Source organism: Streptomyces sp. AA4 (assembly GCF_000158875.1).
Classification (GTDB): domain Bacteria; phylum Actinomycetota; class Actinomycetes; order Mycobacteriales; family Pseudonocardiaceae; genus Amycolatopsis.
The window spans coordinates 1,467,735-1,583,077 of record NZ_GG657746.1 but is presented as its reverse complement, the minus strand read 5'-3'; the positions used below and the strand labels follow the sequence as shown (position 1 = coordinate 1,583,077).

The window sequence follows — 115,343 nt, the reverse complement described above, 5'->3', positions numbered from 1 at the left end:
CGCGGCCGGCGATCCGGGCCAGCGGCGTCTTGCCGAGCCGCTCGGCCGCGGCCTCGTCGCCGAGCAGCAACGCCGACGCGCCGTCGTTCAGCGGCGACGCGTTGCCTGCCGTGACGGTGCCGTTTTCCTTGCGGAACACTGTTTTCAGCTTCGCGAGCTTTTCCGGCGAGGAGTCCGGCCGGATGCCCTCGTCCCGGGTCAGCTCGACGCCTTCGACCGGAACCACGTGGTCGTCGTAGAAGCCCTCGTCCCACGCCCGCGCGGCGTTCACGTGGCTGCGCGCGGCGAACGCGTCCTGCTCGTCCCGGCCGATGCCGTAACGCTCGGCGAGCAGTTCGGTGGACTCCCCGAGGGAAACGGTCCACTGCGACGGCATCGCCGGGTTGACCATCCGCCAGCCCAGCGCCGTGTTGTACAGCGTCTGGTTGCCGGCCGGGAAAGCCTTCTCCGGCTTCGGCATCACCAGCGGCGAGCGGCTCATCGATTCGACGCCGCCCGCGACCACCAGCGATGCGTCGCCGACCTGGATCGCCCGGCTCGCCTGCATCGTCGCCTCGACGCCGGACCCGCACAGCCGGTTCACCGTCGCGCCGGGCACCGACGTCGGCCAGCCGGCGAGGAGCGCGGCCATCCGTGCCACGTTGCGGTTGTCCTCGCCCGCCCCGTTGGCGTCGCCGAGCACTACTTCGTCCACTGTGGACGGATCGAGCCCGTTGCGTTCGGCAAGGGCGCGCAGGACGCCCGCGGCCAGGTCGTCGGGACGCACTCCGGAGAGAGCGCCGCCGTAGCGCCCGAAGGGAGTGCGGATCGCGTCGAGTACGTATGCGTCGCTCATTCGCCGGCCTTCTTCAGTTCGCGGAGCAGGGTCAGTTCGCGTTCGGTGGGCGCGGGGGTGGTCTTGAGGTCCGCGGCCGTCTTCAGTGTCCACCCCGTGGCTTCCACGACCTGGTCCAGCTCGACCCCGGGGTGCAGTTCGGTGAGCGTGAGCTCCGCGGTTTCCGGGTCGGGCCGCATCAGGCCGAGGTCGGTGACCACGAGCGTCGGCCCGGCGCCGCGCAGGCCCAGCCGTTCGCGGTCGCCGCGCCCGGAGCCGTGGCCGAACGACGTCACGAAGTCGACCTTGTCCACGAACGTCCGCTTGCTCTGCCGCAGCACGACGAAGACTTCCTTGCAGGACGCCGCGATCTCCGGCGCCCCGCCCGCACCGGGCAGGCGCACCTTCGGATCGTGGTAGTCGGAGCCGATGACCGTGGTGTTGATATTGCCGAACTTGTCGAGCTGCGCCGCACCGAGGAACCCGACGTCGATCCGGCCGGGCTGCAGCCAGTAGTTGAACACCTCGGGCACGCTGACCACGGCGTCGGCGGTGTCGGCCAGCTCGCCGTCGCCGATCGACAGCGGCAACCTGGTGGGTTTCGCGCCGAGACAACCCGATTCGTAGATCAGCGTGAGGTTCGGGGCGTGCGTGCGCCGGGCCAGGTTCGCCGCGGTGCTGGGCAATCCGATCCCGACGAAGCACGACATGCCCTCGCCGAGCGCGCGGGCCGCGGCGATGCTCATCATCTCGTCAGCGGTGTACTCGCTCATGCCTTCACCCCGGTCAGGTCGTTCAGCCACTTGGCGAATTCCTCGCGGTCCCGCCCGATCTCGTCCCACGCCTGGTAGGCCGCGTTGTCCCGCTCGTAGTAGCCGGCGGCGTACGAGGGAGCCGCGCCGCGCGGCACCTCGGCCACCGCGGTGACCGCCCAGGACGGAAGGACCAGCGCCCCCGGGCGAGGCTCCAGCTCGTCGACGACCTCTTCGACGGTGACCAGCGACCGCTTGGCCGCGAGCACCGCTTCCTTCTGCACGCCCGCGATGCCCCACAGCTGGACGTTGCCCGCCCGGTCGGCGCGCTGCGCGTGCACGATCGTGACGTCCGGGTTCAGCGCCGGCACCGCGGTCAGCTGCTCGCCGGTGAACGGGCAGGTGATCGGCTTGATCGTGTCCGTCTGCGCGGGCAGGTCGGTGCCGGTGTAGCCGCGCAAAACCGCGAACGGCAGTCCGGAAGCGCCTGCGACATAACGGTTCGCCATGCCCGCGTGGCTGTGCTCCTCGATCTCCAGCGGCGCCGGCCACGAGTGCTGCACGGCGTCGCGGAACCGGTGCAGCGAGCCGACCCCGGGGTTGCCGCCCCACGAGAAGATCAGCTTGCTCGCACAGCCCGCGCCGATGAGCTGGTCGTAGACGATGTCCGGCGTCATGCGCACGAGCGTGAGGTTCCGCCTGCCCTGACGGATGATCTCGTGCCCGGCCGCCACGGGGATGAGGTGCGTGAAGCCCTCGAGAGCGACGGTGTCTCCGTCGTGCACCAGCTCGGCGACCGCCTCGCCGAGCGACAGCACCCTTGCCATCACGAGCCCTTCCGTCTGGATCTTCCTGTTTCCGGCGTTCCGTGCTAGCTTGTTCGCATAGCGCACAGAAGTTCTACATATGAACATAGCACGGTCCGGCCGCCCGCGGGAGTGCCAAAAGGTGAAGCGGGCATCCGGAGAGACGGCACAAGGCAACGCAAGGTTTTGGGCTTCGAAGGAAGTGAGGTGATGCGATAAGACAACACGGTGCGCTAGGAGTCGGCGAACGGGTTTCGCGGCGACACAGGGCGGCACAGTCGGAGGCAGACCGGAATTTCGTTGCGTGGTACCGCAATGCGGAATTCGGGCACTGCCGAAGCGAGTGGCGTTCTGTCGCGGTTGGACGCTCCGTCGCAGCTCAGGCGGGTGTCCGGCGGTGAGCGCGCCGCGAACCTCGCTCGGGCGGCACGGTCGGCATTAGGCTGCTCAGCATGCCGAAGATCGCTGTCACCCGCTGGATCCCGGACGAGGCCGTGCAGGTTCTCGGCGAGGCAGGCGAAGTCGAAATCTCGCCCGAGGACCGGCCGCTCACGCCCGAGGAACTGCGGAAGTTCGTCGCCGGATCGGCCGCGGTGGTGTCGATGCTGCACGACCGGATCGACGGCTCAGTCGCGGACGCGGCGGGTCCCGGACTGAAGGTCGTCGCGAACGTCGCGGTGGGCTACGACAACGTGGAGGTCAGTGCACTGGCCGAACGCGGGGTCGTCGTCGCCAACACGCCAGGCGTGCTCACCGACGCCACCGCGGATCTCGCGTTCGGGTTGCTGCTGGCCGTTTCGCGGCGGCTCGGCGAAGGCGAGCGGTTGCTGCGCGCACGGCAGCCGTGGTCGTTCCACCTCGGCTTCCTGCTCGGCTCCGGACTGCAGGGCAAGACGCTCGGCATCGTCGGGCTCGGGCAGATCGGCCGCGCGGTGGCGAAGCGGGCGGCGGCGTTCGGGATGCGGGTCGTCTACTCCGGACGGTCGGCGAAACCGGACTTCGCCGGCGAGTTCGTGTCGTTCGGCGAACTGCTGCGGCGTTCGGACTTCGTGTCGCTGCACTGTCCGCTGACTCCCGAGACCCGGCACCTCGTCGGCGCGGACGCGCTGCGGGCGATGAAACCGAGTGCGTACCTGGTGAACACCACGCGTGGTCCGGTGGTCGACGAGTCGGCGCTGGCCGACGCGCTCGAAGCCGGTGAGATCGCGGGCGCGGCGCTGGACGTGTTCGAGAACGAGCCGGAGGTCGAGCCTCGGTTGCTGGACCGCGACGACGTGGTGCTGACGCCGCACCTCGGATCGGCGACGGTGGAAACGCGGACGGCCATGGCGGTGCTAGCCGCACGCAATGTCGTCTCGGTGCTCGCAGGCGGCGAACCGCTCACGGAGGTGAGCCGATGACCCGGGTCGTGATCGCACCGGACAAGTTCAAAGGAAGCCTGACCGCGGTCGAGGCGACCGAAGCGATCGCGCACGGCGTGCGCGATGCGTTGCCGGACGCCGAGATCTCCGCGTGCCCTGTCGCCGACGGCGGCGAAGGAACGCTGGAGGTGCTCGAGAACGCGGGCGGATCCATGGTGCGGTTGTCAGTGCGCGGCCCGCTCGCCGAACCGGTCGACGCGCGGTACGTGCTGCTCGACGGCACGGCGTACGTCGAATCGGCGCGAGCGTGCGGGATCGAGTTCGTGACGCCGAGCCGGGAAGTCGCGCTGGCCGCACACACGTGGGGCGTCGGCGAGTTGTTGAGCGACGCCCTCGCCCGTGGAGCGCGGCGGCTCGTGTTGACCGTCGGCGGCACCGCGAGCACCGACGGCGGTGCCGGGATGTTGGCCGCGCTCGGTGCCGAGGTCGTCGACGCGTCCGGTGCACCTGTCGGTCTCGGCGGCGGCTCGCTGTCACACGTCGCGCGGGTCGACCTCAGCCCGGTTCGGGAACGGCTGGGCGCGGTACCGGTCGCGGTCGCGACGGACGTGACCAATCCGCTGCTCGGCGCGAATGGGGCGGCGGCGGTGTTCGGCCCGCAAAAAGGTGCTGCGCCAGAAGACGTCCACGTGCTCGACGAAGCACTGTCGCACTGGGCCAAGGTGCTTGTGCAGGCTGGTGCGCGCGACGTCTCCGACGTTCCCGGAGCCGGGGCCGGCGGAGGTGTCGCAGCAGGAGCGATCGCGGCGTTCGGCGCGACCGTCGAGTCCGGCTTCGACCTGATCGCCGCGTTGACCGGCGTCGACGCCGCGTTGAGCGGTGCGGACTTGGTGATCACTGGCGAAGGCTCGCTGGACGAACAATCGCTGTCCGGCAAAGCCCCGGCAGGCATCGCGGCCCGCGCCGGGCGAACGGGCGTCCCGCTGCTGGTGCTCGCCGGACGAATCCAGCTGGACGCGGACGCGCTGGCCGGTTTGGGAGTCGTGGGCAGCAGCGCGCTGATCGACCACGCGCCGTCGCTGGACTACGCCCGCTCCCACGCAGCGGAACTGCTGCGCGAACGAGCCGGAGTCCTCGTGCAGGACTGGCTGCGCACCAGGTAGCAGAACGCCCCCGCGTTCAACTGCGGGGGCACTCGACGCAGCCATCCCGTGGTCTGGACAACCCGCGTCTTGGGCGGCAGCGCAACCCAGAATCGGCCATCAATCAACTCGCCGGGCCTGAAAGTCCGAAGGCACCAGCGAACGGCGCACGGGGTCAGCGGACGGACACCGTCGCGCGAACCCCGTGGCCGGGCGCTTGCTTGGGCAGCCCGTCAGGCGGACTGCTGCTGGGGCAGGACGGCGAAGGCGACGTCGCCGGTATCGTCCTGCTGAACGTCTAGGACCTTGTCGTCGAGCAATGCCGCAGCCTGCGGCTCGAGGAAGACCTTCGCCCCGCCGTCGGCGCCGACGATGCGGTCGCCGTCCTCCGGGGCCGGGGCTACCGACAGCGCCAGCTGGGCACCGTCGCCTTCCATGCTCTGCAGCGCGAAGCGCAGGCCGCTCTTCTCGGAGTCGCTGCCTTGTTCAGCGGTCAACGCGGTGATCGCCTCGGCGGCGGCTTCGGTAACGGTCAGCATCTTTCGGCCTTCCCTTCGTCGCAGTCGGATGCGCGCGGTCGGTTGCAGGGTGGTTTGTCACGCTAAAGGCGGCACCACGGTCGCGCAGTGTGAGCGCGCGCCCGTTTGCCGCGGCGGTGGAACCTGTCACAAATACGTTTGAGATCAGGATCTTCGGGCCATGGCCGTCCGGATCGCGTCGGCGACCGTGCAGCCGCCGTGATCGACCCGTTCGCCCTGTCCGGGCACCGGGGGCCAGTCAGCGCCAGCCGAGTCCAGCGGCCCCGGCCCGGCATCGCGTGCCAGGTCAGCCTTGGCTGTGCCCTCGCCGGACTCGCCGCTCACCGGCGGCCGGACTTCGGGCTCGTCGCCCGCCCGTTGGCTTTCCCGAACCTCGCCGGAAGCTGCGCCCCCGAAGCCGGACGCGCGGACGCGAGAACCGTCCGCATCGGGTGTTTGACTCTCGCGGAGAGTGTCGTCACCGAGATCGCTCACGGGCACCTCCCCCGAAAGTCCGGATTGTTCGTGGTGAGCTACCCGAGACGCTCTCGAGTGAAACGGGCCGAACGGCTGTCACCGGAATCACAGGCTTTCCTGCGGCCGGCCAGGGCATCAGCGGGCAAAGCGGAGTTAGCGTCGGACGTATGACCACCACCAGGTGGAAGCCGCGCGGCCGGATCGGGCTCCGTCCCCGGCGCAAAACCAGCGATTCCCTCGTCGATGACCGATTTCCGGAATCGCGCACGCTCGACGAGCCTTCGGACCGCCGCTCCCCCAGCTCCGCCGAGGCCGCCGACCACGGCCTGCCCGCACTGGCCGACGAGATCGACCCCCGCCGCGACCCCCTGGATTCCGACGCCGACCTCCGTGTGGAGAACGCCCGTCGCCACTCAGCGGCAAATCCGAACGAAGCCGGTCCTCCGGCGAAAGGCACCAACCTCCTGCCGCCCAAGTCCGCCGCCACCGCAGAAGCCAGCCGTCAGTCACGAGCGGCGACAGACCTGCCAGCCGAGCCCGCCCACGACCAGCCCGCCGCCAGCCTCACCACGCCCCCAGCGCATCAAAGCGTCGCCGATAATCGGCCAGACCACCGCGAAGACCGCGGCACCCGCCGTCGCGAGATGGGCGGTCATGCTGCCTGGTACTTGGCCGCCGGGGTCGTCACCACCGGCCTGCAGGCCGTCCTCTTCCTCGCCTTCCGCCCGGAAATCGGCGCGCAATGGGCGAACCTCGCCGCGCTCGCGATCACGACGGTCGGCAACACCGAGTTCCACCGGCGCGTCACTTTCGCCGACCGGAGCGGCCGCGCGGGCAAGCGGCACCTCCAGGACCTCGTCACGTTCGCCTTCTACGCGGGCTACGGATCGGTCGTTCTCGCAGCGCTCGATGCCCTTGTCGAAACACCCTCCGCCGGGCAGCAAACCGCCGCGCTTCTCGCGGCGAGTTTCGTCGGCGGGGTCGTCCGGTTCGCTGTTCTGCGGTGGTGGGTGTTCGCCCGGACTCGGCGAACGGACGCCCTACAAGATCACCAACAGTAGTGGAACCCGTTCTACCCGCAGTGCGACCACTCTCTGTTGCGCTACCCTTCTATCACTCTTCGTGACGAACGAAATCGGACATCCGCACATGCTGCGAGGCGGGATTCGTACTGTGCGTCGGCTGGTCTCGTTTGTGTCAAGACCACTGCTGCTAACGGGGTATTCGTAGTTGAAATGTGGACGGTCGGCCTCCGGCCGCTTAAGGTTACGGAGCGTCGCAACGATCGCAGTGCTCCCCCCGTTCGGTCGGAGTACTTGCGACCGCAACATCACAGAGTGTTGACCCCAAGACAAGCGACGGTCGCAGGGTTGCCGGGGAGACGACCATGACAGCACCGTCAAAGACGTCCCGAACCGCGGTGTCCGGCGTAGCGGGCTACGTGAGCCCTGCGACGCTGCCCCGGTCCGGCGGACGCCTGACCAAGGAAGACCTCGACCCGCTCGTACGCGCCGCGGGCCAGGGCGATCAAGCCGCGATCGCCGACCTGCTCCACGTGCTCCGGCCCGTCGTCGCCCGCTACTGCCGGGCCCGGATGGGGGGCCGCGACCTTTCCTACCTCGCCGCCGACGACGTCGCGCAGGACGTCTGCATGGCTGTCCTCAAGGCCCTTCCCGACTACCAGGACCGCGGCGGTTCCTTCCTCTACCTCGTGCACGCGATCGCGGCCAACAAGGTCGCCGACGCCTACCGGGCCGTCGCGCGCGACCGGTCCGAGCCGGTGCCCGAACTTCCGGAGCATCCGCTTTCCGGCGGCAACGAGCCGGAAACGCACGCGCTGCGCCTCGACCTCGGCAGCCGCCTGCAGGAACTGCTCACCCGCCTCGCCCCGCTCCAGCAAGAGATCCTGGCGCTGCGCATCGTCGTCGGCCTCAGCGCGAACGAGACGGCGGAAACGCTGGGCATTTCGGCCGGCAACGTCCGCGTCACGCAGCACCGGGCGCTGTCCAAGCTCCGCGAGATGGTGCAGGGCCAGGACTTCTGAGCCGTTCCGTCACTCGAACGGCTGGAAGACCGCCGCGGAACGCCAAATAGGTCGACAGGCTCCGTCACGCACGGCATTCTGGAGTTAACCCGCCGTATTTTTCAGCTCATATACCCGTGCCGTCGTGCGCTCGAAGACCTCCAGCCGTTCCGGGTCGCTCAGCACACCGGTCAGCGACACCGCCGCGTCCAGTACGACTTCGTATGCTGCCGCCAGTTCGCACACTGGCCAGTCGGAGCCGAACATGACCCTGTTCGCGCCGAACGACTCGAAAACGTGGTCTGCGTAGCGGCGCAGATGGCCCACCTGCCATTCGCGCCAGTCGGCTTCCGTCACCAAGCCGGACAGCTTGCAGTGCACGTTGTCGTGCGCGGCCAGCGACGCCACGCCGCCCGCCCACGGCTGCCATTCGCCTGCTGCGATGCCAGGTTTCGCGGCGTGGTCGAGGACCAGCCGCAGGTCCGGCAAGCGTTCGGCGACCTGCCGGGCAGCCGCGAGCTGCGCCGGTGCCACGAGCAGGTCGTAGACCAGGCCCGCGGCGCCGACCGCGGTCAGGCCGCGCAGGATTTCCGGACGCAGCAGCCAATCCGGGTCCGGTTCGTCCTCGACCTGGTGCCGGATGCCGACCAGCGGGCCCAGTTCGCGCAGCCGCGCGAGCCGGTCGGCCACGTCCGGGGCGGCGAGGTCGACCCAGCCGACGACGCCGGCCACCAGCGGTTCGGACGCGGCCGTGGCGAGGAATTCCTCGGTTTCCGCCTCGTCCGAGACGGTCTGCACCAGCACGGTGGCGTGGACGCCCGCCGCGGTGGTCACCGTGCGCAGGTCGTCGACGGTGTACGGCTTGCGGATCGGTGCCAGCGCTTCGCCGGACATCCACGGGTACTCGCGGCGCGCGGGATCCCACAAGTGGTGATGCGAATCGATCACTGGGCTCCTCCGGACACGACGGGGCGGGCGGCCGACCGCAACAGTCCGGCGTCGGCGAGGTCGTCCCACAGTACGGCCGGGATATTCGCCGCTGCCCGGCGAACGTTCAGCGACACCTGTTCGGCGTCGTGCGCACCGACGACCACCGACACCACCGCTGGATGCGTGCGCGGCAACGCGAGCGCGGCCTCGGGAAGTGAAACACCGTGTCGCGCACAGATTTCCGCGATCTTCTGCGCCTTTTCCACGAGCTCCGCGGGCGCGGCCGCGTAGTCGTAAATAGCACCGGGTTGTTCAGTGGCGAGGATTCCACCGTTGAACACCCCGCCCGCCACCACGCCGACGCCGCGTTCGACGCACAGCGGCAACAGCTCGTCCAACGCCGGCTGGTTCAGGAGGGTGTAGCGGCCGGCCATCAGGACGTGGTCGAGATCGAACCGGCGCACGAATTCCGCCAGCATCGGCGCCTGGTTCATCCCGGCTCCGATCGCCCGCACGACACCCTGCTCCCGCAACTCCAGCAACGCCGGAAACGCGCCCGAAACCGCTTCTTCGAAATGATCGTCCGGATCGTGCACGTACACGAGATCGATGCGGTCGAGACCCAGCCAGTTCAGGCTCGATTCCAGCGATCGCAACACCCCGTCGCGGCTGAAATCCCACCGGCGCCGGTAAGTCGCGGGGACGTCGAAGCCCTGGTCGTCGCGTTCTCCGGGAGCCGCCGCGCGCGGTTCCAGCACTCGGCCGACTTTTGTGGACAAGACATATTCGTCGCGTGGATACGCCGCCAGCGCAGCGCCGAGCCGACGTTCGGACAGCCCGAGCCCGTAGTGCGGCGCGGTGTCGAAATAACGGATCCCCTCGTCCCACGCCCGCCGCACGCTCGCCGCGGCGGTTTCGTCCGGCACCGCGTGGTAGAGGTTGCCCAGCTGCGCGCCGCCGAGACCCAGCGGAGGAAGGTCCACGGTCACGCCTCCGCCGGGAGTTGCCATACCAACCCGAGGCCGTGCGCGACGTCGGCATGGTCGGGATCAAGCAGTTCGTTGATCCGTTTCTGCCACGCGATGTCGGCCGGGTCGTCGGCGAGCTTCGCGCGCATTTGCTCGAAATCGTCGACCTCGACGAAGTGGAACAGGTCGAGACCGTCGCGCCAGATCCGCCACGACCGCACGCCGGCGCGGCGCAGGGCGGCGTCCAGGTCCTGCGGGATCACCGCGTGCACCTCCTCGTAGATTTTCTCCGTTCCGGGCTTGAGCCGGGTGCGCAAGGCGACCGTTTGCGGCGCCGGGCCGTGGGTCATCGTTCCTCCTGACGGGAGTCGTGGCACGCTGTAGGGGGTAAACATCCGAGGTCTCTGCAGGGAGGGCGGTCCCGATGCCCGTCACCGATGTCGCGATCGACAAGATCAAGGACATGATCATTTCGGGCGAGCTGGCCCCGGGCGACCGGCTCCCCAAGGAGGCCGAGCTCGCGCAGCGGCTGGGGCTTTCCCGCAGTTCGCTGAGGGAAGCGGTGAAGGCGCTGTGCCTGATCCGGGTGCTGGACGTCCGCCAGGGCGACGGCACGTACGTCACCAGCCTGGAACCGAACCTGCTGCTCGACGCGATGACCTTCGTCGTCGACTTCCACCGCGACGACACCGTGCTCGATTTCCTTGCCGTGCGGCGGATTCTGGAGCCAGCGGCCACCGCGATGGCGGCGCTGCACATGCGCGACGAGGACGTCGCCGAACTCGGCGCGCTGCTCGGCGAACTGGAGGAATCGCCGACCGTCGAAGCGCTCGTGGCCAACGACCTGCAGTTCCACCGCAAAATCGCGGACGGCTCGGGCAATCCGGTGCTGTGCTCGCTGCTCGATAGCCTCTCCGGCCCGACCGCGCGAGCCCGGATCTGGCGCGGCCTCACCCAGGAAGGCGCGGTGGCCCGAACCAGGGAACAACACGCCGCGATCTACGACGCGATCGCCGCGCGGGAACCAGAACTGGCCCGCTCGTGGGCGACGGTGCACGTCGCCGGAGTGGAGCAGTGGCTGCGAAGCACCCTGGTTGAAGACGACGCGCCTGGCGATGAGGCCGAACCCGCCGCCTCCTGACTGAACAACGCCGCTTCCCAAGCGGACACCGACGGCGGACCCTGACCGGACCGCGGCGGCGGCCCCACAGGGGGCAGTCGCGACGGTTGCTGAGCGGACATCGGCAGCGGACTCTGTGCGGACAGCGGCCGCGGTTCCTGAACGGGCGACCACGACCGTCCCCGAACGGATACCGGCAGCAGCCCCTGAACGGCCAACCACGACTGTCTCCGAACCGACAGCGACGGCAGCCCCTGAACGGACACCCGCGACCGTCCCCCAACAGACACCGGCAGCAGCTCCTGAGCGGACAATCACGACTGTCTCCGAACCGACAGCGACGGCAGCCCCTGAACGGACACCCGCGACCGTCCCCCAACAGACACCGGCAGCAGCTCCTGAGCGGACAATCACGACTGTCCCCGAACCGACACCGACGGCAGCCCCTGAACGGACACCCGCGACCGTCCCCCAACAGACACCGGCAGCAGCCCCCGAACGGCCAACCACGACTGTCCCCGAACCGACACCGACGGCAGCCCTGAACGGACAGCCGCGACGGTTCCTGAACTTGTTGTGGTGAGGGGTCCCCTCATTCCTTGGTGATCGGAGTGAAGGGGCCCCTCGCTGGCGCTCGATCGGCGGGACAGGGACTTTGGCGCCCGCCCGGTTGGAGCGAAGGGGCCCTTCACGTCATGACGTTCGAAGCGAAGGGACCCGCACCTCGCACATAGCTGGAGCGAGGGGGACTTTCGCGTCGATCGTGCGGAGGGGGCCGTCGAGTGCCGCGCCCGGAGAGGCGAAAGGACCCGTCGCACGCGCTCGGTGGAAGCGTAGAGCGCGCGTCCGCAGGCTGGCGGGATGACGGGGCTCTTCACGGACCTCCTCACGATGGCATCCACTGGATCGGACACCGAGCCGTCCAGACCGACCGCGCCAGCCCACAACCCACCCGGACCAACCACGCCAGCCCACCAGCCAACCACCGCACCAGCCCACGACTCACCCAAGCCGACCGCACCAGCCGATCGGCCAGCCACCGCTCCGGCCCGCGACCCACCCGGACCAACCACGCCAGCCGACGGGCCAATCACCGCACCAGCCCACGACCCACCAGGGCCACCAGGGCCAACCCATCGGCCGACCAAGCCGCCCGGAGCAACCCCGCCAGTCCACCGGCCGACCGTCAACCCGCCCGAGCCCCAGCCCGAACCCGTGCGCACAGAAGGTCGGATGATCACCGAAACTCCACCGATCAGGTCTGGGGCTTTCCGCCGGCGTACCGGCTGATGATCAAGGCGATCAAAATAATCCCCCCGTAAATCGCCTTGAGCCATTCCGCGGGGACCTGGGCGATGCGCAGCAGGCTGTCCACCGACTGCAGCAGCAGCACCCCGGTCAGCGCGCCGACCAGCGTGCCTCGTCCGCCGTCCAGGGAGACGCCGCCGATGACTGCCGCGGCGAAGACCTGCAGGATCAAGCCGTCGCCCTGGTCGGCGCCCAGGGCGCCGACGTAGCCGGTGTAGGCCAGGCCGCCGATGGCAGCCAGGACTCCGGCCACCACGAAGACCACCCACGAGATTCGGTCCACCCGGATGCCCGCGGCCCGGGCGGCTTCGCGGTTGCCGCCGATTGCGTACAGCGAGCGGCCGACTCGGTGGTAGCGCAGGCCCAGCCCGAACACCACGAAGAGCACCGCCGCGAGCCAGACTGACATCGGCAGGCCGGCGAACGTCGTTGTCGCCAAGGCGGTGAACGCGTCCAGCTGGTCGAACAGCGTCTTGCCGTTCGTCGTGCCGATCTGGGTTCCGCGCAGGACCGTCAGCATCGCGAGGGTCACGATGAACGCGTTCAGCTTCAGCTTCACGATCAGGAAGCCGTTCACGAAGCCGATCAAGGCGCCCACCACCGGGATCGCCACCAGGCCGAGCGCCGAGGGCCATTCGGTGCCGAAGCCGGAGGACGCCGCGGGGATGACCAGCATCGCGCCGATCGCGGGGGCGATGCCCATCGTGGATTCCAGCGACAGGTCGAACTTGCCGGTCAGCAGCACCAGCGATTCGCCCAGCACGACCAGCGACAGCGCGGCCGCCGCGGACAGAATGCTGATGATGTTGTCGAAGGTGAAGAACGTGTCGCTGATCAGCCCGCCGATCACGAACACCACCACGAGCGCGGGCAGCAGCGCCAGTTCGCGCAGCCACGCCGACTTCCGGCGCTTCGGGCGCACCGCGGGCAGCGCCGTCTGCGGGTCGCTCATCAGGTCAGTCATGGAGCCCGACTCCTTCGATATCCGCCACCAGGTCCCCGTCGGACCAGCCGGCCTGGTGAACGGCGGCCACCTCGCCGGCGCGCAGGACCAGCACCCGGTCGGCCAGGCGCAGGTCGTCCAGCTCGTCGCTCACGAGCAGCACCGCCTTCCCCTCGGCCCGCACCCGGTCCACGACCGCGAGCAGGGCCTCCTTCGACTTCACATCCACCCCGGCGGTGGGATTGATCAGCACCACCACGCGCGGGTCGCTCTCCAGTGCCCTCGCGAGCACGACTTTCTGCTGGTTCCCGCCGGACAGATCCGAAACCGGCTGGTCCGGGCTCGCCGCCACGATGTCGTAGTCGGTCAACGCGCGCGATCCGCGTTCGCGGCGTACCTTCGGCGACGCCAGGCCGCCGGGGCCCATCCGGTCGAGCACGGACAGGGTCGCGTTGTCCATAATGGAGTGTTCCAGCACGAGGCCCTCGTGGTGCCGGTCCCGGGGGACGCAGCCGATGCCTGCGCGCAGAGCCGCGGGAATGTCGCCGGCCGGCAGGCGTTTTCCGTCCACCGCAACGGTTCCCGAGGTGGGTTTGCGCAGGCCGTAGACCGTCTCGGCCACCTGGTGTTTGCCGCTCGCGTTGCTTCCCGCGAGCCCGACGACCTCGCCGCGGTGTACTCGCAGGGAGACGTCGTGGAAGCCGTCGCCGGACAAGTCGTCGACGGCGAGCACCTCTTCGGCGTCCACCGCGAGCGGGTCGCGGGTGGCTGCGTCACGCACAGCCAGGCCGCCCTGCTCCCCTGTCATCGCGTCAACCAGCGCCGCGCGGCTGACCTCCTCCACGGGCGCGGTGAGCACGTGCCGAGCGTCGCGCAGGACGGTAACCGCTTGGCACACCTCGTAAACCTCGTGCAGGTGATGCGAAATGAACAGGAAGGTGACGCCGTTCTCCTGCATCTGCCGCATGCGCTCGAAAAGCCGCTCGATGGCCTGGCTGTCCAGCTGCGCGGTCGGTTCGTCCAGCACGATGAACCGGGCACCGTAACTCAGCGCACGAGCGATCTCGACGAACTGCCGGTCCTCAACGGACAGATCGCCCGCCGGAGTGTCCACATCGACCTGTACGTCCCACGAGTCCAACAGTTCTCGCGCCTGGCGGCGCAGTTTCTTCCAGCCGATCGCGAAGTCGCCCTGGGCCTGCCGGTTCAGGAACAGATTCTCCGCGACCGTCAGCTGCGGCACGACCATCGCGTGCTGGTACACGCACGCGACGCGCGCCTTCCAGTCGTCCTGTTTGGACAAGGAAGGTGCCGGTACACCGCCGAAGGAAACGCTGCCGGTGTCCGTTTCGGACAGTCCAGTGAGGATGGACACCAGCGTGGACTTGCCCGCCCCGTTGCGGCCGACGAGCGCGTGCGACTCGCCGGGCCGCACGGTGAGGCTGACGTCGTGCAGCGCGACGGTGGGCCCGTACCGCTTCCCGACGCCGTCCGCCTGCACTACCGGCGCGCTCACAGGTTGTTACCCCACAACGCTTTGTCGTCCACGTTGTCCTTGGTCACGACCGGCGCGGGCAGCTGGTCTTCCAGGATGCCGGGGCTGATCTCGACGATCGTGGAGTCGTGGTCGGTCGGGCCGGGCTTGAACGTCTCGCCCGCCATCGCCTTCTTGAGCCAGTACATGCCGTACTTGGCGTAGGCGTCGGCGGGCTGCGAAACCGTCGCGTCCAGTTCGCCGTTGCGGATCGCGGCGAGTTCCTGCGGGATGCCGTCGTTGCTCACCAGCACCACGTGCTTCGGGTCGCCGACCGGGAAGAACAGGTTCTTGCGCTTGAGCGCCTGTTCGGTCGGCGCGAGGTAGACGCCGCCCGCCTGCATGTACACGCCCTTGATGTCCGGGTTCGCGGTCAGCAGGCTGTCCAAACCGGACGACGCCTTGTCCGCCTTCCACTCGGCGGCGACCTCGAGCACCTTGACGTCCGGGTACTTCTGCTTCATGCACTCGCGGAACGCCGCCGACCGGTCGCGGCCGTTGACCGACGCGAGGTCGCCCATCACCTGCACGACCTTGCCGCTCTTCACGCGCTTGCCGATTTCCTCGCACGCCTTGGTCCCGTACGCCTTGTTGTCCGCGCGCACCACCATCGCGACCTTGCCGCTTTCCGGCGCGACGTCCACCGCGACCACCGGAACGCCCTTGTTTTCGGCCTGCTTCAGCCCGGCGACGACCGCGGCCGAGTCGAGCGGCGTGACGACGAGCCCCTTCACGCCCTGGCTGAGCAGCGTGCCGATGTCGGTGATGAGCTTCGCCGGATCGCTGTCGGCGTTCACCGTGGGCAGCGCGTCGAGGCCCTGCTCCTTGGCCATCTGCGGCACGTATTTGTTGTAGGCCTGCCAGAACGGCGAGGTCAGCAGGGGCAGCGTCGCCCCCACTTTGCCGGTGCCGCCGCCGCTGGCCGCGGCCGCCGGTTTGTCCTTAGTGGACCCGCACGCACCGAGCACCAAACCGCAGGCGGCCACCGCGGCGGCCAGCCGGATCACCTTCGTACGCACCGCATCCTCCTTGATGACAGGCCTTCTTGGCTGAGCAGATCAGTTCTGCACGGGTCCGCGCGGGCGCAGGCCGTACATGCCGCCGTCCACCGCGAGCGCGGTGCCGGTAGTCGATGCCGAGAGCGGGCTGGCCAGGTACGCGATCGCGTTCGCGACCTCGTCCGCGGTGACCAGCCTCCCCATCGGCTGGCGGGCGGCGAGCGCCTTCCGCTCCGCCGAGGGGTCCGCGGCGGTGTCGAGCAGCCTGCCGACCCACGGGGTGTCCGCGGTGCCGGGGCACACGCAGTTGACGCGGATCCGGTCCGGCAGGTGATCGGTGGCCATCGCGAGGGTCAGCGACAGCACCGCGCCCTTCGTGGCCGAGTACAGCGCCCGTGCGGGCAGCCCGGCCCAGGCGGCGATCGAGCAGGTGTTCACGACCGCCGCGGCAGGCGAGTTTTTCAAGTGCGGCAAGGCAGCGCGTGCCGTGCGCACCATGCCGACGACGTTCACGTCGTACGCGCGATGCCATTCGTCGTCGTCGTTCGCGGTGACGTCGCCCTGCGCGCCGATGCCCGCGTTGTTGACCAGGATGTCGAGCCTTCCGAAGCGCTCGGCCACCGCGTCGATGGCGGCGCGGACCTCGGCGTCGGACGTCACGTCGCAGCGGAATCCGGCCAGCGGCTCGGGCACCTCGTCGGTTTTGAGGTCGAGCACGGTCACCCGCGCGCCGCGCTGGGCCAGCAGGTTCGCCGTGGCCAGGCCGATTCCCGAAGCGCCGCCGGTGACCGCGGCGACCAGGCCGTCGAATTCGCTCACTGCGCGTTCTCCGTCCATTCAGGACCGTCCGGGAAGCTGAACCGGCGCAGCGTAGCGTCATGCATGCGCGCGGAAAAGCCCGGTGCGGTCGGAGCGAGGTAGCGGCCGTCGCGCACGACAGCCGGGTCGGTGAAGTGGTCGTGCAGGTGGTCGACCCATTCGATGGAGCGGTCGCTGTCCGAACCGGACACTGCCACGAAGTCGAACATGGACAGATGCCGCACCAGCTCGCACAGTCCGACCCCGCCGGCGTGCGGACACACCGGAACACCGAATTTTGCTGCCAGCAACAGAATCGCGAGGTTCTCGTTCACGCCTCCGACGCGGGCAGCGTCCAGCTGCAGCACATCGATCGCACTGGCCTGCAGCAATTGCTTGAACACCACGCGGTTCTGCACGTGTTCGCCGGTGGCGACCTTGATCGGTGCGAGCGCCTTCGCGATGGCCGCGTGGCCGAGGACGTCATCCGGCGAGGTCGGTTCTTCAATCCAATATGGATCGAACGGGGCCAGCGCGGTCATCCACGACACTGCCGTCGCGACGTCCCAGCGCTGGTTCGCGTCGACCGCGATCCGGATGTCCGCGCCCACAGTCTCGCGAGCCAGCTTCATCCGCCGGACATCGCCCTCGAGATTCCCGCCGACCTTCAGCTTGATCATCTCGAAACCGTCCGCGACCGCCTGTTCCGCCAGCCGCACCAGTTTCGCGTCGGAGTAGCCGAGCCAGCCCGCCGACGTGCTGTACGCGCGGTAGCCCTCCGCTTCGAGCCGAGCGGTCCGCTCGGCCCGGCCGGGTTCAGCAGCGCGCAGAATGTCGAGCGCTTCCTGTTCGGTCAGCGCGTCGGAAAGGTAGCGGAAGTCCACAAGGGACACCAGCTCCTCGGGCGTCATCCGCGACGCGAACTTCCACAGCGGCAGTCCGGCGCGGCGCGCGGCGAGGTCCCACGCGGCGTTGACGATCGCGCCGATCGCCATGTGCGCCACGCCTTTTTCCGGTCCCAGCCAACGGAATTGCGAGTCGCCGACCAGAGCCCGCGAGAGCGCGCCGAGCGCTTCCGCGTCCTCGGGCACCTCGCGGCCGACGACGTGCGGCGCGAGCGCGCGGATCGCGGCGGCCTGCACGTCGTTGCCGCGGCCGATGGTGAAGGCGAGACCGTACCCGTCCGGTCCGGCGTCGGTGTGCAGCTCGACATAAGCCGCCGAATAGTCCGGGTCCGGGTTCATCGCGTCCGAACCGTCGAGGTCGCGCGACGTCGGGAAGCGGACGTCCCGGACCTCCATGGCCACGATTTTCGCCATGTCAGGCCTGCCCGAAGGTCTGGCGCTGCTTGCCGAGGCCGTCGATTTCCAGCTCGACGACGTCGCCCGCGCGCAGGTACGGTTTCGGCTCGGGCTGCCCGAGCGCGACGCCCTCGGGGGTTCCCGTGTTGATCAGGTCGCCGGGGCGCAGCACCATGAACTGGCTCAGGTAGCGGATGATCTCGGCGACGCCGAACACCATGTCCTTTGTGGACGAATCCTGCACCTTTTCGCCGTTGACCCACGTACGCAGGCCGAGCGCCTGCGGGTCCGGGATCTCGTCGGCGGTCACCAGCTCCGGGCCGAGCGGGTTGAAGGTCTCGCAGTTCTTGCCCTTGTCCCACTGGCCGCCGCGGTTCAGCTGGAAATCGCGCTCGGAGACGTCGTTGGACACGACGTACCCGGCGACGTGCGCCAGCGCTTCGTCCGCGCTTTCCAGGTAGCGCGCGGTTTTCCCGATGACGACGCCGAGTTCGACCTCCCAGTCGGTGGCCGTCGAGCCGCGCGGGACGAGCACCTCGTCGAACGGTCCGACCATCACGTCCGGGGCTTTCATGAACAGCACCGGTTCGGCCGGCACGGCCGCGCCGGTTTCCTCGGCGTGGCGGCGGTAGTTCATGCCGATGCAGACGATCTTGCCCGGCGCGGCGATCGGCGCGCCGACCCGCAGCCCGGCCCCGTCGGCGACCGGCAGTTCCCCGGCTTCGAGCGCCCGCGCGGCCTTGGCCGGTCCGTCGCCGGCGAGGAACGCGCCGTCGATGTCCGGCGTGACCCCGGAGAGGTCGTGGAGGGTGCCGTCACCGGCACGGACGAACGGACGCTCAGCCCCCGCTGCCCCGAGACGCACAAACCGCACGGACGAACCCCTCTCTCGACACCGTTCTCGCGATACATCCGATGTATAGCGCACCGGAGGGCGGCAGATCTAGAGGGAAGCGGGATTTGGTGCGGAAATTGATCCGATCACCGGGTTGGCAGGCGGATAACGGACACTCGTCGTGGCGGGGAGGTCCCGCCACGACGAAGGAGACGGTGCGGCGCGGATGGGACCAGGAGAGGCGACAGAGCCGGACGGGCGTGCGCCGTACGAAGACGGGGAAGGCAGCGCGAGCAGTGCCGTTGAGGGCACGGAGGACGAGCGGGGGCACGGCGCCGCAGGCAGACCGACCGTCGGCTTGGGTGCCGCTGATCGGGAAAGGCCGTGGGCGGCAACCCCTCCGCAGCGCTCGAATGCATCCGATCATTCCGCGCCGGATCATCCGACAACCGAGCACTTCGCACCAAACGACCCGCCAGACCAGCCTGCACCCGACTCTGCCGCGGCCAGCACGAAGCACCCCGCCGCAGAACACTCGGCCAGCCTCCCCGAGCACCCCGGCAGGGCAAGATCCGGCGGCTTCTCATTCTCGGCGGCCTCTCCGCCTTCGGGCCTCTCTCCATCGACATGTACCTCCCCGCCCTCCCCCGGATGGCGGGCGACTTCCAGGCCTCCGACACCACCGTCCAGCTGACGCTCACCGCGTTCGTCGTCGGGCTCGCGGTCGGGCAGATCGTCGCCGGGCCGTTGTCGGATTCGTTCGGGCGGCGGCGGCCGTTGCTGGTCGGCCTGGGGCTGTACATCGCCGGGTCGGTCGCGGCGGCGGCGAGTCCGGGCGTTGAGCTGCTGATCGCCGCGCGGAGTGTGCAGGCGCTCGGTGCGGCGGCGGGGATCGTGATCGCTCGCGCGACCGTTCGCGACCTTTACACCGGCACGGCGATGACGAAGTTCTTCTCGCTTCTCCTGCTCGTCAACGGTCTCGCGCCGATCCTCGCTCCGGTGCTCGGCGGTCAACTGCTCACGTTCACGTCCTGGCGAGGCGTGTTCGTCGTCCTCACCGGCTTCGGTGCCCTGCTGCTCGCCGCGGTCGCGTTCGCGCTGCCGGAGCCGTTGCCGGTCGAGCGTCGGCATCCGGCGCGGCTACGCGGGGTGCTTCGCACGTACGGACGGCTCCTCACCGACCACACGTTCCTCGGCTACGCGCTCACCGCGGGGCTGAACTTCGCCGCACTGTTCGCGTACATCTCCGGTTCGTCGTTCGCGCTGCAGGACGTTTACCGCCTGAGTCCGCAGGAATACAGCGTCGTCTTCGGGCTCAACGGGGTCGGCATCGTGCTCGCCGGGCAGCTCAACGGCTGGCTCGTCGGCCGGTTCCCCGAACGGGCGCTCCTGCGCGCCGGGGTGACGGTGTCCACACTGTCCGGCCTCGCGACGCTGGCCGCGGCGACCCTGCGACTTCCGTTGCCAGCATTGCTGATTCCGCTGCTGCTCATGGTTTCCTGCATCGGAATCATCAATCCGAACGCCAGTTCGCTCGCGCTCGCCGGGCACGCGCGCACGGCGGGGTCGGCGTCCGCGCTGCTGGGCGTGCTGCAGTTCGCGATCGGCGGGATCGCGACGCCGCTGGTCGGGCTCGGCGGGCCGGGCACGGCGGTTCCGATGACCGCCGTGATGGCCGGGTTCGGGGTGCTCGCCTTGCTGTCGTTCGCGACGCTGACGGTCAGCCCAACTCGGCGAGGTTTCCGCTCCTCAGCTGGTCGTCGGTGACCGCGATGCGTTCGTCGACCAGCTTCTGCAACGCGTCCCCGTCGTCCCACTGGTTGACGTTCATCGCCGCCGAAACCTCGTTGTCCGGGGTCACCCAGAACGCCGTGAAGTCGTAGGACTCGAGGTCGCCGCGCACCACCACGCGGTCGCGGTCCAACACAGGCAGGCCGCGGTATTCGCAGCCGATGGCCGGGCCACCGCGGTCTGGGTCGTACTGGTCGGAGAAGAAGTAAGGGCTGTTTAAGTACGGCTCGTTCGCACCAAAGAGGTTGGCCGCGACGTGCTCGCCCTGCGTACGCGCTGTCGCCCAGTGCTCGACGCGTACGCGGCGGCCGTAGCGCGGATGGAACTGCGAAGCGATGTCACCGATCGCGTACACGTCAGGTGCCGCTGTACGCAGACCTGCGTCGACATCGACACCACCGTCGTCCGCCAGTTCAAGACCGGCAGCGTGCGCCAGCTCGACGCAAGGGGCCGCGCTGACGGCGATGAGCACGACGTCGGCGTACAGCTCTTCGCCGCTCGGCAGTCGGACGCCGGTCGCTGAGGTGTCGCCGGTGATCGCTGCGACGCCTTCGCCGAGACGCCACTGCACACCGTGTTCTTCATGCAGACGGTAGAACGCTCTGGCCACTTCGTCCCCGAGGACGTTGGCGAGGGGCAGCTTCTCCGGAGCGACCACAGTCACCTCGGCACCGTGCGTACGCGCGGCAGCGGCGGCTTCGGTACCTATCCAGCCCGCGCCGACGATCAGTACGCGTTTCGCTGCTTCGAAGGCCTCACGCAGCCGCAGTGCGTCGTCGAGAGTGCGAAGCGTGTACAGGCCGGGCAGGTCACCGCCGGGCACCTTCAGCGTCCGCGGACGCGAGCCGGTCGCTAAGACCAGACGGTCGTATCGGTGTTCGCCGCCCGCGTCGTCGAGGACGAGGCGGGCGCCCAGTTCGACGCGGGTCGCAGTGGTGCCGGAGAGCAGCTTGATGTCGTTCTCGCTCCAGTAGCCCTCTTCGCGCACCCAGTCGGGCTCGTCGGCGTTGCCGAGCAGCACTGCTTTCGACAACGGCGGCAGCTCGTACGGCCGGTGCGGATCAGCACCGATCAGCAGGATTTCCCCGTCGAAACTGCGTTCCCGGACGGTGGCTGCCGCAGTGGCACCGGCCAGTCCGGATCCGACGACGACGATTTTCCGAGGTTCCGACATCCGTCCTCCCGAGTGCCCGCGGCGTGCGGTCGCCGACGCTACTCCGGTACGCGGCTGGTCACACCCCGTGGAAAACCGGCCAGTAGGCAATTCGGGTGAACCGGCGTAAGCCGCCCCGGAGCCGCCGGTCCCACCCCCGCACGAAGGACACGGGCAGTACGTGATCGGAGGGCGAGGGCCGTGACAGGGCGGGACGACAGTACGGAGCGGAACGAGTGGACGGTCGGCTGCCGGGACCTGGCGGGCAGGCGGCGGGACGTGACGGTGTTCGTGAGCAGCGACGACAAGGTCGTCCTGGTCGCGCCGCCGGGAGAGGCGGCGGTGCTGGGCCCGCTGGAGGTCGGCCGGCTGCGCGCGGCCCTGCGCGACGCCGTGGTGGCCACCGCGACGTCGGCGCGCCGGACCGGAACCGACTGACAACTACCGTTCCTACTCGTGAGTAGGTAGAGTCGGCACCCGCAGACCCCGAAAGGTGCCGGCCATGACCACCTACTTCGTCACGGGCGCGACGGGCTTCCTCGGGAAGCGCCTGGTCGCCCGGTTGCTCGCCCGGCGGGACACGACCGCCGTCCACGTGCTCGTCCGCAACACCTCGCGCGACCGCCTGGCCGCGCTCGCGCGGGACTGGCCGAACGCCGACCGCCTGGTCCCCGCCGTCGGCGACCTCACCGAACCGCTGCTCGGCCTCGACCCGGCCGGCTACGACGGGGCAGACCACGTCGTCCACCTCGGCGCGATCTACGACTTCACCGCAGACGACGCGGCGAACCGGGCCGCGAACGTCGAGGGCACCCGGAACCTGCTCGCCTTCGCCGCGGCCGCCGGAGCGGGACTGCTGCACCACGTTTCGTCCATCGCCGTCGCGGGCGATCACGCCGGCCGTTTCACCGAGGCGGACTTCGACCTCGGCCAGTCCTTCAGTTCCCCGTACCACGCCACGAAGTTCGAGGCCGAGAAGCTGGTCCGCGAACAGTCCGACGTGCCGTTCCGCGTCTACCGGCCCTCGGCGGTCGTCGGCGATTCGCGCACCGGCGAGATGGACAAGATCGACGGCCCGTACTACTTCCTGCCCGCCATCTCGCGCCTCGCCGCGCTGCCGAGGCAGCTGCCGCTCGTAGCGCCCGACTTCGGCGCGACCAACCTCGTCCCGGTCGACTACGTCGTTTCCGCGATGGAATACCTCATGCACCGCGAAGCGCCTTCGGGCAGTACGTACCACCTCGCTTCGCCGCGACCGCAGAAGCTGCACGAGGTCTACAACGCCTTCGCCCGCGTCGCCGGAGCGCCACGCGTACGCAGGACGGTGCCGTCAGGCCCGCTTCGTAACACCGCGTCCCGCCTCGCGACCGCTGTGGACCGTCTGCCGACTGGACGTGCGACGCGATCCGCAGTGTTGACCGAGCTGGGCATTCCGCTCGAAGTGCTCCCCCACCTGAACATGGAGGTGGAGTTCGACACCGCGCGCACCACTTCGGAGCTGTACGGCAGCGGCGTCCACCTTCCCGAGCTTCGCGACTACGCCGAACCGCTTTACCGCTACTGGCGCGCGCATCTCGACCCGGACCACGCTCGACGTCCAGGGATCGAAGGACGCGTTGTCCTCATTACCGGTGCGTCGTCCGGCATTGGCCGCGCGAGCGCGCTGGCTGTCGCGCGTCGCGGCGCGAAGGTGCTTCTCGTCGCGCGCCGTGCCGAAGAACTCGAAGACGTGCGTAGCGAAATCACCGCAGCGGGCGGCGAAGCAGCGACGTACCCGTGCGACCTCACTGACGGCGACGCGGTCGACAGTCTCGTGAAGGCCGTCCTCGCCGACCATGGTGCGGTGGACGTGTTGGTGAACAACGCCGGACGCTCCATCCGACGCTCGGTGCAGCTGTCGACAGAACGCTTCCACGACTACGAACGCACCATGGCCATCAACTACTTCGGTCCCGTGCGGTTGATCCTCGGACTGCTGCCGTCGATGACCGAACGCCGGTTCGGCCACATCGTCAACGTCACCACGCAAGGCCTCCAGACCGACACCCCGCGGTTTTCCGCTTACCTGGCTTCGAAAGCCGCGCTCGAGGAGTTCAGCCAGACCGCCGGGCGCGAGACGCTGTCCGACGGCGTCACGTTCTCCTCGGTCCGGATGCCGTTGGTGCGCACCGACATGATCGCGCCGACCGGGTCGTACCGCGGACTGCCCGCGAGTTCGCCGGAACGCGCCGCGGCGCTGGTGGTGAAGGCGATCGAGCGGCGGCCGCAGATCCTGAGCCTGCCCGAGGGCCGGGCCGCGGAACTGGCCACGCTGGCCGCGCCGGACCTCGCCCGCTTCGCCGCGCACCTCGTGTACCGGGTGATGCCGGAATCCGCGCCGGAAGCCAGGAAGCTGCCCCGGCAGCCCGCCCCGGCGAGTGTCGCGGCGACGCTGACGCGGCTGGTGTGGCGGCGGAAGGCTTGAGGAGGTCGTGAGTGCTCATGCCGGTTCTAACCGGCGTGAACACTCACGAGTCCACCAGCAGGTCGTCCGGCGACCCGGAAGCCAGCCCGGCCAGCACGTCCAGCGCGCTCGCCAACGTCTCCTCGGAAGGTGCGGACACCGCGATCCGCACCGCGTTCGGCGCGTGCCCCGGCACCACCGAGAACGCCGCCGCCGGGGACAACGCGATCCCCCGGCGAGCGGCGGCCGCCACGAAGGTCTCGGCCCGCCACTGGTCCGGCAGCACCCACCACCGGTGGTAAGCCGAGGCGTCGCCGCACACCTGGAAGCCCGCCAGCCGTTCGGCGACGATCCGCGCCCGCGTCCGGGCGTCCGCGCGTTTCGCCGCTTCGACCTCCGCCAGCACGCCGCCGGTGATCCATCGCCGCGCGGCTTCCACGGAGAACCGCGACGCCGACCAGCCGCCGGACCGGATCGCGCTCGCCAGCCGCGGGACCCACGGCGGCGGCACCACGAGAAACCCGGCCGTGAGCCCGGGCGCGACGCGTTTCGACAGGCTGTCCACGAAAACCGTGCGCTCCGGCATCAGCGCGGCGAGCGGTTCGGTGTCCGGGCGGAGGAACGTGTAGATGCCGTCCTCGATCACCGGCAGGTCCAGCGCGCGGACGGTCTCGGCCAGTTCGGCGCGGCGCGGCGGCGGCATCGTGGTGCCGAGCGGGTTGTGCAGGGTCGGCTGGACGTAGAGCGCGCGCACCGGGGCGCTCGCCGCGAGTGCGGCCGGGACCAGGCCGTGCGCGTCGGTTTCGATCGGCACCAGCTCGATGCCGAGCCGGGTCGCCGCGGCTTTGACCACCGGATACGTCAGGGATTCGACCGCCAGCCGCTCACCGGTCGGCACGAACGCGGCCAGCGCGGCCGCGATGCCCTGCCGCCCGTTGCCCGCGACCAGGACCTGGTCCGGATCCGGCGTCCACGACCCGCGAGCGAGCATCGCGACCGCCGCCTCGCGGACCGCTTTCGTGCCCGCCGCGCCGAGTGGGTGCAGGGCGTCGGTGAAGACGTCCGCGCGCAGGACGGGTTCGAGCGCTCGCGCCAGTTTGGCCGATTGGCTTGGCAGGACGGCGAAGTTGAGTTCGAGGTCCACGCGCGCGTCGCCGGGTTCGGACAGCGCCGGTTCGGGCCCGGGCTTCGCCGCGCGCACGAAAGTCCCCCGGCCCACCTCGCCGACCGCCAGTCCGCGGCGGACGAGTTCGCCGTACACGCGGGCCGCGGTGGACCCGGCGATGCCGCGGTCGCGCGCGAACCGGCGCTGCGGCGGCAGCCGGTCGCCCGGGCGCAGCCGGCCGGCTTCGATGTCGGCGGCGAGTTCGTCCGCGACGACGCGGTAGTCGTCCATCCCACCCTCGCTCTGCCGGGATTCTCCCGGACGCATCATGGCACCGGCCGGTCACTGGTCGCTAACGCGACCCGCGGAACTCCCCGAACGGGGGTCACTAGGTTAGCCTTACCTGTGTGACACTGACGCGCGAAGACACCCGCCTGCACGCCGAGGACCTGACGCTGGCCTACGACGGCCGCACGGTCGCCGAACGGCTCGGCGTGGTCATCCCGGACAAGTCGTTCACGGTCATCGTCGGCCCCAACGCCTGCGGAAAGACGACGCTGCTGCGCGCGCTCGCCCGGATGCTCAAGCCGCGCGCGGGCTCGGTCTACCTGGACGGCGAGGTGATCTCCAGCTACGGCGCGAAGGAGGTCGCGCGACGGCTCGGCCTGCTGCCGCAAAGCTCGATCGCGCCGGACGGGATCACCGTGTCCGACCTCGTCGCGCGCGGCCGGTACCCGCACCAGAAACTGCTGCGCCAATGGTCCCGCGAGGACGCGACCGTGGTCGCCGATGCGATGCGCGCGACCGGCGTCGACGACCTCGCCGAGCGGATGGTCGACGAACTGTCCGGCGGGCAGCGCCAGCGCGTCTGGATGGCGATGGCGCTGGCCCAGCAGACCGACCTGCTGCTGCTCGACGAACCGACGACGTACCTGGACATCGCGCACCAGCTCGACATCCTCGACCTCTGCGCGACCCTGCACAGCGAACAGGGCCGCACGCTCGTCGCGGTGCTGCACGACCTCAACCACGCGGCCCGGTACGCGACCCACCTGATCGCGATGCGCGACGGGAAGGTGCTGGCCACCGGGACGCCGGAGGAGGTCGTGACGGCGGAGAACGTCGAGCGGATCTTCGAGCTGCCGTGCCGGGTGATGGAATGCCCGGAGAGCGGGAGCCCGATGGTGATCCCGAAGGTCAGCCGCCGGGCGGCCTGATTCAGCGGGCCATGAACGACCGCCACACGTCCGCCGGGATCGACGAACCCGTCACCTTCTTGCCGTCCCCGTCGAGCAGCTTGCGGTTGTCGTCGGAGCCCAGCCATACCGCCGTCGCCAGTTGGGGCGTGTAGCCGACTGCCCAGGCGTCCTGGTTGTCGCGCGAGTTGCCGCGCTCGAACTCGCCGGTGCGCAGGGCCGCCGCGCGACCGTCCGGCAAACTCGTCCGCAACGCCGAAGTCACGTCCTGCGCGACCTGCTCCGGAACGGCGGAGACCGGCTGGTTTTCGTGCTGCCACACGACTTTCCCGGACCGGTCGAGCACCTTGTCCACCAGGTGCACCGGCGCGCGCGTGCCGTTGGCGGCGTAGGTCGCGTACGCTCCGGCCACGTCGAGCGGCCGCATCGGGTACCGGCCGACGACGATGCCCGAGCCGATCGTGACGCCGTCCTGCTCGCGCATGGTCGGCGCGCCGTCCACCTCGTCCGGGATCCCCGCCGCACGGGCCGCCGCGCTCACCTCGTCGACGCCGATCTTCTTGGAGACCGTGATGAACGGCGTGTCCGCGCCTGAGGTCAACGCGCTGCGCAAGGTGCACGATTGCGGGCACTTCGGCGGATAGTCGAATTTCTCGCCGAGGTACTGAATCTCCCGGGGAGCAGCCACTTTCTCGTCCAGCGACATCCCGTTTTTCAATCCGGCCGCCGCGGTGAACGGGTAGAACGCGGAGCCGAGCGCGTGCCCGGTTGCCGCGTAATCCCGGACGCCGTTGTTGCCGCCGTCGTACGCGCGCACCGCACCGTTCGTCGGATCGACCGCCACCAGCGCGCCGCGCAATTCCGCTGGCTCGCCCTTCAACCGGTCGCCCAGCGCGGCGTGCGCGGCGTTCTGCAGGCCGGGGTCCAGCGTGGTCTGGACAGTCAGATTTCCTTGCTGCAGCCGGGAAAGCGAGAAGCCGGCCGTCTCCAGTTCGGTGAGCACTCGCTGTTTGAGGTGGTACTGGTCGTAGCTCAGGCTCACCCGCGTCTCCGCGGGCGGTTTGATCTCCGCGCCCGGATAAGCCATGCCGTCGGCGTTCTTCACATAGCCGCGTTCGACCAGCTTGTCGCGCACGTACTGCCACCGTTTCGCCGCGTGCTCGTCGCCGGACACCGCCGGATCGTGCACCGACGGCGACTGGATCATCCCGGCCAGGAACGCCGCCTCGCTCCAGGTGAGGCTGTTGTCGAGCGGACGGCCGAAGAACGCGTTCATCGCCGCGGCAGGTCCGAAAGTGTTGCGGCCGAAGGAGATGATGTTGACGTAGCTCTCGAAGATCTGTTCCTTGCTCTGCTCCTGGGTGATCTTCGTGGCGAGCACGAGTTCCTGCATTTTCCGGGAGAGCGTCGAATCCTCGTCGCCGGTCGATTTCTTGATGTACTGCTGCGTGATCCCGGACCCGCCGCCGACGCCGGTCAGGAACGCGCGGCCGATGCCGGTCGGGTCGAAACCGGAGTTTTCCCAGAACGTCGGGTCCTCGGTGGCGACGATCGCGTCGCGCAGCTTCTGCGGGATCTGGTCGAACGGCACGTACCGGCGGTCGCCGCCCGCCGGCACGACGCGCAGCAGTTCGCTGCCGTCGGCGTACTTCAGCGTGACGGTTTTGCCGAGCGAGGCGAGGACGTCCTGCGGGCTGCGCACGTCCAGCAGCAGGTAGGCGATCCAGAACGCGATCAGCGGCACGCCGACCGCGAATCCGGTCAGGTAGTACGCACCCCTGCGGATGCGGCGCCACGTGCGGCGGACACCAACGGATTGGTCACTCTCCGGGGCTGACTCCACGAATGGAGGACGGCTGAACCAGTGGCAAGGTTCTGCCGAGTCCGTGAATTGATCACGAGAGGAAGGCGCGCAACAGCGACGCCGTGCCCTCGATGTGCTCGGCCATCGCCTGCCGCGCGGCCACCGGATCGCCGGCCAGGATCGCGTCGACGATCGCCTCGTGCTGCGCGTTCGAATGCTCCAGGTTGGGTTCGAGCAGCGGGATCCGGTCCAGCAGCTGGTTGACCCTCGTGCGCGCGTCGGCGACCGTGCTGGTCAGCGACGCGGACGCGGTGACCTCGGCGATCGCCAGGTGCAGCCGCGAATCCTTGCGCCGGTAGTCGGCGAGATCGGCCGCCGCCGCTTCCGCGAGCGTGCCGGTCAGATGCTGCCGATCGGCCGGGCTCAACGTGCGCGCCGCGGCCGCCTCCGCGGCACCGGTCTCCAGCACGTGGCGCAGGCACAGCGCGTCTTCCAGCCCGGCCGCGTCCACCTCGCCGACCGCGCGTTCCGCGGGCTCCGGCAGTTTCTCGTTCACGAACGTGCCGCCGTACCGCCCGCGCCGCGACTCGACGTAGCCCGCGTCGGCCAGCGCGCGAATCGCCTCCCGCAGCGTCACGCGGCTGACCCCGAGCCGTTCGGCCAGCTCGCGTTCCGACGGCAGCCGGTCCCCCGCGCCGACGACGCCGAGCCGGATCGCCTGCAACAGCCGCTCGACGGTCTCCTCGAAGGCGTTCCCGGCCCGCACCGGCCGGAACAGGGCCGCGTTCGCGCTCACCACCGAGGTCGACTCCACCTGTCCGATTCTATGCTGCCTGATTGCAGAGAAGTCTTTGCAAAGAGTTCTCTGCGGTCTAGAGTACGAGGCATGCCCGACGCACGCCGCACTCGCCAGATCGACGCGCAAACCCTGCGCGCGCTGGCGCATCCGCTGCGGATGGAACTGCTGGACCTGCTGACCCTCGACGGCCCGGCCACCGCGACCGGGCTGGCCAAACGCGTCGGGGAAAGCTCCGGCACCACGTCGTGGCACCTGCGGCAACTCGCCGAAACCGGGTTGGTCGTGGAGGATTCCGGCCGGGGCTCGAAGCGCGAACGCTGGTGGAAAGCGGCGCAGGATTCGACCCGGATGAGCGCGGCGGACTTCGTGCACCAGCCGGAGATGGCCGGATCGCTCATGGCTTTCCTGCACCACCACGTGGATCAGCGCTATCGCGAACAATCGCGGTTCGTCGCCGAACTGCCGCGCTGGGCCCACGAATGGCGCGACAGCTCGACGCTGAGCAGCACCATGCTGCCTCTCACGGTGGCCGAAACCCGCCAGATGATCGACGAAATCGAGGCGGTGATCGAGCGCTACCGCCGCCCGGCCCGCCCCGGCGACGAGTCGGTGATCACGCAGTGGGCGGCGTTCCCGCGCTCGTCCGCCGAAACCATGCCAGAGGGGGAATCCTGATGCACCCGTTCCTGCCCGAATACGCCGCCGCCCGGCAAGACGAATTGCTTGCCGCGGGGGTGCGCTCTACGCCGATAAGACGCGAGCCCGCCCGGCAACGACTCGGCTGGTGGCTGATGGAACTGGGCCTGCGCCTCGCCACCCCGAAACGCCGTGAAGGACTCCTTGAGGGAATCTGATTCCCTCAAGGAGTCCTTCACGGACCGAAAATCAGCACTCGATGACGTTCACGGCGAGTCCGCCGCGCGCGGTCTCCTTGTACTTCACCGACATGTCCGCGCCGGTCTCGCGCATGGTCTTGATCGCCTTGTCCAGCGTCACCACGTGGCTGCCGTCGCCGCGCATCGCCATTCGGGCCGCATGGATCGCCTTCGACGCGCCGACCGCGTTGCGCTCGATGCACGGGATCTGCACCAGCCCGCCGACCGGGTCGCACGTCAAGCCGAGGTGGTGTTCGACCCCGATCTCGGCCGCGTTCTCGACCTGAGCAGGCGACCCGCCCAGGACCTCCGTCAATCCGGCAGCAGCCATCGCCGAGGCCGAACCGACCTCGCCCTGGCAGCCGACCTCGGCGCCCGAGATCGAGCCGGTCTGCTTGAGGATCGAGCCGATCGCTCCCGCGGTGAGCAGGAAGGTGACGATGCCGTCGTCCGAAGATCCGCGCACAAACCGTTGGTAGTAGTGCAAAACCGCCGGGATGATCCCCGCCGCGCCGTTGGTCGGAGCAGTGACCACGCGACCGCCCGCGGCGTTTTCCTCGTTGACCGCGAGCGCGTACAGGCTGACCCAGTCCATCGCGTACAACGGGTCGTCCGCGCCGTCTTCAGCGAGCAGCTTGTCGTGCAACGATTTGGCCCGCCGAGGCACCTTCAGGCCGCCAGGCAGCACACCCTCGTGCGTGTACCCGTTCCGCACGCACTCGGCCATCACCTCCCAGATCTGCAGCAGTCCGTCCCGAACCTCCTCGCGGCTGCGCCAGGAAAGCTCGTTCCGCAGCATGATCTCGCTGACCGGAAGCCCGGTGTCCGCGCAATGCTTCAGCAGGTCCGCCCCGGTGCGGAACGGATACGGCACCGGCGTGGAGTCCTCCACGAACACCGGGTCGGTCTCGTACGACTCGTCCCGCACGAATCCGCCGCCGACCGAGTAGTACGTCCGTTCCCGCAGCAGCGAACCGTCGGAAGCGAACGCCCGGAACACCATCCCGTTCGGATGCGCGGGCAGGGACTTCCGCCGGTGCATCGGCAGGTCGGTGTCCTCGGCGAACGCCACCGAATGCGTCCCGCCGACCGCCAGCCGTCCGGACTCGCGGATCGCCGCCACCTTGGCGGGCACCGTGTCGGTGTCGATTTCCTCCGGCCGCTCCCCGGAAAGCCCGAGCAGCACCGCCTTGTCGCTGCCGTGCCCGAATCCGGTCGCGCCGAGGGAGCCGAACAACTCGGCCTGCACCCGCGCGACCGTTTCCAGCACGCCGTCCTCGACCAGACCGTCCACAAAGGTCTTGGCCGCCCGCATCGGGCCGACCGTGTGGGAACTCGACGGCCCGATGCCGATCGAAAACAGGTCGAAGACGCTGATCGCCATTGATCCGCCCCTTCTCTTAGTTCCTCGCCAGCACGCTGCTGGCTTCTTGGGCCGCCGGCCCTTCGGCGGTCAGGTGAGCGAGGTTCTCCGGCAGTTCCTCGCCGCGGTGTGCCTTGGTCTGGGCGTAGAGCCGTCCGGCGCGGTACGAGGACCGCACCAGGGGGCCCGCCATCACGCCCGGGAACCCGATCGCCTCGGCGGTTTTCGCGTGCTCCACGAACTCCTCCGGCTTGACCCACCGGTCCACCGGGTGATGCCGCGGCGAGGGCCGCAGGTACTGGGTGATCGTGATGATCTCGCACCCAGCGTCGAAGAGATCCTGCAACGCGACGGTGACCTCTTCCGGCGTCTCGCCCATCCCGAGGATCAGGTTCGACTTCGTCACCAACCCCGCCGCACGCGCCTGGGTGATCACGTCCAGGGAGCGGGCGTAGCGGAAGCCGGGGCGGATCCGCTTGAAGATCCGCGGCACGGTCTCCACGTTGTGCGCCAGCACCTCCGGCCGCGACCCGAACACCTCGGCCAACTGGTCGGGTTCGGCGTTGAAGTCCGGAATCAACAGCTCGACACCGGTGCCCGGGTTGAGCGCGTGGATCTGCCGCACCGTCTCCGCGTACAGCCACGCACCGCCGTCGGCCAGGTCATCGCGGGCGACACCGGTGATCGTCGAGTACCGCAGACCCATGGCCTGCACCGATTCCGCGACCTTCCGCGGCTCCGTGCGATCCAGCGCAGCGGGTTTCCCGGTGTCGATCTGACAGAAATCGCAGCGCCGCGTGCACTGGTCACCACCGATCAGGAACGTGGCCTCGCGGTCCTCCCAGCATTCGTAGATGTTGGGACACCCGGCCTCTTCACACACGGTGTGGAGGCCTTCGCGGCGAACCAGGCCCTTGAGTTCGGTGAACTCCGGCCCCATCCGCACCCGCGTCTTGATCCACGACGGCTTCTTCTCGATCGGCGTCTCGCTGTTGCGCACCTCAAGCCGCAACAACTTCCGCCCCTCGGGCTGCGCGCTCATCGGCTCAGGTCCGCGTACAGCGGGTGCTTCTTGGCCAGCAGCTCCACGCGACCCCGCAGCGCCTGCTGGGCGGCCTCGTCGAAGTCCGGTTTCAGCGTCTCGGCGATGATGTCGGCGACCTCGGTGAAGTCCTCGGCGCCGAAACCGCGGGTGGCCAGCGCCGGGGTGCCGATCCGCAGGCCGGAGGTGACCATCGGCGGACGCGGGTCGAACGGCACCGCGTTGCGGTTGACGGTGATCCCGACCGAGTGCAGCCGGTCCTCCGCCTCCTGGCCGTTGAGCTCGGAGTTCACCAGGTCGACCAGCACCAGGTGCACGTCGGTGCCGCCGGTGAGGACGCGGACGCCCGCCTCGGCGCAGTCGGTGCGCGACAGCCGGTCGGCGAGGATCTTCGCGCCTTCCAGGGTGCGCTCCTGGCGCTCGCGGAACCCGTCGGTCGCGGCGATCTTCAGCGCCACGGCCTTGGCCGCGATCACGTGCTCCAGCGGACCGCCCTGCTGGCCGGGGAACACCGCCGAGTTGATCTTCTTCGCCAGCTCCTGGCGGCACAGGATCAGGCCGCCGCGCGGGCCGCCGAGGGTCTTGTGCGTGGTGGTCGTGACGATGTCCGCGTGCGGCACCGGCGACGGGTGCAGCCCGGCGGCCACGAGACCGGCGAAGTGCGCCATGTCGACCATGAGCTTGGCGTCGACGAGGTCGGCGATCCGGCGGAACTCGGCGAAGTCGAGCTGGCGCGGGTAGGCCGACCAGCCGGCGACGATCAGCTTCGGCTTGTGCTCGACCGCCAGCCGCTCGATCTCGGCGACGTCGACGATCCCGGTCTCCTTGTCGACGTGGTAGGCGACCACGTTGTACAGCTTGCCGGAGAAGTTGATCTTCATCCCGTGCGTCAGGTGGCCGCCGTGCGCGAGGTCGAGGCCGAGGATCGTGTCGCCCGGCTTCAGCACCGCGAACATCGCCGCCGCGTTGGCCTGCGCGCCCGAGTGCGGCTGCACGTTGGCGTGCTCCGCGCCGAACAGCGCTTTGGCCCGGTCGATCGCGAGCTGCTCGACGACGTCGACGTGCTCGCAGCCGCCGTAGTAGCGGCGGCCCGGATAGCCCTCGGCGTACTTGTTGGTCAGCACCGAGCCCTGCGCCTCGAGCACGCCGACCGGGGCGAAGTTCTCCGAGGCGATCATCTCGAGCGTCGACTGCTGGCGGTCCAGCTCCGCGGCCACCGCGGCGGCGACCTCCGGGTCCGCTTCGGACAGGTGGGCGTCGAACGGGGAGGTCATCAGTTCTCCTGGGTCAGCTCGGCGTACGCGGACGCGTCGAGCAGCTCCGGGACGTCGCCCGAGAGCCGCACCTTCAGCAGCCATCCTTCGGTGTACGGGTCGGAGTTGATGACCTCGGGGGTGTCCGATGTGGTCTCGTTCACCGCCACCACCTCGCCGCTCACCGGCGAGTACAGCTCGCTGACCGATTTCGTCGACTCGACCTCGCCGAACACCTCGCCCGCGGTGACGGTGTCGCCGACGCCGGGCAGCTGCACGAACACGATGTCGCCGAGCGAACCGGCCGCGAACGCGGTGATGCCCACCGTCGCGACGCCGTCGGAGACCGACAGCCACTCGTGTTCCTTCGTGTAGGACAGGTTCTGGGGGATGCTCACAGCTGGGGGTCCTTTTCAGGCTCGGGAGTAGAAGGGCAGGGCGACGACCTCGACCGGCTCGACGCGGCCCCGGATGTCGACGGACAGCGCGGTGCCGGGCTCGGCGTGCTCCCGGTCTACATACGCCATGGCGATCGGGTAGCCCAGCGTCGGCGACAGCGCGCCGCTGGTGATCTCCCCGATAGTGGCGTCCCCGGACAGCACGGCGTACCCGTGCCGCGGGGCGCGGCGGCCGGTGCCGCGCAGGCCGACCCGCACGCGCGGGACGTCGGCCTTCTTCAGCTCCTCCAGGGCCGCGCGGCCCACGAAGTCGCCCGGCTTCTCGAACTTCACGACCCGGCCGAGACCGGCGGCGAACGGGTTCAGCTCGCGGCTGAGTTCGTTGCCGTACAACGGCATCCCGGCTTCCAGCCGCAGCGTGTCGCGGCAGGCGAGCCCACACGGGACCAGGCCGTGCTCCTGACCGGCCTCGGTCAGCAGCGCCCACAACGCCGGCGCCTCCGCCGCGGGCACGAACAGCTCGAAGCCGTCCTCGCCGGTGTAGCCGGTGCGGGCCAGCAGGACCTCGTGGCCCTTCACGACGGCGGGCATGCTCGCGTAGTACTTCAGCGCGGCGAGGTCGGCGTCGGTCACCGCGGCGAGCACGTCGACCGCCTTCGGGCCCTGCACCGCGATCAGCGCGGTGTCCGCGGACCGGTTGTCCACCACCGCGTCGAATCCGGCGACCCGCTCGGCCAGCGCGTCCGCGACCACGGTGGCGTTGCCCGCGTTGGCCACGACCAGGTACTCCTCGTCGGCGAGCCGGTAGACGACCAGGTCGTCCAGCACGCCGCCGTCGGCGTCGCAGATCATCGTGTAGCGGGCGCGGCCCGGCTTCACGCCGGTCAGGTTGCCGACCAGCGCGTAGTCGAGCACGTCGGCGGCCTGCGGCCCGCGGACGTGGATCTCGGCCATGTGCGACAGGTCGAACAGCCCGGCCGCCTCGCGCACAGCCTTGTGCTCGGCCAGTTCGCTGGCGTAGCGCACCGGCATCGACCAGCCGGCGAAATCGGTGAACAGCGCGCCGAGATCCTTATGGACCTGGTGCAGGGGGGTTTCCGTCACAGGAAGCCTTTCGTTGTCGCGAGCGGAGGTCGCGCTCACGCGTCGTACGCGTCGAGGGGCGGGCAGGAGCAGACGAGGTTGCGGTCGCCGCGCGCCCCGTCGATCCGCCGCACCGGCGGCCAGTACTTGGTCTTGCGCGCCACGCCGACCGGGTACACGGCCAGCTCGCGGTCGTAGTCGGCGGTCCACTCGCCGGCGATCGACGACGCGGTGTGCGGCGCGCCGCGCAGCGGGCTCGTCTCGGCGGTCCAGCGACCGGCGGCGACCTCGTCGATCTCGTGCCGGATGGCGATCATCGCCTCGCAGAACCGGTCGATCTCGGCCAGGTCCTCGCTCTCGGTCGGCTCGACCATGAGCGTGCCCGCGACCGGGAAGGACATGGTGGGCGCGTGGAAGCCGTAGTCGATGAGCCGCTTCGCGACGTCGTCCACGGTCACGCCGGTTTCCTTGGTGATGCCGCGCAGGTCGAGGATGCACTCGTGCGCGACCAGGCCGTCCTGGCCGGTGTAGAGCACCGGGTAGTGCGGGGCGAGCCGGGCGGCGATGTAGTTGGCCGCGAGCACCGCGACCTTGGTGGCCTCGGTGAGCCCGGGCGCGCCCATCATCCGCACGTACGCCCAGGAGATCGGCAGGATCGACGCCGAACCGTAGGGCGCGCCGCTGATCGGGCCGACGCCGGTGTCCGGTCCGGCCTGCGCGAGCAGCGGGTGGTTCGGCAGGTACGGCGCGAGGTGCTCGCGCGCCGCGACCGGGCCGACGCCGGGACCGCCGCCGCCGTGCGGGATGCAGAAGGTCTTGTGCAGGTTCAGGTGCGAGACGTCGCCGCCGAACTCGCCCGGCTTCGCCAGGCCCAGCAGCGCGTTGAGGTTCGCGCCGTCGACGTACACCTGGCCGCCGCCGTCGTGCACGATCTTGGCGAGCCGCTCGATGCCGTGCTCGTAGACGCCGTGGGTGGACGGGTAGGTGACCATGATCGCGGCGAGGTCGGCACTGTGCAGGTCCACTTTGGACTGCAGGTCTTCCAGGTCGACGTTGCCCTCGTCGGTGCACTTGACGACGACCACGCGCATGCCGGCGAGCACCGCGGACGCGGCGTTGGTGCCGTGCGCGGACGACGGGATCAGGCAGACGTCGCGCTCGGGCTGGCCGTTCGCCCGGTGGTAGGCGCGGATGGCCAGCAGCCCGGCGAGTTCGCCCTGGCTGCCCGCGTTCGGCTGCAGCGACACCTGGTCGTAGCCGGTGACCTCGGCGAGCCAGCCGGACAGCTGGCGGACCAGCTCGTGGTAGCCCTCGGCGTCCTCGGCCGGCGCGAACGGGTGGATGCCCGCGAACTCGCGCCAGCTGATCGGCTCCATTTCGGTGGTGGCGTTGAGCTTCATCGTGCACGAGCCGAGCGGGATCATCCCGCGGTCGAGCGCGAAGTCCTGGTCGGCGAGGCGGCGCAGGTAACGCAGCATCGACGTTTCGGACCGGTGGGAGTTGAACACCTCGTGCGTCAGGTAGCCGCTCTCGCGGACGAGACCGTTCGGCAGCGCCTGCGCGGCTTCCCACGCACTGTCGACGCCGAAGGCGCGAAGCACCTTCGCGAGCGTGTCGGGACGCGTGACCTCGTCGCAGGCGATGCGGACGTGGTCGGCGTCGATGTGGCCGAGGTTGATCCCCGCCTCGCGCGCAGCCACGTGCACCTCAGCCGCGCGGCCGGGCACCTTCGCGACGACAGTGTCGAAGAAGGCCTCGTGCGCGACCTCGACGCCACCGGCGCGCAGCGCGTTCGCGAGACCAGCAGCGAGTTCGTGAACCCGCGTCGCGATCGCCTTCAGCCCCTCGGGACCGTGGTAGACCGCGTACATCGCCGCGAGCACCGCGGGCAGCACCTGCGCGGTACAGATGTTGGAGGTCGCCTTCTCGCGACGGATGTGCTGCTCGCGCGTCTGCAGCGCCAGGCGGTACGCAGTGTTGCCGTCCGCGTCCACGGACACGCCCACGAGCCGGCCCGGCAGCGACCGCTCCAGGCCCGCGCGCACCGCCATGTACCCGGCGTGCGGACCGCCGTAGCCCAGCGGCACGCCGAAGCGCTGCGTCGAACCGACGGCGACGTCCGCGCCGAACTCGCCGGGCGCGGCGATCAAGGTGAGCGCGAGCAGGTCGGCAGCGACCGTGTACAGCGCGCCCGCGGCCTTCGCCGCTTCGGAAACCGCGTGGTAGAAACCGCGGCCGCGCAGCACGCCGGAGGCGCCGGGGTACTGCACGATGACGCCGAAGAGCTCCTCGGGCAGCCCGGTGAGCAGGTCGCGCACCTGCACGTCGATGCCGAGGCCGGCGGCGCGCGTCCGCACGACCTCGATGGTCTGCGGGAGGCACTCGGCGTCGAGAACGACCACATTGGACTTCGACTTCGACGCGCGGCGCATCAGCGTCATCGCCTCGGCGGCCGCGGTGGACTCGTCGAGCATCGAGGCGTTGGCGATCGCCAGCCCGGTCAGGTCGGACACCGCGGTCTGGAAGTTCAGCAGCGCTTCGAGACGGCCCTGCGAGATCTCCGGCTGGTACGGCGTGTACGCGGTGTACCAGGCCGGGTTCTCCAGCACGTTGCGGCGGATCACGCCCGGCGTGACGGTGTCGGAGTAGCCGAGGCCGATCATCTGCGTCATCGGCCGGTTGCGCGCGGCGAGCGCGCGCAGCTCGGCGGTGGCCTCTTCCTCGGACGCGGGCGCGGGAAGCGCCAGGTCACCGGCCGTGCGGATGGCGGTCGGCACCGCCGCTTCCACGAGGGCGTCCAGGCTTCCGTAGCCGCATTCGGCGAGCATCTTCGCCCGCTCGGCCTCGCCGGGACCGATGTGGCGGGTGTCGAAGGGGGTGGAGGTGATGGGAGCTCCTCGGGACGGGCACCGGGCGCGGCGGTGCACTGGGAACTCCCCCTCTGTCATGGGCACCTGAGAGTTTCACCGCGCGCTCGGCACGGCTTTCACCTTGGGTGAGGCGCGGGTGCGCCTGCTTTCCAGAGTGGCCTCGCCAAAAGCGGTAGCGGTTACCTGAGAGATTCCGGGGAGTTTGCTCCTTCGGTGTCCCACTGCTGACATGGGACTCTCCCGCTCCGGCTCGAACGGCCCTGTGTTCAATTGTGGGTGCGGCCACCTTACCTGCCGCTTCACGCGCCAGTCTACAACGTCAGGGGTACGCCACACCCCCTTGCCGAACGTGCGTGAGGGGAACCCTCATTGACTCTGATTCCGTCAGGGTTCCCCTCACGTACGGTCACAGCGGGGTCACGTAAGCGCCCGAGATGCCGCCGTCGACGAGGAACTGCGCGGCGGTGATGAAGCTGGCGTCGTCGCTCGCCAGGAAGGCCACCGCGGCGGCGATCTCCTCCGGTTCGGCGAACCGGCCGACCGGAACGTGCACCAGACGGCGAGCCGCGCGCTCCGGGTCCTTCGCGAACAGCTCCTTCAGCAACGGAGTGTTGACCGGCCCCGGGCACAGCGCGTTGACCCGGATGTTCTCGCGCGCGAACTGCACGCCCAGCTCGCGCGTCATGGCGAGCACGCCGCCTTTCGAGGCGGTGTAAGAAATCTGCGACGTCGCGGCCCCCATCACAGCCACGAACGACGCGGTGTTCACGATCGAACCGCGGCCCTGGCGCTGCATGTGCGGCAGCACCGCCTTGCAGCACAGGTACACCGACGTCAGGTTGACCCGCTGCACCTTCTCCCAGGCTTCGATGCCGGTGGTGAGGATCGAGTCGTCCTCGGGCGGCGAGATGCCCGCGTTGTTGAACGCGACGTCGACCGCGCCGAACTCGTCGACGGTCGTCTGGAAAAGGGCCTCGACCTGGTCCGCGTCGGTGACGTCGACCTGGACGAAGGCCCCGCCCACCGCGTCGGCGGCGGCCTTGCCCGGCTCCGGCGCGACGTCGCCGATCACGACCTTCGCGCCCTCGCTCGCCAGTCGTTTGGCGGTGGCGAGGCCGATGCCGCTCGCCCCGCCGGTGATCACCGCGACGCGGCCGTCAAAACGCTGCACCATCGTGGCTCATTCCTCCGTGCTCAAAAAGACGTTCTTGGTTTCGGTGAAGGCGGCCGCGGCGTCCGGGCCCAGTTCGCGGCCGAGACCGGACTGCTTGAAGCCGCCGAAGGGCGTCCAATACCGGACCGAGGAGTGCGAATTCACCGACAGGTTCCCGGATTCGACGCCGCGCGCGACCCGGAAGGCGCGGCCGACGTCGCGGGTCCAGATCGAGCCCGACAGGCCGTACTCGGTGTCGTTGGCCATCCGCACCGCCTCGGCTTCGTCGCGGAACCGGACCACCGCGACGACCGGGCCGAAGATCTCGTCGCGGGCCAGCGGATCGTCCAATCCCGGCGGGAGCACGACCGTCGGCGCGAACCAGTAGCCCGGCCCGGACGGCGCGCTGCCGCGGAAGGCGACCGGCGTCTGGTCGGTGACATAAGAGGAGACTTTGGCGTGGTGGTCCGCGGAAATCAGCGGGCCCATCTCGGTCGCCTCGTCGCCCGGATCGCCCACGACCACGCCCTGCACGGCGGGTTCCAGCAATTCGAGGAACCGGTCGTAAACGGTGTCCTGCACCAGGATCAGCGACCGCGCGCAGCAGTCCTGCCCCGCATTGTCGAACACCCCGTACGGCGCGGTCGCCGCGGCCTTCTCCAGGTCGGCGTCGGCGAACACGATGTTCGCGTTCTTGCCGCCCAGCTCCAGCGTCACCCGTTTCACCTGCGCCGCGCAGCCCGCCATGACCTGCTTGCCGACCTCGGTGGAGCCGGTGAACACGACCTTGCGCACCGCCGGATGCGTGACAAACCGTTGTCCGACAACGGATCCCTTGCCCGGCAGCACCTGGAAGACGTCCTCGGGGATGCCCGCCTCGCGAGCGAGTTCGGCCAGCCGCAGCGCGGTCAGCGGAGTCAGCTCGGCCGGTTTGAGCACGACGGTGTTGCCCGCCGCGAGCGCCGGCGCGAAGCCCCAGCCCGCGATCGGCATCGGGAAGTTCCACGGCACGATCACGCCGACCACGCCCAGCGGCTCGTGGAAGGTCACATTGACGCCGCCGTCGACCGGGATTTGCTTGCCCAGCAACCGTTCCGGCGCGCCTGCGGAGTATTCGAGCAGGTCACGCACGTTGCCCGCTTCCCAGCGGGCGTTGCCGATGGTGTGCCCGGAGTTCTCGACCTCCAGCCGGGCGAGGTGTTCGAGGTCGGCGTCGACCGCGTCCGCGAACCGGCGCAGCAGCCTCGCCCGATCGCCGGGGGCGATCGCCCGCCAGGCCGGGAACGCGGCGTGCGCGCGGGCGATGGCAGCGTCAGTCTCCGCCTCGGTGGTCAGCTCGACCTGGCGCACCACTTCCGCGGTCGCCGGATTGCGCACCTCGAACGTCGTCATTTCCCCTCCTGCGCGGCGTTGACCAGCGCGGCGAACAACCGGACGTCGGCGCCGTCCTGCTCCGGATGCCACTGCACGCCGAGCACGAACTCCCCCGGCAGCTCCGCGGCCTCGATCGTGCCGTCCGCCGCGTGGCCGGACGCGACCAAACCGGAGCCAAGCCGGTCAATCGCCTGATGGTGGTAACACTGGACTTTCGTTTCCTGGCCCAGAATCGCGGCCGCCCGCGTGCCGTCGACCAGGGTGACCGTGCTGGTGCCGAAAGTCGCCGGGGCGGGCTGATGCGTTGCGTCGCCCAGGGTTTCCGGCAGGTGCTGCGTGAGGGTGCCGCCGAGCGCGACGCTCATCACCTGCAGCCCGCGGCACACGCCCAGCACCGGCTTTCCGGCCGCGCGCGCCGCCGCGAACAGGCCGAACTCGAACGCGTCGCGCTCTTCGCGCGTGTACGTCGCGGGGTGTGGCTCCTGGCCGTAACGGCTGGGTTCGACATCCGCGCCGCCGGTGAGGACGAGACCGTCGATGCGTCGCACGAGCGCGTCGTACTGCGTGCTCACTGGCGGCAGCAGCACTGGTATCCCGCCCGCCTTGACCACACAGTCCGCGTACACCCGGTGCAGCACCGTCGCTTCGGTGTCCCAGGCCATGAACTTCGCCTGTTCCGAATAGGTGCTGAGCCCGATGACGGGTGGGTCAGAGTCGTTCGAAACCACGGATGCGCTCCCAATCGGTCACAGCTCGCTCGTACGCTTCGCGCTCGATCCGCGCGGCGTTGAGGTAATGGTTAACTACATCGGCACCGAAGGCATCTCGCGCGATACGGCTGCCTTTGAGGACTTCAGCCGCTTCGGCGAGCGTAACGGGCACAGTCGGCTTGTCGGACTCGTACGCGTTGCCTACGAACTCAGGCTCCAACGGCAGTTCGTTCTCAATCCCGTACAGCCCAGCAGCGACCATAGCGGCGACCGCGAGGTACGGGTTCACGTCTCCGCCGGGTACGCGGTTCTCGACGCGCAACCCGTCACCGTGCCCGACAACGCGCAACGCGCACGTACGGTTGTCCGTGCCCCACGCGATCGCTGTCGGCGCGAAGCTGCCAGGGACGTAACGCTTGTAGGAGTTGATGTTCGGGGCGAAGAAGTACGTCAGCTCGCGCAACGCTTCCAGCTGTCCGGCGAGGAAGTGCTGCATGAGCTTCGAGAAGCCGTGTTCGCCGTCTCCGGGAAGAACCGCTTCGCCGGACTTGCTGCGAAGGCTCAGGTGGATGTGGCAGGAGTTGCCCTCGCGTTCGTTGTACTTCGCCATGAACGTGAGGCTCTTGCCCTCCTGCGCGGCGATCTCCTTCGCGCCGTTCTTGTAGATGCCGTGGTTGTCGCAGGTCGCGAGCGCTTCGGCGTAACGGAAGGCGATCTCGTGCTGACCCGGGTTGCACTCGCCCTTCGCCGACTCCGGGTACAGGCCCGCGCCCGCCATCCCGTTGCGGATCCGGCGCAGCAGCGGCTCGATGCGCGCGGTGCCGAGCATGGAGTAGTCGACGTTGTACTGATTGGACGGTCTGAGGTCGTGGTAGCGCTTGTCCCACGCGGATTCGTAGGAGTCGTCGAACACGATGAACTCGAGTTCGGTGCCCACGTACGCCTTCAGGTCGTGCTCGGCGAGCCGGTCGAGCTGACGGCGCAGCACCTGGCGCGGCGAAACGGAAACCGGGCCGCCCTGCACGCGCTCGACGTCCGCGAGCACCAGCGCGGTGCCCTCCTGCCACGGAATCTCCCGCAGTGTCGCGAAATCCGGCCGGAGCACGAAGTCGCCGTAGCCGCTCTGCCAGGACGAGATGTCGTAGCCGTCGACGGTGTTCATGTCGACGTCCACCGCGAGCAGGTAGTTGCACGCCTCGGTCGCGTGGCCGGCCACCTCTTCGAGGAAGTACTCCGCCGAACAGCGCTTGCCCTGGAGCCGCCCCTGCATGTCGGTGAGCGCGACGAGCACCGTGTCGATCGTGCCGGCCGTCACCCGTTCGCGGAGATCTTCGAGCGTGAGCATTCCTCGCCTGGCCGCCATCGCATCGCCCCAAAGGTTCGGATCAGGTCCTTTGCGGCTCTTTCCTACCCGGCGGCCGGGGCGGGGTCAATCCACTGAAAGGTATTTTCTTAGACCTTTAACCGCCGGGTTGTCGGGTCTCCCCCGCGCGGCGCCTGCTATGTCCGGGTTGCCCGGCTGAGAAGATACTGTGAATCCGGTGCGTCCGGGACCAAATCCGCCGCCTCGTGCGTTGGACCGGGCAAGAGAGGTGAGAGGGATGACTGAAGCATTCACGCAGACCACGTTCAGCCAGCAGCAGGCGCGGCCGCAGCTCCCGACGCTGCCCACCGGGTGGCCGATCGGGTCGTACGAGTCCTACGAACAGGCCCAGCAGGCCGTCGACCACCTCGCGCACGCTGATTTCCCGGTCACCGACGTCACGATCGTCGGGGTCCAGCCGATGCTGGTGGAGCGCATCGCGGGCAAGATGAGCTGGAGCCGGATGCTCAGCAGCGCGGCCATGTCCGGCGCGGTGTTCGGCCTGTTCCTCGGCCTGGTGCTGAGCATGCTCAACCCGGCCGCCGGACTGCTGTCGATCGTGCTCGGCCTGGCCGCCGGTGTCGTGTTCAACGTGGCCTTCGGCGCACTGGGCTACGCGGCGAACCGCAACAAGCGCGGGTTCATCTCGCAAAGCCAGCTGGTCGCGCAGCGCTACGACGTGCTGTCGCAGCCGCGCAACGCCGAGAAGGGCCGCCAGCTGCTGGCGGACCTGGCCGCGCGCTCCGCGTTCAACCACTGAGTTTCGGCACTCGCCTCCCGGGCGCCCGGACCGTTCGCGGATCTGGGCGCCCGGTTTCGCGTTCAAAGGCTCAGGACCACGAGTCCGGCGAGAGACCAATCCCCCCAAAACAAGGCCCAGCTCCAGCGTTTCCAGCCCCCGATCGTCGAACAGGGTCGCGAACCTGCCGAGCGTCCAGCACTGGGCAACTCCTCGTGCGCGCCTATGCCGGTTCTAACCGGCGTTAACACTCACGACCGGCGCTACCTCGTCGGCGGAGCGGGCTTGACCGGGCTGCTCGGCGGAACCGGCGTCCCCGGAGTCCCCGAGGTCGCCGGAGCCTTCGGGATCACCGCCGCGAACGGCACGCCCGCGTCCTCTCGGCAATAGCCGCGATAACCGTTGTAGCCGTTGACATTCCCGTGGTCGTCCTGCACTCCCTCGACGACCTTCGGGCGCGGGAACTGGTTGTCCTGCCCGGTCATCTGGCTCGCGCCGCTGTCCTTCTCACAGCCGTAGCGCGTGATCGTGAGCGGGCGGCCGCGGTCGTCGTAGAGGTAGACGTTCTCGAGCGGTTTGCCGTTCGCGTCGAAGACGTACAGGTTGCTCAGTTCGTGCGAGCCGTAGCGCAGGGCCTCGTTGCCGTGGACGTCCTCGTACATCGACGAGGCGTACGTCGGGGTCGAGTTCGACGAGTAGGTGCGGTCCCGAACGAGGTTGACCGCCGCGCCGAGGCCGCCAAACGCGCTGCCCACCACGAACGCCGAGACCGGCACCGCGATCCACAGCATCCGTCCGTCGGCCTTGATCCGCGGGCCCGCCCACATCACCAGGCCCGCGCCGACGAGCAGCACCGGCAGCAGCAGGACCGCGTGCAGGTCCCGGATCATCAGCAGCAGCCCGAACGCCAGCAGCGCGAACGCGCAGACCACCCACCACGCCGGTTTCAGCGAGTTGAGATACGTGAGCGCGCGGTCGGCCGACCGGTCCTCGCGCATCGACTTCACCACCGCCCGGGCGCGGACCACCTCCGGCAGCTCCCGCAGCGCGTCGACCCCGCGGAGCAGCAGGAACGCCACGCTCACCGCGAACACCGGGGCCAGCACGAGCATCCCGGTCAGCGCCCGGGAATCGAAGCGGACGGCGGTGTAGAACGAGACCATCGCGGTCCCCGCCGCACAGAACACCAAGCCCCACAAGGCAAGCCGCGGCCCGAGCCGGCCCGGCTTCGCCGCCGGGAGGACCTCGGTCGCCGCTTCCGGGACCGCCGGAGCGGGCGGGTAGCCGCCGGACGCGCGCAGTTCGGCCGCGTAGCTCTCCGGCGTGCCGAGCCGCGCGACGAGGTCCTCGACCCGCGCCGCCGCCCCGGCTTCCGCCTCCATCTCGGCCAGCTGCGGCCGGACGTCCTCGAGCAGTTCCTCGACCTCGTTCGCGGGCAGGTCCGCGAGCGCGGTGCGCACCCTCGACAGGTACACCCGCGCGGCCGTCGGCTTGTCCGTGCTCATGCTGCCTCTCCCCGATTCGTGCCGCGTGTCCGCGCGGTCAGGCCCGCTCGTCCACCAAACTGTCCATAATGGACGCAAAGCTGCGCCACGTGCGCGCCGATCCGGCGAGCCGCGCCCGGCCCCGGTCGTTCAAGCTGTAGTACTTGCGGTGCGGGCCTTCTTCGCTCGGAACCACATACGACGTCAGCAACCCCGCCTTGTACAGCCGCCGCAGCGTGCCGTACACCGATGCGTCCCCGACCTCCTCCAGGCCGGCGGTGCGCAGTCTTCGCAGCACGTCGTAGCCGTACCCGTCGTCGTCGCGCAGCACCGCGAGGACCGCCAGGTCCAGCACTCCCTTGAGCAGCTGACTGATCTCCACGGCGTTCCTTCCCCGGTCCTGCGCGACAGAAGGTACCACGCATAGCGCAGTAGTGCGCACGGCGAGCGGTCATCCGGCGGTATCGGTGCCCCTTTTTGCCAGGTCAGCGCGAGACGAACGGTCAGGTATGGCCGCACACCCGCAACGCTCTGCAACTGAGCGTCCAAAGTGGATACTCGGGAGGGCGGGGAACCCTGTGCACGTCGGTCGTCACCGACCTCCCCGCGGGTCTTGGCCAGTCGATCTTCGCCTGGTTAAACCGCCCGAGCCCGCCGCTGGCACCTAGGACACGAAAACGACGACCGATTCATGAACGGCTCCCGCCGGATCGGCGACCCGCACCGACGGCACGGCAGTCCTTCCTGCCCGTACGCATCGAGCGATCGCTCGAAATACCCAGACTCCCCGTTCACGTTCACGTAAAGCGCATCGAACGACGTCCCGCCCGCCAGCAGCGCCGCCGACATCACGTCGCTAGCCGCGGACAGCAACGTCCGCCCCTGTGCGGCAGTGAGCTTCTCGGTCGGCCGCGACCAATGCAGCTTGGACCGCCACAACGCCTCGTCGGCATAGATGTTGCCGACCCCGGACACCAGCGTCTGGTCCAGCAACGCCCGTTTCACCTCGGTCCGCCGCGACCGCAGCGCACGCACCGCCGCCTCCGGATCGAACTTCGGATCCATCGGATCCCGCGCGATGTGCGCGATAGTCCCCGGCAGACTGTCGCCGTCCACCACGACCAGTTCGTCCAAGGCAAGGCCGCCGAACGTCCGCTGGTCGACGAACCGCAATTCCGGCCCGCCGTCGGCGAACCGCACCCGGACGCGCAGATGTTTCTCGTCCGGCGCGCCCTCCGGCTGCACCAGCATCTGGCCGCTCATGCCGAGATGCGCCAGGACCGCCTCGCCGTCGGACAGTTCCAGCCACAGGTATTTGCCGCGCCGCCGGGCCGCCTCGATCGCGACCCCGGCGAGCCGTCCGGTGAAGTCGGCGGCCCCTTGGGCATGCCGCCGGATGGCACGGTCGTGCAACACCTCGACGGCCCGGACGGTACGGCCGGCGACGTGCGCTTCGAGACCGGCGCGGACGGTCTCGACCTCGGGTAGTTCGGGCATGCCCACATTCTGCCCGGCACCACCGACAATTCCGGGCCGGGTGCGGCGCCCAGGGGCTCAGACCCCGCGAGAGCCGGTCTCGGACAGGAACTGCCCGACGGTACGGGGGCCTGCCGGATCCGCAGGTCAGCGGCACGAGAACCAGCAGACACCGTCGAAGCCGGTCCCGCCGCACAAAAACGGGGCTGATCAGCAAACCTCGCCAACCAGCCCCGGCAAAGAGCGAAACTCACGCCGCCCGCACCGAGTCCCCCAGACCACCGGAACCGACGCCAGGCCCGCCGCACAAAAACGGGGCTGATCAGCGAACCGCCAACCAGCCCCGATGAAGAATGAAACGCGTCAGCTCGCGTCGTCGCCCGTGCCGAGTTCCTCCGACAATGCCCGCCAGGCGGTCTCCGCGGCCTTCTGCTCGGCTTCCTTCTTCGTGGTGCCGTTGCCCTCGCCCAGCGCGCGGCCCGCCACCAGCACGGTGGCGGTGAATTCCTTGCGGTGGTCGGGACCGCTGTCCTCGACGCGGTACTCGGGCACGCCGAGTCCCCCGGAGGCGGTCAGCTCCTGCAGGCTGGTCTTCCAGTCGAGGCCAGCCCCGCGCAGCGGAGCCTCGGCCAGCAACCCGTCGAAGAGGTGGTGCACGAGCTTGCGCGCGACCTCGATGCCGTGCGCGAGGTACGTGGCGCCGATGACGGCTTCGAGACCGTCGGCGAGGATGCTCGCCTTGTCCCGGCCGCCGGTGAGCTCTTCGCCCTTGCCCAGCAGCAGGTGCGCCCCGAGCCCGCCCTCGCCGAGCCCGCGCGCGACGCCGGCCAGCGCGTGCATGTTGACGACGCTGGCGCGCAGCTTCGCGAGCTGGCCCTCGGGCAGGTCGGGGTGGGTGGTGTAGAGGTGGTCGGTGACGACGAGGCCGAGCACCGCGTCTCCGAGGAACTCCAGGCGCTCGTTCGGCGGCAGGCCGCCGTGCTCGTACGCGTACGAGCGATGGGTGAGCGAAAGACGGAGCAGCTCGGGGTCGAGTTCGACCCCGAGCGCCTCGAGCAACGATGCGGGATCGGCCGCGGGTCCTCCGACGGGCTTACCCCCCATGGTCGGCTGCCCGCTCAGGCGGGCTCGACGACCTGGCGGCCGTTGTGCTGGCCGCAAGCCGGGCAAGCGACGTGCTGGATTTTCGGCTGGCGGCAGGCGCGGTTGGAGCAGGGCACCAGCTGAACCGGAGCCGCCTTCCACTGGCTGCGGCGGGAGCGCGTGTTGGATCGCGACATCTTCCGCTTCGGGACGGCCACGAGTAGATCTCCTTCAAACGGTCTGCTCGCGGATGCGAGCGAACTTGCTTTCTCCCGGATCGAGCTGGACGCTCGTCAGGCTTGCTCTCCGGAGCCGTGCGCAGGCTTTTCGCCCGCGTTCTCGTCGAATCGCTCGACCAGCGCGGCCCACCGAGGGTCTATCTTCTCATGCCCGTGTCCGGGCTCGAGATCGGCCCACTTGACGCCGCATTCGATGCACAGTCCGGGGCAGTCCTCGCGGCACAGCGGGGCGAGCGGAAGCGCCAGCACCACGGCGTCGCGGACGGTCGGCTCGAGGTCGATCCGGTCGTCCACCAGGCGGGGGATCTCGTCCTCGTCGGTGGTCTCCTCGGTGGCCGAGCCCGGGTAGGCGAACAGCTCGGTCAGGTCGACCTCGACGTGCTCGGTGACCGGGTCGAGGCAGCGCGAGCACTCGCCGGTGGCCACCGCCGCGGCGGTGCCGGTGACGAGGACGCCCTCGACGACCGATTCGAGCATCAGGTCGAGCTCGACGGGCTCGCCCTCGCGGATTTCGAGCACGCCGGGGACGCCGAGCGAGGTCGGCACGGGCGCGCTGCGGCGCAGCTCCCGGCTGAGTCCCGCGCGGCGGCCGAGCTCACGGGTGTCGACGACCCACGGGCTGCGGTCGTCGAGCTGCGCGGGGCGGGGGTTCTGGGCAGGGTTTTCGGACATCGCCTACCAGCGTACGCAGGCCCCGCAACCTCGTTCGAGGCGGTCGGACCTGGCGAGCGCCGATCGCGGCCGGAACCGTGACCGGCACGCACGAGGCCGCGGTGCCCGGCGGTACCGGATGCACGCCGGTCACGCACCCCAATGCGGCATTGGGTGCATGCGACGCACCGAACGCCACATTGGGTGCGTCCGACGCACCCAATGCCACTTTGGGGCGCTCGCCCCGCCGACAGCCTCGAGCATCCGCCCCAACCGGCCGGAACACCCCGAGGCGGTAGGTCAGACCTGGTAGTCGTACAGCGTCGAACGACCGCTGCCGTGGCCGGTCGAAGGCGAGCGCAGGTGGTTGCGGCCCGAGTCGACGGTGCGCAGCGTGGTGGCCAGCAGCTCGGAGAACTCGGCCAGCTTGCCGTCCACGTACGCGTCGCAGTCAGCGCGCTGGCGGTCGGCCTCGGCGTGCGCCTCGTCGACGATGCGGGCGGATTCGGCGTGCGCGGCCTGCACGACCTCGGTCTGCGAGACGAGCCGGGCCTGTTCGGCGCGGGCGTCCTCGATCGCGCGGTCGTAGGCGTCGCGTCCGGCCTGGATCATCCGCTCGGACTCGGCGCGGGATCGTTCGGTGAGGTTCTGGTACTCGGCCTGCCCGCCGGCGACCATGCGCTCGGCCTCGTTGTGCGCGTCGCTCAGCATCTGCTCGGCGCGGGCGCGCGCGTCGGCGAGAATGCGCTCGGCCTCGGACGTGGCGTCCGACACGGTCCGCTCGGCTTCCTCGTTCGCGCCGGCGACGGTCTCCCCCGCCTCCTTGCGCGCGGCGAGCAGCAGGTCGTCGCGCTTGTCGAGCACGTCCTGCGCGTCGTCCACTTCGCCGGGAAGCGCGTCGCGAACGTCGTCGAGCAGCTCGAGGACGTCGCCGCGGGGCACCACGCAGCTGGACGTCATGGGAACCCCACGGGCCTCTTCGACGATCGTGACGAGCTCGTCGAGTGCCTCGAAAACCCGGTACACGGCCACTCCCTCAAGCAGTTTCCCCGATCACTGGCTTCCAGTCTGCCCGCTTCGCAGCCTGAACCGGTGAACGAGCACCCGACCGGGCGTGTCCTGGTGTGTGCCGGAAGGGGCGGTCTCACCCTGCCGGTGCGACCGCCCCGCCCGGCCGGGGTCAGCTGTCGAGATCGATCTTCTGGAAGGTGGCGTAGTGGTCCGGCGTGTAGACGAGCTCGCCGCCCTTGCCGGAGATCACGCGGTCGTCCGTGCCGACGTCGTAGAGCGTGTAGTAGCCGGCGTCGCACGCGGGCAGGACGCCCTCGCGGTTCTGGTAGGTGATGCCGTCGCTGAGGGTGCCGGCGCGCACCCCGTCGACGACCTGCTTGGCGTCGTCAGACAGCGTCGAGTAGCCGACCGCGCTCAGCTTCGACAGGTCGCCGCACTTCGTCGGCGTGCTGCCGCCGTCGATGTCGATGACCTGGAAGGTCGCGTAGTGGTCGCCGGTGTAGAAGTACTCGCCGCCCTGGCCGGTCACGATCCGGCGGGTGCCGCGGGTGCTCGAACCGGGCGTCGGCACGGTGTACTCGTGGTAGTAGCTCGACGCGCAGGAGGGCAGGATCCCCTCGCGGTTGGTGAAGACGACCCCGTCGTTCTTCGGGTACGGGAACGGCCCGTTCGTCTGGATCAGCTTGTAGGTGTCAGTCGCCTCCGGGGGCAGCGCCGACAGCTTGACGTGCGTGAAACCGGACAGATCCCCACAGGAGTTCTGCATCGGCTGCGCGGACGCCGGCGCCGCCGGGGAAAGCGGGACGGCCTCCGCGGCCGTGCCGAACCCCAGGAAACCGACCAGCAGTGCGAAAAGGACACCGACTATGCGGCTGCGATTGTTGGTCATTTTCGGACGGTAACCCGGTCGGGTAGTCCGCAGAATGACGCGAGGTGAACAGCTTCGGGCCGCGGCCGAAGTCCCGACGAAGGCAGTAATCCGTTCAGGCTAAATCGGCCGCTGGGCTGGCGTCGCGGGCGGACGCGCTGCTCAGTCCTGTTTGGCGTAGACCGCGAGAAGGCGTTCGTGGACCACCGGCGGCACCAGGTTCTCGATGTCGCCGCCGAGCGCCGCGATCTCCTTGACCAGCGAGCTGGACACGAAGCCGTACGCCGGATTGTTGGCCATCAGCAGCGTTTCGAGGCCGGTGAGCTCGCGGTTCATCTGGGCCATCTGCAGTTCGTAGTCGAAGTCGCTGACCGAGCGCAGGCCCTTCGCGACCGCGGCGATGTCGTTCTCGCGGCAGTAGTCCACGAGCAGGCCCTGCCACGAATCGACGCGCACGTTCGGCAGTTCCGCGGTGATCTCGCGCAGGATCTCCATGCGTTCCTCGACGCTGAAGAGGCCCTTCTTGCTCTTGTTCACCCCCACCGCGACGACGACCTCGTCGAAGAGCTTCGAAGCCCGCTCGATGATGTCGAGATGTCCGTTGGTGGCCGGATCGTAAGAACCGGGACAGACCGCACGCCGCATGGCGCGGACGCTATCAAGCCGCGCCGCCGCGCGCGCTCTCGTGACGACTGCGTCACACCTCAGATGAGCTGTCGTACTCGGCCCAGTACAGCGCCGTGTCGCCGTAACGCTTGTCGCGAAGCGGTTTGAACGTCGACGGCCAGTCTGGAGCACCGTCGCGCGCAGCCCGTTCGATCACCGTCAGCGCGCCTTCGGCAAGCCAGCCACCACTGTGCAGCGAAGCAAGCACAGAGCCCAGCGAAGCAGCATCGACCGCGTACGGCGGGTCTGCGAGCACGACGTCAAACTGCACTGGCGCAGGCGCGGCGACCACTGTCTCAACCTGACCAGCTCGCACCGTGCCGCCCAGCCGCAAATCGGCGACATTGCCGCGAAGCACGTCTGCCGCGCGACGGTCGGCTTCCACGAACCACGCGTCCGCGGCACCGCGCGAAAGCGCTTCGAGACCGAGCGCGCCCGAGCCGGCGTAGAGGTCGAGCACGCGGGCGCCGTCCAGCTCACCGGCCACTTCGAGGGCGTTGAACAGTGCTTCCCGCACCCGCTCCGACGTCGGGCGGGTGCCCTTGGGCGGCACCTTCAGCCGCCGTCCGCCCGCCTTCCCCGCCACGATCCTCGTCACCCGGCCATCTTCGCCCAAGGCCGCGATGTGGCGTTGGGCAGGACTTGCCGAACCCGCGCGCGCGGGCGCGTAGAGTCGTCCTTCGCCCTGCAGGGGCGCGTTGATGGAGTTCAAGGGAGCGTTGCGTGTCGGAACCCCGGGTGAGACGGGCTGAGATCGCCGTCGAGCAGGCACACGTCGACCGGGTCTACACGCGGCTCGCCGAGCTGCGGACCCAGGCCGAGGCGATGCGGGCCAAGGGCTACGAGCTGGGCCAGGGCGCACAGCGCGAAGCGATCTTCGAGCAGGCGTCGATGCTGTTCGAACGCGACATGATGGTCTACCACGCGAACCAGACCCTGCAGACGCTCGACGCCGAGTACGAGGGCCTGGTCTTCGGCAGGCTGGACCACCTCGACCGCGAGCACATCTACGTGGGCCGCCTCGGCATCCGCGACACCGAGTTCGACAACCTGGTCACCGACTGGCGCGCGCCGGCGGCCGCAGCCTTCTACCAGGCCACCGCCGAGGAGCCGATGGACGTCGTGCGCCGCCGGGTGATCCGCTGCTCCGGGCAGACGGTCCTGGACGTGGACGACGACGTGCTGATCGCCGACGCCGTGCCCGAGGACATGCAGATCGTCGGCGAGGGCGCGTTGATGGCCGCGCTCGGCCGTTCGCGCGGCGAGAAGATGCGCGACATCGTGGCCACGATCCAGAAGGAACAGGACGAGGTCATCCGCGCGCCGTGGCGAGGTGTCACCGAGATCACCGGCGGCCCGGGCACCGGCAAGACCGCTGTCGCGCTGCACCGCGCCGCGTACCTGCTGTACCGGCACCGCCGTCAGCTCGGCGGAGCGGGCGTGTTGGTGGTCGGTCCCTCGGGCGTCTTCACCACGTACATCTCGCGCGTGTTGCCGTCGATGGGCGAAACGAACGTAGAGCTGCGCGCGCTCGGCGAAGTCCTCGACGGTCTCGAAGCGACGCGACAGGACACTGCCGCGCTGGCCGCGATCAAGGGTTCGCTTCGGATGCGAAAGGTGCTTCTGCGCGCGTTGCGCGACACCCCGCCCGAAGCGCCGACGGAGCTGAAGATCGTCTACCGCGGCGAAGTGCTGAAGCTGACCGCGCGCGAGCTGGAGAAGGTACGGCGCAAGGCGCACACGCAAGGCGCGCCGCCGAACCGTTCGCGCGTACGCGTGGCGGAGCTGCTGCTGGCCGCGCTGGCGGACAAGGCCGAGGAGTACGCGAAGGCGGACGGCAAGGAGATCGACCGCGCGGAGCTGATCAACGATCTCGGCGAGCGCATCGACTTCCACCGCTTCCTCGTCGTGTGGTGGCCGGTGCTGTACCCGGCGCAGGTCCTCAAGTGGCTCGGCGACGAGAAGCGGATGGCCGCGGCGTCGAAGGGCATTCTGAACCGGAACGAGATCAGCCTGCTGGCAGCCGATTTCGCGGACCGTTCGCGCGGCTGGTCGGTCGCCGACGTCGCGTTGCTGGACGAACTGCGCGTGCTGGTCGGCCCGGAGCCGAAGCGCCGCCGTCGCCAGACCGTGGTCGAGGTCGCCCCGGAGCGCGGCGGTTCCGGAGGCGCGCCGCACCGTCCGGAGCACTACGACGAGTACTCGCACGTGGTCGTCGACGAATCGCAGGACCTTTCGCCGATGCAGTGGCGGATGATCGGCCGGCGCGGCAAGTACGCGAGCTGGACCGTCGTGGGCGACCCGGTGCAGAGTTCGTGGCCGGATCCGGACGAGGCAGCGCAGGCGCGCGACCAGGCGTTCGGCGTGAAGACCGCGCGGCGGCGCTTCACGCTGCGCACGAACTACCGGAACTCGGCGGAGATCTTCGACCTCGCGGCGAAGGTCGTGGCCGGCCACGCCCGGGCCGACGAACTGCCCAAGGCCGTGCGCACCACCGGAATCGAGCCGGAGGTCCGGCCGGTCGAGCAGGCGGCGCTGGCGACGGCGACGCAGACCGCGGCGAAGGAACTGCTCGGCGCGGTCGAGGGCACGGTCGGCGTGATCACCGCCATGCACCGCGTCGGAGAGGTCGAGGGCTGGCTCGCCGGGCAGACCGACGAGCGGCTGAAGGTCGTCGGGTCCCTCGATTCGAAGGGCCTCGAATACGACGCGGTCGTGCTGGTCGAGCCGATGGACCTCGTCACCGAGTCCTCGACCGGGCGGCGCGTGCTGTACGTCGCGCTCACCCGGGCGACCCAGCAGCTGATCGTGCTCGCCTCGAACCCGGATTGGCTGCCGCACGCGTAAGCCGGGAAGGGAATCGCGGCCGCGCGCGTTACTGCTGTACGTGACTTCCCTGCCTGACGTGCCGCTGTCCGTGCTCGACCTGTCCCCCGTTTCCGAAGGGAAGGGGGTCGGCGAAGCGCTGCGCAATACGCTCGATCTCGCCCGCAACGCCGAGCGGCTGGGCTATCACCGGTACTGGCTCGCCGAGCACCACAACATGCCGGGCATCGCCAGCTCGGCCACGGCGGTGCTGATCGGGCACGTCGCGGACGCCACCGAGTCCATCCGCGTCGGCTCCGGCGGCATCATGCTGCCGAACCACGCGCCGCTCGTGGTGGCCGAGCAGTTCGGCACGCTGGAGGCGTTCCACCCGGGCCGGATCGACCTGGGCATCGGCCGCGCGCCGGGCACCGACCAGCGCACCGCGCTCGCGCTGCGCGGGCCGGGCGGGCTGTCCGCGGAGAACTTCCCCGAGCACCTGATGGAGCTGATCAGCTACTTCGAGCCGGACCCGGCGCGCGGCGTCAACGCGGTCACCGCCGAGGGCAACAAGCCGCCGGTGTGGCTGCTCGGGTCTTCCGGCTTCAGCGCGCAGCTGGCCGGCCGGCTGGGGCTGCCGTTCTCCTTCGCCCACCACTTCGCGGCCGAGAACACCCTGCCGGCGGTGCGGCTGTACCGCGAGAACTTCCAGCCCTCCGAGGTGCTGTCCGAGCCGTACGTGATGCTGGGCGTGCAGGTGATCGCCGCCGAGACCGACGAGCGCGCGGAGTACCTGGCCGGGCCGAGCGGGCTGACCTTCCTCAGCCTGCGCCGCGGCCGCCCGATCGCGCTGCCGACGCCCGAGGACGCCGCCGAGTATCCGTACACCGAAATGGACCGCGCGTTCCTCGCCGAGAGGTTCGGGTCGAGCATCGTCGGCGGGCCGGAGACCGTCCGGAAGGGACTGGACCAGCTGCTGGCCGACACCGACGCGAACGAGCTGATGATCACCACGATGGTGCACGGGCACGAGGACCGGGTGCGCTCGTACGAGATCGTGGCGGACCTGAAGCGCTGATGGAGGTCTTCGACTGGCACGGACAGCAAGTGCGGTGGTCCCGGCAGGGTTCGGGGCCGCCGCTCGTGTTCTGCCACGGCACGCCGTGGTCGTCGAAGCTGTGGGAGCCGATCGCCTCGACGTTCGCGCAGGACTTCACCGTGTACCTGTGGGACATGCCGGGCTACGGCAGTTCCACGATGGTCGAGGGTCAGGACGTCTCGCTGGCCGCGCAGGGCGAGACGTTCGCCGCGCTGCTGGACCATTGGGGGCTCGAAGAGCCGGACGTGGTGGCGCACGACTACGGCGGCGCGGTCAGCCTGCGCGCGTTTCTGTTGCACGGCGCGGCTTATCGATCGCTGGCGCTGGTGGACGTCGTCGCGTTGGCGCCGTGGGGTTCGGAGTTCTTCCGTCTGGTGGCGGAGAACGCGGCCGTGTTCGCGCAGCTTCCGCCGAATTTGCACGAAGCGCTGGTGCGGGAGTACATCGCCGGTGCCGCGCATCGTCCGCTGTCCGCCGAGGCGCACGACATGCTCGTCGCGCCGTGGCTCGGTTCGACTGGGCAGGCCGCCTTCTACCGGCAGATCGCGCAGGCCGATCAGCGGTACACCGACGAAATCGAGCCGCGTTACCGCGAGATCAGCGTGCCCACGCTGGTGGTGTGGGGCACCGAGGACACCTGGATCCCGGTCGACCGCGCGCATCGGCTCGCCGGGACGATCCCGGGCGCCGGACTGGAATTGGTCCGTTCGGTCGGACACCTGATCCAGCTCGACGCACCCGAGGCGTTGACGGCTTCGCTGCACCGCTGGCTCGCCCGCTGAAATATCCGGAAACCGCCGCGCTGGTATTTATTTTCCTGCGCTGACAACCGCATTCCCGGCAGTTGTCAAAACCGCACAAGAATCCGGCGGTTGCTGCGCCGGGACCCCGCGGGGCGGGGCAAGTTCTTGTCTGCGGCCAAGGCCGTCGTTAGCGTACTGACCAGTAACGCAACCGCACGGTAATCCCGCGCACGTCGCGGTTCCGGTCCGGTCCGCCATTCGGACCAGCCCCGGAACGGACGTTCGGCGGGCATTCCGCCGTGCCCGGAAATTGCGGGGAGGTCGGGCGATGGCGTTTCCCGGCGCCGCGGCACTGCACCAGACCGGACGGCTTTACGCGCTGGGGCTCGACGTCGTCCGGCTGACGTTCCGCCGTCCGTTCCAGTTCCGCGAACTCGTGCAGCAGTTCTGGTTCATCGCGAGCGTGTCGATCCTGCCGACCGCGCTGGTGTCGATCCCGTTCGGCGCGGTGATCGCGCTGCACATCGGGTCGCTGACCACGCAGATCGGCGCGCAGTCGTTCACCGGCGCGGCGAGCGTGCTGGCGATCATCCAGCAGGCCAGCCCGATCGTGACCGCGCTGCTGATCGCGGGCGCGGGCGGCAGCGCGATGTGCGCCGATCTCGGCTCCCGCACCATCCGCGAGGAGATCGACGCGATGGAGGTGCTCGGGGTTTCGCCGATCCAGCGGCTGATCGTGCCGCGGGTGCTGGCCGCGATGGGCGTGGCGGTGTTCCTCAACGGCATGGTCAGCGTGGTCGGCGTGCTCGGCGGTTACTTTTTCAACGTGATCATGCAGGGCGGCACGCCGGGCGCATACCTGGCGAGCTTCTCCGCGCTGGCCCAGCTGCCGGATCTGTGGATCAGCGAGATCAAGGCGCTGCTGTTCGGGTTCGTCGCCGCGGTCGTCGCGTCGTATCGCGGGCTGAACCCGCGCGGCGGGCCGAAGGGCGTCGGCGACGCGGTGAACCAGTCCGTCGTGATCACGTTCCTGCTGCTGTTCGTGCTGAACCTGATCCTCACCACGGTCTACCTCCAGCTCGTGCCGCCGAAGGGAAGCTGATGGCCACCCCGACTCCGACGCGCGTGCTCGAAGCCATCGACCGCAGGCTGGGCTTCCTCGACACTCTCGGCGACCAGATCCTGTTCTTCCTGCGCGCGCTCGGCTGGGTGCCGCGCGCGGTGCGCCGGTACCTGCGCGAGATCGTCCGGCTGCTGGCCGAGGTGAGCTTCGGCAGTGGTGCGCTGGCGGTGATCGGCGGGACCATCGGCGTGATGGTCGGGATGACCGTCGCGACCGGGACTGTGGTTGGGCTGCAAGGGTATTCGGCGCTGAACCAGGTGGGCACGTCGGCGTTCGCCGGGTTCATTTCGGCGTACTTCAACACGCGTGAGATCGCGCCGTTGGTAGCCGGCCTGGCGTTGTCCGCGACGGTCGGCTGCGGGTTTACCGCACAACTGGGCGCGATGCGGATCTCGGAGGAGATCGACGCGCTCGAGGTGATGGGCATCCCGAGCGTGCCGTATCTGGTGACCACGCGGGTGATCGCCGGGTTCATCGCGGTGATTCCGCTGTACGCGGTCGGGTTGTTGTCTTCGTATCTCGCGTCGCGGCAGGTCACGGTGTGGGGCTTCGGGCAATCAGCGGGCACGTACGACCATTACTTCCTGTTGTTCCTGCCGCCGGGCGACGTGCTCTGGTCGTTCGGGAAAGTGCTGATCTTCAGCGTCGTCGTAGTGCTCGCGCATTGCTATTACGGCTTCCGCGCGAGCGGCGGTCCGGCGGGCGTCGGCGTCGCGGTGGGCCGCGCGGTGCGGACCGCGATCGTCGCGATCAGCGTGCTGGACTTCTTCCTCAGCCTCGCGATTTGGGGCGCTACAACGACGGTGCAGGTGGCCGGATGAACCGGCGCTGGCGCAAGACCGGAGTCCGCACCGCCGGGGTGCTGTTCCTGGCGGCGCTGTCGGCGTTCGTGCTGCTCACGGTGAAGATCTACCACAAGGACTTCACCACCACGATCCCGGTGACGCTGCGGGCCGATCGCGTCGGCAACCAGTTGCGCGCGGGCGGGCAGGTGAAGGCGCGCGGCGTCGTGGTCGGCGAGATCCGGGGCGTGCACGCGATCCGCGGCGGTGCGGAGATCTCGCTGGCGCTGGACCCGGAGCAGGTGAAATGGCTGCCGGTCAACGTGTCCGCGTTGCTCGTGCCCAAGACGCTGTTCGGCGAGCGGTACGTGCAACTGTCCATTCCGGACACCGACCGGAAGCGGCCGCTGCGGGCCGGAGACGTGATCGCGCAGGACCGGTCGGCGAACGCGATCGAGCTGGAGCGCGTCTTCGACAACCTGCTCCCGGTGTTGAAAGCCGTGCAGCCGCAGAAACTGGCCACCACGCTGACCGCGGTTTCCACGGCGCTGCAAGGCCGCGGCGCACAGCTGGGCCAGACGTTGGCGACCGCGTCGGACTACCTGCGGCGGTTCAACCCGAACCTGCCGCAGCTGGACGAGAACGTGCGCGACCTCGCCACCGTCACCCAGCTGTACGGCGACATCGCACCCGATCTGCTCGACGCGCTCACCGCCTCGTCGGTCACCCTCGGCACGATCACCGCGAAGCGCACTGACCTCGGCTCGCTGTATCAGCAGGTCACCACGTCGTCACAGGACCTCACGACGTTCCTGCGGCAGAATCGGAACAACCTCATCGCGTTGTCCGCGGACAGCCGCCGTCCGCTCGAAATCGGCGCTAAATACTCCCCCAGTTTCCCCTGCACTCTACAGGCACTCACCGACTTAAAACCGTCGATGGACAAGGTCCTCGGTGCGGGAACGAACGAACCTGGGCTGCACGTCGAGATCACCGTGTCCAAGTCGCGCGGGAAGTACGTGCCGGGCAAGGACGATCCGGCGTACCCCGAGAAGACCGGCCCGCGCTGTTACCCGAGCGGCGTGATGCCGACCGCCGGAACTCCGGCGCCCGTGCCGTCGACCGGCGATCTCGGGATCGCGAATTCCCCGCAGGAGCAGCAGTTCCTGGGCCCGCTGCTCGCGCCCCAGCTGGGTGTTTCGACCGCTGACGTGCCGATGTGGAGCAGCGTGCTGGTCGGCCCGCTGTACCGCGGAACGGAGGTGACGGCGAAGTGAGAAACCTGGCCGCTCCCCTGGTCAAAAGCCTGATCTTCATCCTGGTCACCGTCCTCGCGACGGTCGTTCTCGCGTTGTCGATCACCGGCGGCTCGGTCGGCGGAAGCCAGCGCTACGGGGCCACTTTCGTCGACGCCACCGCGTTGAACGTCGGCGATGACGTGCGGATTTCCGGGGTCAAAGTCGGGCAGATCGAAGGCCTCGACGTGGTCGACCAGAACCGCGCGCACGTCAGCTTCTCGCTGGAGAACGGCCGTACGGTGCCCGCCAACGTGACCGCGGTGATCAAGTACCGCAACATGGTCGGCCAGCGCTACCTCGCCCTCGAACGCCCGCGCAGCGCCGCCGGGGTATTGCCGCCGGGCGGCGAAATCCCGCTGGACCGCACGACCCCGGCACTCGACCTGACCGACCTGTTCAACGGCTTCAAACCGCTCTTCCAGGCACTCTCGCCCAAGGACGTCAACGACCTGTCCGGCGAGATTGTCCAGGTGCTGCAAGGAGAAGGCGGCACGGTGACCGAACTGCTGCAGCACACCGGGTCGCTCACCAGCACGCTCGCCAGCCGCGACCAGGTCATCGGCGAGGTCATCGGAAACCTGAACTCGGTGCTGAAAACCGTGAACGGCAAGGGAGATTCGCTCGCGACGCTGGTGTCGACCCTGCGCCAGCTCGTGTCCGGGCTCGCCGAGGACCGCACGGCGATCGGCGACGCGGTGTCCGGTCTGGCGGAGCTGACTCAGTCCACCAGCGGGTTGCTCACCGAGATCCGGCCCGGGCTCAAGGACAGCATCTCCGGTCTCGACGCGCTGACCCGGAACCTGAACAAGGGGGAGGCTGACGTGGACAAGGCACTGACCACGCTGCCGAAGAAGATGAACGGCATCGGCACGCTCGGGTCGTACGGCTCGTGGATGAACTTCTATCTGTGCAAAGCCGTCCTCGAAACGTCGCCGCCGCGCGGCGTGGCGGCGACCGCGGCGAGGTGTGGCGCATGAAGTCGTTCCGGGAGCGCAATCCGCTCGTGCTGGGGGTCGTCGGCAGCGTCGCGCTGGCCGCGGTGCTCACCGGCACGCTGAACTACCATCGCCTGCCGTTCCTCGGCGGCACCACCTACCAGGCCGAATTCACCGAGGCCGCCGGGCTGCAGGCGGACGACGAGGTGCGGATCGCCGGGATCAAGGTCGGCGAAGTGTCCGAAGTGGACCTGGCGGACGACCACGTGCTGGTCAGCTTCCGGGTCAAGCACGCGTGGATCGGCGACCGGACGTCGGCGCAGATCAAGATCAAAACGCTGCTGGGCCGGAAGTTCCTCGCCCTCGACCCGGCCGGCCGGGCCGAGCAGAACCCCGACCAGCCGATCCCGCGCGCCCGCACGGTGACCCCGTACGACGTGACCGACGCGTTCAACGGGCTCGCCGACACCGCGGGCGCGATCGACACGAAGCAGCTCGCGACCAGCTTCTCCACGATCAGCGACACCTTCCGCAACTCGCCGCAGCACGTCCGCACCGCGCTCGACGGGCTCAGCGCGCTGTCGAAAACGGTCTCGTCGCGCGACAACGAGATCGCCGAACTGCTGGCCAACGCGCGCAAACTGACCACCACCATCGCCAACTCCAACGACGACTTCGAGAAGCTCGTCAAGGACGGCGACCTGCTGCTCACCGAACTGGACCACCGCCGCGACGCGATCCACCAGCTGCTCGTCGGAACCCAGCAGCTCGCGAAGCAGCTGTCCGGGCTCGTCGCGGACAACACCGCGCAGCTCGCTCCAGCGTTGCGGCAGCTCAACCAGGTGACCGACCTGTTGCAGCGCCAGGACGCGAATCTCGCGCAGAGCCTCAAACTCGCCGGACCGTACTTCCGCGTGCTGACCAACACCGCGGGCAACGGCCGCTGGATCGACAGCTACCTGTGCGGGCTCCTCCCGGAGAACCGCGATCCGTGCACCCCGCCGAAGGGAGACGCGAAATGACCGCGCGCGCGTACCGTTTCGTCGTCTTCCTGCTGGTGCTGGCCTTGGTGCTCTGCGGCGTGATGTGGTGGGTGTTCTCCGGATCCGGCCGATACCGCGTCACGGCGTACTTTTCGCGGGCCGTCGGCGTCTACAGCGGCTCCGACGTCCGGGTGCTCGGGGTGAAGGTCGGCGAAGTCACCGCGGTGCTTCCGCAGGGCAGCCAGGTCCGGGTCGACTTATCGGTAGATCCGCACACCCCGGTCGCCGCCGACACCACCGCGCTGGTCATCGCGCCGAGCGTGGTCGCCGACCGCTATGTCCAGCTGGGCAAACTCGCCCGAGGCGGCCCGCGTTTGGCCGACGGCGCGGTGATCGGCACCGACCGGACGGGCACGCCGGTGGAGCTGGACCAGCTGTATTCGAGCCTGGACACGCTGAGCAAAGCGCTCGGCCCGAACGGCGCGAACGCGAACGGCGCGCTGTCCGATCTCCTCCGCACCGGCGCGGCGAACCTCGACGGCAACGGCAAGGCGTTCAACACTTCCGTCCGCGACTTCGCCCGCCTCGCCCGCACGCTCGCGGGCAACTCGTCAGACCTGTTCGGGACGGTCGACGAGCTGCAGAAGTTCACCACCATGCTCGCCACGAACGACCGCCAGGTCGCGGACGTGAACCAGCAGCTGGCCAAGGTGTCGGCCACCCTCGCGGCCAACCGCGGCGAACTGTCCGACGCTTTGCGCTCGCTCGGCAGCGCGCTGGCTTCGGTCCAGGGCTTCATCCGGGACAACCGGGCGGCGATCAAGTCCAATGTAGACAAACTGGCCAAGACGACGCAGACGCTGGTCGACCAGCGCGCGTCGCTGGCCGAAACGCTGGACGTCGCGCCGCTGGCCGCGCAGAACGTGCTGAACGCGATCGATCCGGAAACCGGACGGCTGCAAGGCCGGGCCGACCTGCTGGATTACCTGCCCTTCCCGGCGACGGACGCGACCGTGACGGGAGGCGGCCGATGAAGGCGCGACGGCTTTTCCTGGCCTTGGCAGTCAGCACACTGGCCGGCTGCGCGGCGCCCGGCGGCTTCCGCGGCGTCTACGACCTGCCGCTTCCCGGCGGCGCGGACCTCGGTGCGCACCCGTACGAGGTCACCGTCCAGTTCGCCGACGTCCTGGACCTGGTCCCGCAAGCCGCGGTGAAGGTCGACGACGTCCCGGTCGGCCGCGTCCAATCGATCCGGCTGGGCGCCGACGGCTGGACCGCCGAGACCGTCTTGGCGGTGAACGGCGACGTCCACCTGCCCGCGAACGCCGTCGCCCGCTTGCGGCAATCGTCGCTGCTGGGCGAGAAGTTCGTGGAACTCGCCGCGCCGGTCGCGTCCCCCTCCGGACAGCTGGGCGACAAAGCCGTCATCCCGGTGTCGCGAACCAACCGGAACCCGGAGTTCGAGGAGATCTTCGGCGCGCTGTCGCTGCTGCTCAACGGCGGCGGCATCGGCCAGCTGCAGACGATCAACCGCGAACTGGCCAAGGCCATGGACGGCAACGAGGAGGAGATCCGCGGCTTCCTGTCCGGCGTCAACCAGCTGATGACGAACCTGGACGCCCACCGCCGTGACATCACCGCCGCGCTGGACGGGCTCAACCACCTGTCGGCGTCGCTGGCCGACCGAAACCGGCAGATCGCCGACGCCCTCACCGACCTGACGCCAGGGTTGAAGACCCTCACCGACCAGCGACCACAGCTGGTGACGATGCTGCAATCCCTGGACCAACTGTCCACAGTGGCCACCGACGTCACGAACAAGAGCCGCGACGATCTGGCCGCCGACCTGCGCGCGCTCGCGCCCATCCTGCACCGCCTCGCCGATGCGGGGCAGAACCTGCCCAAGGCGCTGGAAATCCTGCCCTCGTTCCCCTTCACCGACCCGGTGCTGGACGCGATCAAGGGCGACTACCTGAACGTCTACGCCACGGTCGCTCCCGGTGCCGGGGTCCCGCTGCCTCCACCGGGTCAAGGCGTCCCGCCCGGTCTGCCGACGCTCTCGCCTCCGTCGTCCGGGGGCCGCTGATGCTCACCAGGCGGATCCGGATCCAGGTCATCGCGTTCGTGGTAGTCGCGCTGGCCGCGACTTCCTTCGTCGGCGCCAAATACGCCGGAATCGCGCGCCTTTTCGGGGCCGGGAGCTACACCGTGCACCTGGAACTCTCCGAAGGCGGTGGGATCTTCACCAACGGCGAGGTCACCTATCGAGGCGTGGCGGTCGGGCGGATCGGCCAGCTACGCCTCACCGAACACGGCATGGAAGCGGATCTGCTGCTGGACACCTCCGCGCCGCAGATCCCTGCGAACGCCCGCGCGATCGTCGCGAACCGCTCCGCCGTCGGCGAGCAATATGTCGACCTGCAACCGTCCGGCGACCAGGGTCCGTATCTGGAGGACGGAAGCGTCCTCCCGCGCAGCTCTACTGCCCTGCCGTTGCCGGTGCAGACCTTCCTGTCCGATGTCGACGCCCTGACCGCCTCGGTGCCGACCGAGGACCTGCGCACCGTGGTGAACGAACTGGACAACGCCCTGCAAGGCAGCGGCCCCGACCTGCAGTTGCTGATGGACACCGCGAGGTCCTTCACCGACTCCGCGTCCGCCCATCTGCCTCAGACCACAAAACTCCTCGACGACGGCTCGACGGTGCTGAAAACGCAAGCCGCGTCCTCGACGGCGTGGCGCGATTTCAGCCGCGACGCCCGCCTGTTCGCCTCGCAACTGGCTTCCTCGGACGGGGACCTGCGCCAGCTGATCGCCACCGCCCCACCGGCTGCTTCCCAAGTGACCGGCTTGCTGCGCGACAACAGCCCCGGCCTGCCCATCCTGATGGCCAACCTCCTGACGACGGCGGACGTCTTCAGCGCCCGCACCGACGGCCTGGAGCAACTGCTGGTCACCCTGCCGAAAACGGTGGCCGCGACGTCGTCCTCCATCACCCCCGACACCGGACGGCTGTCGCTGGCCCTGACGTTCTTCGACCCGCCGCCGTGCCGGAGAGGTTACGAGAGCACGAAAATCCGGAGCAGCGCGGAACTGCCGGTGCTCCCCTTCAACACCTCCGCGGCCTGCACCCTGCCCGCCGGAGACCCGTCCTCGGTACGCGGCTCCCAACACGCTCCGCACCCCGGGGTCCCGGAGCCCGCCCGCCCCGGCGGCCTTCCGGCGGTGGCCGGTGGGCTTCCGACTTCGACTGATCTGGAGGAGATGCTGTGGCTACGCCGGGGAAACTGAGACTTTCTCCTTCCAGCGGCGACGCGTCGCTCCCGGACGCTGCGTCTGATGCCTCGGGGGTCGCCTCCACTACTCCGCTCACTGACTCTCCGCCTGCCTCCGCCTCCCCGACCACGACCGTTTCTCGCCGCACCCTGACATGGGCAGCCGGAATCGCCCTGACCGCGGCAGCCGCTTTCGCCGCCTGGTCAGCTTGGTCGTGGCACGCCGCCGCTCTCTCCACCGCGGGCGCGACCAGAGACGAGGCCGTCACCGCAGGCCGCGCCCTGATCGCCACCGTCACCACCTTCGACCCCCAGCACCGAGACCAAGCCCTAGCCCACTGGCAATCCGCGACGACGGGCGCTCTCCAGACGTCCCTGCCCAGCGCCGTCCCACCGGACGGCTCCGCCACCACCGGCCGTGTCCTGGACGCCGGACTCTCCGACCTGGACGCCGAAGCCGGTACCGCGAAACTCCTCGCGTCGGTGGAAATCACCGTCACCGGAGAGGGGGCCACACAGCCGATCCGCCGCACCCGCTTGGCAGCGACGATGACCCGCACGTCCTCCGGCTGGAAACTCAGCACCCTGGAGCAGTTGGGGGTGGCGGGGTCGTGAAGCTCTCCCTGCGCAGGTCTCGCCCAGGCACTCAGCCCGCCGATTCCGTGGCCGCCGCGACCGGGTCCGCGCGCTCGCCCGTCCTCGCGGCCGAACCGCCAGCAACCCCGTCCCCCGCCGACCCAGCTCCACACCCGCCGACAACTTCCTCGCCCGGCAACTCAACTTCACACCCACCAACAACCACCTCCACCGCCGACACCGATCCCGCCCAAACTCCCGTCGCCCCGGACCGTGACGGCATGGAGCCAACTCCCGGCCATCCCTACCGCCTCCCCGCGCTCCTCCTCGCCCTGACCGTCCTCCTCGCCACCGTCGGCGTCTGGTGCACCGTCGAAGCCCGCTCCACCAGCGCGTCCGCCGCCGCGTCGAACCACGCGCTGACCGATCAACCCGCCACCGCCGAAGTCACCTCCGCCCTCAGCCTCACCCTCAACAAGATCTTCTCCTACACCTACGACAAAACCGACGTCACCGAGAACGCCGCGGCCACCCTGCTCCGCGGCCACGCCCGAGATTCCTACGAAAAACTCTTCGCCCAAGTCCGCACGATGGCCCCCAGCCAGCGACTGACCCTCACCTCCCGCGTCTCCGCCACCGCCGTACAGCAGCTCACCACCGACCACGCACAGTTGCTCGTATTCCTGGACCAGTCCGCCACCAGAGGGAATTCCGCCACTCCTGAGACCGCCGCGGCGCAACTGGCCGTCACTGCGGAGCGGATTGACGGAAAATGGTTCGTCACCGATCTCGCGCCCCGATGAAATTCTGTTTCCTCACCGCCGAAGGAGTACCGTCATGCCCATTTCCCGGATCGCCCGAACCGGCGCGGTCGCAGCGGCCGCCGCGACCGCGGTCAGCCTCGCCTCCGCCGTTCCCGCGTCCGCCACCGAAATACCCATTCCGATCTCCTATTCGGTCACGGGCAGCACGGTCGTCAAGAAGACCGGCAGCACCCTCGACCTCGGCCCTGGAAGTCTCGCCGGAAATCTCCTGGTCGACGATCAAACCGGAGCCGTCGGCCTCAACGCCAATCTGCAATTGCCGCCGGCTACGGCGCACATTTCACTGCTCGCCGGCGGATTCAAGATCAAGGCGAAGGTCACCGTCACCCCGACCGCACCCGCGACCGGCACCCTCGCGGGCGGCACCCTGACCACCCACGAGACCGCGAACATGGAGATCAGCGACATCTGGGCGGGCCCGATCGTGCCGATCTTCCCGGTGCCGACCGTGCCCGGCAGCTGCACGACCGTCAAGCCGATCGACCTGACCCTGAGCGCGGCGAACGTCGACATCACCAAGCCGATCACGCTCACCGGCAATTACACCATTCCCGACTTCAAGAACTGCTTCATCGCCGATCTCGCACTCGGCGCACTGGTGTCCGGACCGGACAACACGATCTCGCTGACCTTGACGTCCAAGAACTGATCAACCACGCGAAAACGGAGTGCCGGAAACTGTTCCGGCACTCCGTTTTCGCATACCTGGATTCTGGCGCATTATCAGGATCTCACGATACGCCGATACTGTTTAAGCGGGCGATGACAAAAGAATCGGTCCAGTCGCCAACCGACGAAACAGACGCGGACCAGGGTTGTTGCCGACTGAACTCGCGGGTAACCTTGGGCTCGCGGCCGGTATTGCCCACCGAGCCGATCCCCGTTCCCGAAAACCTGGTCCGGAACGGAATCCGCGGAAACCTCCGTCCCCACTGCGCAGGGTCGCCGCGAAAACTGCAGTCCGATCTAAGGAGAATGGTATGCCCCGGCTCAGCAGACTGTCCACGGGCGTGGTGACCGGCGTCGCCGTAGGCGCGATCGCGGTCCTGACCGCAGGAACGGCCTCGGCCGCCACCGCGACCTACCAGGCCGGCCCCGCGAACTACAGCTGCACGTTCCCGGCCATCCCGCCGCAGAACGTCGCGGTCACCGCTCAGTTCGACGGCCCGGACACGATCCCCGTCAACGGCACCACGACGCCGTCCAACGTTTCCGGCACCGCGACCATCACCGCGCTGGTCCACGCGCTGCTCACCGCCGCCGGGTACGACGGAATCCGCGGCACCGCCGACGTCCCGATCACCGTCGACAACGGTTCGCTCTCCCCGTCGGACGCCTCCGGCCTGCAGATCCCGGAACAGATCTACCCGGCAGGCGGCCCGATCACGGTGAACATCGCCCAGACGTCGACGTCGTCGATCCCGACCTACACCGCCCCGAGCGCCCCCGGCACGGTGACCTTCGGCCTCGACACGACGCTCACCGCGCAGCTCGAATTCCACAAGCCGTCGGACAACAGCTGGACCCCGTGGACCATGACGTGCACCGCTCCGTCGGGCACCAGCTTCAGCCCGTCGGGCACCATTTCCTGACTCCTGGCTGGCGGAGGGGCGGCTGCTTGCCGCCCCTCCGTTGTCGTGCACGAGGAACTCTCGCGTACGGCCAGGCGAAACGCCCCTGTCGACACTCACGAGCCATCGCCCGGCTACCGCGGCGAACACCGATGCCGTGACAATTCCGTTTCCCGACAAGGGAACCTCAACACCCGCATTCCGGTTCCAGCATCCCCGAATCCGGAATACGACGGGCGCGAGAACCGGCGGCAGCAAAGCCGACAGGGCACCGACCGATCAGTGACCACAGAATGAACTCATAACCCGCCGACGCTCCAGCAACCGGCCCGCACACCGGCAACATCAATGCCGACAAGGCACCGACCGATCAGTGATCACCAAATTGAACTCATAACCCGCCGACGCCCCGGTGACCGGCCCGCACACCGGCGGCCTGGGCACGGTCGCCTGACTGTAAGTATTATTGCCCCAAGCAACCAGCGACCCGTCCGCCTTGACCGCCAGATTGTGGTTCCACCCCGCGTCGATCGCGACGACCCCGCTCTTGGCCGCCGCGGGCACCTCGGTCTGGCCGTCGTTGTCGTGCCCCCAAGCGATTACCCCGCCGTTTTTCAGCGCGAGGGCGTGCTCGTATCCGGCCGAAATCGCCGTCACCCCGGACTGCGCCGCCGCAGGAACCGTCGTCTGCCCATACGTGTTGCTACCCCACGCAAGCACGGCACCATTCTTCAACACCAAGCTGTAGTCGCCACCCGCCGAGATCGCGCTTACGCCGGACTGCGCGAAGTCCGGCACGTCCGTCCGGCTGCCCCAGCTCACCACCTGGCCGTTCGACAACAACGCGAGATTGTGCACCGCACTGGTCGCGATCGCTATGACCCCGCTGGACACCGATGCCGGGAGTTCCGTTTGGCCGTACCAGTCGTTCCCCCACGCGTACACTTTGCCGTTCTTGAGGCCAAGCCCGTGGGTCCAACCAGCGGCGATTTGGGCGGTGCCGGACGACAGGTCGGCGGGCACCTCGCTTTCGCCGAAGTTGTTGTCGCCCCACGCGAGCACGGCGCCGTTCTTGAGCGCCAGCCCGAACAGTCCCCCTGCCGACACCACGGACAGACCCGAGGTAAGCGCCGGCGGCACCGGCGACGGCATGCCCCGGGTCCCCCACTCGTACAAGCCCCCGGCTGCCGTCAACTGCGGCACGCTCGCCGCACCAGCCGCACTGCCCGCCTCTCGCGGCAACTCCCCCGCTTTTGGCGGCAGCGAATTCCCCGCGACGGCCGGACAACTCGCCGCGCCCCCCACGACGACCGCGGCGACCACCGCCGCGACCTTGCCCCATCGCCGGTGTCCGGCCGCCATCGCAGCTCCTTCCTCCGAACGTCCTGCAGCGATGTTCCCAGCTTCGCGACCCCTGCGGCTAAGGCGCGGATTCTTTGTCAGAATCCGATGAAAAACTCGCTCCAAACTAGCCCGCAAACATAAGAAAACCCTTTCACACCAAGGTAAATCCACTGCCCCGCACCAATGCTTGCGCACCCGCGAAACCCGCCGGTAACTTCACTCGGAACCCATTTTCCGGACCGCCGGGCGAGGAGGCGCACGATGCCCGAATCACGCGGACGCTCCGCCCGTCGCCGTCCGGCTTTCGCAGCCCTCGCAATCCTCGGTGCCCTGTCGATCGGCACCGGCGCACTCACCGGCGTCAGCTCCGCGTCGACCGAAACGCCCACCCCCACCGCTCCGCCGCCATTGTCGGCGGGCGAACAACAGGTCAGCAAGGACCTCGTCCTCGATTGCCCGTTCGCCGCCCCCGCTGGCCCCCAGCAGATCACCCTCACGACCTCCGCGACCGTCCCCGCGACGGTTCAAGTCGGTTCCGGGCTGAAATTCAGTTCCCTGACCGCGACTTTCACGCTTCCGCGCGCCGTCACCACCCAACTGGCGCCCGCCCCCGCGGACAGCCTCCGCGGCGGGCTGACCCTCGACCTGACCGCGCGTCAAGGCAGCAAAAGCACCGCGGTCCCGACACCGTTCACGATCGCCGAAACACCGTTGCCGCCAACCGGCGACGTCCGGCTCACCGCGACCGCGGACCTCCCGGAGCAGGCGATCACCGTGCCCGGCAAGGTCAGTTTCGACGTCGGAGCCCCGACCATCGCAGTGAAACCGGCTGCCGACGGCACCGTCGAGTCCGCCCCAGTCGCCTGCGCCCTTCTCCCGGACCAAACCACGACCTTGGCGTCGGTCATCGCCACCGGAGCGCCCACTGCCGTCCCGAGGCCAGACACGCCGAACGCTCCCGCGCCGCCACCGCCTGCAGCGCAGCCCAACACAGTTTCGCCGAAGAGCGACCCCGACTTCCCGCTGATCACCCCGCTCAACTACATCCAGGTCTCGGCGACTTCCTCGGTCTACCGCCTGGGCGCGACCGTCGCCAGCTCCCCGACCGGCGTGCTCAACGGAACCTGGACGATCCTGCTGGTCCCCCCGGATTACGTTCAGCACGACCCGAGCACGATCAGCGGAACTGTCGGCTTCCGCCCGACCACCGCGAGCTTCCTCGGCTTCGGCTTCGTGCCGGTGACCGCCACCGTCGAGTTCCTGCCCGTCGACTACCGCCACACCAAGCTGATCGAGTTCAACGGCAAGCTCGTCCTCACCGGTGACTTCCTGACCACGCACATCCAGGTCATGGCCCGGATGAGCAACGCGAAGGTCAACGGCGTCCCCCTGGACCTCGGCTCGGACTGCGTCACCGCCACCCCGATCACCCTCAACCTGTCCGGCAAATACAAGGCCACGACAGGCGGCATCCTCAGCACGGACCCGAATTCGCCCGACCCCGACTACCGCGGTTTCGCCTTGCCGCCCTTCGTCCACTGCGGCACCGCCGAACCGCTCAGCCCGCTGCTCACCGGCATGGCCTCGACCACGACGAACGTCAACCAAGCCAAGGTCGTCAACGTCAACTTCGCCGAATGCGCCTCGACCAAGTTCCCGGACCACACGAAGTGCCCGCCGATCCCGGACACGCCGTTCCCCCGCTGAATGCGACCACCATGCCCGGTTCAACCCTTGCTAGCGCCCAAAGACATGCCTTTCTTGGCGGCGGCCAAGGCGCTGTCTCCGACCACAAACCGCCCCTGCCCTCGGACGATGCAACTACTACTTAGCCCCCGCTCCGAAACCGACCGCACGGCACCGGGCCCAGTGCCGCCGCCGGTGACTCCTCATCGAGCAGAGTAGGAGCGCACAGCCGAACAGTCATCCACCTGACAAAGCTTGCAACACTGGCTCGACGCAGAACGTCGCCGACGATCGTCCCGGCACGACAAATTTCGGGCCAGCTCAGCAGCTCACTCACCTGAGCTCGGCTGGCGACCGCTCCCGCCGAGTGCGAAGCACCCTACTTTCCTCCGGACATGGCCATCTCGCAACAGCCCGAAGGGCGGCTGACACCAGGGACGTCGCCCACCTGGCACCGCAAACGTCGGCGTTCGCTGCGGCGCAAGTCCGATCCCCAACATTTGCCGCTCAACGGCGACTGCGCGAATCCTCGAGCGAACTCGGCCGACGACTGGCGGGCACCATGTTCGCCCCGGTGAGTGGCGGGGGCCAGGACAGTCCCGGACGCGGCCGGTCGTCCTCGGCCGCGCGCAGGACCAGTTCCATTTCGAACCGCGCCGCCGGATCGCGCAGAAGTTCGCCGAACGTTGCCTGCAATTGGCGCATGCGGTAGCGCACCGTCTGCGGATGGACTTGCAGGCGCTCGGCGATCTCGACCACGTTCGCCTGACTGTCGAGCCACGCGCGCAGCGTTTCGAGCAGACGCTCCTGCTGCTTGTCGGTCATGTTCGCCAAGGGGGCGAAAAGCCGGGTGCGGAGGAGTTCGGTCAGCGCACCGTCCGAATGCACGAGCAAGGCCGCGAGGTGATCCTCCGCGCGGAGCACCCGCCCACCAGGGATTCGCCCCCGATCGGCGAGAACCAGGGTCCGACGTGCCCAGCGCAGGGAATCGGCGAGGCAGGCCAGCGGCACACACGGCCCCACGGACAGCCGGCAGTTCGGCAGCGCCGCTTGAAGCGTCGCCAATCGGGCACCATTGACCGCGCCAGGCACGACGATGCACGGCTCGGCGGAGTCCAGCTCGGCCAGGATGTCCGAGTCCAACGTCGCGTGCCGGCGCGCTTTGCCGTTCAGTGGCGATTGGACGGCAATCGGCGACGCCTGCTCCGGCACCGCCCAACCGGTGAGTTGCGCCAGTTCCGCGATCGCCTTCGGCGGAGCGGCCGGGACCTCCAGCAGGACGCCGAGCAGCCGTCGCCGCCAAGTGTCCAAAGCGCCGGCCGTCCGGGCTTTCGCCTCTAAATAGCCATCCAGCGCGACCGACGCCAATTCGTCCATGAACGCCAACATCGCATCAGCCAGCTGCGACATCACCGCCGACGAAAGGCCAGCCCGCCGCCCGACGCGCATGATCCGGCGCCACGACACGCGCGCGCCGACCCGATAGGCCGACTGCAGGGTGTCGAGACTCCGCCCTTCCCGCATCTCGTTCTGCCCGAGCCGATGGTGCACCTCGTGCGACTGCTCTTTCGACGCCCGCGGATCGGCGATCTGCGCGACGAACAGCGTGATCGCGTACTCGACGCCCGCCCGGATCGATCTCCCGTACGGACCGTCGAGCGGCCGCGCGTAGGCAGGAATCGTCGCGCGGATCTCGTCGACGATCTCGGCGGACAGGCTCGCCAGCTCGGGCCGCAGGATCTCGGCGAGTTTGCGCGGCAGCGCAGCCGACGGCACAGCGTGATCGAGTCCCCGCTCCACCGACATCGCAGCTCCTTCGCTCCGCCCCGGTTCCCCGACCGCGCCGCGGCGCGCCCGGAGACCCCCGCATCCATTGAGGGGTGACATCCGGCACATCGAAAAACCAACGCCAAATGTGTCACGCCTCGCCGAAGAAACCGATTTCTTGTCACGTTCGTGACAAGTTCACGAGATCAGAGGGGCACATCGCGACAACACACCACCAGGCGCGCCACGCCGTGCGTACAAACGGGCGAACCTGGACGCGTGCCTTCAGCGGCGACCCGCCGGGCGGCGAAAACGACCACGGAGCGTCACGCGGCAGAACCCGCGGCCCTCTTGTAGCATGCACTTGATACAAGAGGGAGGGGTCCCCGATGCGACTCGACTCGGCGCTCGCCGTCGCGGGCATCACCGGCCTGTTCGGGCTGATCATCCTCGTCGCGTTGTGGCCAGGCGAGAAACAAGGCGCTCGGCTGCTCGCGAAATGGGGCGTGCGAAACCCGACCGCCGACCAGGTGCCGGTGGCCGTGCGCTATCTGCGCCGTCGGCGATTCTGGTATCCGTGGCTGTTCCTCGGCCTCCCGCTGATCCCGGGCGCGACGCGTCTCGTCGGCGAACGGACCGCGAACTCGCTCGTGTTCGTGGTGCTGCTCGGCGGGCTCGCCGCCGAGATCCTCGCCCAGCGTCCGTCGCGGGAACCCCGCAGGAAAGCCGTGCTGGCACCGCGCGGCGTGCTCGATTTCGCTCCGTTGTGGACGGTCGTCGTCTCCGGACTGGCCACCCTCGCCGCCGTCGTGCATCTCGCCGTTTCGCGGCAATGGAGTCCGCTCGCGGTGACGGTGGGTGCGGCCGCCGTGTCGTGGATCATCGTGCTCCTCGCGGTGCGGCGACCGGCAGCCGGCGACCCGGAAGTCGACCAGGCACTGCGCGTTCGCAGCGCCCGCGTCGCTCTCGGGCTCGGCACCGGAACGGCTGCCACGCTCGGCTGGACGGTCGACGACCTCGCCTCCTTCCTCGCGTTCGCGGCCACCGTCGCCGCGTTCCTCGCGATCGTCGGCCCGCCGCCGAAGCAGCGCGCGACAACCACGGCAGCGCGGTAGATGTCGCTGCGAGTGGTGGTCGACGCCGAAAGCGGAGTTCCGCCCTGGCGTCAGGTGCACGACCAGATAGTCCGCGCGATCACGACCGGCTCCCTTGCCCGGGACGCCCGCCTGCCGCCGATCCGTCAGCTTTCGAGGGACCTCGGGCTCGCCTCCGGGACCGTCGCCCGCGTGTACCGCGAGCTCGAGGCCGCCGGCTGGGTCACCACCGCACGAGCACGCGGCACCGTCGTGACCGGCCCGGCCGAGCGGCCGGATCCGGGCGCACTGCTTCGCGACGCGGCCGCCGAATACGCCCGGCACAGCCGGGAACTCGGGGTCGCGCAGGACGAAGCCGTCGACGCCGTGCGCGTGGCATTGGCGAGCCTGGACGCACCGTCGCGGTGAATCCCGCCGTTCGTCCGGCCGGCGCGGTTTTCGCCGTTCTGTGAACCGTCTTCCGCACGGTCTCGGGCCACCTCCTTCTTGCCCGTGCGTTCCCGTGGTCCACTCGCCGGACGAGGCGCGGAACTCGCCGCCTCGACGCGGAGGTTCAGCCCTCCATCAGCACCCTCCCCACCGCGGCCAGCACGGGTTCCAGCGCGGCGACTTCCGTGCCGACGCATTCCGTGATGCCCGCACCGACGACCTCCATTCCGGAAAGCCCGTCGATTGCTTCCACCAATTCGGCGATGGTGAGCCCGCCTGGCTCCGGATAATTCACTCCGGGGAACTCGGCGGGATCAAGAATGTCCAAGTCCACATGCAGATAAACGCGGTCGGCCCCGGCGGCGTTCAGCGTTCCGGCGACGTCGTCGGAACGCACGGCGAGACCGCCGGCAATGGCTTCCTCTTCCGCGGAATCCAGCGACCGGGCGCCGAACAGCACCGCCCGGCCCCGTTCGATCGCCGGGCTGGCGGCGAACTCCTCGTCGCCCTCGCCGAGCAGCGACCGCAGCACCATGCCGTGATACGCGCCCGAGGGCGAGGAATCCGCCGTGTTCAAGTCAGCGTGCGCGTCGAACCACGCGACGCCAAGCGTTGCGCCGTAACGGAAACGGGCGACGCCGACCGGGACCAGCTCGACGCCGCAGTCGCCGCCGATCGTGAGCACCGGGCCTTCCGGCGCTTCGAGCGCAGCGAGCTGCAGCTGCCGGTTCGCGCCCGTGAGCACGGAGCGGTTGGCTATCCCGGCGACGACGTCGGACGTCGCGGCGTCCTGACGTACGTGGTGCACCGGCTTGCCGAGCACGTGCCCGGCCAGTTCGGAAAGTGCGCGGCAGCCCTCGACCAGCCCCCTGGCCCGGGGACTGATCGCGCCCTGCCATTGCGGCACCGCGTTGATCAGCATGCCTCGACGCTAGCGCGAACACCCCGGAAAAAGCGAGCAATAAATAGCGCGAGGGGTCCCCTCGCTCCGTTTCGGAGCGAGGGGACCCCTCGCACGCTAAAAAGTGGCGCGAAAACCGGTTATTCGAGCACGATGAGAAGGTCTCCGCCCTCGACCTGCTGAACGGAGGTGATTGCCAGCCGACTGACTTTGCCCGCCGCCGAAGCGGTGATCGACGCTTCCATCTTCATGGCCTCGATCGTCGCCACGGTCGCTCCGGCCGCCACCTGGTCGCCCTCGGCCACCTGCAGCGTCACCACGCCCGCGAACGGCGCGGCGATCTGCTTCGGGTTGCCCTTCTCGGCCTTTTCGGTGGCCGGGATGTCCGAGGCGATCGACCGGTCCCGGATCTGGATCGGCCGCAGCTGGCCGTTGAGCGTGGACATGACGGTCCGCATGCCGCGTTCGTCGGCCTCGCCGATGGCCTCCAGCTCGATGAGCAGCCGGACGCCGGGTTCGAGGTCCACCGAGTACTCCTCGCCCGGGCGCAGACCGTAGAAGAAGTCCTTGCTCGGGAGCACGCTGGTGTCGCCGTAGGCTTCGCGGTGCGCGAGGAATTCCTTGGTGGGGCCGGGGAACAGCAGCCGGTTCAGCGCGCCGCGGCGGTTGTCGGCGAGTTCCTTGTGGTCCTCTTCGGACAGTTCGGCGACCGGTTTGGCCGCCGAACGGCCTTCGAGCGCCTTGGTGCGGAACGGCTCCGGCCAGCCGCCGGGCGGGTCGCCCAGCTCGCCGCGCAGGAAGCCGATCACCGAGTCGGGGATGTCGAACTTGTTCGGCTCCGCCTCGAAGTCCTCCGGGGAGACGCCGGCGCCGACCAGGTGCAGCGCGAGGTCGCCGACCACTTTGGACGAAGGCGTGACCTTGACGAGGTGGCCGAGGATCTTGTCCGCCGCGGCGTACATGGCCTCGATGTCCTCGAACCGGTCGCCGAGGCCCAGCGCGATCGCCTGCGTGCGCAGGTTGGAGAGCTGGCCGCCGGGGATCTCGTGGTCGTAGACGCGCCCGGTGGGCGACGCGAGACCGGCCTCGAACGGGGCGTAGATCTTGCGGACGCTCTCCCAGTACGGCTCCAGGTCGCCGATCGCGTGCAGGTCGAGGCCCGTGCTGCGGTCGGAGTGGTCAGTGGCCGCGACGATCGAGCCGAGCGACGGCTGCGACGTGGTGCCCGCCATCGACGACACGGCGCCGTCCACGGCGTCGGCGCCTGCCTGGATGGCGGCCAGGTAGGTGGCGAGCTGACCGCCGGCGGTGTCGTGCGTGTGGATGTGCACCGGCAGGTCGAATTCCTTGCGCAGCGCGGTCACCAGCCGGGCCGCGGCGGGCGCGCGGAGCAGGCCGGCCATGTCCTTGATGGCCAGGACGTGGGCCCCGGCTCCGACGATCTGCTCGGCGAGCTTGAGGTAGTAGTCGAGCGTGTAGAGCTTTTCGTTCGGATCGGACAGATCGGAGGTGTAGCAGAGCGCGACCTCGGCGACCGCGGTGCCGGTGGCGCGGACGGCTTCGATGGCAGGCCGCATCTGCTCGACGTCGTTGAGCGCGTCGAAGATGCGGAAGATGTCGATGCCGGTCGCGGTGGCCTCCTCGACGAAGGCCGTGGTGACCTCGGTCGGGTAAGGCGTGTAGCCCACGGTGTTGCGGCCGCGAAGAAGCATCTGCAGACAGATGTTCGGCACAGCCTTGCGCAGCTGCTCCAGCCGTTCCCACGGGTCCTCGGCGAGGAAGCGCAGCGCGACGTCGTAGGTCGCGCCGCCCCAGCACTCGAGGGACAGCAGCTGCGGGACAGTCGCGGCGACGACCGGCGCGACGGCGAGGAGATCCTTCGTCCGGACGCGGGTCGCGAGCAGCGACTGGTGCGCGTCGCGGAAGGTGGTGTCGGTGACGCCGAGCTGCGGGGTTTCTCGCAGCCAGCGCGCGAATCCCTCCGGACCGAGTTCGGTCAGCTTCTGCTTGGAGCCGTCCGGAGGAGTGAGATCCGCGGGCAGCTTCGGCAGCTTCGTCACGGCGTCGGGCGTGCGCGGACGCTCGCCGTTCGGCCGGTTCACCGTCTGGTCGGCGAGGTAGGTCAGCAGGCGCGTGCCGCGGTCGGCGGAGTGCCGCGCGGTCAGCAGGTGCGGCCGTTCCTCGATGAACGACGTGGTGACGTTGCCCTCGCGGAAGTCCGGGTCGTCCAGCACCGCCTGGAGGAACGGGATGTTCGTCGCCACGCCGCGGATCCGGAATTCGGCGACCGCGCGGCGGGCCCGGCCGACCGCGGTCCGGAAATCGCGGCCGCGGCAGGTCAGTTTCACCAGCAGCGAGTCGAAGTGGGCGCTGATCTCGGTGCCGGAGAACGCGGTCCCGCCGTCGAGCCGGATGCCCGAACCGCCCGGCGAGCGGTAGGCGCTGATCATGCCGATGTCCGGGCGGAAGCCGTTGGCCGGGTCCTCGGTCGTGATGCGGCACTGGAGCGCGGCCCCGCGCAGGTAGATCTTGTCCTGCGACAGGCCGAGGTCTGCGAGGGTCTCGCCGGAGGCGATCCGCAGCTGGGACTGCACGAGGTCGACGTCGGTGACCTCTTCGGTGACCGTGTGCTCGACCTGGATGCGCGGGTTCATCTCGATGAACACGTGCTTGCCCTCGCGGTCCAGCAGGAATTCGACCGTGCCCGCGTTGCGGTAGCCGATCTGCCGGGCGAATTTCACGGCGTCGGCGCAGATGCGGTCGCGCAGTTCGGGGTCGAGGTTCGGCGCGGGGGCCAGCTCGACGACCTTCTGGTGGCGGCGCTGCACGGAACAGTCGCGCTCGAAGAGGTGGATCACGTTGCCCTCGCCGTCGGCGAGGATCTGGACCTCGATGTGCCGCGGGTCGACCACGGCCTTCTCCAGGAACACGGTCGGGTCGCCGAACGCGGACTCGGCCTCGCGCGCGGCGGCCTCGATCGACTCGCGCAGCAAAGCCGGGTCCTCGACGCGGCGCATGCCCCGGCCGCCGCCGCCGGCGACCGCCTTGACGAACACCGGGAAGCCGAGTTCGTCGGCCGCCGCGACCAGTTCGTCGACGTTGCTGGACGGCTGCGACGAACCGAGCACCGGGACGCCGGCCTCGCGCGCCGCCTTGACCGCGCGCGCCTTGTTGCCGGTCAGCTCGAGGATTTCGGCGCTCGGGCCGACGAAGGTGATCCCCGCTTCTTCGCAGGCCATGGCCAGGTCGGGGTTCTCCGACAGGAAGCCGTAGCCCGGATAGACCGCGTCCGCGCCCGCCTTCTTGGCGGCCTTGACGATCTCCTCGACCGAGAGGTAAGCGCGGACCGGATGGCCCGGTTCGCCGATCTCGTAGGCCTCGTCGGCCTTCAGCCGGTGCAGCGAGTTGCGGTCTTCGTGCGGAAACACGGCGACTGTGCCCGCGCCCAGTTCGTAACCTGCGCGGAACGCCCGGATCGCGATTTCGCCGCGATTGGCCACCAGCACTTTGCGGAACATGCCCGGTCCTTCCCTTTTCGGATCGGTATCGAAGGCACGTTACCCGGTTTGTCCCGCGGTGCGGGAGCCGTAGTCCAGGTGATGGACATCATGCGCGCCGACCTGCACGCATGATGCTGCCCGACCTGCCCTGCCGCAACCGTCAGGGCGTTCCCGCAGGCAGTGTGCACAGGAGCCTATTCGCGGTTCCGGAGGGCACATTCTTGACCACGTTCTGCGTTGCGTCTTGGACAATTGCTTCGCTGACCGCATTGGGCGCGGCGTCGGGGTGCGCGGACCGGTAGAGAGTCACCGCACCCGCCGTCACCGCGGCGGCCATCGAGGTGCCGGACAGCGTCCCCGCATTCGCGGTACCGGCGATCGGCGCGGGGATGTCGACGCCCGGTGCGTACAGGTCGAGCGCCGTGCCGAAGTTCGAGAAGGGCGCGACCTGGTCCTGGACGTCCGTCGCACCCACGGTAAGTGCTTCTGGCACTCGCGCGGGCGAGGTTTGGCTGGCGTCAGTGCTTCCCTCCCCTGCCGGAACCACGATCGGCATCGCCGCAGCCACTCCCTTGACCGCGTCGTCGAGTTGCTCGTTCGGCACGCCGCCGATGCCGAGCACCGCGACCGCCGGTTGGTGTGCGTTCTGGGCTACCCAGTTCAGCCCGGCGATAATCGTGTCGGTCGCCCCACCGCCGGCCTGGTCGAGCACGCGGACCGGGAAGATCTGCGCGGCTTTGGCGACGCCGTAGCTGTGTCCCGCGACGATCCCCGCGACGCGAGTGCCGTGGCCGTTGGTGTCCGACGTGTCGGTGCCGGTGGTGAGGAAATCCTTGCCGGGCAGGACCCGCCCCTGCAGATCCGGATGTTTGGCGTCGACGCCGCTGTCGATCACGTAGACGGTGACTCCGGAGCCATCGGAGTCGTAGTGGTACTTCTGATCGAGGCCGGTTCGCTGGTCGATCCGGTCGAGGGCCCAGCTCGGCGGGTTGGCCTGAATCCCGCTCGCCGCCATCGCGGTCGGTTGCACTCCCGCTACCAGCAGAAATGTCAGAGTTGCCGAAAAAAGGCCACGCGCCGCTCGGTTCCGCATGCCTGCGTCGTATCCCGGTCGCCATCCAGCGGCAACTCGACGTCACACGATGGGCTGGTCCCTGTCCCGCGCCTGGCTGTGCTGAGGCACCAACCAGCGACTGGCAAGGAGACCGGGGCTGCCCCCTGTCGATGGTTCGTCGCTCCGTGGCGAACCGTTGTCCGTGGGGCGAGTCTGGCCGTCGAACGGCCAGTCGCTGATCGGCAGACCGGTCTCGCCACTGAACGGCTAAACACTGACCGACCGACGAGTTTCGCCGCCAAATGGCTAACCGCCGACCAATCGGCAAGTTTCGCCACCGAACGGCCCACCACTGACCAACCCGCAAGTTTCGCCGTTGAACGGCTAACCGCTGATCGGCCGACAGGTGTCGCCACTGAATGGCCAACCGCAGACCGGCCGACAGGTTTCGCCACCGAGCGGCCAGCCGTTGACTGGGTGACAGGGGTCGTCTCTGAGAGGCCAGCCGTTGACCGGGCGACAACTACTGCTGCTTCTCCTTCGTGGCGGGGACGTGCGCGCTCACCGACATCGTCGGCAGGTAGACCAGCGCGTCGAAGGCCTGCACGACGTCGACCTTCGTGAACATGTGCGCGTGCCGGATGCTGGACGGTCCGACTAGGCCTTGCGCTCGGTCTTGCCGCAAATCGACCACGCACGGTTCCGCGTCGGCCAAAACCGCTTCGGCGCTGCCCTCGGCGGGTGGTTCCAACTCCTGTGCGTAGACCCGGAACCCGAGACGTTCGCTCGCGTCCGGTTCGAGGCCGGTCGTCGTGCCGGTGCCCGCGGTCAGGCCGAGTGCGAAGTAGTCGTCGCCGAACTCCTCGGCGAGGTGGGTCCCTGCGGAAGGGAACGTCATGGTCGGCAATGCGGCGAACGGCACTCGCTGCAGGTGTCCGTTGTGGACCATCACGACGATCTTCTCGCCTTCGCCGTACACTTTGCGAAGCAGCTTCACGGTTGCGGCCATGTACGTGTCGCGCGACGACCCCTGGAGCGACGGTGCCGTTCCCGCCATCATCGCGCTCAGTTCGCGCAGGTACGTGTCGACGCGAAGCGCGCCGACCGCGTGGTGTTCGGCGATTGCGTATCGGGATGGCTCGCTCCGTTGCCGGTAAACTGGCGACAGGGAACGAAGGTGCGCGACGAGAGTCGTCAACGCAGCCGTGGCCGCGTCTCGCGCTGCGGCGTCCATTGCCGAATATCGGCCAGGCGCGACTGCGCTGCTGACCGCCGAGTACGGCTCGGATGCGGTGATCGCGGCGTCGACCAGCGGAAGCACCTCCGGGTCGACTTCCTCCACGAAGCCGCGGACGACCTGCAAGGCCGGTTGCGGCGAACCGCTCGAACTGGGCAGGTCGAGTCCGGAGAAGCGGACGCCGCCGTGGTCGCGCATCCACGTCAGCATTTCGTGCACCTCGACCGATTCGCCGAGGGAGAACGTGAATCCTTCTCGCGCGACCTCGGCGACCGTGCCGGGGCCGCCGTCCAGCCACTGCTGCACCAGGTCGCCCTCGGCGAATCCCGATTCGAAGCCGAGCACCGTGAACCCGTGGTCCTCGACGAGGCGGCGGAGCAACCGGGCGCGGAGTTCGCCGAACTCGCGGATGTGATGGTTGTTCTCGCCGATCGCGACGATGCGCGCGTCGCCGATCAGGCTGGTGATCGCGGCGACGTCGCCGTCCAGCGGCGAACGGGTGCTCAGCGGTGTCATACTGGGGACACTAACGCAACAGGGGTAGCAATTGGCAACCGAGTTACCGGGGACGAGCCGGCCGGGCGGGCGCACCGAACGCACGCGCGTCGCCGTTTTGCGGGCGACGCTCGATCTGCTGGCGGAGGTCGGGTTCACCGAACTGACGGTCGAGGCCGTCGCCGAACGATCGGGCGTGCACAAGACGACGGTTTACCGTCGATGGGAGTCGCGCGAAGGACTGGTCGCGGCCGCGTTGAGGTTCGGCACTGCGGAACCGTGGAGTCCGGCGGACACCGGTTCGCTTGTTGCCGATTTGCGGCGAATGGCGTTGGACGTGGTGGACGCGTTGACCACCCCGGGGCACCGCGAGCTGCCGACGGCCGCGGTGCTGGCGGCGTTTCACTCGGAACGCGCGGCTGAAGCGTTGCGGGAGTTCTATCAGGACCGGCATGCCCGCGCCGCGGTGATCGTGGAGCGGGCGATCGCGCGCGGGGAGGTTCCGGCCGACACCGATCCGGACGAGGTGACGCGGACGGTGTGCGGGCCGGTGTTCTACCGGCTGTTCGTGTCGCGGGAACCGGTGACGGAGGAGACAGCCCGGGTCGCGGCGGAGGCTGGGGCCGCGGCGGCTCGGGCGGGGGTGCTGGGCAGGCGGTTGCCGGGGAATGGCGACGCGGGTTGATTTCGGGGTGCGGTGAGGGGCCTGTCGCCGGGAAACGGTGATGGGGCTGGGCGGTGGCTGATAGGAGTGGCTGGCTTTCGCCGCGGAACGGCGAATGCCAACTCGGGTCCGTGCTGGGCGGGCAGGTGCCGCTCAGCGGCGACGGGTCGGTTGGCGAGAGCTTTCGAACAGCCGTCAACACAGTGGCGAGGTCGAGTGTGCGGGCAGGCTGACCAGGTAGTCGCCGCTAGACGGCGACAGGCAGGGCCCCCACGAAGCCACGAAGCCACGAAGCCACGAAGCCACGAAGCCACGAAGCCACGAAGCCACGAAGCCACGAAGCCACGAAGCCACGAAGCCACGAAGCCACGAAGCCACGAAGCCACGAAGCCTAGCCCTCCAGCGCCAACCGGTACCGGACCTCCTCCAAGGTCACCGCGCCATCCGACATCGTCTCTACCTTCGTCTTTCCGTCCGTGACCCACCCAGCCCGTTCGTAGAACTTCCGGGCGCGGGTGTTCGTCGACAGCACCCACAGGGTCACCGTCTCGTATTGGGGCGTCAGGCGGCGCACGCATTCCTCGTGCAGGGCGCGGCCCAATCCCTGGCCCCACGCGGACGGGAGCAGGTAGATCGACGACAGTTCGCCCGTTTTCGGGGTGGCGTCGTCGTCCCGGCTGGGGCCGAAGACGGCGAAACCGGTGATTCCGTCGCCGGAGCTTGCCGTCAGGACGGTGTGCGGGCGGGAGGGGTCCGCCAGGCTCGAAGACCAGAAGTGTGTCCGCTTCTCGATCGACAAGGCGGACAGGAAAGCGTCCGGCAGCAAGCCTGCGTAGGCCGCTTGCCAGGAGCCGACGTGGACGGTTGCGATGGCTGCCGCGTCTTCGGGGGTCGCGGGGCGGATCACGTGGTCGGGCACCAAGTCCTCCAGTGGCTCGGCGAGGCGGCGATCGGGCAAGGGGCAGTTCAGCACAGAAGCCGCACAGCCCGCAGGCGATTTACCGGAGTGGCCACAAAGGACAGTCGGCGGGGAGAGTGTGTTCGGGCAAGGGTTCCGGGAGTTCGGGACATCACCGAGCCGGAGGCGGCGGTTCCTCGCCCGTCCAGCCGATAGCCTCCCGGGATCGGCGGGGGGGCAGGCCCCGCTTGTCCGTCATGCCCGTGCGCACCAGGAAATGGGACAATAGATGACCAACCCGTTGATCGCGCCGGTCAAGGAGACGTCGGCGATGGCCGGGGTTCCGTTGCTGGAGGACGCGACGGGCCTGAAGGACGCGATCGAGAGCAAGAACTGGGCGGCGGTCGCGATCGGGGCGGTGGGGACCGCGCTGGACGTGCTGACCGCGGTGATGGATCCGTTCGGCGCGATTTTCGCGGCGGGGGTCGGGTGGTTGATGGAGCATGTCGGGCCGTTGAAGGAGGCTCTCGACGCGCTGACCGGCAATGCGGACGAGATCAAGGCCCAGGCGGAGACGTGGACGAACGTCGCGAAGGAGCTTGAGGGCGTTTCGGCGGAGCTGACGGAGCTGGTCAAGAAGGACCTGCAGGACTGGCAGGGCGAGGCGGCCGATACCTACCGCAAGAAGGCCGAGGACACCTCTGCGCTGATCGCGAGTGCGCAGAAGGGCAGCGAGGGCGCGGCGAGCGGGGTGAAGACCGCGGGGGAGATCGTCGCGGCGGTGCGGTCGTTGGTGCGGGACACGATCGCCGACCTCATCGGGCATTTGATCTCGTGGGCGTTGCAGGTGGTGTTCACGCTCGGGATCGGGATGGCCTGGGTCGTGCCGCAGGTGATTTCCGCGGTGGCGAAGACGGCGTCGAAGATCTCGCAGGTCACGACGAAGCTGGTGAAGGCGCTCAAGGCGTTGATCCCGCTGCTGAAGAAGGCCGGGACGCTGTTCGGCGACGCCGGAAAAGCCTTGAAGGGCCTCAAGGGCGGCAAGACAGCCCCGGCGCACCCGCCCAAGGACATCAACGTCAAGCCCGCGAACAGCAACCGTTCTCACCCCGGCGGGGACGAGGGCACGCACACCTCCAGCGCCGGGGGCGGCGGCGGGCACCACGGCGATTCCGGCAGTACCCACCCGGGCGGCGATCACGAAAGCGGAGGGCCGGACGGCCCCACGTCGGTCTCCGGCAGTCCGAACAGGGGCGGGAACGGCGGCGGCAGCTCCCGGTCGCTGGACAAACAGGGCGAAAACTCGCGCGGTCTCGACAACATCTGCACCACCGGCGACCCGGTCGACGTCGCGAGCGGCCAGATGGTGATGGCCGAGACCGACGCGACCTTTCTCAGCGCGCTGCCGATGGTCTTCGAGCGCACGCATTTCTCGTCGTTCCGTGCGGGCGGCTGGCTCGGCCCGGCATGGGTGTCCACTTTGGACGAACGGGTCGAGGTGCACGACGACCAGGTGTGGTTCGCCGGCGCGGACGGGATCGTGCAGGTGTTCCCTCGGCCGCGCGGCGACCAGTGGGTGGCTGCCGAGCACGGGCCCGCGCGGTATCTCGCCGAGGAGCCCGGCGGCGGGTTCGTCCTCGAAGACCGCGAAGGCGAACGGGTCCTGACCTTCGAACGAGGCAACGGTCCGGTGCGGCCGATCCGGTCGATCAGCGGCCGCGGCAAGGAGTACATCCACTTCCAGCGCGACCGGCACGGCACGCCGATCGCGATGCGGCACAGCGGCGGCTACCTGATCCAGATCGCCACCGAAGGCGGGCTCGTGACCGGGCTGTCCACGGTGACCGGCGACGGGGTCGAGGTGCCGCTGGTCCGCTACGGCTACACCGACGGCAATCTGACCGAGATCGTCAACGAATCCGGGCTCCCGTTCCGCTACGCCTACGACAGCTCGGGCCGGATTGTCGAATGGACGGACCGCAACGGCGAGTGGTACCGCTTCCACTACGACCGCGAGGGCCGGGTCGTGCGCACCGAAGGCTCCGGCGACTGCCTCACCGTCACCATGGAATACGACCTGGCCGCGCGGATCACCCACGTCGTCGACTCGCTGGGCCGCCGCAGTGCCTACCGCCTGAACGAAACCGGCCGGGTCGTGCGCGAAGTCGACCCGACCGGCGCGGCGCGTTCCTACGAATGGGACGCGCTCGACCGGCTGGTCGGCGAAACCGACGAACTGGGCAGGCGGCGGGCCTACCGCTACGACGAGATGAACAACCTGGTCGCCCTCCGGCGGCCGGACGGCACGGAATTGACCATCGAGCGCGACGATTTCGGCCAGGCGGTCCGCATGGTCGAGGCGCCAGGCGTCGAAACCCGGTGGGAATACGACGAACGCGGCAACGTGACCCGCGTCGTCGAACCGGGCGGCGGGACCACCAGCTACACCTACGACGAGTGGGGACACATCGCGTCGGTGACCGATCCGAACGGCTCGACGCTGACCGTGGTGTCCGACGACGCGGGCAATCCGATCACCGTCACCGACGCCCGCGGCGCGACGACCGCCTACGCCTACGACTGCTTCGGCAGGCTCTCCGCGATCGTCGATCCGAACGGTGCGACCGAGGAATTCGGCTACACCATTGACGGCGCGCTCTCCTGGCATCGCCTGCCGGACGGATCGACCGAGGAATGGCGCTACGACGGCGAAGGCAACAACCGCCTGCACTCCGACGCCGCCTCGGCGATCACCCAGCGCGAGATGACCCACTTCGACCTGGTCTCGGCCGAGATCCGGCCGGACGGCACCCGGCTCGAGTACACCTACGACACCGAACTGCGGCTCACCGCGGTGACCAACGAACAGGGCCAGGTCTGGCGCTACGAGTACGACCTGGCCGGCAACCTCTCCCGCGAGACCGATTTCGGCGGCGCGTCCTCGTCCTACCGCTACAACGCCGCCGGCGAGCTGACCGAAATCCGCAACGCCGAAGGCGAGGTCATCACCCTGCGCCGCGACGTGCGGGGCAACCTCGTTGAAGAGATCGTCGAAGGACCGTCCGGGACTCTGCGCACCCGCTTCGAGTACGACGTCCTCGGCGAACTCATCGCTCTCGACGACGGGACGACCCGCATCGAGTACACCCGGGACGCGGCGAGCCGGATCGTCCGGGAAACGGTCAACGGGCGCACCGTCCGCTCCGAATTCGACTCCTCCGGCAACCAGATCCGGCGGCAAACGCCGTCCGGGGCGGAAAGCGTCTGGGAATACCGCGAAGCCAGCGTCCCGGCCGCGGTGCGCGCCGCGGGGCGGACCACCCGGTTCGAGTACGACCCGGCGGGCCGCGAAACCGTCCGCGTGTTCGGGCAGGACGCGGCGATTCTCCGCTCCTGGACCCCGGCGGGACGGCTCGCCCGGCAGGCGGTCCGGTCCGCGAACGGCGAATTCGGCCAGGACCGGCAGTACCACTACCGGCCCGACGGCCTCCCCGACCGGATCGACGACGGGACGGCCGGGTCGCGCTGGCTCGCGATGGACGTCCGCGGCCGGGTGATCTCGGTGCGCGCCCGGGGCTGGAACGAGCAGTACGCCTACGACCCGACCGGACGGCTCGTCGACGCCGACTGGCCCGCGCCCGAGGAAGAGGACAGGCGCGGCAGGCGGGCCGGACCCGCTTCGGTGATCACCGAGGCCGGCGGCGTCCGCTACACCTACGACCAGGCCGGCCGGATGCGCACCCGGCGGCACGAGGACGGGCGGACCTGGACCTACACCTGGGGTCCGCTCAACCGGCTCGTCGCGGTCGAGGTCCCGGACGGCACGCGGTGGCGCTACACCTACGACCCGCTCGGCCGCCGGATCCGCAAGGAGCATTTCGCCGCCGACGGGACGACGCTGCTCGAACGCGTCGACTTCGCGTGGGACGGCGAAACCCTGGCCGAGGCGACGACTTCCGGTCCGGCAGGCGCCGAAACCACGGTGTGGGACTACGAACCGGACAGCTTCGTGCCGCTGCTGCAGCGCCGGCGCACCGCTTCCGCGGACCAGCAACGCGTCGACGAACAGTTCTTCGCCATCGTGGCCGAACCGTCCGGCACGCCGACCGAACTGCTCGACGACCGCGGCGAGATCGCCTGGCAGGCCCGCAGCAGCTTGTTCGGCGTCGTGGTCGCCGAATCCGGCGGAACCGGGATCCCGCTCCGGTTCCAGGGCCAGTATTTCGACGAGGAAACCGGGCTGCACTACAACTTCCACCGGTACTACGACCCGGTGCTCGCCCGGTACCTCAGCCCGGACCCGCTCGGGCTCGGCGGCGGACTGGACCCGCACGCCTACGTCAGCAACCCGCACGTCTCGGTCGACCCGCTCGGTCTCGTCGGCGGGTCCTGCAACACGTCCCGCGGCCTCGGCGGCGGGCAGGGCCCCGGCGGCGGTTCACAGCGCGGCCGGAGCCGCCTGCGCTCCCCCAGCCCGGGCCCGAACGGGGAGCGGCGGGTGCGCTCCCCCGGCGGCCGGGTCTACCAGGAGGGGCCGCCGACCATCGCGGCCGGCGCGCGCAGGCGCGAGCACTACGGCTACAAGAACCTCTCGCACCGGCACTCCAAGATGCGGCCGCTGTTCGAGCAGCACGCCGTTTCGCCGCCGCCGCCGTTCCGCAGGCGCGGCGAGGACACGAAGTGGTACATGGACCCGAAGCGGCGCTACCAGACGTACGACTACCTGGGCAATCCCACCGGCATCGTCCGCGGCCACAGCAATGTCGTGATGGGCCACAACCCGTCGGCCGGAACCCACTTCAACCAGACCGGCATTCACCAGACTCCCGCGCAGAACTTCGCGCACAACTCCGACGTCCGGATCTTCAAGCACCTCGAACCGGCGAAAGCCTCCGCCGCGAGCGGATCCCAGGAGCCCAGGTTCAAGGCCCCGGACCCGTCGAACTCCAACCGGGTCTACTGGGACAAGAACCAGTCCGGCTACGTGGGCAATCCGGAGCACGACTGGGATCTGGTGCCGCCGAAACCGAGCCGGTCCTCAGGCGGCAGTTACGGCGGCGGGTCCGGCAGCTATGGCGGCAGCAGTTATGGCGGCAGCTACGGAGGCGGCAGCAGCCGCCGGAATCGCGGCTACGACTCCGACGACGACCTCTACGACGCCTGACCCGCCGAGAAAACCAGCAAAAAGGCGTGGCCCGGACTCCCGGGCCACGCCTCACCAGCGGAAGCCCGTCAGCTCTTCTCCAGGTACTCCGCCCGCTCGAGATCGACCACGTCGGCCACCATCTGCGCCAGACCCGGCAGCGACACCAGCTCCGGATCGCCCGTCACGAGTTCCTGGGCCTGCGCCCGCGCCTCGGTGATCAGGTCCTCGTCCCGCAGCAGCGACAACAGCTTCAGCCCGGACCGCTTGCCCGACTGAGCCGCGCCGAGAATGTCGCCCTCCCGGCGCAGTTCCAAGTCCAATCGGGACAGTTCGAACCCGTCCGTCGTGGACTCGACCGCGGCCAGCCGTTCGCGGGTGGACGTGCCGTCCAGGGTTTCCGTGACCAGCAAGCACAATCCGGGCACACTCCCCCGTCCGACGCGGCCGCGCAGCTGGTGCAGCTGGCTCACGCCGAAGCGGTCGGCGTCGAGGATGACCATCGCCGTCGCGTTGGGGACGTTCACGCCGACCTCGACCACCGTCGTCGCGACCAGGACCTCGACCTTCCCCGCGCCGAACGCCTGCATGACGGCGTCCTTCTCGTCGGTCGGCATCCGGCCGTGCAGGGCGGCGATCTTCAAGCCCTTCAACGCGCCGTTGGCGAGGTCCGGCGCGACGTCCAGCACCGCGAGCGGCGGGCGTTTGTCGCTCTTGTCCGACGGCGGTTCGTCGCCGATCCGCGGGCACACGACGTACGCCTGGTGCCCCTTGCCGACTTCCTCGCTGACCCGCTGCCACACCCGGTCGAACCACGCCGGTTTCTCCGCGACCGGCACGACCGTCGTCTTGATCGGCGAGCGGCCGACCGGCATTTCGCGCAGCGCCGAGATTTCCAGGTCGCCGTAGACCGTCATGGCGACCGTGCGCGGGATCGGCGTCGCCGTCATGACCAGCACGTGCGGGCTCGTCGAATCGGCCCCGCGCGAGCGCAGCGCGTCCCGTTGCTCGACGCCGAACCGGTGCTGCTCGTCCACGACCACGAGCCCGAGATCGGCGAACTGCACGGTGTCCTGGATCAGCGCATGCGTGCCGACGACGATGCCCGCCTCGCCGCTTACCGTCTCCAGCAACGCTTTCTTGCGTTCCTTCGCGCCCATCGACCCGGTGAGCAGCGTGATCCGGGTGGCGTTCTCGGCCGCGCCCAGTTCGCCCGCCCTCCCGAGGTCGCCGAGCATTTCGCGCAACGAACGCGCGTGCTGCGCGGCCAGCACCTCGGTGGGCGCGAGCATCGCCGCCTGCCGCCCGGAATCGACGACCTGCAGCATCGCCCGCAGCGCGACCACCGTCTTGCCGGACCCGACCTCGCCCTGCAGCAGCCGGTTCATCGGATGCTCGGTCGACAGGTCGGCCGCGATCTCGTCGCCGATCGCGCGCTGGCCCGCGGTGAGGTCGAACGGCAGCCGCTTGTCGAACGCGTCGAGCAGGCCGCCGTCGACGTGCGGGCTCGCCTTCGCCGGACGCGACACCGCGGAATGCCTGCGCTGCGCGAAAATCAGCTGCACGGCCATCGCTTCGTCCCACTTGAGCCGGTGCCGCGACGACTCCAGGTGCGCCCAGTCCTCCGGACGGTGGATGCCGCGCAGCGCGCGCTCGAGGCCGGGCAACCCGTGCCGCTTGCGCAGGTCCTCCGGCATCGGGTCCTCGCCGACCTCCAGCACGTCCAGCACCTGCCGCACGCATTTGGCGATCGACCACGTCGGCATGCCTTGCGCCGCCGGGTAAACCGGGATGATCTCGGCGAGGAAGTTGTCGACCGCCTCGGCCTCGCGTTCGGCGTCGAGGAGTTCGTACTCCGGATTGGCCAGCTGCAGCGTGTCCCGGAACGCGGTGACCTTGCCCGCGAACAGCCCGGTTTTGCCGGGGGCCAGCTCCTTCTCTCGCCACGCCTGGTTGAAGAACGCGCACGCGAGCCGTCGCTTGCCGTCGGTGATCACCATGTCGAGGATGGTGCCGTTGCGGGATTTCATCCGGCGCTTGCTGATCTTCTCGATCCGCGCCAGCACGGTCGCGTGCTCGCCCAGCTCCAGCCCGGCGATGTCGGTCAGTTCGCCGCGCTCGGCGTAGCGGCGCGGATAGTGGCGCAGCAGATCGGAAACCGTCTCGATGTCGAGCGCGGTCGACAGCGCCTTCGCCGTTTTCGCGCCCAGCAGCAGCGGGAGCTTGTCGCGAAGCCCGGCCATGATTATTCGACCCCCATCAGCAGCACAGCGTCGCTTTGCCCGCCCGCGTAACTCGTCAACTCCACCTCGGGGTGCTCCAGCCGCAGTTGTTCGGCGAGTTCGGCGGCCACCCTCGGCGGAGCGTCCGCCCCGCTCAGGACGGTGACCAGCTCGCCGCCGAGCGCCAGCATCCGGTTCAGCACGCTGACCGCCGCGGCGACGAGATTCGTCGCCGACGCCGGAGCGGGCTCGATGAGCACCACCTCGTCGTCGACCAGGCCGATCACGTCGCCGGACTGGGCCCGGCCCACCCAGGTTAGCGACTCCTCGTGCGCGATCCGCAGCTCGCCACGCCTCGTCGCGCCCGCCGCCTCGGCCATCGCGACGACGTCGTCGTTGACCCGGCGCTCCCCGTCGTGCACCGCGAGCGCGGCCAGCACCTGCACCGGCGACGCGCACGGGATCACCACGACGTCGCGCTCGCCCGCCATCGGATGCCCGGCCGCGGCGTCGGCGGCCGCGGTGAGATCGGGGCCGCCCGGCAGCACGCTCAGATGCTGTCCGGCCGCCTCGTTGAACAGTCCGATCATGTCCTCGACGCTGGGAAGCTCGCCGTCCGGCACCGCCAGCACCGCGACGCCCTCGGCCCGCAGCAGTTCGGCGAGGCCGCCGCCGCGCACCACCGCGACCACGGACCGGTCGAGGCCGCCACCCGGTTCGATCGGCGTCGGCGTGAGCAGCGGTTCGACCCGGATCTTCCGCGGCCTGCCCAGCTGCAGCCCGGCTTCGATGGCCGCGCCGATGTCCGCGCAATGGACGTGCACCGCGTGGCTGCCAGAACCGTCTCCGGCCACGGTCACGCTGTCGCCGAAGCCGCTCAGTTCCTTCCGCAACGCGGGCAGCCGGGCCTCGTCGACCTCGTCCAGCAAGTACATGACCTCCCACGCGTACGGCGCCTGCTCCGGCAGCGAAGCGACCGCCTTCAGGTCGTGCCCGGGATCCACCGGTTCGCCGGTGATCACTCCGGCCAGCGCGTCGAGCACCGCGACCAGACCGCGGCCCCCGGCGTCCACAACCCCGGCCTTGGCCAGCGCGGGCAGCTGCTTGGGCGTCTCCTCCAAGGCCGCCGCGGCCACGGTGACGACCTCGCGCGCGACCTCGGGCAACGTCCGCGTCGAACCTCGGACGGCGGCGGCCACGGCGTGCAGGACGGTCAGCATCGTCCCGGCGACCGGCCTGCTGACCGCGCCCGTGGCGGCCTGGTCCGCCTGCCCGAGCGCGGCGGCGAGACCGGCTCCGTCGAGGTCCCCGCCGGTGGCCGCCCAATCGGCCATCCCCCGCATGACCTGGGAAAGGATCACGCCCGAGTTGCCCCGCGCGTGCGCCACCGCCCCGCGCGCCAGTACCGCCAGCGCCTCGGCCGCGCCGTCCGGTTCCGCCGCGGCGAGGGCCTCGTGCGCGCCAGTCATCGTGTACAGCAGGTTGGAGCCGGTGTCGGAGTCCGCGACCGGGTAGACGTTGATGCCGTCGATGGCCGTGCGCAGCCTGTCCAAGCTGCGCACAGAAGCCGCCGCCCAGCCCGACACCGCCGCCGCGTCCAGCACCCGCACCCCGTAACCTCCTAGCCGGTCCCCGCGAGGGTAACGACCCCGCGGCAAGGCCCCCGAGACCACTCGTTACTATGGTCGAGTTGCCCGGCACGTTCGGGCGCGCATTCTTTGTCCCATATCCAGAGGAGTTCGACGTGGCTGCCGTGTGCGACGTCTGTGGCAAGGGACCCGGCTTCGGCAAGTCGGTCTCGCACTCCCACCGGCGTACCAACCGCCGGTGGAACCCGAACATCCAGGTTGTGCACGCGAAGGTCGGCGTGTCCCAGCGCAAGCGGCTCAACGCCTGCACCTCGTGCATCAAGGCTGGCAAGGTCGTCCGCGGGTAGCGACGGAAAACGAAGGGTGGCGAGTGCTCGCGGAGAGCGCTCGCCATTTTCGTTTTCCGGGTGTCTTCCGGGGGTCGAACCCCCGGGCCCCCGCCAGGGGGCAAGCCCCCTGGACCCCCGCGTGGGTCGCCTTCGGTTTGAGGCTTGCGGAGGGCGGTACGTGAGGGGAACCCTCAGTGAACTGGGCCCCGGAAGTTGGACTGGTTATGTAGAGGTTAGGCGGCGAGGGTCTGGGCCCGGTATTCGGCCGGGCTCAGGCCTTGGAGCGTGGTGGAGATGCGGGTGGTGTTGTACCAGTCGATGTAGTCGTGCAGTGCCGTGATGAACGTGTCGACGGTGTCGAACTTGGTGTGGTGGAAGAGTTCTTCTTTGAGGTGGCCGAAGAAGTTCTCGGCGACGGCGTTGTCCAGGCAGGTGGCTCGCCGGGACATCGACTGGGTCAGGCCGGCGTCGGCGAGCAGGGAGCGCCAGGAGGCGTGCCGGTACTGGAAGCCCTGGTCGGAGTGCACCAGCGGGCGGGCTCCGGCGGGCAGGGTCGCGATCGCGGCGCGCAGCGAGGAGTTCGTCAGCTCCAGCGTCGGGGACGGCCCGCAGGCGTAGGCGATCACGGACCGGTCGAACAGGTCGATCACGGGCGAGAGGTAGACCTTGCGGTCGCCGATGCGGAACTCGGTCACGTCGGTGACCCATTTGGTGTCCGGGGCCTCGGCGCCGAACTCGCGGTTGAGCAGGTTCTCGGCGGCCGTGCCGGGCCGGCCGGGCCAGGACCGGCGCCGGCGCGGCCGCCGGACCTGGCAGACCAGGCCGAGGGCGTTCATCAGCGCGAGCACGGTTTTCTTCGCCACCCGCCAGCCGGCGCGGGCCAGGACCGTGTGGATCCGCCGGTGCCCGTAGCGGCCGCGGGCGGCCTCGAACGCCTCGGCGATCGCGGCCTTGAGCCCGGCGTGCGGGTCGGGCCGGTCGGGCCGGGCCTGGTGGTAGAAGAACGTCGACCGGGCCAGGCCCGCGACCGCCAGCAGCACCGGCAGCGGATAGTCGGCCTTGAGGGCGGCGACGGCCTGGGTTTTCACCCTCGCCCCTGCTCCCTCAAGGCCCGCAATTTTTTTAGGTAGGCGTTCTCCGCCGACAGCCGCAGGTTCTCCGCCCGCAACCGCTCCAGCTCGCCGGGACCCGGCGAGTCCGCGACACCGGGCGGACGGCCTTTCGGCTTGGGCCGCAACGCGTCCTCTCCCTCGCGCCGATACGCCCGCGCCCAGTTCTCCACGAGTTTGGGCGAGGACAGCCCGTGCTCGCGCGCCAGCTCGGCCGCGGTCGCCTCGCCGCCGACATACCGGCGCACGACCTCCAGCTTGAACTCGAACGCGAACGACCGCCTGCCTGGCTTGTCCATCAGCGCTCCCGCGCTCCGCAGCCTCCAACGATCACGCAAGCGTCGCACGGCACCCGCCGACACCCCCAACCGGGACGCCACGGCCTTCGCGCCATACCCGTCCTCGAACAACGCAACAGCGGACGCCCGCTGCCACTCAGACAACGAACTGCGTGGATGCAACGAACCACTCCCCGGACAGCTGGAACTGGATTCCCAGTCCAACTTCCGGGGCGCAGTTCACAGGGACTCTGAGTCCCTCAGGGTTCCCCTCACGTACTTGAAGCTCCGGGGCGAGCGCGGGTTGCATTCGCCCCTTTTTCGTCACCGCAGGAAGTTCGCCAGCACCTCTCGCAGGGTCTCCGGCGCGTTCAGCACCCCGTGGTCCTGCCCCGGGATCTCCTCCCACCGCCCGTGCGCGACCGCGTCCGCGACGGCCTTCGCGGACGTCGTCATCCACGCCTCCCCCGCGCCGCCCGACAGGGACAGCACCGGGACGGTGATCGCGGCCAGCCGGTCCGTCGGCAGGTGGTTGCCGCGGCCGCAGACGGTCAGGTCGTACGGCAGCGTGTGCGCCAAGCCGACGAACCAGCCCCACACGGGGGCGGCCTTCATCGAGTCCACGATCTCCGCCGGGGTGCCGGTGCCCTCGACCAGGAACAGCTCGACCGCGCCGTCCCGGTCGCCGTCGGCCAGCCGGGCGCTCACCCGGTCCACCAGGTCTTCGGCGGGACGCGGCCGGTCGTCGCCGACGAACGGCGGTTCGTACACCGCGACCTTCGTGATCGGCAGGCCGCGCGCCGCCGCTTCGAGGGCCAGGATCGCGCCGGACGAGTGGCCGAACACCGCGGCCGAGCCGCCGACGGCCTCGATCAGCACCTCGAGGTCGTCGATCTCGCGCTCGACGGCGTAGACCTGCGCGTCGCCGCTGTCGCCGCGGCCTCGCCGGTCGTAGGCGATCGCGGTGAAGCCGGCGTCGGCCAGCACGGCGGCGAGCCCGGCGACGGTCGTCCGGTCGTTCACCGCGCCGCCGACGAGCAGCACCGGCGAACCCGAGCCGTAGGTGTCGAAGGCGATCGGGGTGCCGTCGGCGGACGTGACGGTGGCGGTCATGGCTTTCCTCCAGGGGTTCAGTCGTTGCTTACCCTGGTGGTCGGAGCCGGACGCCGGAACTGGACACGCCGCGTCAGGGAAGTTTCCAGTCGAGCGGTTCCGCGCCCTGCTGGACCAGAAGCTGGTTCGCCCGGCTGAACGGACGCGACCCGAAGAAGCCGTTGCGCGCCGACAGCGGGCTCGGGTGCGCCGATTCGATGCACGGCACGTCGCCCAGCATCGGCCGCAGGTTCCGCGCGTTGCGGCCCCACAGGATCGCCACCAGCGGTCCGCCGCGCGCGGCGAGCGCCTTGATCGCCTGCTCGGTGACCTGCTCCCAGCCCTTGCCCTGGTGCGAGTTGGACTTGTACGGCTGCACGGTGAGCGACCTGTTCAGCAGCAGCACGCCCTGCTCCGCCCACGGGGTCAGGTCGCCGTTGGACGGGGTCGGATGGCCCAGGTCCTCGCAGTACTCCTGGTAGATGTTGATCAGGCTCTTCGGGATCGGCCGCACGTCCGGGGCCACCGAGAAGCTCAGGCCGACCGCGTGCCCGGGAGTCGGGTACGGGTCCTGGCCGACGATCAGCACGCGGACGTCGTCGAACGGCTGCTTGAACGCGCGCAGCACGTGCTCGCCCGCGGGAAGATAGGTGCGGCCCGCGGCGATCTCGGCGCGGAGGAACTCCCCCATCGCGGCGACCTGCGCGGCCACTGGTTCAAGGGCTTTCGCCCAGCCGGCTTCGACGATTTCGTCCAGCGGTCGTCCAGTCACGGCCCGCGAGCCTAGCGCCACGTGCGCGGCGTCACTGTGGCGGGTCCAGCCTGCGCAACTCGGCCCGGAACCGGGCGCCGCGCCGGACATAGGAATCCACCACCGCGGCGATCTGGTCCTCCGAAAACGATTTGTTCGGCCGCGTTTTCGCCGGAACTCCCAGTGCGATCTCGCCGGTGCCGACCGTCGATTCGTACGACAGCACCGCGCCCGCGCCGACCATGCCGCCGTCCTCGATCACGCTTCCGTTCAGCACCACCGAACCGGACGCGATGAGGCAGCCGGTGCCGATCTTCGCGCCCTCGATGTGCACCGAATGCCCGACCGCCGACGACGGGCCCAGGATCGTCGGATGGCGCGCGGTGCAGTGGACGACGCAGCCGTCCTGCACGTTCGAACGTTCGCCGATCTCGATGTACCCGTGGTCGCCGCGCAGCACGGTCTGCGGCCAGACCGAGGCGCGCGCTCCGATCCGGACGTCGCCGATCACGGTGGCGTCGGGATGGACGTAGGCGTCCGGGTGGATGGTCGGGACCAGGTCGCCGAGCGCGTAGATGGCCAATGCCGCCTCCGGGTCAGTAGTCGGGCGCGAGATCCTTGCCGTAATACCGGCTTTCGGGCAGATCGCCGTAATAACCGAAAGCCGGGACCTCGACGTAGCCCGACGAACGGTAGAGGGCGATCGCCTCCGGCTGTTCGGTGCCCGTCTCCAGCACGACCCGGCGCCGTCCGGCGGCGACCGCGGTGCGTTCCAGTTCGGCGAGCATCGCGCGGGCGAACCCGCGGCCCCGCGCGGATTCGACCACGTACATCCGCTTCAGTTCGACGTCGCCGGGCCGGAACGTCGGCTCGGGACCGTCGTGCGCGCGCCACGCGCCGGACGCCACCGGCACGTCGTCCAGGTACCCGACCAAGAACAGGCCCCGCGGCGGCGCGAACTCCGCGGGGTCCATCGGGGTCTCGTCCTCGGAGCCGTAGCGGCGCACGTACTCCAGTTGCACCTCGGCCATCAGCTTGGCGGCGTCGGGGTGGTCGAAGGCGACGGCACGGATGTCCACGCCGCCAGCCTAATGAAGGGTCACTGCTGCCAGTGCTCCCAGCCGCCCTGCTGGTCGTACTCCCGTCCGTCCACGGTGACCCCGGAGCCGGGCATGGTGACCACGCCGATCTTGCGCCAGCCGTCGGGCAGGTCGTCGAACGGCGGGAAGGTCGCGACCAGCGCGTGGTCCTCGCCGCCGGTCAGCACCCACTGCAGCGGGTCCGCGCCGAGCGCGCTGCCGACCTCCTTGAGCCGCGTGGACACCTCGAGCAGCGCGGTCTGCACGTCGAGCCCGACCTCGGAGGCCGCGGCCAGGTGCGCGAGGTCGGCGAGGAGCCCGTCGGAGACGTCCATCATCGCCGTCGCCCCGGCGAGCGCGGCCTGCGGACCGGCCGCGTACGGCGGTTCCGGGCAGCGCTGCGCGTTCACCACGCCGACCGGCGACCGGAAGCCGCGGCGCAGCACCGCGAGCCCGGCCGCGGCCCAGCCGAGCCGTCCGCACACCGCGAGCACGTCGCCGGGGCGCGCGCCGGACCGGGTCACCGGTTCGCGGTCTTCGAGGTCGCCCAATGCGGTGACGCTGATCACGAGCTGCTCCGCGCTCACGAGGTCCCCGCCGGACACTCCGATGCCGACCGCGCCCGCCTCGGCCCACATGCCGTCCATGATCTCGGTCACGACCTGCGCCGGGGTGTCCGCCGGACACGCGATCCCGACGACCACCGAGGTCGGCTTCGCTCCCATCGCCGCGACGTCGGACAGATTCACCGCGACCGCCTTGCGCCCGACCTGCTCCGGGCTCGACCAGTCGAGCCGGAAGTGCACGCCGTGGACCAGCACGTCGGTCGTCACGACCACGCGGCCGTCCGGCGCGGCGAGCACCGCCGCGTCGTCGCCCGGTCCCAGCAGTGTCGACGGCGGCTGCGCGCGTCCTTCGGTGACCCGCCGGATCAGGCCGAACTCGCCTGCGGCGGCCACCGAGTGCTCGTCCGGTGACACCGGTCACCTCCTGTTTCCCTCGCCTGTGTCGGATCGGCCACCGACAGTCGGATCCCCTAGGTTTTTTCCAGGGCTGGCGCTACGTTGCCTACACCGTTCCTACCCCGACTCGATCGCCACCGACGAAAGGGCACGCCGTGGTCCACGCATACATCCTCATCCAGACCGAGGTCGGCAAGGCCGCCGCGGTGGCTGCGGAGATCGCCGGGGTCCCGGGCGTGACCAGCTCCGAGGACGTCACCGGCCCGTACGACGTGATCGTGCGCGCCGCCGCGGACACGGTGGACCAGCTCGGCCAGCTCGTCGTCGCCCGCGTGCAGAACGTGGAAGGGATCACGCGCACGCTGACCTGCCCGGTCGTCCATCTCTGAGCCGTGGTCCACTGAGCCGGTGGCAGACACCGACACCGGGGCTCCTCCGAAGGTCGTCCTCGTCGCCGCGTCGTTGCTCGTGGCCGCGCTGGCGGTCGCGGTCGCGGTCGTCGCGCTGACGAAAAGCTCCTCCGGGCAGCCCGAGCCGAACCAGCCGCTCGCGCTCGTCTCCGTTCCCGCGCCGCAGGCCGGGTCGCCGGACTGCGCGAAGCTGATCGCCGGGGTCCCGGCCACGCTCACGTCGAACGGCAAGGAACTGTCGCCGCGCACGCTCGCCGAGCCCGCGCCGAAGGCCACCGTCGCGTGGGGCGAACCGGACCCGGTCGTGCTGCGCTGCGGACTCGAACGCCCGCCGGAGCTCACCCAGACCGCACAGCTGCGCGTGGTCAACAAGGTGCAGTGGCTGCAGATCGAGCAGGGCGGTTCGGCCACCTGGTACGCGGTCGACCGGCCGGTTTACGTCGCGCTGACCGTCCCGGCGAGCGCGGGCACGGGTCCGTTGCAGACCATTTCGGACGCGATCGCGGCGAAGCTGCCGGTCAAGCCTCTGACGTTCTAGCCGCGATCGTTTCCAGCGATTCGCCGGTGGTGCGCGGGCCGAGCACGGCCACGTCGATCATCAGCAGCACCATCGCGCCCGCGACCACGGCGAACATCGTCGTCGCGCCGGCCGAATGCAGGATCGGCAGCAGCACGAACGGCATCGCGGCGGTGGCCAGCCGGGACAGCGCGTAGGCCGAACCGGCCGCGGTGCCGCGCAGCGACGTCGGGAACAGCTCGCCCTGGTAGGTGTGGAAGGCGTTGGAGAAAACGTTGCTGACGGCGGTGTAGCAGAAGCCGAACACCGCGATCAGCACGCCGGACGTGGCGTAGCCGAAGGCCAGCCCGAACACCGCCATCGCCGCCGCGCTCGCGACGATCAGCCATTTCCGTTCCAGCCGTTCGATGATCGGGATGGACAGCGCCGAGCCGATCGGATAGCCGAGGAAGGTGAGCGCGCTGAAGGTCAGCGAGGTGACGAGGCCGAAACCCTTGGCCGCCAGCACAATCGGCACCAGCGAGCCGAAACCGTAGTAGCCGAACGACTGCAGCAGCTGAAAGACGTACAGCATCGCCGTGCGCCGGAACCACGGCGGGCGCAGCAGCGCCGACGCGCGCACCGGTTCGGGCGCGGGCGGTTCCGGCTCCGGTTCGGGCAACGGCTGGGGCGCGCTCGCTTCGAGCTTGCGCACGATCTCGTCCGCTTCGCCGGTTCTTCCTTGTGCGGCAAGCCAACGCGGCGATTCCGGCAGCGTGAACCGCAGCGCCCAGACGACCGCCGCACCCAGCGCGCCGATCACGAACAGCCAGCGCCAGCCGTCGACGCCGAGCGGCGCGTGGCCGACGAGCGCGCGGGCCAGGAATCCGGCGGCGGGGACGCCGCAGAAGCCGATGGTGTAAGCCCAAGCCGTCGCGCGGCCGCGGGCGCGGGCGGGCAGCAGGTCGGCGAGGTAAGCGTCGGCGACCGGCAGTTCGGCGCCGATGCCGATCCCGGCGATGAACCGGCAGATCACCAGCATCCACACGTCGGTGCTGAACGCGCCGAGCAGCGTGAACACCGAGTACAGGCCCAGCGTGAGCAGGAACGCGCGGCGCCGGCCGAGCCGGTCGGCCAGCCTGCCGAGGAACACCGCGCCCACGAAGGCACCGACGAACGCCGACGCCAGGACGTACTTCAGCGTCGTCGGGGTGACGCCGAATTCCTTGGTCAGGACGGTGCTGATGGTCGCGGCGAGGAACAGGTCGTAGAGGTCGAAGAAGGTGGCGATGCCGACCACTGCCACGAAGTACCGGTGCCGCCGGGTGACCGGGAGCCGGTCGAGCCGGGATGCGATCTGCACGCGCTGTCTTCCTTGCCGGGCTGGGGAGGTGCGGGAGCCATGGTAAGTCGCCGCGCCGGACCCGGCGCGCTCGTCAGCGCAGGCCGGTGCCCCGGGCGAGCGCGGTGTCGATCAGGGTCGACAGCAGCGTCGGGTAGTCCACCCCGGTCACCTCCCACATCTTCGGGTAGGCGGACTTCGTGGTGAACCCGGGCATCGTGTTGACCTCGTTGATCACCAGGTCGCCCTCCTCGGTCACAAAGAAGTCGACGCGGGCCAGGCCCTGGCAGTCGAGCGCGCGGAACGCCTCGACGGCCATCGCGCGCAGCCGGTCGGTGAGCGCGTCGTCCAGTTTGGCCGGGATGTCCAGTTCGGCGTCCTCGCCGAGGTACTTGGTTTCGAAGTCGTACCAGGCGTCCTCGCCCTCGGCGAGCACCCGGATCTCCGCCGGGAGCGACGCCTCGACGCGGCCGTCCGGGAATTCCAGCACGCCGCATTCGACCTCGCGCCCGCGCACCGCGGCCTCGACGAGCACCTTCGGGTCGGTGCGCCGGGCCAGCTCGATCGCGGCGTCCAGGTCGGCCCAGTCGGCGACGCGGGAGATGCCGACCGACGAACCGGCGCGCGAGGGCTTCACGAACACCGGCAGGCCAAGGCGTTCGCGGTCCGCTTCGGCCAAAGTGGACTGTCCGCGGCGCAGCGCGGCGTAGGTGCCGACCGGCAGCCCCTCCGCGGCGAGCAGCTTCTTCGCGTATTCCTTGTCCATCGCCGCCGCGCTGGCGAACACGCCGGGGCCGACGTACGGGAGGTCGGCGAGTTCGAGCAGGCCCTGGATGGTGCCGTCCTCGCCGAAGGCGCCGTGCAGCACCGGGAAGACGACATCGACGGTGCCGAGCACCTCGGTGGCCTGGCCCGGGTCGACCGTCCGCAGCTCGCGACTGGTCGGGTCGCCGGCGAGCACGAGCGCGCGGCCGGACTCGACCGACGGCAGCTCGCGGCCGCGGATGCTGAGCTGCTGCGGATCGCCGGTGCCGAGCACCCAGCCGCCGCTCGGCGTGACGCCGACCGGGAGCACCTCGAAGCGGTCCGGATCCAGGTTCGAGATCACGCTGCCCGCGGACAGGCACGAGATGGTGTGCTCGCTGCTGCGGCCCCCGAACACGACCGCGACCCGGATCTTTTCAGCGCTCATAGCCGGTCACCGTACCGGGTGAGCCTCGCCGACAGCGCGCGCCGGGGGTGTCTGCGCTGGTCGGGAGTGCCGAGCCGCTGGTCGGCGAGAGGCGAGCGCGAACCACGTCACCCCGCGCACGACCAGGAACGCCGTTCCGGCCAAAACGAGGACGGTGAAGTCCGGCAGGGTCTCGAACGCCACGTCCACCGGCAGCCAGCCGCCGTAGCTGAGCGTGCCGACTCCGACGAACACCGCCCCGTACAGCGCGGCCGCCGCGAGCAGATGTCCGACCAGCGGGCGCACTGCCACGCGACGGAAACCCTTGTCGCGCAACAGGTCCGGCAGCTTCCGTGCGCGACGGATTTGTCGGCGGGTCGCCAACACCATCGCGGCGAGGACGAGGAGGGCGGCGCCGTCGAGGACGCCGTAGGTCAGCCAGAAGCCGTTGCCGATCTCCGGGGCCGGCGCGCCGGCGAGGATCGCGAGGGTGTGGTGGAACGGCGCGCCGTTGTCCAGCAGTACCGGGTTGCGCGAGGTCAGCACGACCAGGCCGACCCGCTGGTCCGGCAGGTAGCCCAGGTTGGCGTGGTAGCGGGTCAGGTCGCCGTCGTGCTGGACGACCGGCTGGCCGTGGAGAGTGCCGGTGCCCCAGCCGAATCCGTAGTGGTCGATGCCGTCGATCGCGTGGTCGTCGCCGGTCGGGACGGCCGCGCGGTGCATCAGCCGCAGGCTTTCGGCGGACAGCGGCCGGGCGCCGCGGTAGGCGCCGGTCATCTGGAAGGTCAGGTAGTGGCTGAGGTCCTCGGCGGTCGAGACCAGGTAGCCGTCGGGCCGGGCGCCGGGGAAATCGGGCGTTTCCCTCGGCACGTTCAGGCCGAACAGCACCGCCGAGCCCTCGATCAGGCCTGCGCGCCGGGCGTCGGCGAGGTTGGTGAAGGTGCGGTTCATGCCGAGCGGGGCGAGGACGTGCGCCTTGAGGTAGTCGGCGTAGCTCTGGCCCGAGACCTGCTCGATCATCAGGCCCAGCGTCGCGTAGTTCTTGTTGCAGTAGTGGAAAGCCGTGCCCGGGCGGGAGACCGGGACGACGTCGGCGAGTGCGCGGACTCGCTGCTCCAGCGTGGTTTCCGGCTCGTAGAGGTCGACGGTGCCCGCTTCGGTCGGCAGGCCGCTGGTCTGGTTCAGCAGCTGCCGCACGGTGATCGGGTCGTTCGCTCCGGCGGTGCGGAACCACGGCAGATACGCGGTGATCGGCGTGTCCAGACCGACCTCGCCCGCCTCGACGAGCTGCATGACTGCCATGGCGGTGAACGATTTGCTCAGCGAGCCAAGCAGAAACGGCGACTGCGGCGTCACGTCGGAGCCGACCGCGCCGGTCGTCACCTTGCCGTCCGCGGACACCACCGCGTAGGACGACGGCGGCCCGCTCTCCAGTTCTGCGCGCAAATGCGCCACCGCCGGATCTGCCGGGCTGGTCGGTTGTGCCGAAGCTGGCACGGCGAACACCGCCAGCATCGCGGCCACGATCGCTGCCACCCGGATCCGCCAAGTCATCCCGTACTCCTCCGCACGCCGAACCGAACGGCAAAAGCCTCGCGGAGCAGCGGATCCCGCACCATGAAGCTGACCGGCGGACCGGAGGTAGGGCTGGCCCCCGTACTCAGCGCAGGAGATCGACCAGCGTCGGCACCGCGGCCATCAACGCCTCCCGCGAGCAGCCCGCGTACCCCAGCGCGATGCCGTGCACCGTCGGAGTCCCGGCGAAATGCCGGGCCAGCCCGTCGAGCCGGATCGAATGCCGTTCCGCCGCGGCGATCAAGTCCGCCTCGGCCTCGGCGCTTTCGGTCCGCACCACCAGATGCGCGCCGGCGTCGTCGCCGACGAACGGGATCCCGGCGTTCGACAGCGCGGTCACCAGCACCGTCCGGCGTTCGGCCATTTCCCGGCGCAGCTTCCGCAGATGCCGTCCCAGATCGCCGGTCCGGGCCAGTTCGACCAGCACCCGCTGGCCGGCCGGCGACGGACGCGTCCCGGTGAGATCCCGGTACGCCAGAATGGAATCGGCCACCGCGGCGGGCGCGACCAGCCAGCCCGCGCCGAGGGTCGGGGTGAGGATTTTGCTGGTGGTCCCGAGGTGCACGACGACGTCCGGGGCGAGTGCGGCCAGCATCGGCAGCGGGGCGACGTCGAAGCGCAGCTCGCCGTCGTAGTCGTCCTCGATGACCAGCATGCCTTCCGCGCGAGCGCGTTCCACGAGCTGCACGCGCCGGGCCGCGCTCATCCGGCTGCCCATCGGGTACTGGTGCGCGGGCGAGCAGTAAACCGCGCGCGCCCCGGCGGGAATCGCGTCCGGGCGCAGGCCCTCGTCGTCCACCGGCACCCCCACGACGGTGAGCCCGGCCTGCCGGAACGCTTGCACCGCACGCTGATAGCCCGGTTCCTCGAAGGCGACGACCGCGCCTCGGCGCAACACCGCCGCGGCAAGCTCCACGACAGCCGCGGTGGTGCCGCCGGTCGCGAGCACCGAGCCCGCGGCCAGACCGCGGTGGCGCAGCAGGTGTTCCGACACCGCCGCGCGGTATTCCGGCAATCCGGCGCGATGCGCGCGCGTGAGCGGTTCGGGGTCGGCAGCCGCGCGCCACGCCCGTCGCCAAGCCGCGCGGTCGAGGCCGCCCGCCCACGGCGTACCGGGCGCGAGGTCGAGCATCGGACCCGATTCGGCTTCGGCGAGCAGCGAACCCGGCACCGTGACCGACGCGGCGGCACGGGTCGGCGGGGTCGTCACGTACGTGCCGGAGCCATGCCGTCCGGCGATCCACCCCTCCGCGTGGAGCTGTTCGTACGCGGCGGAAGTGACCGTGCGCGAGACGCCGAGCCGTTCCGCCAGCGCGCGCGTGGACGGCAGCCGGTCGCCGCCGCGGAGATGTCCGCCGGCCGCGGCTTCGCGCAGCGCGTCGGCCAGCTGCACGGCCAGCGGGGTGGCCGCTTCGCGGTCGAGACTGACCGGCAGGGCGGTGTCGGCGTAGGACACGGCGGACCTCCGTTTCGGCGAAGTGGACTTCTCAAGTGTAGAAGAAGTGGACATTCAACATAGCCACTTGCCCGCCGCACACTGAGCGCATGAGCAGCCTTTCGCCCACCGAACGCACCACGCTCGGCCGCAAACGCCACCGCGCCGCCAGCGAGCGCGCCGTGCTGCACGCCGTGCTCGACGAGGCGCTGATCTGCCACCTCGGCGTGGTCCGCGACGGCGCCCCGCTGGTGCTGCCCACCGGATACGGCCGCGACGGCGACACCCTGTACCTGCATGGTTCCACGGGCGCGGCCAGTCTGCGAGCCGCCACCGGGGAAACCGACGTCTGCGTGACCGTCACCCTGCTCGACGGCATCGTCTACTGCCGCTCGGTGAACAACCACTCGGTGAACTACCGCAGCGCGGTGATCCTCGGCAAGGCCCGGCTGGTGACCGACCCGGACGAGAAGATGCGCGGCCTGCACGTGCTCACCGACCACCTCTCCCCCGGTTCGTGGGAACACGCCCGGCCGGTGAACAAGAAGGAATTCGCCGCGGTTTCGGTCATCGCGCTCGACCTCGCCGAAGCGTCGGTGAAACTCCGCGCCGAGGGACCGGACGACGAACCCGAGGACGTCGCCGCGAACGCCGCCTGGGCCGGAGTGCTGCCGGTGCACACGGTATTCGGCGAGCCAGAACCCTCCGCGGACCTGCCGCCCGGCTGGAGCGTGCCCGAACACATCACCGCACGCGTCACGAAGACAGCGGCAACCGCACGGTGAACACCGTCCGCCCGGGGCGGCTCTCCAGCGAGACCGTCCCGCCGTGCTCCACCACCAGCGAATGCACCACGGCCAACCCCAATCCGGTGCCGCCCGCGGCCCGGGTGCGGGAGTTGTCCACGCGATAAAACCGGTCGAAAATCCGCTGCTGATCCGCCGCGGAAATCCCCGGCCCGGCATCGGTGACGGCGGCGACGGCCATTCCGTCCGCCACCGTCACCGCCAGCTCCACCGGAGTTCCCGCAGCGGTGTGCACGGCCGCGTTCGCCAGCAGGTTGTCCAGGACTTGCCGCAGCCGCGCCGGATCCGCGTGCAGCAGCACCGGTTCCTCCGGAATCGACACCGTCAGCGGATGCCCCGGCCGACCGGCCCGGAACGCGTCCGCGGCAGCCGCGGCGATCTCCGTCAGGTCCATTCGCTGCGGGCGCACCGGCGGTTCGACGTCGCGCGCGTCCAGCCGGGCGAGCAGCAGCAGATCGTCCACGAGCACGCTCATCCGCGCGGTCTCGGCCCGGATTTTCTCCAGATGCGCCTCGCGTTCCTCCGGCTCGTTCGCGGCGGCGTAACGGAAAAGATCGGCATAGCCGCGGATCGACGTCAACGGCGTCCGCAGCTCATGCGAAGCATCGGCGACGAACCGGCGCAGCCGATCGTTCGCCTCGGTGCGCGCGGCCAGCGAAGATTCGATGTGGCTCAACATCAAGTTGAACGCCGTCCGCAGCTCCTCGACCTCCGCGCCGCCACCAGTGCCGGACGCGCGCACCGGCAAAGCCGCCGTGGCAGTGAGATCGTGCGAAGCGATGTCGTGCGCAGTGCCCGCCATGTCCGACAACGGCCGCAAGCCGCGCCGCAGCACGACCCGGCCCGCGACGACGAGAATCGCCAACGCGATGAGGAACGCGATCACTTCGATCAACATCAGCTGCTGCACCGTCTTGTCGAGATCGGCCTGCGGCGCGGCGCTCAGCAGCACGGTGCCGGTCCCGTTCTGCGACGTCTCCACCGGACACGCCCGGACGCGGTAGGAACCCTGCCCGGGCAAGGCGATCGTGCGGAACAGATCGCCGCTGGTCGCTTCTTCGGCCACCTGCGCCAACGGCCGGACGTCGTTCGGCAACGTGCTGCCCGGCTGCGGGACGGCGTGCCCTTCCCGCACGTCGAAGACCGCGGAGTACCAGGAGTAGACGACTTCCGGATTGTCCTTCGATTCGCGCAGATGCGGCACCTGCGCGACCTGGCTGGTCTTGAGCTGCTCGTCGAGCCGCCGGTTGAGGTAGTCGTGCATCAGCTCGACGGTCAGCGCGCCGACGATCGCGAACACCACCAGCGACAAGGCACCCAGCCCGAACGCCAGCCGCGTGCCGAGCCGCGAAGCGCGCCAAGCCCGGTACCACCGGCGAGCCCAGCGCCCGATCCGGTTCACCGGCCCGCCTGCCGCACGGAATACCCGACGCCGCGCACGGTGTGGATCAACGGTTCGGCTTCGGCGTCGAGCTTGCGCCGCAGCCGCGAGATCGCGAGTTCGACCACATTGGACCGTCCGCCGAAGTCGTACTCCCACACGTGGTCGAGGATCTGCGCCTTCGTGAGCACCGCGGGCGAATGCCGCATGAGGTAGCGCAGCAGCTCGTACTCGGTCGGCGTCAGTTCGGCGAGCTGGCCGCCGCGGCGGACCTCGTGCGTCTCCTCGTCCAGAGTGAGGTCGCCCACCTGCAGCGAAACCGCGCGGGCGTCCGGCTTCTCCGACGTCCGCCGCAGCACCGCGCGCAGCCGCGCCATCAGCTCCTCGACGGAGAACGGTTTGACGAGGTAATCGTCACCCCCGCGGGTGAGGCCGGCGATGCGGTCGGCGGTCGCGTCCTTCGCGGTCAGGAAAACCACCGGGACCGCGTCGTGTTTCTCGCGCAGCTTGTCGAGCACGGTGAACCCGTCGAAATCGGGCAGCATGAGGTCGAGCACGACGATGTCGGGAGCGAACTCCGCGGCGCGCGCGAGAGCGTCGGCGCCGCATCCGGCCGTCACGGCCTGCCAGCCCTCGTAGCGGGCGACGGTCGCGACCAGGTCGGCGATGTGCGGTTCGTCGTCCACGACCAGCAGCCGGACCGGATTCGAGTTCTCCACCCCGCCATCCTCCGCGACGTCCGCGCGGGCGCGCGAGCCGAACCCCGGGCTGACAGCGACTCGACAGGAAATCCCTCGCGCCGCACCGGGCATACCGGGCAGACTCCGGACCGTCAGCCACCCTGGCCCGAGGAGCCCGATGACCGCTTACGTGGACAACATCACCGTCGACTGCGCCGACCCGTGGGCACTGGCCCAGTTCTGGACCGAGGTGACCGGCCGCCCGGTCGGCGAGGACGACCAGCCGGGCGACCCGGAAATCGGCATCACGCTCGATTCCGGCGTCACCCTGCTGTTCATCGCCGTCCCCGAACCCAAAGCCGGCAAGAACCGGCTGCACCTCTGCCTGACGCCGGACAACGGCACCCGCGACGAGGAGGTGGAGCGGTTGCTCGGCCTGGGCGCGACCCTGCATTCCGACCATCGCCGCGAGGACGGCAGCGGCTGGGCGGTCCTGCAGGATCCGGAGGGCAACGAGTTTTGCGTCCTGCGCAGCAAGGCGGAGAAGGCGTGACCGATTCGTTCGAGATCAACCGCGCCAACTGGGACGACCGCGCGCCGATCCACGCGCGTTCGGCGTACTACGAGTTCGACAAGTTCAAGGCCGATCCGGCGCACCTGAGCCAGATCGTGCGCTTCGACCAGCCGCGCCTCGGCGACGTTTCCGGCCTGCGCACCGTGCACCTGCAATGCCACATCGGCACGGACACCCTGTCGCTGCACCGGCTCGGCGCGCGCGTCTCTGGTCTGGACCTTTCCCCGGCGTCGCTCGCCGAGGCGCGCAAGCTCGCCGAAGCCACCGGCGCGGACATCGACTACCACGAGGCGAACGTCTACGACGCGGTGGAAGTCTTCGGGGAGAACACGTTCGACCTGGTGTACACCGGGATCGGCGCGCTCTGCTGGCTGCCGAAGATCGCGCCGTGGGCGGAAGTCGTCGCGCGGCTGCTGCGGCCGGGCGGACGGCTGTTCATGCGCGAAGGCCATCCGATGCTGTGGACGCTCGACGACGAATCCGAACGCGCGTGGCCGAAGTACGACTACTTCGAGCACGACGAGCCGCTCGTGTTCAGCGACGACACCACGTACGTCGACACGGACGAACCGGTGCGCAAGACGACCACGCACAGCTGGAACCATTCCCTCGGCGAGATCGTCACCGCGCTGCTCGACCAGGACCTGATCCTGACCGGCCTGACCGAACACGACACCGCGGCGTGGAATGCGTTGCCGCACGAGATGGAAGAGGCCGGGGGCGGCGAATGGCGGCTGCGGGACAACCCGCGCCGCATCGCCGCGAGCTACACCCTGCAGGCGCAACGCCCCGCATAGAGTGCGGGCATGACTCGCATCGCCGTCGCCGCGCTGGGCGGCACCATCTCGATGGCTCCCGGACGTTCGCTCGAAGACGGCGTCGTGCCGCGGCTGAGCGCCGAGGACCTGCTGGGAGACCTGGGTTCCCGGCTGCCGATGGAGCTCACCGCGGCGACGCTCGCCGGGATGTCGAGCTCGTCGATGGACTACGCGACACTCGCGCGGACCCGGCAGTGGGGCGTCGAGCAGATCGAAGCGGGCGCGGACGGTCTCGTGGTGGTGCAGGGCACTGACACGCTGGAGGAAACGGCGTATCTGTTCGACCTCACGTGGCCGTCCGACGCGCCGGTGGTGATCACCGGCGCGATGCGGAACCCGAGCCTGCCCAGTCCGGACGGACAGGCGAACATCCTCGCCGCGCTCACCGTCGCGGCCGATCCGCGCAGCCGCGGCCGGGGCGCTCTGGTGGCATTCAACGACGACGTGCACGCGGCGCGGTGGGTGCGGAAGACGCATTCCAGCCACGTCGAAACGTTTTCCTCGCGACCGGCGGGTCCGCTCGGCATGGTCGCCGAAGGCGCGGTGCATTACTTCCACCCGTCGCCGCCGCGGCCGCCGGTGCTGCCGGGAGCCGAAACCGTCGATCTCGTTCCGCTGCTGGAATCGGGCCTCGACGATTCGGGCGAATTGCTTTCGCTGGTACTCGACGGCGGAGCGCGCGGGGTGGTGCTCGCCGCCAACGGTGTCGGCCACGTGTCGACGGGCACGGCGGACGTGCTCGCAGCGGCGGAAGTACCGATCGTCGTCGCGTCGCGGACCGGCGCGGGGCCGACTTTCCGCAGCACGTACGGCTTTCCCGGCTCCGAATCGAGCCTGATCCGGATGGGCGCGACGATGGCCGGATGGCTGTGCCCGCGGAAATCGCGGGTCCTGTTGCAGACTCTGCTCGCCGCGGGCGCGAGCCGGGAGGAGATCGAGCGGCAGTTCAGGCTGCGCGGCGACCTCGACCGCTGATCACACCCGGAACGGCCCGTCCACCGGGTCCGCCTGGAACGACCGCATCTGCCTGCCGCCCTGGCGGTAGACGTGCACGCTGATCGCCGGGTCCGGGCCGTCGTTGCGCACCTCGTGCACGTAGCCCGGCCCGAACACCCGCGACTGCCCGGCGGACAGCCCGTGCACCTCGGTGACCGCGCGCCCGCCCGGGGCGCGTCGCGCGACGGTTTCGGTCAGCCGCCCGGACACGACGGTGAACGCGCCGGTCGCGAAGGCGTGGTCGTGCAGGTCGGTGTGCTGGCCGGGAAGCCAGCTGAGCAGCCAGATCTCCTGGTCCTCGGTGCGTTCGACGAGGGCGGAGAACCGCTCGTCGGGGTCGTAGCGCAGCAGGCCGCCCCAGCGTTCCCGGTCGGCGGCCACGTCGACGGCGACGCGGACCGGGTGGCGCAGGGCGGGGTTCTCGGGACGCAGCAGGGTGTTGTCCGGGACGGCGAACATGAAAAGAAGTCCTCACGGGAAGAAGATGGGTGTCGAGCTGGGCCGGGGCGGGTTCACCGACAACAGCGACACGACATGCCCATGACGGGGCGGAGGTCGTCGGACCCCGGCCGCATCGTCATCGCGCACGTCAGCATGCCGCCCAGCGAACCAGCCCCGGGCCGGCTGGTCAACCCGTCTCACCCCCTGGACCGCCCGCGAGCCCTCGCCGCTCGTGAGTGTTCATGCCGGTTCTAACCGGCGTAGGCACTCACGAGGCTCAGCGCCACTCCGGTTTCCGCGACCGCCCCAGCAGCTCCGCGCCCGCCTGCCGCGGGTCGACGCCCTCGTGGCACACCCGGTACATCGCGTCCGTGATCGGCATGTCGGCCCCGTGCCGCTGCGCCAGTTCGCGGATCGACGAGCACGACGCGACGCCCTCCGCGACCTGTCCCCCGGTCGCCGCCTGCGCCTCGGCCAGCGTTTCGCCCCGGCCGAGCCGTTCGCCGAAGGTGCGGTTGCGCGACAACGGCGACGAGCACGTCGCGACCAGGTCGCCGAGCCCGGCGAGACCAGCGAAGGTCAGCGGGTCCGCGCCGAGTTTCGCGCCCAGCCGCGCCATTTCGGCGAGACCGCGCGTGATCAGCGTCGCCATCGTGTTCGCGCCGAGGCCCATCCCGGCGGCCATCCCGCAGCTGAGCGCGATCACGTTCTTGCACGCGCCGCCCAGCTCGCAGCCCACCACGTCGGTGTTGGTGTAGGGCCGGAAATACTGGTTCGACGTCGCCTGCTGCACCGCTTTCGCCCGCTCGTGGTCCGCGCACGCGAGCACCGCGGCGGCGGGCTGGCCCTCGGCGATCTCGCGGGCCAGGTTCGGCCCGGACACCACGACGATCTCGCCCGGATCGACGTCGGCGAGTTCGGCGATCACCTCGCTCATCCGCTTGAGCGTGCCCAGTTCCACGCCCTTGGCCAGGCTGACCAGGATCGCGTCGGGAGGCAGCAGCGGCCGCCAGCCGGTGAGGTTCGCGCGCAGGCTCTGGCTCGGCACCCCGAGCACGACCGCCTGCGCGCCGTCCAGCGCCTCGGCCGCGTCGGACGTCGCGGTGATCCGTTCCGGCAACACGGTTCCCGGGAGATACGCCTCGTTGGCGTGCCGTTCCCGGATCTCCTCGGCGACGCTTTCCCGGCGCGCCCACATCGTCACGTCGCGGCCCGCGTCGCCGAGCACCTTCGCGAACGCCGTGCCCCACGAACCCGCGCCGAGCACGGTGACCCGCTGCACGTCGGCGGCGAAACCCGCCATCAGGCACCGTCCTCCGGCTTCTCGGTCTTGGTCTCGGTCTTGGTCACCGCCTGGTCCGGTTCCGGTTTGACCGGCGGCTCCTCCTGCCGGATCTGCACCAGCAGCCGGGTCACCTCGTCCATCAGCAGCGCGGTGACCTCGCGCAGCATCGAAGCGCTGCGCGGGTTCCCGCCCCGGTACGCCGACAGGTCGATCGGGTCGCCGACCAGGTGCGTCACCGTCTTGCGCGGGAACGGCGTGAACTTCCCGGTGTAGCCGTTGAAAATCTGGTTGGTGCCCCAGCGCGCGATCGGGATCACCGGGACGTCGTTCTGCAGCGCGAGCCGCGCCGCGCCGGTGTAGGCCTCCTTGGGCCAGCCCAGCGGGTCCTTCGAGATGGTGCCCTCGGGGTAGATCACGATGACCTTCCCCTCCTGCAGCGCCTGGTGCGCGGCTTTGAGGCTGTCGCTCGCCGCGCTCGACCCGCGCGCCACCGGGATCTGCCCGGACCCGGTCACGATCCGGCCGAAGACCGGCACGTCCTGCAGGCTCGCCTTGAGGAAGAACCGCGGCACCCGCTTCTGCCGGTGCACGAACACCGCGTCGACCGCCGGGTCGAGGTGCGAGATGTGGTTCATCACCAGCACCGCGGCCCCTTCCCGGGGGATTTTCTCCGCACCGAGGTACACGCGCTTGCCGATCGCGGTCAGCGGGTAGAACGCGGCGGCGGCCAGCCCCACCCAGAATCCGCCCTTCTCACGCCGTGCCACAGTTCTCCTCCTCGGGTCGCCTCTGCTCCGGGTGATCCTGCCGCGCGCCGGTTCGCGCAGTCCAGGGAGGGTCGCCCACGCACGCGCGCGGCGGGTTTGGGGTAAAGATGGACGGGTGGACGCAGACCTGGTCATGCCGCTGAAACCGCCTGCCGCGGGCAAGTCGCGGCTGCGCGGCGCGGTCGCCGCGCACCGGCACGCCGAACTGGTGCTGGCGCTGGCCTGCGACACGCTGGCCGCGGTCACGTCGGTCGCCCGGGTCCGGCGCGTGCTCGTCGTCACCCCGGAGCCGGCCGCGCTGTCCGAATTGGCCGGTCTCGGCGTCGAACTGGTCGCCGAACCGGCGGGCGGCGGGCTCAACGAAGCGCTGCGGCACGGCGCGGAACTGCTGCGCGCGGACGCGCCGGACGGAGTAGTCGGCGCGCTCCAAGCGGATCTCCCCGCGTTGCGCGCGGTCGATCTGGAGCAGGCGCTGACCGAAGCCGCCGGCCGCCGCGCGGTGGTTTTCGACCGGCAGGGCACCGGGACCACGCTGTTGCTGTCCGCGCCGGGGAAACCTCTCGACCCGCGTTTCGGCACCGGCTCCGCGGAACTGCACCGGGCGTCCGGTGCGATTCCGCTCACTCTGGCGCTGCCGTCGCTGCGCAGCGACGTGGACACCGAAGACGATCTCCGCCACGCCGCGAAACTCGGTCTCGGCAAGCACACTTCGGCGGTGTTCCCGGCCGAAGGGGCGCAATTGCGCTGACGTGTTCACTCAGCCTTCATCGCGGCCTGCGCAAACCGCGGCTTCGTAGTGAACAATGGGCAGCGTGAGCACAGAAGACGGCAGCACTCCGGCCCGGCGGCGTGTGAAGAGCGGCAGCAGCGCGACCCCTTCGTCCCCCGCCCCGCGCACCGCGGGCGGGAAGGCGACCTCGCGCGCGAGCGCCGACACCGCGGCGGCCCGCCGGGCGAAATCCAAGGCCGCCGCGGCGGAGGACAACGCCAAACCCGCCAAGCGCAAGACCGCCGGGTCGAGCGCGCTGCGCACCACGGCGAAGAAACCCGCCGCGCCGCCCGCCGTCTCCAAGCCCGCCGTCCGCTCGCGCCGGACCACGACCGAGAGCGGCGAGGAATTCCGTTCCGTTCCCTCGGCCCCGCCCGCCGTCACGTCCGCGCCCACCGCCGTCGAATCGCTTCCCGACGACCGGTATTTCAACCGCGAGCTGTCCTGGCTCGACTTCAACGCCCGCGTGCTCGCGCTGGCCGAGGACGAATCGCAGCCGCTGCTCGAACGGGCCAAGTTCCTCGCCATTTTCGCGTCCAATTTGGACGAGTTCTACATGGTCCGGGTCGCCGGGCTGAAACGGCGCGACGAAACCGGCCTGTCGGTGCGCAGCGCGGACGGGCTCACGCCGCGCGAGCAGCTGGACTACATCGCCAAGCGCAACCAGGACCTCGTCGAACGGCACACCGCCGCGTTCGAGGAGCACCTGCGCCCGCAGCTGGCCGAGCAGGACATCCGGATCGTCGGCTGGTCCGACCTGTCGGGGGCCGACCAGCTCCGGCTGTCGAGCTACTTCTCCGAGCAGATCTTCCCGGTGCTCACGCCGCTCGCCGTCGACCCGGCGCACCCGTTCCCGTACATCTCCGGGCTGTCGCTCAACCTCGCGGTCACCGTGCGGGATCCGCAGGGCGGGCTCGAACGCTTCGCCCGGGTGAAGGTGCCGAGCAACGTGCCGCGGCTGATGCGCGTGGAAACCGAACGCGGCAACCGGTCCGCGACCTTCCTGCCGCTCGAGGAACTGATCTCCGCGCACCTGAGCGATCTGTTCACCGGCATGGAGGTCACCGAGCACCACGTCTTCCGCGTCACCCGCAACGCCGACTTCGAGGTCGAGGAAGACCGCGACGAGGACCTGTTGCAGGCCTTGGAACGCGAGCTGGCGCAGCGCCGGTTCGGCCCGCCGGTGCGGCTCGAGGTCGCGCAGGACATGAGCGAGCACATGCTCGAACTCCTGCTGCGCGAGCTGGAAGTGGACCCCGAGGACGTCGTCGAGGTGCCCGGACTGCTCGACCTGACCTGCCTGTTCCAGCTGTCGGCGGTCGACCGCAAGGAGCTGAAGGACCGGCCGTTCGTGCCCGCGACGCATCCGGCGTTCGGCGAACGCGAGACGCCCAAGAGCGTGTTCGCGACGCTGCGCGAGGGCGACGTCCTGGTGCACCACCCGTACGATTCGTTCTCCACGAGCGTGCAGCGGTTCATCGAACAGGCCGCCGCCGACTCGAAGGTGCTGGCGATCAAGCAGACGCTGTACCGGACCTCGGGCGATTCGCCGATCGTGGACGCGCTGATCGACGCCGCCGAGGCGGGCAAGCAGGTCGTGGCGCTGGTGGAGATCAAGGCCCGGTTCGACGAACAGGCCAACATCACCTGGGCGCGCACGCTGGAGCGCGCGGGCGTGCACGTCGTGTACGGCTTGGTGGGCCTCAAAACGCACTGCAAGGTGTCGATGGTGGTGCGGCAGGAGGGTTCGACCATCCGCCGCTACTGCCACATCGGCACCGGCAACTACAACCCGAAGACCGCGCGGCTGTACGAGGACCTCGGCCTGCTCACCGCGGACCCGAGCATCGGCGCGGACATCACCGACCTGTTCAACGTCCTCACCGGCTACTCGCGCCAGGACACCTACCGCACGATCCTCACGTCGCCGCACGGCATCCGGCGCGGCATCGTGCGCGCGATCGGCGAGGAGATCGAACTCGCGCGCGCCGGGCTCGAAGCGGGCATCCGGATCAAGTGCAATTCGCTCGTCGACGAGCAGGTGATCGACGCGCTGTACCACGCTTCGCAGGCCGGGGTCCCGGTCGACGTGGTGGTGCGCGGGATCTGCTCGCTGAAGCCGGGCGTCGAGGGATTGAGCGAGAACATCCGGGTCCGCTCGATCCTCGGCCGGTTCCTCGAGCATTCGCGGGTGTTCCACTTCCGCGCGGGCGGCACGCACTGGATCGGCAGCGCGGACATGATGCACCGCAACCTCGACCGGCGGATCGAGGCGCTGGTGCGGGTCAAGGACCCGAAGCTGACGCGGCAGCTGGACGAGGTGTTCGATTCGGCGCTCGACCCGCACACGCGCTGCTGGGTGCTCAGTTCGTCGGGCGAATGGCAGCCGTTCCCGGCCGCCGGTTCGCAGGTGCGCGACCACCAGCTCGAACTCGCGAAGCGGCACGGGGCCGTCGGATGAGCGTGGACGTCCGGGCCGCCGGCGCGGTGCTCTGGCGCCGCGCGGGGGCGGGGATCGAGGTCGCCGTCGTGCACCGGCCCCGCTACGACGATTGGTCGCTGCCGAAGGGAAAGGTCGACCCCGGCGAGACGATCGCGGCCACCGCGGTGCGCGAGATCGCCGAGGAGACCGGGTTCCGCGCGGTGCTGGGCCGCTATGTCGCGCAGACGACGTACGAGGTGCCCGCGAAGAACAACGGGCGGATGCTGCGCAAGAGCGTCGACTACTTCAGCGGCGAAGCCGTCGCGGGGGCTTTCGAGCCCAACGAAGAGGTCGACGAACTGCGCTGGCTGCCGCCGATCGAGGCCGAACGGCTGCTCACCCGCCCGGCGGATGTCCGCGTGCTGCGCGAGTTCTGCGCCCTCCCGCCCGCGCTGACGACGGTGTTGCTGGTGCGGCACGCCAAAGCGGGCAAACGCGAAGACTGGACCGGCGACGACGACCTCCGTCCGCTCTCCGAAGCCGGGCAACGCCAAGCCGCGGCACTGCGAGACCTGCTGCCGCTCTTCGGCCCGGATCGGGTGTTCTCCGCGCCGCGACTGCGGTGCGTGCAGACCGTCGGCGGCATCGCGGACGCGCTCGGCGTCGAGGTGCGGCACGAACCGCTGCTGTCGGAGGAGGGCTACTGGCCCGACCCGCTGCTCGGAATCCGCCGCCTGCTGGCGATCGCGGCCGACGGCGGCACCCCGCTGATCAGCAGCCAGGGCGGGGTGATCCCGGACCTGGTGAGCGCGCTGGCGGACCGGGACGGCCTCGAACTGCCCGCCGCCCGCGACGGGGTGGTGCCGAGCAAGAAGGGCTCGCTGTGGGTCCTGTCGTTCTGCCCCGGCGACGACGGCCCGGTTCTGGTGAGCGCGGACTATTACCCGAGCCCGCTGCCCGCCCCGGTTCCTTCGGCAGGCTGATCTTTTCCCCGCGGGGCCCGGCGTCGCTTCGGCGCGCCGGGCCCTTCTCGGGAACGCACTCCCGCCCCATTCGGCGGCGGATTCTATAGAGACCGGTATTGCTCCGGCAGTTATCGCGGGTCCCGGCATAAGCGACGTCCGAGACAGGCGCGCCGGGGGGCCAATTACCCCCGGCGGGGATTTATCTCCGGGCGTCGGATTAGCCCTCCCGGACGGTGCGGCGCGAATCCGATTGCCTTCCCGGCGGGTCCCGAATTGGTTGTCTTATCAGCAATCCGGCGCGTTCTTTCCGGAGCCCGAACAGCCCGCCGACCTCGGGAAACGTTGTCTTCCCGGTGCCAACTCCGCGGTGCCGACCGGACCGGCTCGCCTGCTTGTCCGCGGCGACCCTCCCGGAAACCCTGCGACCACAACGGCTCGGTCCCCCGCCGCCCCAGGTCGGCACCACAATCCGCCTGCCGCACCGCCGTCCAGCCCGTCCGCCACCGCACCCGAAACCTGTCCGCTGCAACGGCTCAGGTCGATCTCGCGATTCGCCGGCCACGCCAGCACGGCACCCCAACCGACCACCGAACCCGAACCGCCTCGGCCCCGAAAACCCGCCGAGGCACCACAACACCTCAACCCCAGCCCACCAGCCCGGCGCCGCCGAAACCCGAGCCCCCGCAACGCCTCGCCCCTCCTCCCCCCTCCGCCGCGTGGACTGCCGTCCATTCACCCGCCCCCGGAAACGCG

104 protein-coding genes, 3 pseudogenes and 1 riboswitch (1 of these 108 only partly in view) are annotated in these 115,343 nt (G+C 69.6%); of the genes and pseudogenes, 42 read left to right on the top strand and 65 right to left on the bottom strand.

Annotated features, from left to right (window positions below):
- The 3 genes in view from SSMG_RS07415 to SSMG_RS07405 are tightly spaced (each overlapping or abutting the next) and all read right to left on the bottom strand, a layout consistent with a single transcriptional unit that may run on beyond the window.
- On the bottom strand, window positions 1–835 hold the 5' portion of the coding sequence (locus SSMG_RS07415) for a thiolase family protein (protein ID WP_009074278.1). Its footprint begins 347 nt before the window's first position; only the first 835 of its 1,182 coding nucleotides appear in the window; the start codon lies at window positions 833–835; its stop codon lies beyond the left edge, outside the window.
- Window positions 832–1,587 (bottom strand): CoA-transferase subunit beta, encoded by a 756-nt coding sequence (locus SSMG_RS07410; protein ID WP_009074276.1) that lies wholly within the window; start codon window positions 1,585–1,587, stop codon window positions 832–834. The genes SSMG_RS07415 and SSMG_RS07410 overlap by 4 nt, the downstream gene beginning before the upstream one ends.
- Window positions 1,584–2,393 carry a CoA transferase subunit A gene (locus SSMG_RS07405; RefSeq protein WP_037712884.1) on the bottom strand — a complete coding sequence of 270 codons (810 nt, stop codon included), beginning with the start codon at window positions 2,391–2,393 and terminating at the stop codon, window positions 1,584–1,586. The genes SSMG_RS07410 and SSMG_RS07405 overlap by 4 nt, the downstream gene beginning before the upstream one ends.
- Window positions 2,394–2,824: 431 nt before the next feature.
- On the opposite strand from SSMG_RS07405, the gene SSMG_RS07400 reads away from it, so the two are divergent.
- A complete protein-coding gene (locus SSMG_RS07400) occupies window positions 2,825–3,772 on the top strand; it encodes a D-glycerate dehydrogenase (protein ID WP_037712883.1) in 948 nt (315 codons plus the stop codon).
- Window positions 3,769–4,896, top strand: a complete 1,128-nt coding sequence (locus tag SSMG_RS07395; protein ID WP_009074270.1) for a glycerate kinase — start codon at window positions 3,769–3,771, stop codon at window positions 4,894–4,896. The genes SSMG_RS07400 and SSMG_RS07395 overlap by 4 nt, the downstream gene beginning before the upstream one ends.
- A gap of 212 nt (window positions 4,897–5,108) precedes the next feature.
- Here SSMG_RS07395 and SSMG_RS07390 read toward each other — a convergent pair whose 3' ends face one another.
- Window positions 5,109–5,414 carry a hypothetical protein gene (locus SSMG_RS07390; protein WP_009074268.1) on the bottom strand — a complete coding sequence of 102 codons (306 nt, stop codon included), beginning with the start codon at window positions 5,412–5,414 and terminating at the stop codon, window positions 5,109–5,111.
- A 144-nt stretch (window positions 5,415–5,558) separates the two neighbouring features.
- Window positions 5,559–5,888 carry a hypothetical protein gene (locus SSMG_RS45270; RefSeq protein ID WP_158687999.1) on the bottom strand — a complete coding sequence of 110 codons (330 nt, stop codon included), beginning with the start codon at window positions 5,886–5,888 and terminating at the stop codon, window positions 5,559–5,561.
- Between the two features lie 149 nt (window positions 5,889–6,037).
- On the opposite strand from SSMG_RS45270, the gene SSMG_RS46020 reads away from it, so the two are divergent.
- A complete protein-coding gene (locus SSMG_RS46020) occupies window positions 6,038–6,931 on the top strand; it encodes a GtrA family protein (protein WP_199785829.1) in 894 nt (297 codons plus the stop codon).
- Between the two features lie 326 nt (window positions 6,932–7,257).
- Window positions 7,258–7,914 carry an RNA polymerase sigma factor ShbA gene (gene shbA, locus SSMG_RS07380; RefSeq protein WP_037712881.1) on the top strand — a complete coding sequence of 219 codons (657 nt, stop codon included), beginning with the start codon at window positions 7,258–7,260 and terminating at the stop codon, window positions 7,912–7,914.
- A gap of 84 nt (window positions 7,915–7,998) precedes the next feature.
- On the opposite strand, the gene SSMG_RS07375 is transcribed toward shbA, so the two are convergent.
- The 3 genes from SSMG_RS07375 to SSMG_RS07365 are packed head-to-tail and all read right to left on the bottom strand — an operon-like array spanning window position 7,999 to window position 10,141.
- Window positions 7,999–8,841, bottom strand: a complete 843-nt coding sequence (locus tag SSMG_RS07375) for an amidohydrolase (protein ID WP_009074262.1) — start codon at window positions 8,839–8,841, stop codon at window positions 7,999–8,001.
- The gene (locus SSMG_RS07370) at window positions 8,838–9,806 is read right to left on the bottom strand and encodes an aldo/keto reductase (RefSeq protein ID WP_353611744.1); all 969 of its coding nucleotides are present in this window, start codon (window positions 9,804–9,806) and stop codon (window positions 8,838–8,840) included. Before SSMG_RS07370 ends, SSMG_RS07375 begins: the two co-directional genes overlap by 4 nt.
- Window positions 9,807–9,808: 2 nt before the next feature.
- A complete protein-coding gene (locus tag SSMG_RS07365; protein ID WP_009074258.1) occupies window positions 9,809–10,141 on the bottom strand; it encodes an L-rhamnose mutarotase in 333 nt (110 codons plus the stop codon).
- 74 nt (window positions 10,142–10,215) lie between these two features.
- On the opposite strand from SSMG_RS07365, the gene SSMG_RS07360 reads away from it, so the two are divergent.
- The gene (locus SSMG_RS07360) at window positions 10,216–10,932 is read left to right on the top strand and encodes a FadR/GntR family transcriptional regulator (RefSeq protein WP_037712878.1); all 717 of its coding nucleotides are present in this window, start codon (window positions 10,216–10,218) and stop codon (window positions 10,930–10,932) included.
- 1,234 nt (window positions 10,933–12,166) lie between these two features.
- Here SSMG_RS07360 and SSMG_RS07355 read toward each other — a convergent pair.
- From SSMG_RS07355 to SSMG_RS07330, 6 genes are read right to left on the bottom strand one after another with little or no spacing between them, the layout of a single operon-like run.
- Window positions 12,167–13,183 (bottom strand): ABC transporter permease, encoded by a 1,017-nt coding sequence (locus tag SSMG_RS07355; RefSeq protein WP_009074252.1) that lies wholly within the window; start codon window positions 13,181–13,183, stop codon window positions 12,167–12,169.
- The gene (locus tag SSMG_RS07350) at window positions 13,176–14,678 is read right to left on the bottom strand and encodes a sugar ABC transporter ATP-binding protein (RefSeq protein ID WP_009074251.1); all 1,503 of its coding nucleotides are present in this window, start codon (window positions 14,676–14,678) and stop codon (window positions 13,176–13,178) included. Before SSMG_RS07350 ends, SSMG_RS07355 begins: the two co-directional genes overlap by 8 nt.
- The gene (locus tag SSMG_RS07345) at window positions 14,675–15,715 is read right to left on the bottom strand and encodes a sugar ABC transporter substrate-binding protein (RefSeq protein ID WP_009074249.1); all 1,041 of its coding nucleotides are present in this window, start codon (window positions 15,713–15,715) and stop codon (window positions 14,675–14,677) included. The genes SSMG_RS07350 and SSMG_RS07345 overlap by 4 nt, the downstream gene beginning before the upstream one ends.
- A gap of 39 nt (window positions 15,716–15,754) precedes the next feature.
- A complete protein-coding gene (locus SSMG_RS07340) occupies window positions 15,755–16,513 on the bottom strand; it encodes an SDR family NAD(P)-dependent oxidoreductase (RefSeq protein ID WP_009074248.1) in 759 nt (252 codons plus the stop codon).
- Window positions 16,510–17,811, bottom strand: coding sequence for an enolase C-terminal domain-like protein (locus SSMG_RS07335; RefSeq protein WP_009074246.1), 1,302 nt, complete (start codon window positions 17,809–17,811; stop codon window positions 16,510–16,512). The genes SSMG_RS07340 and SSMG_RS07335 overlap by 4 nt, the downstream gene beginning before the upstream one ends.
- A 1-nt stretch (window position 17,812) precedes the next feature.
- Window positions 17,813–18,667 (bottom strand): fumarylacetoacetate hydrolase family protein, encoded by an 855-nt coding sequence (locus SSMG_RS07330; RefSeq protein ID WP_009074245.1) that lies wholly within the window; start codon window positions 18,665–18,667, stop codon window positions 17,813–17,815.
- A gap of 345 nt (window positions 18,668–19,012) precedes the next feature.
- On the opposite strand from SSMG_RS07330, the gene SSMG_RS07325 reads away from it, so the two are divergent.
- Entirely contained in the window at window positions 19,013–20,395 is a 1,383-nt protein-coding gene (locus tag SSMG_RS07325; protein ID WP_009074243.1) for a multidrug effflux MFS transporter, read from the top strand.
- Here SSMG_RS07325 and SSMG_RS07320 read toward each other — a convergent pair.
- Complete coding sequence (locus SSMG_RS07320) at window positions 20,349–21,593, bottom strand: NAD(P)/FAD-dependent oxidoreductase (protein WP_009074241.1); 1,245 nt, start codon at window positions 21,591–21,593, stop codon at window positions 20,349–20,351. The genes SSMG_RS07325 and SSMG_RS07320 overlap by 47 nt on opposite strands.
- Before the next feature lie 180 nt (window positions 21,594–21,773).
- On the opposite strand from SSMG_RS07320, the gene SSMG_RS07315 reads away from it, so the two are divergent.
- Together SSMG_RS07315 and SSMG_RS07310 are read left to right on the top strand one after the other, a co-directional pair.
- Window positions 21,774–22,010 carry a hypothetical protein gene (locus SSMG_RS07315; RefSeq protein ID WP_009074239.1) on the top strand — a complete coding sequence of 79 codons (237 nt, stop codon included), beginning with the start codon at window positions 21,774–21,776 and terminating at the stop codon, window positions 22,008–22,010.
- Between the two features lie 64 nt (window positions 22,011–22,074).
- The gene (locus tag SSMG_RS07310; RefSeq protein ID WP_037712875.1) at window positions 22,075–24,036 is read left to right on the top strand and encodes an SDR family oxidoreductase; all 1,962 of its coding nucleotides are present in this window, start codon (window positions 22,075–22,077) and stop codon (window positions 24,034–24,036) included.
- A 43-nt stretch (window positions 24,037–24,079) separates the two neighbouring features.
- Here the strand turns inward: SSMG_RS07310 and SSMG_RS07305 are convergent, their stop codons facing one another.
- On the bottom strand, window positions 24,080–25,411 hold the full coding sequence (locus SSMG_RS07305) for a PLP-dependent aminotransferase family protein (RefSeq protein WP_037712872.1): 1,332 nt from the start codon (window positions 25,409–25,411) through the stop codon (window positions 24,080–24,082).
- A gap of 116 nt (window positions 25,412–25,527) precedes the next feature.
- On the opposite strand from SSMG_RS07305, the gene SSMG_RS07300 reads away from it, so the two are divergent.
- Complete coding sequence (locus SSMG_RS07300; protein ID WP_009074234.1) at window positions 25,528–26,337, top strand: ABC transporter ATP-binding protein; 810 nt, start codon at window positions 25,528–25,530, stop codon at window positions 26,335–26,337.
- A gap of 1 nt (window position 26,338) precedes the next feature.
- On the opposite strand, the gene SSMG_RS07295 is transcribed toward SSMG_RS07300, so the two are convergent.
- Window positions 26,339–28,159 carry a transglycosylase domain-containing protein gene (locus SSMG_RS07295; protein ID WP_009074232.1) on the bottom strand — a complete coding sequence of 607 codons (1,821 nt, stop codon included), beginning with the start codon at window positions 28,157–28,159 and terminating at the stop codon, window positions 26,339–26,341.
- A gap of 52 nt (window positions 28,160–28,211) precedes the next feature.
- Window positions 28,212–28,934 carry a FadR/GntR family transcriptional regulator gene (locus SSMG_RS07290; RefSeq protein ID WP_009074230.1) on the bottom strand — a complete coding sequence of 241 codons (723 nt, stop codon included), beginning with the start codon at window positions 28,932–28,934 and terminating at the stop codon, window positions 28,212–28,214.
- 72 nt (window positions 28,935–29,006) lie between these two features.
- Here SSMG_RS07290 and SSMG_RS07285 point away from each other — a divergent pair, with 72 nt between their 5' ends.
- A complete protein-coding gene (locus SSMG_RS07285; RefSeq protein ID WP_009074229.1) occupies window positions 29,007–29,594 on the top strand; it encodes a helix-turn-helix domain-containing protein in 588 nt (195 codons plus the stop codon).
- Window positions 29,594–29,773, top strand: coding sequence for a hypothetical protein (locus SSMG_RS45260; RefSeq protein ID WP_158687998.1), 180 nt, complete (start codon window positions 29,594–29,596; stop codon window positions 29,771–29,773). The genes SSMG_RS07285 and SSMG_RS45260 overlap by 1 nt, the downstream gene beginning before the upstream one ends.
- Window positions 29,774–29,804: 31 nt before the next feature.
- On the opposite strand, the gene SSMG_RS07280 is transcribed toward SSMG_RS45260, so the two are convergent.
- The 10 genes from SSMG_RS07280 to SSMG_RS07235 all read right to left on the bottom strand — a co-directional run bounded on the left by SSMG_RS07280 (window position 29,805) and on the right by SSMG_RS07235 (window position 42,403).
- On the bottom strand, window positions 29,805–31,178 hold the full coding sequence (locus tag SSMG_RS07280) for an L-serine ammonia-lyase (protein ID WP_009074228.1): 1,374 nt from the start codon (window positions 31,176–31,178) through the stop codon (window positions 29,805–29,807).
- A gap of 16 nt (window positions 31,179–31,194) precedes the next feature.
- Window positions 31,195–32,199 carry a lipoyl synthase gene (gene lipA / locus SSMG_RS07275; protein ID WP_009074227.1) on the bottom strand — a complete coding sequence of 335 codons (1,005 nt, stop codon included), beginning with the start codon at window positions 32,197–32,199 and terminating at the stop codon, window positions 31,195–31,197.
- Window positions 32,196–33,473, bottom strand: coding sequence for a serine hydroxymethyltransferase (gene glyA, locus SSMG_RS07270; RefSeq protein ID WP_037712871.1), 1,278 nt, complete (start codon window positions 33,471–33,473; stop codon window positions 32,196–32,198). Before glyA ends, lipA begins: the two co-directional genes overlap by 4 nt.
- The gene (gene gcvH, locus SSMG_RS07265; protein ID WP_009074225.1) at window positions 33,473–33,850 is read right to left on the bottom strand and encodes a glycine cleavage system protein GcvH; all 378 of its coding nucleotides are present in this window, start codon (window positions 33,848–33,850) and stop codon (window positions 33,473–33,475) included. The genes glyA and gcvH overlap by 1 nt, the downstream gene beginning before the upstream one ends.
- A gap of 15 nt (window positions 33,851–33,865) precedes the next feature.
- Window positions 33,866–34,954, bottom strand: coding sequence for a glycine cleavage system aminomethyltransferase GcvT (gene gcvT / locus SSMG_RS07260; RefSeq protein ID WP_037712869.1), 1,089 nt, complete (start codon window positions 34,952–34,954; stop codon window positions 33,866–33,868).
- A gap of 35 nt (window positions 34,955–34,989) precedes the next feature.
- Entirely contained in the window at window positions 34,990–37,881 is a 2,892-nt protein-coding gene (gene gcvP, locus SSMG_RS07255; RefSeq protein WP_009074223.1) for an aminomethyl-transferring glycine dehydrogenase, read from the bottom strand.
- Window positions 37,865–37,966, bottom strand: a riboswitch (glycine riboswitch). (Overlaps the previous gene by 17 nt.)
- A gap of 243 nt (window positions 37,967–38,209) precedes the next feature.
- Window positions 38,210–38,977, bottom strand: a complete 768-nt coding sequence (locus tag SSMG_RS07250) for a 3-oxoacyl-ACP reductase (RefSeq protein WP_009074222.1) — start codon at window positions 38,975–38,977, stop codon at window positions 38,210–38,212.
- A gap of 6 nt (window positions 38,978–38,983) precedes the next feature.
- Window positions 38,984–40,348 carry an aldehyde dehydrogenase gene (locus tag SSMG_RS07245; protein WP_009074220.1) on the bottom strand — a complete coding sequence of 455 codons (1,365 nt, stop codon included), beginning with the start codon at window positions 40,346–40,348 and terminating at the stop codon, window positions 38,984–38,986.
- Window positions 40,345–41,058 carry a gamma-glutamyl-gamma-aminobutyrate hydrolase family protein gene (locus SSMG_RS07240; RefSeq protein WP_009074219.1) on the bottom strand — a complete coding sequence of 238 codons (714 nt, stop codon included), beginning with the start codon at window positions 41,056–41,058 and terminating at the stop codon, window positions 40,345–40,347. The genes SSMG_RS07245 and SSMG_RS07240 overlap by 4 nt, the downstream gene beginning before the upstream one ends.
- Window positions 41,039–42,403: a glutamine synthetase family protein gene (locus SSMG_RS07235; protein ID WP_009074218.1), complete on the bottom strand. Its 1,365-nt coding sequence runs from the start codon at window positions 42,401–42,403 to the stop codon at window positions 41,039–41,041. Before SSMG_RS07235 ends, SSMG_RS07240 begins: the two co-directional genes overlap by 20 nt.
- A gap of 238 nt (window positions 42,404–42,641) precedes the next feature.
- Between SSMG_RS07235 and SSMG_RS07230 the strand changes: the two genes are divergently transcribed.
- A complete protein-coding gene (locus SSMG_RS07230) occupies window positions 42,642–43,163 on the top strand; it encodes a general stress protein (RefSeq protein WP_009074217.1) in 522 nt (173 codons plus the stop codon).
- Window positions 43,164–43,405: 242 nt separating this feature from the next.
- Here the strand turns inward: SSMG_RS07230 and SSMG_RS07225 are convergent, their stop codons facing one another.
- From SSMG_RS07225 to rsmD, 11 genes and pseudogenes are all read right to left on the bottom strand, one after another.
- Window positions 43,406–44,647 (bottom strand): hypothetical protein, encoded by a 1,242-nt coding sequence (locus SSMG_RS07225; protein ID WP_009074216.1) that lies wholly within the window; start codon window positions 44,645–44,647, stop codon window positions 43,406–43,408.
- Window positions 44,648–44,684: 37 nt separating this feature from the next.
- Window positions 44,685–45,008: a PadR family transcriptional regulator gene (locus SSMG_RS07220; protein WP_037712861.1), complete on the bottom strand. Its 324-nt coding sequence runs from the start codon at window positions 45,006–45,008 to the stop codon at window positions 44,685–44,687.
- A 254-nt stretch (window positions 45,009–45,262) separates the two neighbouring features.
- Window positions 45,263–46,123, bottom strand: a complete 861-nt coding sequence (mutM, locus tag SSMG_RS07215) for a bifunctional DNA-formamidopyrimidine glycosylase/DNA-(apurinic or apyrimidinic site) lyase (RefSeq protein ID WP_009074213.1) — start codon at window positions 46,121–46,123, stop codon at window positions 45,263–45,265.
- A gap of 342 nt (window positions 46,124–46,465) precedes the next feature.
- Window positions 46,466–47,206: a ribonuclease III gene (gene rnc / locus SSMG_RS07210; protein WP_009074211.1), complete on the bottom strand. Its 741-nt coding sequence runs from the start codon at window positions 47,204–47,206 to the stop codon at window positions 46,466–46,468.
- Between the two features lie 14 nt (window positions 47,207–47,220).
- Entirely contained in the window at window positions 47,221–47,403 is a 183-nt protein-coding gene (gene rpmF, locus SSMG_RS07205; RefSeq protein WP_009074209.1) for a 50S ribosomal protein L32, read from the bottom strand.
- A gap of 75 nt (window positions 47,404–47,478) precedes the next feature.
- Window positions 47,479–48,096, bottom strand: coding sequence for a DUF177 domain-containing protein (locus SSMG_RS07200; RefSeq protein WP_009074207.1), 618 nt, complete (start codon window positions 48,094–48,096; stop codon window positions 47,479–47,481).
- 279 nt (window positions 48,097–48,375) lie between these two features.
- On the bottom strand, window positions 48,376–49,101 hold the full coding sequence (locus tag SSMG_RS07195; RefSeq protein WP_037716741.1) for a DivIVA domain-containing protein: 726 nt from the start codon (window positions 49,099–49,101) through the stop codon (window positions 48,376–48,378).
- A 154-nt stretch (window positions 49,102–49,255) separates the two neighbouring features.
- Window positions 49,256–49,417: pseudogene (locus SSMG_RS46710) on the bottom strand (ribonuclease domain-containing protein); the annotation flags it as partial.
- Window positions 49,418–49,549: 132 nt separating this feature from the next.
- Window positions 49,550–49,975: pseudogene (locus tag SSMG_RS46705) on the bottom strand (ribonuclease domain-containing protein); the annotation flags it as partial.
- Between the two features lie 141 nt (window positions 49,976–50,116).
- Window positions 50,117–50,599 (bottom strand): pantetheine-phosphate adenylyltransferase, encoded by a 483-nt coding sequence (coaD, locus tag SSMG_RS07185; RefSeq protein ID WP_009074200.1) that lies wholly within the window; start codon window positions 50,597–50,599, stop codon window positions 50,117–50,119.
- Between the two features lie 52 nt (window positions 50,600–50,651).
- On the bottom strand, window positions 50,652–51,218 hold the full coding sequence (rsmD, locus tag SSMG_RS07180; protein ID WP_009074198.1) for a 16S rRNA (guanine(966)-N(2))-methyltransferase RsmD: 567 nt from the start codon (window positions 51,216–51,218) through the stop codon (window positions 50,652–50,654).
- Window positions 51,219–51,343: 125 nt separating this feature from the next.
- On the opposite strand from rsmD, the gene SSMG_RS07175 reads away from it, so the two are divergent.
- From SSMG_RS07175 to SSMG_RS07105, 15 genes are all read left to right on the top strand, one after another.
- Window positions 51,344–53,467, top strand: coding sequence for an AAA family ATPase (locus SSMG_RS07175; RefSeq protein WP_037712858.1), 2,124 nt, complete (start codon window positions 51,344–51,346; stop codon window positions 53,465–53,467).
- 40 nt (window positions 53,468–53,507) lie between these two features.
- Window positions 53,508–54,503 (top strand): LLM class flavin-dependent oxidoreductase, encoded by a 996-nt coding sequence (locus SSMG_RS07170; RefSeq protein WP_199841116.1) that lies wholly within the window; start codon window positions 53,508–53,510, stop codon window positions 54,501–54,503.
- A complete protein-coding gene (locus SSMG_RS07165; RefSeq protein ID WP_037712856.1) occupies window positions 54,503–55,306 on the top strand; it encodes an alpha/beta fold hydrolase in 804 nt (267 codons plus the stop codon). The genes SSMG_RS07170 and SSMG_RS07165 overlap by 1 nt, the downstream gene beginning before the upstream one ends.
- Window positions 55,307–55,595: 289 nt before the next feature.
- On the top strand, window positions 55,596–56,369 hold the full coding sequence (locus tag SSMG_RS07160; RefSeq protein ID WP_009074192.1) for an ABC transporter permease: 774 nt from the start codon (window positions 55,596–55,598) through the stop codon (window positions 56,367–56,369).
- Complete coding sequence (locus tag SSMG_RS07155) at window positions 56,369–57,211, top strand: ABC transporter permease (RefSeq protein ID WP_037712855.1); 843 nt, start codon at window positions 56,369–56,371, stop codon at window positions 57,209–57,211. The genes SSMG_RS07160 and SSMG_RS07155 overlap by 1 nt, the downstream gene beginning before the upstream one ends.
- A complete protein-coding gene (locus tag SSMG_RS07150; RefSeq protein WP_037712853.1) occupies window positions 57,208–58,449 on the top strand; it encodes an MCE family protein in 1,242 nt (413 codons plus the stop codon). The genes SSMG_RS07155 and SSMG_RS07150 overlap by 4 nt, the downstream gene beginning before the upstream one ends.
- Window positions 58,446–59,447, top strand: a complete 1,002-nt coding sequence (locus SSMG_RS07145; protein WP_037712850.1) for an MCE family protein — start codon at window positions 58,446–58,448, stop codon at window positions 59,445–59,447. Before SSMG_RS07150 ends, SSMG_RS07145 begins: the two co-directional genes overlap by 4 nt.
- On the top strand, window positions 59,444–60,427 hold the full coding sequence (locus SSMG_RS07140) for an MCE family protein (protein ID WP_009074186.1): 984 nt from the start codon (window positions 59,444–59,446) through the stop codon (window positions 60,425–60,427). Before SSMG_RS07145 ends, SSMG_RS07140 begins: the two co-directional genes overlap by 4 nt.
- Window positions 60,424–61,422: an MCE family protein gene (locus SSMG_RS07135; protein WP_037712849.1), complete on the top strand. Its 999-nt coding sequence runs from the start codon at window positions 60,424–60,426 to the stop codon at window positions 61,420–61,422. Before SSMG_RS07140 ends, SSMG_RS07135 begins: the two co-directional genes overlap by 4 nt.
- The gene (locus SSMG_RS07130) at window positions 61,419–62,474 is read left to right on the top strand and encodes an MCE family protein (protein ID WP_009074182.1); all 1,056 of its coding nucleotides are present in this window, start codon (window positions 61,419–61,421) and stop codon (window positions 62,472–62,474) included. The genes SSMG_RS07135 and SSMG_RS07130 overlap by 4 nt, the downstream gene beginning before the upstream one ends.
- Window positions 62,474–63,679: an MCE family protein gene (locus tag SSMG_RS07125; RefSeq protein WP_009074181.1), complete on the top strand. Its 1,206-nt coding sequence runs from the start codon at window positions 62,474–62,476 to the stop codon at window positions 63,677–63,679. Before SSMG_RS07130 ends, SSMG_RS07125 begins: the two co-directional genes overlap by 1 nt.
- Window positions 63,658–64,278 (top strand): hypothetical protein, encoded by a 621-nt coding sequence (locus tag SSMG_RS07120; RefSeq protein WP_009074179.1) that lies wholly within the window; start codon window positions 63,658–63,660, stop codon window positions 64,276–64,278. The genes SSMG_RS07125 and SSMG_RS07120 overlap by 22 nt, the downstream gene beginning before the upstream one ends.
- Before the next feature lie 242 nt (window positions 64,279–64,520).
- Window positions 64,521–65,042, top strand: a complete 522-nt coding sequence (locus SSMG_RS07115) for a hypothetical protein (protein ID WP_199785826.1) — start codon at window positions 64,521–64,523, stop codon at window positions 65,040–65,042.
- A 34-nt stretch (window positions 65,043–65,076) separates the two neighbouring features.
- On the top strand, window positions 65,077–65,712 hold the full coding sequence (locus SSMG_RS07110; protein ID WP_009074175.1) for a hypothetical protein: 636 nt from the start codon (window positions 65,077–65,079) through the stop codon (window positions 65,710–65,712).
- Window positions 65,713–66,043: 331 nt separating this feature from the next.
- A complete protein-coding gene (locus tag SSMG_RS07105) occupies window positions 66,044–66,655 on the top strand; it encodes a DUF6801 domain-containing protein (RefSeq protein ID WP_009074173.1) in 612 nt (203 codons plus the stop codon).
- Between the two features lie 324 nt (window positions 66,656–66,979).
- Here the strand turns inward: SSMG_RS07105 and SSMG_RS07100 are convergent, their stop codons facing one another.
- Window positions 66,980–67,957: a hypothetical protein gene (locus SSMG_RS07100; protein ID WP_286156937.1), complete on the bottom strand. Its 978-nt coding sequence runs from the start codon at window positions 67,955–67,957 to the stop codon at window positions 66,980–66,982.
- Window positions 67,958–68,239: 282 nt separating this feature from the next.
- Here SSMG_RS07100 and SSMG_RS07095 point away from each other — a divergent pair, with 282 nt between their 5' ends.
- Window positions 68,240–69,685: a DUF6801 domain-containing protein gene (locus tag SSMG_RS07095; RefSeq protein ID WP_100266722.1), complete on the top strand. Its 1,446-nt coding sequence runs from the start codon at window positions 68,240–68,242 to the stop codon at window positions 69,683–69,685.
- 486 nt (window positions 69,686–70,171) lie between these two features.
- On the opposite strand, the gene SSMG_RS07090 is transcribed toward SSMG_RS07095, so the two are convergent.
- On the bottom strand, window positions 70,172–71,470 hold the full coding sequence (locus tag SSMG_RS07090) for a CdaR family transcriptional regulator (RefSeq protein WP_037712847.1): 1,299 nt from the start codon (window positions 71,468–71,470) through the stop codon (window positions 70,172–70,174).
- A 350-nt stretch (window positions 71,471–71,820) separates the two neighbouring features.
- Here SSMG_RS07090 and SSMG_RS07085 point away from each other — a divergent pair, with 350 nt between their 5' ends.
- A complete protein-coding gene (locus SSMG_RS07085; RefSeq protein WP_009074164.1) occupies window positions 71,821–72,546 on the top strand; it encodes a hypothetical protein in 726 nt (241 codons plus the stop codon).
- Window positions 72,547–72,933 (top strand): GntR family transcriptional regulator, encoded by a 387-nt coding sequence (locus SSMG_RS07080; protein ID WP_009074163.1) that lies wholly within the window; start codon window positions 72,547–72,549, stop codon window positions 72,931–72,933.
- A gap of 145 nt (window positions 72,934–73,078) precedes the next feature.
- Here the strand turns inward: SSMG_RS07080 and SSMG_RS07075 are convergent, their stop codons facing one another.
- From SSMG_RS07075 to SSMG_RS07060, 4 genes are all read right to left on the bottom strand, one after another.
- Window positions 73,079–73,876: an arginase family protein gene (locus SSMG_RS07075; protein ID WP_009074161.1), complete on the bottom strand. Its 798-nt coding sequence runs from the start codon at window positions 73,874–73,876 to the stop codon at window positions 73,079–73,081.
- A gap of 119 nt (window positions 73,877–73,995) precedes the next feature.
- Entirely contained in the window at window positions 73,996–77,373 is a 3,378-nt protein-coding gene (locus tag SSMG_RS07070; RefSeq protein WP_009074159.1) for a pyruvate carboxylase, read from the bottom strand.
- Window positions 77,374–77,515: 142 nt separating this feature from the next.
- Window positions 77,516–78,385 carry a S8 family peptidase gene (locus SSMG_RS07065; protein WP_199785825.1) on the bottom strand — a complete coding sequence of 290 codons (870 nt, stop codon included), beginning with the start codon at window positions 78,383–78,385 and terminating at the stop codon, window positions 77,516–77,518.
- Window positions 78,386–78,932: 547 nt separating this feature from the next.
- Entirely contained in the window at window positions 78,933–80,162 is a 1,230-nt protein-coding gene (locus tag SSMG_RS07060) for an erythromycin esterase family protein (RefSeq protein WP_009074155.1), read from the bottom strand.
- 31 nt (window positions 80,163–80,193) lie between these two features.
- On the opposite strand from SSMG_RS07060, the gene SSMG_RS07055 reads away from it, so the two are divergent.
- The gene (locus SSMG_RS07055) at window positions 80,194–80,826 is read left to right on the top strand and encodes a TetR/AcrR family transcriptional regulator (RefSeq protein WP_009074153.1); all 633 of its coding nucleotides are present in this window, start codon (window positions 80,194–80,196) and stop codon (window positions 80,824–80,826) included.
- A 370-nt stretch (window positions 80,827–81,196) separates the two neighbouring features.
- Here the strand turns inward: SSMG_RS07055 and SSMG_RS07050 are convergent, their stop codons facing one another.
- Window positions 81,197–81,724 carry a GNAT family N-acetyltransferase gene (locus SSMG_RS07050; protein WP_050788402.1) on the bottom strand — a complete coding sequence of 176 codons (528 nt, stop codon included), beginning with the start codon at window positions 81,722–81,724 and terminating at the stop codon, window positions 81,197–81,199.
- 268 nt (window positions 81,725–81,992) lie between these two features.
- On the opposite strand from SSMG_RS07050, the gene SSMG_RS07045 reads away from it, so the two are divergent.
- Window positions 81,993–86,867 carry an RHS repeat-associated core domain-containing protein gene (locus tag SSMG_RS07045; protein WP_009074141.1) on the top strand — a complete coding sequence of 1,625 codons (4,875 nt, stop codon included), beginning with the start codon at window positions 81,993–81,995 and terminating at the stop codon, window positions 86,865–86,867.
- 68 nt (window positions 86,868–86,935) lie between these two features.
- On the opposite strand, the gene recG is transcribed toward SSMG_RS07045, so the two are convergent.
- A complete protein-coding gene (gene recG, locus SSMG_RS07040) occupies window positions 86,936–89,089 on the bottom strand; it encodes an ATP-dependent DNA helicase RecG (protein WP_009074139.1) in 2,154 nt (717 codons plus the stop codon).
- A 2-nt stretch (window positions 89,090–89,091) separates the two neighbouring features.
- Entirely contained in the window at window positions 89,092–90,678 is a 1,587-nt protein-coding gene (locus SSMG_RS07035) for a DAK2 domain-containing protein (protein ID WP_037712841.1), read from the bottom strand.
- A 134-nt stretch (window positions 90,679–90,812) separates the two neighbouring features.
- On the opposite strand from SSMG_RS07035, the gene rpmB reads away from it, so the two are divergent.
- Complete coding sequence (gene rpmB, locus SSMG_RS07030) at window positions 90,813–91,004, top strand: 50S ribosomal protein L28 (RefSeq protein ID WP_009074135.1); 192 nt, start codon at window positions 90,813–90,815, stop codon at window positions 91,002–91,004.
- Between the two features lie 215 nt (window positions 91,005–91,219).
- On the opposite strand, the gene SSMG_RS07025 is transcribed toward rpmB, so the two are convergent.
- The 8 genes and pseudogenes from SSMG_RS07025 to SSMG_RS06995 all read right to left on the bottom strand — a co-directional run bounded on the left by SSMG_RS07025 (window position 91,220) and on the right by SSMG_RS06995 (window position 96,275).
- Window positions 91,220–92,074, bottom strand: coding sequence for an IS3 family transposase (locus tag SSMG_RS07025; protein ID WP_009077419.1), 855 nt, complete (start codon window positions 92,072–92,074; stop codon window positions 91,220–91,222).
- The gene (locus tag SSMG_RS46700) at window positions 92,071–92,394 is read right to left on the bottom strand and encodes a helix-turn-helix domain-containing protein (protein ID WP_234392755.1); all 324 of its coding nucleotides are present in this window, start codon (window positions 92,392–92,394) and stop codon (window positions 92,071–92,073) included. Before SSMG_RS46700 ends, SSMG_RS07025 begins: the two co-directional genes overlap by 4 nt.
- 39 nt (window positions 92,395–92,433) lie before the next feature.
- Window positions 92,434–92,505 (bottom strand): annotated as a pseudogene (locus SSMG_RS47555) (hypothetical protein); the annotation flags it as partial.
- 192 nt (window positions 92,506–92,697) lie between these two features.
- Window positions 92,698–93,486 carry an alpha/beta fold hydrolase gene (locus SSMG_RS07015; protein WP_009074128.1) on the bottom strand — a complete coding sequence of 263 codons (789 nt, stop codon included), beginning with the start codon at window positions 93,484–93,486 and terminating at the stop codon, window positions 92,698–92,700.
- A 73-nt stretch (window positions 93,487–93,559) separates the two neighbouring features.
- On the bottom strand, window positions 93,560–94,237 hold the full coding sequence (locus SSMG_RS07010) for a uracil-DNA glycosylase (protein WP_009074126.1): 678 nt from the start codon (window positions 94,235–94,237) through the stop codon (window positions 93,560–93,562).
- A gap of 31 nt (window positions 94,238–94,268) precedes the next feature.
- Window positions 94,269–94,799, bottom strand: coding sequence for a gamma carbonic anhydrase family protein (locus SSMG_RS07005; protein ID WP_009074124.1), 531 nt, complete (start codon window positions 94,797–94,799; stop codon window positions 94,269–94,271).
- 13 nt (window positions 94,800–94,812) lie between these two features.
- A complete protein-coding gene (locus SSMG_RS07000) occupies window positions 94,813–95,295 on the bottom strand; it encodes a GNAT family N-acetyltransferase (protein ID WP_009074122.1) in 483 nt (160 codons plus the stop codon).
- A 20-nt stretch (window positions 95,296–95,315) separates the two neighbouring features.
- Window positions 95,316–96,275, bottom strand: a complete 960-nt coding sequence (locus tag SSMG_RS06995) for a thiamine-phosphate kinase (protein WP_009074120.1) — start codon at window positions 96,273–96,275, stop codon at window positions 95,316–95,318.
- A 137-nt stretch (window positions 96,276–96,412) separates the two neighbouring features.
- On the opposite strand from SSMG_RS06995, the gene SSMG_RS06990 reads away from it, so the two are divergent.
- Complete coding sequence (locus SSMG_RS06990) at window positions 96,413–96,646, top strand: Lrp/AsnC ligand binding domain-containing protein (RefSeq protein WP_009074118.1); 234 nt, start codon at window positions 96,413–96,415, stop codon at window positions 96,644–96,646.
- 19 nt (window positions 96,647–96,665) lie between these two features.
- A complete protein-coding gene (locus tag SSMG_RS06985) occupies window positions 96,666–97,205 on the top strand; it encodes a DUF3515 domain-containing protein (protein ID WP_009074115.1) in 540 nt (179 codons plus the stop codon).
- On the opposite strand, the gene SSMG_RS06980 is transcribed toward SSMG_RS06985, so the two are convergent.
- The 4 genes from SSMG_RS06980 to SSMG_RS06965 all read right to left on the bottom strand — a co-directional run bounded on the left by SSMG_RS06980 (window position 97,186) and on the right by SSMG_RS06965 (window position 102,707).
- Entirely contained in the window at window positions 97,186–98,526 is a 1,341-nt protein-coding gene (locus tag SSMG_RS06980) for an MFS transporter (RefSeq protein WP_009074114.1), read from the bottom strand. The two genes, SSMG_RS06985 and SSMG_RS06980, sit on opposite strands and share 20 nt — an antisense overlap.
- A gap of 73 nt (window positions 98,527–98,599) precedes the next feature.
- The gene (locus SSMG_RS06975; RefSeq protein ID WP_009074113.1) at window positions 98,600–99,697 is read right to left on the bottom strand and encodes a D-alanine--D-alanine ligase family protein; all 1,098 of its coding nucleotides are present in this window, start codon (window positions 99,695–99,697) and stop codon (window positions 98,600–98,602) included.
- 6 nt (window positions 99,698–99,703) lie between these two features.
- On the bottom strand, window positions 99,704–101,230 hold the full coding sequence (locus SSMG_RS42275) for a serine hydrolase (protein ID WP_009074112.1): 1,527 nt from the start codon (window positions 101,228–101,230) through the stop codon (window positions 99,704–99,706).
- 106 nt (window positions 101,231–101,336) lie between these two features.
- Entirely contained in the window at window positions 101,337–102,707 is a 1,371-nt protein-coding gene (locus SSMG_RS06965; RefSeq protein WP_009074111.1) for a PLP-dependent aminotransferase family protein, read from the bottom strand.
- Between the two features lie 89 nt (window positions 102,708–102,796).
- Here SSMG_RS06965 and SSMG_RS06960 point away from each other — a divergent pair, with 89 nt between their 5' ends.
- Complete coding sequence (locus SSMG_RS06960; RefSeq protein ID WP_009074110.1) at window positions 102,797–103,471, top strand: pyridoxamine 5'-phosphate oxidase family protein; 675 nt, start codon at window positions 102,797–102,799, stop codon at window positions 103,469–103,471.
- Here the strand turns inward: SSMG_RS06960 and SSMG_RS06955 are convergent.
- Both SSMG_RS06955 and SSMG_RS06950 read right to left on the bottom strand, forming a co-directional pair.
- A complete protein-coding gene (locus SSMG_RS06955) occupies window positions 103,443–104,894 on the bottom strand; it encodes a cell wall metabolism sensor histidine kinase WalK (RefSeq protein ID WP_009074108.1) in 1,452 nt (483 codons plus the stop codon). The two genes, SSMG_RS06960 and SSMG_RS06955, sit on opposite strands and share 29 nt — an antisense overlap.
- Entirely contained in the window at window positions 104,891–105,559 is a 669-nt protein-coding gene (locus SSMG_RS06950; protein WP_353611794.1) for a response regulator transcription factor, read from the bottom strand. Before SSMG_RS06950 ends, SSMG_RS06955 begins: the two co-directional genes overlap by 4 nt.
- Before the next feature lie 172 nt (window positions 105,560–105,731).
- Between SSMG_RS06950 and SSMG_RS06945 the strand changes: the two genes are divergently transcribed.
- Genes SSMG_RS06945 through SSMG_RS06935 form a run of 3 tightly spaced genes read left to right on the top strand, consistent with a single transcriptional unit; the run spans window position 105,732 to window position 107,920 of the window.
- Window positions 105,732–106,106, top strand: coding sequence for a VOC family protein (locus tag SSMG_RS06945; RefSeq protein WP_037712831.1), 375 nt, complete (start codon window positions 105,732–105,734; stop codon window positions 106,104–106,106).
- Entirely contained in the window at window positions 106,103–106,924 is an 822-nt protein-coding gene (locus tag SSMG_RS06940; RefSeq protein ID WP_009074103.1) for a bifunctional 2-polyprenyl-6-hydroxyphenol methylase/3-demethylubiquinol 3-O-methyltransferase UbiG, read from the top strand. The genes SSMG_RS06945 and SSMG_RS06940 overlap by 4 nt, the downstream gene beginning before the upstream one ends.
- A 9-nt stretch (window positions 106,925–106,933) precedes the next feature.
- Entirely contained in the window at window positions 106,934–107,920 is a 987-nt protein-coding gene (locus SSMG_RS06935) for an asparaginase (protein WP_009074101.1), read from the top strand.
- On the opposite strand, the gene SSMG_RS06930 is transcribed toward SSMG_RS06935, so the two are convergent.
- The 3 genes from SSMG_RS06930 to SSMG_RS06920 form a co-directional block, all read right to left on the bottom strand.
- Window positions 107,921–108,400, bottom strand: coding sequence for a cysteine dioxygenase family protein (locus SSMG_RS06930; RefSeq protein ID WP_009074098.1), 480 nt, complete (start codon window positions 108,398–108,400; stop codon window positions 107,921–107,923).
- Window positions 108,401–108,659: 259 nt separating this feature from the next.
- Window positions 108,660–109,685 carry an NAD(P)H-dependent glycerol-3-phosphate dehydrogenase gene (locus SSMG_RS06925; protein ID WP_037712830.1) on the bottom strand — a complete coding sequence of 342 codons (1,026 nt, stop codon included), beginning with the start codon at window positions 109,683–109,685 and terminating at the stop codon, window positions 108,660–108,662.
- The gene (locus SSMG_RS06920) at window positions 109,685–110,434 is read right to left on the bottom strand and encodes a 1-acyl-sn-glycerol-3-phosphate acyltransferase (protein WP_009074092.1); all 750 of its coding nucleotides are present in this window, start codon (window positions 110,432–110,434) and stop codon (window positions 109,685–109,687) included. Before SSMG_RS06920 ends, SSMG_RS06925 begins: the two co-directional genes overlap by 1 nt.
- Window positions 110,435–110,549: 115 nt before the next feature.
- Here SSMG_RS06920 and cofC point away from each other — a divergent pair, with 115 nt between their 5' ends.
- The 3 genes from cofC to SSMG_RS47550 all read left to right on the top strand — a co-directional run bounded on the left by cofC (window position 110,550) and on the right by SSMG_RS47550 (window position 114,608).
- The gene (cofC, locus tag SSMG_RS06915) at window positions 110,550–111,182 is read left to right on the top strand and encodes a 2-phospho-L-lactate guanylyltransferase (protein ID WP_009074090.1); all 633 of its coding nucleotides are present in this window, start codon (window positions 110,550–110,552) and stop codon (window positions 111,180–111,182) included.
- A gap of 64 nt (window positions 111,183–111,246) precedes the next feature.
- Window positions 111,247–113,664 (top strand): RNA degradosome polyphosphate kinase, encoded by a 2,418-nt coding sequence (locus SSMG_RS06910; RefSeq protein ID WP_037716724.1) that lies wholly within the window; start codon window positions 111,247–111,249, stop codon window positions 113,662–113,664.
- Complete coding sequence (locus SSMG_RS47550; protein ID WP_009074087.1) at window positions 113,661–114,608, top strand: NUDIX hydrolase; 948 nt, start codon at window positions 113,661–113,663, stop codon at window positions 114,606–114,608. Before SSMG_RS06910 ends, SSMG_RS47550 begins: the two co-directional genes overlap by 4 nt.
- Window positions 114,609–115,343 lie beyond the last annotated feature (735 nt).

Coding starts and splice junctions, on each gene's coding strand:
- SSMG_RS07250 (WP_009074222.1), bottom strand. CDS start 38,977: ATGGTGCAGCGTTTTGACGGCCGCGTCGCGGTGATCACCGGCGGGGCG.
- SSMG_RS07410 (WP_009074276.1), bottom strand. CDS start 1,587: ATGAGCGAGTACACCGCTGACGAGATGATGAGCATCGCCGCGGCCCGC.
- SSMG_RS06930 (WP_009074098.1), bottom strand. CDS start 108,400: ATGTTCGCCGTCCCGGACAACACCCTGCTGCGTCCCGAGAACCCCGCC.
- SSMG_RS07355 (WP_009074252.1), bottom strand. CDS start 13,183: ATGACTGACCTGATGAGCGACCCGCAGACGGCGCTGCCCGCGGTGCGC.
- SSMG_RS07075 (WP_009074161.1), bottom strand. CDS start 73,876: ATGCTGATCAACGCGGTGCCGCAATGGCAGGGCGCGATCAGTCCCCGG.
- lipA (WP_009074227.1), bottom strand. CDS start 32,199: ATGAGCGCGCAGCCCGAGGGGCGGAAGTTGTTGCGGCTTGAGGTGCGC.
- SSMG_RS07045 (WP_009074141.1), top strand. CDS start 81,993: ATGACCAACCCGTTGATCGCGCCGGTCAAGGAGACGTCGGCGATGGCC.
- SSMG_RS45260 (WP_158687998.1), top strand. CDS start 29,594: ATGCACCCGTTCCTGCCCGAATACGCCGCCGCCCGGCAAGACGAATTG.
- SSMG_RS07405 (WP_037712884.1), bottom strand. CDS start 2,393: ATGGCAAGGGTGCTGTCGCTCGGCGAGGCGGTCGCCGAGCTGGTGCAC.
- SSMG_RS07395 (WP_009074270.1), top strand. CDS start 3,769: ATGACCCGGGTCGTGATCGCACCGGACAAGTTCAAAGGAAGCCTGACC.
- SSMG_RS07070 (WP_009074159.1), bottom strand. CDS start 77,373: ATGTTCCGCAAAGTGCTGGTGGCCAATCGCGGCGAAATCGCGATCCGG.
- SSMG_RS07400 (WP_037712883.1), top strand. CDS start 2,825: ATGCCGAAGATCGCTGTCACCCGCTGGATCCCGGACGAGGCCGTGCAG.
- rnc (WP_009074211.1), bottom strand. CDS start 47,206: ATGGGGGGTAAGCCCGTCGGAGGACCCGCGGCCGATCCCGCATCGTTG.
- SSMG_RS07155 (WP_037712855.1), top strand. CDS start 56,369: ATGGCCACCCCGACTCCGACGCGCGTGCTCGAAGCCATCGACCGCAGG.
- SSMG_RS07245 (WP_009074220.1), bottom strand. CDS start 40,348: ATGACGACGTTCGAGGTGCGCAATCCGGCGACCGCGGAAGTGGTGCGC.
- SSMG_RS46020 (WP_199785829.1), top strand. CDS start 6,038: ATGACCACCACCAGGTGGAAGCCGCGCGGCCGGATCGGGCTCCGTCCC.
- glyA (WP_037712871.1), bottom strand. CDS start 33,473: ATGACCTCCCCGTTCGACGCCCACCTGTCCGAAGCGGACCCGGAGGTC.
- SSMG_RS07225 (WP_009074216.1), bottom strand. CDS start 44,647: ATGAGCACGGACAAGCCGACGGCCGCGCGGGTGTACCTGTCGAGGGTG.
- SSMG_RS07130 (WP_009074182.1), top strand. CDS start 61,419: ATGAAGGCGCGACGGCTTTTCCTGGCCTTGGCAGTCAGCACACTGGCC.
- SSMG_RS07230 (WP_009074217.1), top strand. CDS start 42,642: ATGACTGAAGCATTCACGCAGACCACGTTCAGCCAGCAGCAGGCGCGG.
- SSMG_RS06945 (WP_037712831.1), top strand. CDS start 105,732: ATGACCGCTTACGTGGACAACATCACCGTCGACTGCGCCGACCCGTGG.
- SSMG_RS07060 (WP_009074155.1), bottom strand. CDS start 80,162: ATGACACCGCTGAGCACCCGTTCGCCGCTGGACGGCGACGTCGCCGCG.
- SSMG_RS06975 (WP_009074113.1), bottom strand. CDS start 99,697: ATGAGCGCTGAAAAGATCCGGGTCGCGGTCGTGTTCGGGGGCCGCAGC.
- SSMG_RS07015 (WP_009074128.1), bottom strand. CDS start 93,486: ATGACCGCCACCGTCACGTCCGCCGACGGCACCCCGATCGCCTTCGAC.
- SSMG_RS07160 (WP_009074192.1), top strand. CDS start 55,596: ATGGCGTTTCCCGGCGCCGCGGCACTGCACCAGACCGGACGGCTTTAC.
- SSMG_RS07235 (WP_009074218.1), bottom strand. CDS start 42,403: ATGGCGGCCAGGCGAGGAATGCTCACGCTCGAAGATCTCCGCGAACGG.
- SSMG_RS07285 (WP_009074229.1), top strand. CDS start 29,007: ATGCCCGACGCACGCCGCACTCGCCAGATCGACGCGCAAACCCTGCGC.
- SSMG_RS07085 (WP_009074164.1), top strand. CDS start 71,821: ATGCGACTCGACTCGGCGCTCGCCGTCGCGGGCATCACCGGCCTGTTC.
- SSMG_RS46700 (WP_234392755.1), bottom strand. CDS start 92,394: ATGGACAAGCCAGGCAGGCGGTCGTTCGCGTTCGAGTTCAAGCTGGAG.
- SSMG_RS07310 (WP_037712875.1), top strand. CDS start 22,075: ATGACCACCTACTTCGTCACGGGCGCGACGGGCTTCCTCGGGAAGCGC.
- SSMG_RS07365 (WP_009074258.1), bottom strand. CDS start 10,141: ATGACCCACGGCCCGGCGCCGCAAACGGTCGCCTTGCGCACCCGGCTC.
- SSMG_RS42275 (WP_009074112.1), bottom strand. CDS start 101,230: ATGACTTGGCGGATCCGGGTGGCAGCGATCGTGGCCGCGATGCTGGCG.
- SSMG_RS47550 (WP_009074087.1), top strand. CDS start 113,661: ATGAGCGTGGACGTCCGGGCCGCCGGCGCGGTGCTCTGGCGCCGCGCG.
- mutM (WP_009074213.1), bottom strand. CDS start 46,123: ATGCCCGAACTACCCGAGGTCGAGACCGTCCGCGCCGGTCTCGAAGCG.
- SSMG_RS07110 (WP_009074175.1), top strand. CDS start 65,077: ATGCCCATTTCCCGGATCGCCCGAACCGGCGCGGTCGCAGCGGCCGCC.
- SSMG_RS07125 (WP_009074181.1), top strand. CDS start 62,474: ATGCTCACCAGGCGGATCCGGATCCAGGTCATCGCGTTCGTGGTAGTC.
- SSMG_RS07280 (WP_009074228.1), bottom strand. CDS start 31,178: ATGGCGATCAGCGTCTTCGACCTGTTTTCGATCGGCATCGGGCCGTCG.
- recG (WP_009074139.1), bottom strand. CDS start 89,089: ATGGCCGGGCTTCGCGACAAGCTCCCGCTGCTGCTGGGCGCGAAAACG.
- SSMG_RS07105 (WP_009074173.1), top strand. CDS start 66,044: ATGCCCCGGCTCAGCAGACTGTCCACGGGCGTGGTGACCGGCGTCGCC.
- SSMG_RS07095 (WP_100266722.1), top strand. CDS start 68,240: ATGCCCGAATCACGCGGACGCTCCGCCCGTCGCCGTCCGGCTTTCGCA.
- SSMG_RS06960 (WP_009074110.1), top strand. CDS start 102,797: ATGAGCAGCCTTTCGCCCACCGAACGCACCACGCTCGGCCGCAAACGC.
- SSMG_RS07305 (WP_037712872.1), bottom strand. CDS start 25,411: ATGGACGACTACCGCGTCGTCGCGGACGAACTCGCCGCCGACATCGAA.
- SSMG_RS07150 (WP_037712853.1), top strand. CDS start 57,208: ATGAACCGGCGCTGGCGCAAGACCGGAGTCCGCACCGCCGGGGTGCTG.
- SSMG_RS07140 (WP_009074186.1), top strand. CDS start 59,444: ATGAAGTCGTTCCGGGAGCGCAATCCGCTCGTGCTGGGGGTCGTCGGC.
- SSMG_RS07080 (WP_009074163.1), top strand. CDS start 72,547: ATGTCGCTGCGAGTGGTGGTCGACGCCGAAAGCGGAGTTCCGCCCTGG.
- SSMG_RS07115 (WP_199785826.1), top strand. CDS start 64,521: ATGGAGCCAACTCCCGGCCATCCCTACCGCCTCCCCGCGCTCCTCCTC.
- SSMG_RS07335 (WP_009074246.1), bottom strand. CDS start 17,811: ATGGCGAAAATCGTGGCCATGGAGGTCCGGGACGTCCGCTTCCCGACG.
- shbA (WP_037712881.1), top strand. CDS start 7,258: ATGACAGCACCGTCAAAGACGTCCCGAACCGCGGTGTCCGGCGTAGCG.
- coaD (WP_009074200.1), bottom strand. CDS start 50,599: ATGCGGCGTGCGGTCTGTCCCGGTTCTTACGATCCGGCCACCAACGGA.
- SSMG_RS06935 (WP_009074101.1), top strand. CDS start 106,934: ATGACTCGCATCGCCGTCGCCGCGCTGGGCGGCACCATCTCGATGGCT.
- SSMG_RS07320 (WP_009074241.1), bottom strand. CDS start 21,593: ATGTCGGAACCTCGGAAAATCGTCGTCGTCGGATCCGGACTGGCCGGT.
- SSMG_RS07165 (WP_037712856.1), top strand. CDS start 54,503: ATGGAGGTCTTCGACTGGCACGGACAGCAAGTGCGGTGGTCCCGGCAG.
- SSMG_RS07360 (WP_037712878.1), top strand. CDS start 10,216: ATGCCCGTCACCGATGTCGCGATCGACAAGATCAAGGACATGATCATT.
- SSMG_RS06925 (WP_037712830.1), bottom strand. CDS start 109,685: ATGGCGGGTTTCGCCGCCGACGTGCAGCGGGTCACCGTGCTCGGCGCG.
- SSMG_RS07090 (WP_037712847.1), bottom strand. CDS start 71,470: ATGTCGGTGGAGCGGGGACTCGATCACGCTGTGCCGTCGGCTGCGCTG.
- SSMG_RS07390 (WP_009074268.1), bottom strand. CDS start 5,414: ATGCTGACCGTTACCGAAGCCGCCGCCGAGGCGATCACCGCGTTGACC.
- SSMG_RS07135 (WP_037712849.1), top strand. CDS start 60,424: ATGACCGCGCGCGCGTACCGTTTCGTCGTCTTCCTGCTGGTGCTGGCC.
- gcvP (WP_009074223.1), bottom strand. CDS start 37,881: ATGACAGAGGGGGAGTTCCCAGTGCACCGCCGCGCCCGGTGCCCGTCC.
- SSMG_RS07200 (WP_009074207.1), bottom strand. CDS start 48,096: ATGTCCGAAAACCCTGCCCAGAACCCCCGCCCCGCGCAGCTCGACGAC.